At 67.8% G+C, this 92,552-nt stretch carries 78 protein-coding genes and 2 pseudogenes; 45 read left to right on the top strand and 35 right to left on the bottom strand.

The window, feature by feature from the left end:
* Positions 1 to 959: hypothetical protein (locus E1202_RS15985; RefSeq protein ID WP_207918666.1), on the top strand; the 959-nt coding region annotated here is incomplete at its 5' end.
* Positions 960 to 1,097: 138 nt separating this feature from the next.
* Here E1202_RS15985 and E1202_RS15980 read toward each other — a convergent pair.
* Positions 1,098 to 1,460, bottom strand: coding sequence for a hypothetical protein (locus tag E1202_RS15980; RefSeq protein ID WP_235878432.1), 363 nt, complete (start codon positions 1,458 to 1,460; stop codon positions 1,098 to 1,100).
* Between the two features lie 392 nt (positions 1,461 to 1,852).
* Here E1202_RS15980 and E1202_RS15975 point away from each other — a divergent pair, with 392 nt between their 5' ends.
* On the top strand, positions 1,853 to 2,251 hold the full coding sequence (locus E1202_RS15975; protein WP_408006568.1) for a DUF4383 domain-containing protein: 399 nt from the start codon (positions 1,853 to 1,855) through the stop codon (positions 2,249 to 2,251).
* Between the two features lie 1,172 nt (positions 2,252 to 3,423).
* Here E1202_RS15975 and E1202_RS15965 read toward each other — a convergent pair.
* Genes E1202_RS15965 through E1202_RS15955 form a run of 3 tightly spaced genes read right to left on the bottom strand, consistent with a single transcriptional unit; the run spans position 3,424 to position 5,186 of the window.
* Complete coding sequence (locus tag E1202_RS15965) at positions 3,424 to 3,855, bottom strand: DUF6098 family protein (protein ID WP_235878431.1); 432 nt, start codon at positions 3,853 to 3,855, stop codon at positions 3,424 to 3,426.
* Complete coding sequence (locus E1202_RS15960; RefSeq protein WP_132683943.1) at positions 3,836 to 4,660, bottom strand: cytochrome c oxidase assembly protein; 825 nt, start codon at positions 4,658 to 4,660, stop codon at positions 3,836 to 3,838. Before E1202_RS15960 ends, E1202_RS15965 begins: the two co-directional genes overlap by 20 nt.
* Before the next feature lie 43 nt (positions 4,661 to 4,703).
* The gene (locus E1202_RS15955) at positions 4,704 to 5,186 is read right to left on the bottom strand and encodes a DUF2243 domain-containing protein (RefSeq protein WP_235878427.1); all 483 of its coding nucleotides are present in this window, start codon (positions 5,184 to 5,186) and stop codon (positions 4,704 to 4,706) included.
* Positions 5,187 to 5,407: 221 nt separating this feature from the next.
* Here E1202_RS15955 and E1202_RS15950 point away from each other — a divergent pair, with 221 nt between their 5' ends.
* Positions 5,408 to 6,886: an FAD-dependent oxidoreductase gene (locus E1202_RS15950; RefSeq protein ID WP_132683942.1), complete on the top strand. Its 1,479-nt coding sequence runs from the start codon at positions 5,408 to 5,410 to the stop codon at positions 6,884 to 6,886.
* A gap of 88 nt (positions 6,887 to 6,974) precedes the next feature.
* Here the strand turns inward: E1202_RS15950 and E1202_RS15945 are convergent, their stop codons facing one another.
* Both E1202_RS15945 and E1202_RS15940 read right to left on the bottom strand, forming a co-directional pair.
* A complete protein-coding gene (locus tag E1202_RS15945; RefSeq protein ID WP_132683941.1) occupies positions 6,975 to 7,469 on the bottom strand; it encodes an MSMEG_6728 family protein in 495 nt (164 codons plus the stop codon).
* A gap of 171 nt (positions 7,470 to 7,640) precedes the next feature.
* Positions 7,641 to 8,870, bottom strand: a complete 1,230-nt coding sequence (locus E1202_RS15940; protein ID WP_132683940.1) for an MFS transporter — start codon at positions 8,868 to 8,870, stop codon at positions 7,641 to 7,643.
* Positions 8,871 to 9,305: 435 nt separating this feature from the next.
* On the opposite strand from E1202_RS15940, the gene E1202_RS15935 reads away from it, so the two are divergent.
* Entirely contained in the window at positions 9,306 to 10,067 is a 762-nt protein-coding gene (locus tag E1202_RS15935; RefSeq protein ID WP_132683939.1) for a 3-oxoacyl-ACP reductase, read from the top strand.
* Positions 10,068 to 10,229: 162 nt separating this feature from the next.
* Here the strand turns inward: E1202_RS15935 and E1202_RS15930 are convergent, their stop codons facing one another.
* Genes E1202_RS15930 through E1202_RS15920 form a run of 3 tightly spaced genes read right to left on the bottom strand, consistent with a single transcriptional unit; the run spans position 10,230 to position 12,041 of the window.
* Positions 10,230 to 10,598 carry a hypothetical protein gene (locus E1202_RS15930; RefSeq protein ID WP_132683938.1) on the bottom strand — a complete coding sequence of 123 codons (369 nt, stop codon included), beginning with the start codon at positions 10,596 to 10,598 and terminating at the stop codon, positions 10,230 to 10,232.
* Positions 10,595 to 11,371 (bottom strand): alpha/beta fold hydrolase, encoded by a 777-nt coding sequence (locus E1202_RS15925; protein WP_132683937.1) that lies wholly within the window; start codon positions 11,369 to 11,371, stop codon positions 10,595 to 10,597. The genes E1202_RS15930 and E1202_RS15925 overlap by 4 nt, the downstream gene beginning before the upstream one ends.
* A complete protein-coding gene (locus E1202_RS15920) occupies positions 11,364 to 12,041 on the bottom strand; it encodes a DUF998 domain-containing protein (protein WP_165943871.1) in 678 nt (225 codons plus the stop codon). Before E1202_RS15920 ends, E1202_RS15925 begins: the two co-directional genes overlap by 8 nt.
* Before the next feature lie 70 nt (positions 12,042 to 12,111).
* Here E1202_RS15920 and lysX point away from each other — a divergent pair, with 70 nt between their 5' ends.
* Positions 12,112 to 15,477: a bifunctional lysylphosphatidylglycerol synthetase/lysine--tRNA ligase LysX gene (gene lysX / locus E1202_RS15915; protein WP_132683935.1), complete on the top strand. Its 3,366-nt coding sequence runs from the start codon at positions 12,112 to 12,114 to the stop codon at positions 15,475 to 15,477.
* 437 nt (positions 15,478 to 15,914) lie between these two features.
* On the opposite strand, the gene E1202_RS15910 is transcribed toward lysX, so the two are convergent.
* Positions 15,915 to 16,232 carry a hypothetical protein gene (locus E1202_RS15910; RefSeq protein ID WP_132683934.1) on the bottom strand — a complete coding sequence of 106 codons (318 nt, stop codon included), beginning with the start codon at positions 16,230 to 16,232 and terminating at the stop codon, positions 15,915 to 15,917.
* Positions 16,233 to 16,501: 269 nt separating this feature from the next.
* Between E1202_RS15910 and E1202_RS15905 the strand changes: the two genes are divergently transcribed.
* Together E1202_RS15905 and E1202_RS15900 are read left to right on the top strand one after the other, a co-directional pair.
* Entirely contained in the window at positions 16,502 to 18,388 is a 1,887-nt protein-coding gene (locus E1202_RS15905; RefSeq protein WP_235878425.1) for an ABC transporter ATP-binding protein, read from the top strand.
* Between the two features lie 203 nt (positions 18,389 to 18,591).
* Positions 18,592 to 19,422, top strand: coding sequence for an SAM-dependent methyltransferase (locus E1202_RS15900; protein WP_132683932.1), 831 nt, complete (start codon positions 18,592 to 18,594; stop codon positions 19,420 to 19,422).
* A 254-nt stretch (positions 19,423 to 19,676) separates the two neighbouring features.
* On the opposite strand, the gene E1202_RS15895 is transcribed toward E1202_RS15900, so the two are convergent.
* Positions 19,677 to 20,807 (bottom strand): aminotransferase class V-fold PLP-dependent enzyme, encoded by a 1,131-nt coding sequence (locus E1202_RS15895; protein WP_132683931.1) that lies wholly within the window; start codon positions 20,805 to 20,807, stop codon positions 19,677 to 19,679.
* A 547-nt stretch (positions 20,808 to 21,354) separates the two neighbouring features.
* Positions 21,355 to 21,666 (bottom strand): DUF3303 family protein, encoded by a 312-nt coding sequence (locus E1202_RS15890; RefSeq protein ID WP_132683930.1) that lies wholly within the window; start codon positions 21,664 to 21,666, stop codon positions 21,355 to 21,357.
* Positions 21,667 to 21,935: 269 nt separating this feature from the next.
* Here E1202_RS15890 and E1202_RS15885 point away from each other — a divergent pair, with 269 nt between their 5' ends.
* Positions 21,936 to 22,868, top strand: a complete 933-nt coding sequence (locus E1202_RS15885) for a GNAT family N-acetyltransferase (protein WP_235878422.1) — start codon at positions 21,936 to 21,938, stop codon at positions 22,866 to 22,868.
* 347 nt (positions 22,869 to 23,215) lie between these two features.
* On the opposite strand, the gene E1202_RS15880 is transcribed toward E1202_RS15885, so the two are convergent.
* The 5 genes from E1202_RS15880 to E1202_RS15860 all read right to left on the bottom strand — a co-directional run bounded on the left by E1202_RS15880 (position 23,216) and on the right by E1202_RS15860 (position 30,015).
* Complete coding sequence (locus E1202_RS15880; RefSeq protein ID WP_132683929.1) at positions 23,216 to 25,108, bottom strand: helix-turn-helix domain-containing protein; 1,893 nt, start codon at positions 25,106 to 25,108, stop codon at positions 23,216 to 23,218.
* 78 nt (positions 25,109 to 25,186) lie between these two features.
* Positions 25,187 to 26,518 carry an MFS transporter gene (locus E1202_RS15875; RefSeq protein WP_132683928.1) on the bottom strand — a complete coding sequence of 444 codons (1,332 nt, stop codon included), beginning with the start codon at positions 26,516 to 26,518 and terminating at the stop codon, positions 25,187 to 25,189.
* A 46-nt stretch (positions 26,519 to 26,564) separates the two neighbouring features.
* Complete coding sequence (locus E1202_RS15870; protein WP_132683927.1) at positions 26,565 to 27,341, bottom strand: 3-hydroxybutyrate dehydrogenase; 777 nt, start codon at positions 27,339 to 27,341, stop codon at positions 26,565 to 26,567.
* 123 nt (positions 27,342 to 27,464) lie between these two features.
* Positions 27,465 to 28,445, bottom strand: a complete 981-nt coding sequence (locus E1202_RS15865) for a hypothetical protein (protein ID WP_132683926.1) — start codon at positions 28,443 to 28,445, stop codon at positions 27,465 to 27,467.
* Positions 28,446 to 28,665: 220 nt separating this feature from the next.
* Entirely contained in the window at positions 28,666 to 30,015 is a 1,350-nt protein-coding gene (locus E1202_RS15860; RefSeq protein WP_235878420.1) for an MFS transporter, read from the bottom strand.
* Here E1202_RS15860 and E1202_RS31840 point away from each other — a divergent pair.
* A complete protein-coding gene (locus E1202_RS31840) occupies positions 30,005 to 30,163 on the top strand; it encodes a hypothetical protein (protein WP_207918671.1) in 159 nt (52 codons plus the stop codon). The genes E1202_RS15860 and E1202_RS31840 overlap by 11 nt on opposite strands.
* 75 nt (positions 30,164 to 30,238) lie before the next feature.
* On the opposite strand, the gene E1202_RS15855 is transcribed toward E1202_RS31840, so the two are convergent.
* The gene (locus tag E1202_RS15855; protein ID WP_132683924.1) at positions 30,239 to 31,024 is read right to left on the bottom strand and encodes an IclR family transcriptional regulator; all 786 of its coding nucleotides are present in this window, start codon (positions 31,022 to 31,024) and stop codon (positions 30,239 to 30,241) included.
* A gap of 121 nt (positions 31,025 to 31,145) precedes the next feature.
* Here E1202_RS15855 and E1202_RS15850 point away from each other — a divergent pair, with 121 nt between their 5' ends.
* The 14 genes from E1202_RS15850 (at position 31,146) to folP (ending at position 47,289) form a co-directional block, all read left to right on the top strand.
* Positions 31,146 to 31,505, top strand: coding sequence for a bifunctional 3-phenylpropionate/cinnamic acid dioxygenase ferredoxin subunit (locus E1202_RS15850; protein ID WP_132683923.1), 360 nt, complete (start codon positions 31,146 to 31,148; stop codon positions 31,503 to 31,505).
* The gene (locus E1202_RS15845; protein WP_132683922.1) at positions 31,505 to 32,680 is read left to right on the top strand and encodes an NAD(P)/FAD-dependent oxidoreductase; all 1,176 of its coding nucleotides are present in this window, start codon (positions 31,505 to 31,507) and stop codon (positions 32,678 to 32,680) included. Before E1202_RS15850 ends, E1202_RS15845 begins: the two co-directional genes overlap by 1 nt.
* Positions 32,681 to 32,814: 134 nt before the next feature.
* Complete coding sequence (locus E1202_RS15840) at positions 32,815 to 33,960, top strand: aromatic ring-hydroxylating oxygenase subunit alpha (protein WP_132683921.1); 1,146 nt, start codon at positions 32,815 to 32,817, stop codon at positions 33,958 to 33,960.
* A gap of 200 nt (positions 33,961 to 34,160) precedes the next feature.
* Complete coding sequence (locus E1202_RS15835) at positions 34,161 to 35,249, top strand: S-(hydroxymethyl)mycothiol dehydrogenase (protein WP_132683920.1); 1,089 nt, start codon at positions 34,161 to 34,163, stop codon at positions 35,247 to 35,249.
* A complete protein-coding gene (locus E1202_RS15830; protein ID WP_132683919.1) occupies positions 35,246 to 35,872 on the top strand; it encodes an MBL fold metallo-hydrolase in 627 nt (208 codons plus the stop codon). Before E1202_RS15835 ends, E1202_RS15830 begins: the two co-directional genes overlap by 4 nt.
* A gap of 117 nt (positions 35,873 to 35,989) precedes the next feature.
* Positions 35,990 to 37,291 (top strand): serine hydroxymethyltransferase, encoded by a 1,302-nt coding sequence (gene glyA, locus E1202_RS15825; protein WP_207918664.1) that lies wholly within the window; start codon positions 35,990 to 35,992, stop codon positions 37,289 to 37,291.
* Entirely contained in the window at positions 37,288 to 38,526 is a 1,239-nt protein-coding gene (locus E1202_RS15820; RefSeq protein WP_132683918.1) for a sarcosine oxidase subunit beta family protein, read from the top strand. Before glyA ends, E1202_RS15820 begins: the two co-directional genes overlap by 4 nt.
* Before the next feature lie 18 nt (positions 38,527 to 38,544).
* Positions 38,545 to 38,856 carry a sarcosine oxidase subunit delta gene (locus E1202_RS15815; protein ID WP_132683917.1) on the top strand — a complete coding sequence of 104 codons (312 nt, stop codon included), beginning with the start codon at positions 38,545 to 38,547 and terminating at the stop codon, positions 38,854 to 38,856.
* Positions 38,853 to 41,636 carry a 2Fe-2S iron-sulfur cluster-binding protein gene (locus E1202_RS15810; RefSeq protein WP_132683916.1) on the top strand — a complete coding sequence of 928 codons (2,784 nt, stop codon included), beginning with the start codon at positions 38,853 to 38,855 and terminating at the stop codon, positions 41,634 to 41,636. Before E1202_RS15815 ends, E1202_RS15810 begins: the two co-directional genes overlap by 4 nt.
* Entirely contained in the window at positions 41,626 to 42,222 is a 597-nt protein-coding gene (locus E1202_RS15805; protein ID WP_132683915.1) for a sarcosine oxidase subunit gamma, read from the top strand. The genes E1202_RS15810 and E1202_RS15805 overlap by 11 nt, the downstream gene beginning before the upstream one ends.
* A 99-nt stretch (positions 42,223 to 42,321) precedes the next feature.
* Positions 42,322 to 44,796 carry a GcvT family protein gene (locus tag E1202_RS15800; protein WP_132683914.1) on the top strand — a complete coding sequence of 825 codons (2,475 nt, stop codon included), beginning with the start codon at positions 42,322 to 42,324 and terminating at the stop codon, positions 44,794 to 44,796.
* Between the two features lie 134 nt (positions 44,797 to 44,930).
* Complete coding sequence (locus tag E1202_RS15795) at positions 44,931 to 45,551, top strand: cyclodeaminase/cyclohydrolase family protein (RefSeq protein ID WP_132683913.1); 621 nt, start codon at positions 44,931 to 44,933, stop codon at positions 45,549 to 45,551.
* Positions 45,548 to 46,426, top strand: coding sequence for a bifunctional 5,10-methylenetetrahydrofolate dehydrogenase/5,10-methenyltetrahydrofolate cyclohydrolase (locus E1202_RS15790; RefSeq protein WP_132683912.1), 879 nt, complete (start codon positions 45,548 to 45,550; stop codon positions 46,424 to 46,426). The genes E1202_RS15795 and E1202_RS15790 overlap by 4 nt, the downstream gene beginning before the upstream one ends.
* Complete coding sequence (gene folP, locus E1202_RS15785; RefSeq protein ID WP_132683911.1) at positions 46,423 to 47,289, top strand: dihydropteroate synthase; 867 nt, start codon at positions 46,423 to 46,425, stop codon at positions 47,287 to 47,289. The genes E1202_RS15790 and folP overlap by 4 nt, the downstream gene beginning before the upstream one ends.
* An 18-nt stretch (positions 47,290 to 47,307) precedes the next feature.
* On the opposite strand, the gene E1202_RS15780 is transcribed toward folP, so the two are convergent.
* The gene (locus tag E1202_RS15780; RefSeq protein WP_132683910.1) at positions 47,308 to 47,982 is read right to left on the bottom strand and encodes a GntR family transcriptional regulator; all 675 of its coding nucleotides are present in this window, start codon (positions 47,980 to 47,982) and stop codon (positions 47,308 to 47,310) included.
* Positions 47,983 to 48,193: 211 nt separating this feature from the next.
* Here E1202_RS15780 and E1202_RS15775 point away from each other — a divergent pair.
* Both E1202_RS15775 and E1202_RS15770 read left to right on the top strand, forming a co-directional pair.
* Positions 48,194 to 48,491 (top strand): annotated as a pseudogene (locus tag E1202_RS15775) (formyltransferase family protein); the annotation flags it as partial.
* Positions 48,492 to 48,598: 107 nt separating this feature from the next.
* Complete coding sequence (locus E1202_RS15770; RefSeq protein ID WP_132683909.1) at positions 48,599 to 48,817, top strand: hypothetical protein; 219 nt, start codon at positions 48,599 to 48,601, stop codon at positions 48,815 to 48,817.
* A gap of 118 nt (positions 48,818 to 48,935) precedes the next feature.
* Here the strand turns inward: E1202_RS15770 and E1202_RS15765 are convergent, their stop codons facing one another.
* Both E1202_RS15765 and E1202_RS15760 read right to left on the bottom strand, forming a co-directional pair.
* Positions 48,936 to 50,324 carry an MFS transporter gene (locus E1202_RS15765; protein ID WP_132683908.1) on the bottom strand — a complete coding sequence of 463 codons (1,389 nt, stop codon included), beginning with the start codon at positions 50,322 to 50,324 and terminating at the stop codon, positions 48,936 to 48,938.
* Between the two features lie 631 nt (positions 50,325 to 50,955).
* Positions 50,956 to 52,404, bottom strand: a complete 1,449-nt coding sequence (locus tag E1202_RS15760; protein ID WP_132683907.1) for a GGDEF domain-containing protein — start codon at positions 52,402 to 52,404, stop codon at positions 50,956 to 50,958.
* Between the two features lie 905 nt (positions 52,405 to 53,309).
* On the opposite strand from E1202_RS15760, the gene E1202_RS15755 reads away from it, so the two are divergent.
* From E1202_RS15755 to E1202_RS15735, 5 genes are all read left to right on the top strand, one after another.
* A complete protein-coding gene (locus E1202_RS15755; protein ID WP_207918662.1) occupies positions 53,310 to 54,632 on the top strand; it encodes an MFS transporter in 1,323 nt (440 codons plus the stop codon).
* Between the two features lie 208 nt (positions 54,633 to 54,840).
* On the top strand, positions 54,841 to 55,773 hold the full coding sequence (locus E1202_RS15750) for a BKACE family enzyme (protein ID WP_132683906.1): 933 nt from the start codon (positions 54,841 to 54,843) through the stop codon (positions 55,771 to 55,773).
* Positions 55,773 to 56,765, top strand: coding sequence for a 3-hydroxyacyl-CoA dehydrogenase family protein (locus E1202_RS15745; RefSeq protein ID WP_132683905.1), 993 nt, complete (start codon positions 55,773 to 55,775; stop codon positions 56,763 to 56,765). The genes E1202_RS15750 and E1202_RS15745 overlap by 1 nt, the downstream gene beginning before the upstream one ends.
* A gap of 59 nt (positions 56,766 to 56,824) precedes the next feature.
* Positions 56,825 to 57,916, top strand: coding sequence for a LacI family DNA-binding transcriptional regulator (locus tag E1202_RS15740; protein WP_132683904.1), 1,092 nt, complete (start codon positions 56,825 to 56,827; stop codon positions 57,914 to 57,916).
* A gap of 17 nt (positions 57,917 to 57,933) precedes the next feature.
* Positions 57,934 to 58,965, top strand: coding sequence for a ketopantoate reductase family protein (locus E1202_RS15735; RefSeq protein ID WP_132683903.1), 1,032 nt, complete (start codon positions 57,934 to 57,936; stop codon positions 58,963 to 58,965).
* 289 nt (positions 58,966 to 59,254) lie between these two features.
* On the opposite strand, the gene E1202_RS15730 is transcribed toward E1202_RS15735, so the two are convergent.
* The 5 genes from E1202_RS15730 to E1202_RS15710 all read right to left on the bottom strand — a co-directional run bounded on the left by E1202_RS15730 (position 59,255) and on the right by E1202_RS15710 (position 65,683).
* Positions 59,255 to 60,835: an amidohydrolase gene (locus E1202_RS15730; RefSeq protein WP_132683902.1), complete on the bottom strand. Its 1,581-nt coding sequence runs from the start codon at positions 60,833 to 60,835 to the stop codon at positions 59,255 to 59,257.
* 144 nt (positions 60,836 to 60,979) lie between these two features.
* Complete coding sequence (locus E1202_RS15725) at positions 60,980 to 62,167, bottom strand: MBL fold metallo-hydrolase (protein ID WP_132683901.1); 1,188 nt, start codon at positions 62,165 to 62,167, stop codon at positions 60,980 to 60,982.
* 309 nt (positions 62,168 to 62,476) lie between these two features.
* The gene (locus E1202_RS15720) at positions 62,477 to 62,773 is read right to left on the bottom strand and encodes an antibiotic biosynthesis monooxygenase (protein ID WP_132683900.1); all 297 of its coding nucleotides are present in this window, start codon (positions 62,771 to 62,773) and stop codon (positions 62,477 to 62,479) included.
* A gap of 25 nt (positions 62,774 to 62,798) precedes the next feature.
* Positions 62,799 to 64,148 carry a flavin monoamine oxidase family protein gene (locus E1202_RS15715; protein WP_132683899.1) on the bottom strand — a complete coding sequence of 450 codons (1,350 nt, stop codon included), beginning with the start codon at positions 64,146 to 64,148 and terminating at the stop codon, positions 62,799 to 62,801.
* A 26-nt stretch (positions 64,149 to 64,174) separates the two neighbouring features.
* The gene (locus tag E1202_RS15710) at positions 64,175 to 65,683 is read right to left on the bottom strand and encodes an APC family permease (protein ID WP_132683898.1); all 1,509 of its coding nucleotides are present in this window, start codon (positions 65,681 to 65,683) and stop codon (positions 64,175 to 64,177) included.
* Between the two features lie 112 nt (positions 65,684 to 65,795).
* Here E1202_RS15710 and E1202_RS15705 point away from each other — a divergent pair, with 112 nt between their 5' ends.
* Complete coding sequence (locus E1202_RS15705; protein ID WP_268952332.1) at positions 65,796 to 66,554, top strand: TetR/AcrR family transcriptional regulator; 759 nt, start codon at positions 65,796 to 65,798, stop codon at positions 66,552 to 66,554.
* Between the two features lie 412 nt (positions 66,555 to 66,966).
* On the opposite strand, the gene E1202_RS15695 is transcribed toward E1202_RS15705, so the two are convergent.
* A complete protein-coding gene (locus E1202_RS15695) occupies positions 66,967 to 68,928 on the bottom strand; it encodes a primary-amine oxidase (protein WP_132683896.1) in 1,962 nt (653 codons plus the stop codon).
* 117 nt (positions 68,929 to 69,045) lie between these two features.
* Between E1202_RS15695 and E1202_RS15690 the strand changes: the two genes are divergently transcribed.
* A complete protein-coding gene (locus E1202_RS15690) occupies positions 69,046 to 69,639 on the top strand; it encodes a TetR/AcrR family transcriptional regulator (RefSeq protein WP_132683895.1) in 594 nt (197 codons plus the stop codon).
* Here the strand turns inward: E1202_RS15690 and E1202_RS15685 are convergent.
* Positions 69,636 to 70,313: a GntR family transcriptional regulator gene (locus E1202_RS15685; RefSeq protein ID WP_132683894.1), complete on the bottom strand. Its 678-nt coding sequence runs from the start codon at positions 70,311 to 70,313 to the stop codon at positions 69,636 to 69,638. The two genes, E1202_RS15690 and E1202_RS15685, sit on opposite strands and share 4 nt — an antisense overlap.
* A gap of 114 nt (positions 70,314 to 70,427) precedes the next feature.
* Here E1202_RS15685 and E1202_RS15680 point away from each other — a divergent pair, with 114 nt between their 5' ends.
* The 8 genes from E1202_RS15680 to E1202_RS15645 are packed head-to-tail and all read left to right on the top strand — an operon-like array spanning position 70,428 to position 81,999.
* Positions 70,428 to 71,921: a fumarylacetoacetate hydrolase family protein gene (locus tag E1202_RS15680; protein WP_132683893.1), complete on the top strand. Its 1,494-nt coding sequence runs from the start codon at positions 70,428 to 70,430 to the stop codon at positions 71,919 to 71,921.
* Positions 71,918 to 72,871, top strand: a complete 954-nt coding sequence (gene dapA, locus E1202_RS15675) for a 4-hydroxy-tetrahydrodipicolinate synthase (RefSeq protein WP_132683892.1) — start codon at positions 71,918 to 71,920, stop codon at positions 72,869 to 72,871. The genes E1202_RS15680 and dapA overlap by 4 nt, the downstream gene beginning before the upstream one ends.
* 1 nt (position 72,872) lies before the next feature.
* Positions 72,873 to 74,366, top strand: coding sequence for a 5-carboxymethyl-2-hydroxymuconate semialdehyde dehydrogenase (hpaE, locus tag E1202_RS15670; protein WP_132683891.1), 1,494 nt, complete (start codon positions 72,873 to 72,875; stop codon positions 74,364 to 74,366).
* Between the two features lie 26 nt (positions 74,367 to 74,392).
* Positions 74,393 to 75,451, top strand: coding sequence for a 3,4-dihydroxyphenylacetate 2,3-dioxygenase (hpaD, locus tag E1202_RS15665; protein ID WP_132683890.1), 1,059 nt, complete (start codon positions 74,393 to 74,395; stop codon positions 75,449 to 75,451).
* On the top strand, positions 75,448 to 76,914 hold the full coding sequence (locus E1202_RS15660) for an NAD-dependent succinate-semialdehyde dehydrogenase (RefSeq protein WP_132683888.1): 1,467 nt from the start codon (positions 75,448 to 75,450) through the stop codon (positions 76,912 to 76,914). Before hpaD ends, E1202_RS15660 begins: the two co-directional genes overlap by 4 nt.
* Before the next feature lie 55 nt (positions 76,915 to 76,969).
* Entirely contained in the window at positions 76,970 to 78,874 is a 1,905-nt protein-coding gene (locus tag E1202_RS15655; protein ID WP_132683886.1) for an FAD-binding monooxygenase, read from the top strand.
* A 29-nt stretch (positions 78,875 to 78,903) separates the two neighbouring features.
* Positions 78,904 to 80,301 carry an aldehyde dehydrogenase family protein gene (locus E1202_RS15650; protein ID WP_132683885.1) on the top strand — a complete coding sequence of 466 codons (1,398 nt, stop codon included), beginning with the start codon at positions 78,904 to 78,906 and terminating at the stop codon, positions 80,299 to 80,301.
* A 45-nt stretch (positions 80,302 to 80,346) separates the two neighbouring features.
* Positions 80,347 to 81,999 (top strand): amidohydrolase, encoded by a 1,653-nt coding sequence (locus E1202_RS15645; protein WP_132683883.1) that lies wholly within the window; start codon positions 80,347 to 80,349, stop codon positions 81,997 to 81,999.
* A gap of 222 nt (positions 82,000 to 82,221) precedes the next feature.
* On the opposite strand, the gene E1202_RS15640 is transcribed toward E1202_RS15645, so the two are convergent.
* The 3 genes from E1202_RS15640 to E1202_RS15630 all read right to left on the bottom strand — a co-directional run bounded on the left by E1202_RS15640 (position 82,222) and on the right by E1202_RS15630 (position 84,362).
* Entirely contained in the window at positions 82,222 to 82,506 is a 285-nt protein-coding gene (locus E1202_RS15640; RefSeq protein ID WP_132683881.1) for a hypothetical protein, read from the bottom strand.
* A 117-nt stretch (positions 82,507 to 82,623) separates the two neighbouring features.
* Positions 82,624 to 82,917 (bottom strand): DNA-3-methyladenine glycosylase, encoded by a 294-nt coding sequence (locus tag E1202_RS15635; protein ID WP_132683880.1) that lies wholly within the window; start codon positions 82,915 to 82,917, stop codon positions 82,624 to 82,626.
* 137 nt (positions 82,918 to 83,054) lie between these two features.
* Positions 83,055 to 84,362 carry an MFS transporter gene (locus tag E1202_RS15630; RefSeq protein ID WP_235878414.1) on the bottom strand — a complete coding sequence of 436 codons (1,308 nt, stop codon included), beginning with the start codon at positions 84,360 to 84,362 and terminating at the stop codon, positions 83,055 to 83,057.
* 137 nt (positions 84,363 to 84,499) lie between these two features.
* On the opposite strand from E1202_RS15630, the gene E1202_RS15625 reads away from it, so the two are divergent.
* Positions 84,500 to 85,402, top strand: coding sequence for a LysR substrate-binding domain-containing protein (locus tag E1202_RS15625; RefSeq protein WP_132683876.1), 903 nt, complete (start codon positions 84,500 to 84,502; stop codon positions 85,400 to 85,402).
* Between the two features lie 214 nt (positions 85,403 to 85,616).
* On the opposite strand, the gene E1202_RS15620 is transcribed toward E1202_RS15625, so the two are convergent.
* The 3 genes from E1202_RS15620 to arsM all read right to left on the bottom strand — a co-directional run bounded on the left by E1202_RS15620 (position 85,617) and on the right by arsM (position 88,043).
* Complete coding sequence (locus tag E1202_RS15620) at positions 85,617 to 86,060, bottom strand: NAD(P)-binding protein (protein WP_132683875.1); 444 nt, start codon at positions 86,058 to 86,060, stop codon at positions 85,617 to 85,619.
* A gap of 63 nt (positions 86,061 to 86,123) precedes the next feature.
* The gene (locus E1202_RS15615) at positions 86,124 to 86,963 is read right to left on the bottom strand and encodes a helix-turn-helix domain-containing GNAT family N-acetyltransferase (protein WP_132683873.1); all 840 of its coding nucleotides are present in this window, start codon (positions 86,961 to 86,963) and stop codon (positions 86,124 to 86,126) included.
* Between the two features lie 216 nt (positions 86,964 to 87,179).
* A complete protein-coding gene (gene arsM, locus E1202_RS15610) occupies positions 87,180 to 88,043 on the bottom strand; it encodes an arsenite methyltransferase (RefSeq protein ID WP_207918660.1) in 864 nt (287 codons plus the stop codon).
* Positions 88,044 to 88,243: 200 nt separating this feature from the next.
* On the opposite strand from arsM, the gene E1202_RS15605 reads away from it, so the two are divergent.
* Positions 88,244 to 89,572 carry an NAD(P)-binding domain-containing protein gene (locus E1202_RS15605; RefSeq protein ID WP_132683871.1) on the top strand — a complete coding sequence of 443 codons (1,329 nt, stop codon included), beginning with the start codon at positions 88,244 to 88,246 and terminating at the stop codon, positions 89,570 to 89,572.
* A gap of 12 nt (positions 89,573 to 89,584) precedes the next feature.
* A complete protein-coding gene (locus E1202_RS15600; protein ID WP_132683870.1) occupies positions 89,585 to 90,808 on the top strand; it encodes an MFS transporter in 1,224 nt (407 codons plus the stop codon).
* On the opposite strand, the gene E1202_RS15595 is transcribed toward E1202_RS15600, so the two are convergent.
* Positions 90,805 to 91,884, bottom strand: a complete 1,080-nt coding sequence (locus tag E1202_RS15595; RefSeq protein ID WP_132683868.1) for an ArsO family NAD(P)H-dependent flavin-containing monooxygenase — start codon at positions 91,882 to 91,884, stop codon at positions 90,805 to 90,807. The genes E1202_RS15600 and E1202_RS15595 overlap by 4 nt on opposite strands.
* Before the next feature lie 112 nt (positions 91,885 to 91,996).
* On the opposite strand from E1202_RS15595, the gene E1202_RS15590 reads away from it, so the two are divergent.
* Positions 91,997 to 92,374, top strand: a complete 378-nt coding sequence (locus E1202_RS15590) for an ArsR/SmtB family transcription factor (protein ID WP_132683866.1) — start codon at positions 91,997 to 91,999, stop codon at positions 92,372 to 92,374.
* A pseudogene (locus E1202_RS15585) lies at positions 92,371 to 92,552 on the top strand (ACR3 family arsenite efflux transporter); the annotation flags it as partial. The gene E1202_RS15590 and the pseudogene E1202_RS15585, both read left to right, overlap by 4 nt.

Raw genomic sequence — 92,552 nt, 5'->3', positions numbered from 1 at the left:
GGGGAGGGGGCGGTTTGGGCACCGAACGACCCGTCGGGCCGAACGTACCGCGCGCTTGGGAGCGAGCCGGCAGCGGCGGACCCCGTCCTTTCACCTCGTGGATCTCCTACCGGCGTCCACAAGGCACCTGCTACCTGTGGGAGTCCCGGCACTCCCGCAAGGGCGCCGGCCCGGTCACCGCAACGGGGCGGGCCGCACCGCACACGGCCGAGGCCGAGTCCTCGCCGAACCCCTGGCTGCAGCTCTGGGCGCCGCAGCGGTTGGCTTGGTGGATCGCGCTGATCTTCCTGGTCGGCTCGCTGCTGTTCATCGCAGGGGCAGCCGGATCGCTGGCGCCGTCGGCGTTCGGGGGGCAGCACCGGATGGCCATCTACGCTGAGTCGTGCTATTTCCTCGGTGCGCTGCTGTACACGGTCAGCGTTTACGGGCAGGTGTTCGAGAGCCTCAACGCCGATGACCGGGTTGGCCCGGACGGAGCCACGCATGCCCCGCACCGCTACCGCTGGTTCGGCTTCGAGCCCGGCAAGCTGTCGTTCTGGACGCCGTTCGTGCTGCTCATCGGGTCGCTGACGTTCAACTACGAGACGACGTTCGCGGTGGGTGCCAAGTTCGAGCTGCTGCCCAAGGCGGGCTTGTGGTGGACCAGCTTGATCGGCAGCGTGCTGTTCCTGGTTTCCAGCTTGCTTCAGCTGGCCGAGGCAGGGCACGGGTACTTGAAGTTCGATCCGCGGGATGTTTCGTGCTGGGTAGGGCTGTTGTTCGTGCTCGGCTCGATCGGCTTCATCGTGGGCTCGCTGCCCGGGTTCCCGGACACGGGGTTCCCGACTGCGGAGAACCCCGCTGGGGCGTCGATCGTCAAGGTGGGGTTCTTGGCCGGCGGGGTGGCGTTCCTCCTGGGCAGCTACCTCATGCTGCCGGAGCTGTTCATCCAGCTCCGCTCACGGGACAGGCGGAGCTGATGCGGGATCCGGGCCTGGTTTTGCAGAGCGTTCCGCCGTTCGAGTATTGCGAATGCCCGCCAGTGCGCTCGTGAGGGCGAGATGCCAAAGCAAGACGCCGTGGCCCGCGGCTGAGTGGCCGACTGCCGCGCGCCGGTGTCACTCCCGTTCGCGGGAGACGGTGTCTTCGTGGATGTGCTGAGCCTCTTCCCAATACTCACCGGCGTGCCGCATCGCTGAAGCGAGCACCGCGGTCATGCCTTCGAGGTCTCCGATCGCGCGATCCAGAGCTTCCTGGGGGTGGTCGCGCAGCGCTTCCTTGTACAGGCTGTTCCGGTCCACTTGGTCGAGCTTGTTGGTCAATTCGTCGGCCAGGTGGTGCAAGGAACCAAGCACTCCGAGCAACGCCGCGCCGAACGGAGGCCAATCCAGTTGGGCGAGGTCAGTTCTTGCGCATTTTCTCGCGGCCCGGTCGAGCGCGTCCCGGGCGGCGTACATCTCTTCGAGGGGATGTTGAGCCATGGTTCCCGCCTCTGCCAAGTCGATTCGTAACATTGCTATCGTCAGCACGAGCCGAATCGGGGCCGCAGCTGCGTGCCGGCTCGCGCCTCGGTGAGACCTGCGGGCAGCACAACTTCCATGTCAAGGCCCTGGGGTGACGCGCGCACGCTACCGCTTGCACGCTGGTCGTGCATGCGATCCGCCGCTCAGCGGTGGGCGTTGGCGTCGTCCTTGTGGTGCACCACCTGCAGTGCGGTCTCGTGCCACCGGTCGCGACGTGTCGCTGCCACTTGTAGTGGGTAGCCGAGAGCTGCCAATGCACGAGGGGGAGAATCATGAGCGGAACTAGCACACGCAGTTCGATGCACGAGTCACCCGCACGAATTGCTGCAACAGTCGTCGCGGGAGTCTTCTTGCTCGTCGGCATTCTTGGTTTCATTCCTGGGGTCACCACCGAGTACGAGGGTATGACATTCGCCGGCCACCACTCCACCGCGATGTTGCTTGGGGTTTTCCACGTATCGATCTTGCACAACGTCGTGCACCTTCTCTTCGGCGTCCTCGGATTCGCGCTCGCCCGAACCGCCGGCGGCGCGATCTCATTTCTCGTCGGGGGAGGCGCTGTGTACCTGCTGTTGTGGATCTACGGCCTCATCGTCGACATGGACAGTGCGGCCAACTTCGTACCGTTGAACACTGCTGACAATTGGCTGCATCTCTTCCTGGGGCTGGGGATGATCGCACTCGGTGCGCTGATGTGGCAGGCAGGCGGCCGCCACCGCTCGACGAGCGGCCATAAGGGCACCTCCTGAAGGGGTAACAGGCGCTGAGGCCGTGTGGTCGTCGTGAGGACCTGCACGTGATTGGCGTGGTTTTGGCGCTAGTGCTCCCCCGAACGCGGCAGACGTGTCGAAGGCCCGCTCGCACACCGAAAGTCGCAAACGCCACGCGAATCTCGCGTGCCCCACCGAGATTTTGTTTAGGGTTGGTCGTGCCGGGAAATACAAGAGGAGAACAAAAGTTCTTTGATCTCTCATCGGAGGGTACAGTGTTGACCATTCTGCGAAAGAAGGGCGTCACGTCCGACCACATGTTCGCTGCTGGGTTGATCTCAATCGCTCTGAGCGTGGTTAGTTGGGCCGCATCGCTCAACGCGTCGGAATCGACCGCCCGAGCGGATCGATGGGGAATCTTCGTGGGGGAATGGGCGCCTAGCTTCTTCGCGCTGGGTGTGGCGCTTCGCGTAGACGAGAACGAGGGCGCGAAGGGCGGTCGATAGGGCGGGCGGTGTGCGCCCCGAGCTCTCAGCCATGCACTGGCTGCCACAGCCGAGGTCACCAGAGAGGACCGCAGTAAGCGTGTCCCTCGGGCTCCAGGCGGATACGGAAGCGGCTGAACCAACGCGATGGAACAAGGAGGGCGAAATGGTTCAGTGGGCCACAGCTTGGAAGTGCGAGCGCCCGTAGCGCAGTGCTATCAGTGGCTGCGTCCGCTCACCCACGTTCCAGAAGTTTTCCCCGACGTGCAAACGGGTTGAACCGCGAAGCGCTGAAGCCGATACGGCGCATTGGGGGTCTCCGGACCCGCAGGCAAGGACGCCGAGCGGGAGATGCGCGGATCGTCGAGGCGCCAAAACCGTCTCCACAGCGGGGCGGCCCGTTTCGACGGCCACGGAGGTAGTAGAGGTGAGCTTGCGGTACGACGCCGCCCGGGGGCACCGAACCAGAGCATTGAGGCCTTGAGGGGCGGCTCAGGGGCTCCGAGTGTTGGTCGTCCGCTTCCGCGTGGTTTCGGGTCCGCCCGTCGTGGTGATCCTGGTGAGTCGGCCACGTGGAAGCAGTTGGGTTGGGGGTCCGGTTTAGTGGCTCGTGGTCGTCTTGCCGCCGCTCACCGGCTGGAAAATGAGCGTGCAGGTCTTGTCGGGTTCAGATGCGCCCGAGGTCCTGGGCCCGTACACCGCACCGCGCGAAATGGATTGATCGCCTCAGGTGTACCGATCCAACGGCCCCCATCCGCGGTTGTGATCCTTGATCAACCCCCGTGCTTCCTGCATCGCGTATTCGGCCACCCAGGCGAGCGCCCGCTGGCAGCGAACGAGAGGCTCGTTGTCAGGGCCCCGTGCGACCTCCGTGCCTCGCAGCAGCCATGCTCGTACGTCGGGCTCCGGGCGGCGCTCGCGCAGGTGCTCGTAGTCGTAGAGCCTCCGCGCGACCCAGAGCCGCAGTGATCTGTCGCCCCACCACGACTCGACCTGCAAGGGGCTCGCCGAGAGCCCCGGGAGCTCGACGCCGGTGAGCTCGTCACTGCTCGTGGAGCCCGCGTCGATCGCTGGTCCGCGCGACCAGCGCACGTAAAGCCCCACACCCCGCGCTTCGAGGAGGACGGCCTCGACCAGTTCATCGAGATCGCGCAGCACCGGAAGCTCTTCGTGACCGCAGTCCATCCCAGGTGGTTACCCGACTCCAGCGCGGCACAACGCGTCGGATCGGTCGAGCAGGAGTGAGCCACGAACGGCACAGGAGCACGAAGAGCAAGAGCTCCACCGGTGCGGAGCCGTAGTACATGAGCTGGCCGCCGACCTGCGCCTGTTCTGCGGTCACGCCGTCGGGAGGTGCGGCGTAGACGGTTTTCGCCAGGACGTTGTGGGCGGCCACGGCCACGACCAACGTCGTGGCGCGCCAGGCGGCGTGGGAGCGGTGCGGCGCCGGGTCGGGACCACCGAGGACGGCGAAGGTGAACACGAAGCCGGCCGCTAGCACGTGGATGTGGACTGCGGCGTGCAACCACGGTTCGGTGTGCATCGCCGCGTACACGCCGGTTCGGTAGAGCACCCACAAACCGCCGATGTTGAGCATCGCTGCGATTGCGGGCTGTGTCAGCACCCTCATCGGGGTCGAGCGCGTGCAGCGGGCCAAGGTCCGAGCAGCGGCGACCGGTAGCGCCCGCAAGGCGAGGGTGACGGGAGCCGCCAGAACCATCAGCACGGGTGCCAGCATCCCGAGCAGGATGTGTCCGGTCATGTGGAGGACGAAGTCGTGGTGGGCGCGCTGCGCGAACGGCCCCGCCGAGGTCGCCGCGACGCAGGACCACCCAGCAGCCCACAACACCGTTCGGTATGCCGGCCACTGGACGCCGCGGTCCCGCAGTCTCGCGGTCCCGACCACATGTCCTAGTACGGCGGCCGCCGATACGAGCACGACCAGGCACTCTCCAGCGCTCATCGGTGCCGAACCGGTCTGGGACGAGGACGCATGGAAGCTCTTCCTAGGGTGCCGGGTCCTCGGGGTGATGGACCCGCATCAGGACCCACCACGCCATTCCGGCCAGCAACAGGACGGCGGCGACGACGTTCCACGCGAGGTCATAGGGCATCAAGCTCACCCCGTAACGGATCTGGTGCAGGTTGAGGAGCTTGTGCTGGACGAGCCCGTCGTAGAGCTGGAAGAACCCGGCCCCGATCAGCCAGCCGGCCGCGAAGGCGGCGACGCGGAAGGCACGTTCGCGGCGCAGCGAGCCGACCATCAGCAGGGAAGCGACGGTGGCGAACCAGCTGAACGCGTGGAAGAGCCCGTCGGAAACCAAACCGACACCGCTGGTCGAACGGTCGTAGAAGTGGTGCCAGTGCAGCAGTTGGTGGAAGACCACTTCGTCGATGAAGGCCACAGCGCCCAGTCCCAGCATCACTCCCGCGAGCAGGTTGCGTCCGCGGAGCGTTCGCAGAGCGACGTCGGGCGCGCGTGCCTTCACGTCTCCGCCTCCTCGTCAAGCTCGGGCCTGGTGCAGGACTGCCGGCCCACGGGGTTACCCCTGTGGACGTTCGCGTAACCGCGAGTGCTGATCGGTCGGAGAGTTCGTGCCTACCCGGGGCGCGGAGGCGCCGAAGGCGAGAGACCGCGTGGTTTCGACGATGCTGCGGCGGGGAACTCGACCTCTGTCGCACCGGTACCGGAAGAAGGGTGCTGTGACACGTGAATTCTCCTTGGTTGCAAGCGCGGCACGTCGAGCACCCTCCGGTGCGCGACGCCCCCTCGTTCGACGTCGCGGTGATCGGTGGCGGCATCGCCGGCGTGACCACGGCCTTGCTGCTCAAGCGGACCGGGGCGACGGTCGCCGTGCTCGAGGCCGACCACGTCGCCTCCGGTGCGACGGGCCACAACACGGGGAAGGCGACCGCGCTGCAGTCGACAATCTATTCGACGATCCGGCGCAACCGTGGTACCGAGGCAGCGCAGGTCTACGCCGCTGCGAGCGCCGCGGGCGTCGAGGAGATCGCGAGGCTGGGCGTCCCCTCCGAGATCAAGCGCAGACCGGCCTATACCTTCGCGGTGGACGAGAGCGGTGCGCAGGCGGTTGGGGAAGAATGGGAGGCGGCGCGGGAAGCGGGCTTGCCGGTGGTCGCCGACGAACTCCCCGAACTACCGCTTCCCGTCACGGCCGCAGCCAAGTTGGACGACCAGGTCGAGTTCGATCCGGTTCGTCACACCCGCCACCTGGCGAGGCAGGTCGATGGCGGGGGGTGCGCCGTCTTCGAACGCACCAGAGCGCTTCGGCTGACCGAAGGTTCGCCGTGCCAGATCACCACCGATGGCGGCACGCTGACGGCCGACCGCGTCGTGGTGACCACGCACGCTCCGGTCTGGGACCGCGGGTTGTACTTCGCGGCGCTGGAGGCGCACCGGTCGTACTGCATCGCAGCGCGGCTCCGCGAAGAGCCGCCGCGGGGGTTGTCGATCACCGCCGGGGAACCGACCCGCTCGGTGCGCTCGCGTGGCGACCAGGTCGTGGTCTGCGGCGAAGGGCACCAGACCGGCAAGCCCGCAGGCGGCAACGATCCCTACACTCGGCTGGAAGCCTTCGCCCGCGAGCACTGGTCGGTCGCCGACATCACGCACCGCTGGTCGGCGCAGGACTTGGTTCCGACCGACCGGTTCCCGATGGTCGGTCGGTACTTGCCGCACTCCTCGCGGCTCTTCGTGGCCACGGGTTTCATGAAGTGGGGCCTCACCGGCGGGACTGTCGCGGGGAAGATCCTCACCGACCTGCTGAACTCGGACGAGAACCCGTGGGCGGAAGCCTTCTCGCCGGCCCGGCTGTCGCCGGGTTCGTGGCCGCGGCTGGCGTGGCACAACCTCAGCGCCGGCCTCAACTTCGTCGCCGACCGGGTCTCACCCGCGACGGCGACCGATGTGCGGGAGGTGCGGCGCGGTACCGCGGCGGTCATCCGGGAGGGGGTGGATCGCACTGGCGTCTACCGCGACGAGGAGGGTCTGCTGCACTGCGTCTCGATGCGGTGCACGCACCTCGGATGCCTGGTGCGCTTCAACGATGCGGAGTCCACCTGGGACTGCCCTTGCCACGGAAGCCGCTTCTCGGTGGACGGAACCGTTCTGGAAGGCCCGGCGGTCGAACCGCTTCCGGTCAAACCGCCGCCCCGGCCACCCGGCTGAACGATCGCCGATTGGAGAGCTCGCTCCGGTCGTCACCGGTGTCGCCGATCAGCGATCGAAGTCGCGACCAGAGAAGGCAAGCGGTGCACTACGACGGCGACCTGCGGTGGCCGGTCCTTCGAGGGCGGTCGGAGACGGGCCACGCGTAAGGCAGGTCGTTGGCGACTCCCGCGAAGAACCTGCGGTAGTGGTCGGGGTTCTTGCGTAGCAGTGCTGACCGGTGGCTGCGGTGGAAAGCGGGATCACCCAGCCACGGTGGTAGTTCCAGGGCTTTCGCCAGCTCGTCCTGCGACCGCACGACGGACAGCCCGCTCGTTGCTCCCCACTCCTCGCGTATGCCCAGCTCGCACGTGTCGGGACTCCCGGTTCTCGTCCAGACGCCGCATATCGTGATGCCGTAGCAGCTCAACGCCTCCTCGTAACCCGCCCACATCGCCACTGCCGGATGGTGTTGCCAGCCGTAACCGACGACGGTCAGCGCACGGAGCACTTGCAACGCCTCGACGCGTTGCTTGCCGAGTCGGCGGGGGTCGAGAACCTCGGCCGAGTCGATGAAACTCGGGTAGGGCAGGAACGTTTGCACACCTCCGGTGTGCCCGGTGCACTTCGATGACAATCCTGTGCCAACGGCCCTCCCACAGGCGAACACTCCGCCGAGCGCCGATCTGGCGTCTCACGGCCGCCCGTGGTCGTCTGCTCCTTCTGGACGCCGGCTCCTGAGCTGGTTGTCGAGAAACGAGTGGAGGTGCTCGGCTCAGGCCGCGGCCGCGACCGGCTGCGGGGCCGCCGCCGGACGTCCGCCCTCGATGACCTCCAGCGCCGGAACCTCGCGCCGGGAGTTGCGGTCCAGGCAGCTCGTCACCATGGCCAGCGCCAGGCCCACCGCGGACAGCAGCACCCCCACCAGGTTCGGTGAGAGCAGCCCGAGCCCGTGGGCGATCACCAGACCGCCCGCGTAGGCACCGATCGAGTTGGCGACGTTGAAGGCGGACTGCAGCGCCGCGGACACCAGCGACGCCTGTCCGTCGGCCTTGTCCATGACCAGCGCTTGCATGATCGGCGCGACCATGAAGCCGACGGCTCCGATGGCGAAGACGGTCACCGCGGCCGCCACCTTGTTGCCGGAGGTGAGGGTGAACAGGCCGAGCACGACGGCGATCCCGAGCAGCGCGGCGTAGACGCCGGGCATCAGGGCCTTGTCGGCGATCCAGCCGCCCAGGTAGTTGCCGACCGTCATGCCGAGCCCGGCCAGCGCCAGCAGCAGCGTCACCGCGGTCGGCGAGTACCCGGACACGTCGGTGAGGATCGGGGTCAGGTAGCTCAGGCAGGCGAAGGTTCCGCCGAGGCCGAACGTGACGATCGCCAACGCCAACCACACCTGCGGCGACCGGAAAGCGGCGAGCTGGTCGAGGACGGCGGACTGTCCCGGCTCGGGGCGCCCCTGGTCCGGGACCAGGCGCACGATGGCGGCGACGGCCACGACACCGATCGCGGCGACCACGGCGAAGGTGGCCCGCCAGCCGAACTGCTGGCCGAGCAGCGTGCCCAACGGCACGCCGACGACGTTGGCCAGCGTCAGGCCCATGAACATCATCGAAACCGCCTTGGCCCGGCTACCGGTCCCGGCCAGGCTGGCGGCCACCACGGCACCGGCGCCGAAGAACGCGCCGTGCGGCAGTCCGGCCAGGAATCGGAGGGCCACGCCCACCCCGGCGCTCGGCGCCAGCGCGAACAGCGCGTTCCCGGCGGTGAACAGCCCCATCGTCAGGACGAGCATGGTCTTGCGCGGCAACCGAGCGCCGAGGATGGTCAACGCCGGAGCGCCGACGACGACGCCGAGGGCGTACCCGCTGATCAGGTGCCCGGCGGTCGGGATGGACACGCCGAGCTCCGCGGCGGCCTGGGGGAGCACGCCCATCATGACGAACTCGGCGGTGCCAATACCGAAAGCGCCAACGGCGAGCGCGAGCAGCGCGAGGGGCACGGTTCTCCTCTCGGGGAAGCAGGGCTCTGCGAGCAGTGCGGGAGGGATTCGGATCACCGGTCGCGGGGAACCGATGGGCTGTATCGATAAAGAACAAGGTCAAAAGCAAAGACAGTCGAGCAAGCGGAACTCGCGCTCTCATCGGCTGTCCTGATCCCAGTCTCGGCCGCGCAGCACCCGGCTGTCCAACCAGAAAGCCGTGAACCGAAACACTCCGTGCACGAATTCCCGCCTGACGACACCCATACGAGTGAAGAACAGTCGCCGCTCGCGGGCGCCGCAGTAGCACGCCGTCACCGCACAAGGAGGTCGCGCTCGTCGGCGCGATCGAGTCCCTCCCGGCCGGCTGAACGCAAGTGGAAGCCCTCAGTGCTGCTTGCGGACCACGGCACTGCGGATGTCGACGGCTGACTTCCGACCACTACCGTGCCGGGCATGGATTTCGAGGATCAGCTCGTGGTGGTGACCGGAGGTGGACGCGGACTGGGCGCCGCGTTGGTGCGCGCGTTCGCGATGCAGGGAGCGCGCGTCGTGATCGACTATCGCCGCAGCCGTGAGCAGGCCGAAGCGCTGGCGGCCGAGCTCGGCGACCGGGCGATCGCCGTCGCGGCCGACGTCACGGATCGAGCCCAGGTCGACGCACTGTTCGCCACGGCACGCGAGCGTTTCGGAACTCCGGTGACGACGGTGGTCAACAACGCTCTCGCCGACTTCGCGTTCAACGGCGACGCTCGTTCGCACGCCGACGCGATCACGTGGGGTGAGTTCGCCGGGCAGTTCGAGGGAAGCGTCCGCGGGGCGCTGCACACCGCTCAGGCGGCACTGCCGGGCATGCGGGAACTCGGTGGTGGTCGGATCATCAACGTCGGCACCAATCTGTTCCAGAATCCGGTCGTGCCCTATCACGACTACACGGCTGCGAAGGCGGCGCTGCTGTCGCTGACCCGCACCCTCGCCGCCGATCTCGGTCCCGATGGCATCACGGTCAACATGGTCTCCGGTGGGCTGCTGCGCACCACCGACGCGAGCGCCGCCACTCCCGAGGAGGTGTTCGACGCGATCGCGTCGAACACGCCGTTGCGTCGTGTTGTGACACCGGGAGAGTTCGCCGACGCGGCTCTGTTCTTCGCCTCCCCGTGGTCGCGGGCTGTGACGGGACAGAACCTGGTGGTAGACGGCGGCTTGGTCAACGCCTGAGCGGCCACAGTGGACGGCACCCGGGTTCGTGTGGCTTGGCGGCTCGTTCGGAGGCGCTCTCGAACCGCGCGTCCCACGGCCAGGAAGGGAATCGCCTCTTCGGCATTCCCGCCGAGATCTGCATCGCCGCTGTCCGGCGGAAGTGATCGAGCGGACCGGTCGTCACCGGCAGCCGACGCCCAGGCAGTCGGCGTGCAGGAACATCCTGCCGTCGAGCCGGATGACGTAGTCCTCGCGCTGGGCGCGGGTGCCCGCTGCGGTGACCACGCCGTGCACGGTCACCGCAGCGTTGTCCGGTGTCGAAGCCGTGCACTCGACGGTGAAGTCGGAGCCGAGGCCGGCGTTCTCGGCTCCGGTGCTGCGGCAGGCCGGGCGTTCTCGCAGCAGAATTCCGTGCTGCGCCAGCTCCGCCCGAGCGCCCAAGGAGACGGCGTTGCGGTACCCGGCGGCCGAGATCGCCTTGGCCGGGTCTGCGCAGCCGGTGACCACCAGGGCGGCCACTGCCAGTACCAGCGCCGGTCCGGTCCTCATGTCCCACTTTCCGTCGCGGCCTCGATGGTCTCCACCACCACGTCCGGACATTCCCACGCCACCTGGTGCCGGCTGTGGGGCAGCAGGCGGTGACAACCTCCCAAGAGCCCTGCCAGGCGGGTGTGGCACCTCGTCCACCGCACGGCCGCGTTCGCGCGCATCCCGCCGACGGCGGTGAGGATCCACACGGGTACGGGAGGGAACGTCGTGCGCTGCCGGAGCACGGCCAGGTCTCGCAGCATCGGCTCGAAAGCGAGGTATTCCTGCCATGCTGCGGTGATCGCGGCCGGTGACCGGAATCGGGTACGGCCGGCCGCTCGCACCGGCGGCGGCAGCGGTCGGGACGTTTGCGCACGCGCACCGGCCGTCCAGATGGCAGGTCCGAACGGTGCGATGCAGGGGGCCGCACGGCGGCCCAGCGCCTCTGCGGCCAGCAGCGACCACTCCGGCTGCGGTGACGCGCTGCCGCAACTCGGGTCCAGCAGCACGAGCGCGCGCAGCGAGCCCGGATGCCGTCGACCCATCGCCTCGGCGTGCAGCGCCGAGACCGAATGCGCGACCACCACCGCACTGCCGTGCCGGTCCGCGGCCGCGCTCAGCCGGTCGGCCTCGTCATCCAGGCTGGGCAACCCTGGCCGAGGAGCGCACCCGTCGAGGCCGGGGCGTTCCAGCCGATGCACGCGATGCGCCGACAACGCGGTCAGGACCGGTTCCCAGTCGTAGGCGGCACCGGCCATTCCCGAGGTCAGCAGCACCGCGGGGGATTCACGCATCGAAACCACCCGCGGATCGCGCTCGACGGGCATGGCTGACGGCCACTGCGATCAGCCACGTCGCGATCAGGGCGAGCTGCACCCGTTGGGTCACCCCGGCTCCCGTGCCCATCCACAGCGCTCCCAGCGTCGCCACCGTCGCCAGCCCGGTTAGCGAACACCACGCCCAGCCCCAGCGTGCCCGCGGCCCGATACCGGCCCTGGCCAGTCCGCCCATGGCCACGAGCATGCCCAGCGCCGCGACGGAGCTGGTCATCTCGTGCACCGTGTGGGTGGCGGGGAGCGCTCCCACGAGCTCTCGCACCGCGCATCCCGAGTCGACGTAGCTCGCGCACGTCATCGGGGTCAGCGCTCCGTCCAGCCCGGTGGCGACGCCGAAGACCAGCAGACCGCTCCACCCCACGGCCCCGCCGCCGCTGCACCGGATCCCGGCCACGGCGGCTGCGGCGGCCAGCAACCCGGCGAGTCCGTCACCGATGCGGAAGAGCCGGCTCCCCGGTTGGTCACGGGCGGCGAGTTCGCTGACGTAGCCGTTGAGCGCGTCCAGACCCGGATTGATCCACGGCCCCAGCAGCCACAGGCTGTAGAGGACAGCGGCGCACGCGCAGCATCCTGCGACTGCACGTGGCTCCCACCGGGCCGCAACCCGGGCATCGGAGACGGCCGGCATGAACTGTCCTAGGGTCGTGAGGTCAGCATCGATCGTCCACTGCATGCCAGCTTAGGCGGAGGAGGTACGGATGGGTCGGGCAGCATCGGTGGGCCGGTCGACGAGCGAGTGGGGGCCTGCGACCGAGCCGGACTGGACGGCTCGAGTCCCGCGGATCGTGGCCGGAACCTTGGTGTGCATCGCGGCCCTGTGCGCCCTGGCTGCCGTCGGAGCGGCGTTCCGGAGCGGCATGCAGCCGGTGCGCGAGTTCATCGACCTGGTTCTGTTCCCCGCTCCCGCCAACCTCGGGTATGCGGCCTTCCTGCTGGTACTGGCAGGGGCGTTGGGGCGCCGCAAGCGCATCGCCTACCGAATCCTGCTGCTGGTGCTGGCCTTGCAGCTCCTCCTGTCGGGGCTGGTGCTGCTGATCATCCTGGCGATCCCGCAGGAGCCGGGTTTCGTCGAGCAGGTGCTGCCGAGCGGTGTGCGGTGGTCGCTGGGTGCGAACGTGCTGCTCACCACGACCGCGATGGTGGTGCTGGGGTTGGCCTCGCGGCAGTTCTACGGACGGGTGCAGCGTGCCAGCGTGCCCAAGGCGCTGGTGACGTTCGCCGGACTCGCCGCGGTGTTCATCGTGCTGGGCTACGGGCTGGTCACGGTGTTCTCAGGCTCGTTGCACGACTCCGCTGACCAGTTCAGCTGGACGGTCGAACGAGTCCTGGGAGGCGCGGTGACCTTGGACATCACCCGAGCCGGCGAAGCTCCGGGTTGGGTGAACCTCGTGCTCGGCACGTTCGGGATGGCCACGCTGTTCGCCACGCTGGCGGTGCTCTTCCGATCCCAGCGCACCGCCTCGGTCCTGCCTGCTGCCGACGAGCGCCGCGTGAGGAGGTTGCTGGCCGATCACGGCGAGGTCGACTCGTTGGGGTACTTCTCAACGCGGCGCGACAAAGCGGTGCTCTTCTCCAACAGTGGCAAGGGCGCCATCAGCTATCGCGTGGTCGCCGGCGTCTGCTTGGCCAGCGGTGACCCGCTCGGCGACCCCGAAGCGTGGGGACCGGCGATCGAGCGATGGCTGGGAATGTGCCGGGATTACGCCTGGCGGCCGGCCGTGATCGGCGCCGGCGAGCGCGGCGCCCACGCCTACGCGCGGGCCGGCTTGAAGGTCCTTCGGCTGGGCGACGAAGCGGTTCTGGACTTGTCCACGTTCAACCTGGAAGGCCGGGAGATGCGGCCGGTGCGCCAGGCGGTGAACCGGCTGCATCGCGACGGGTACCGGGTGCGGATCCGCAGGCAGGAGGAGATCTCGGCGGAGGAGATGGCCGAGGTCGCCCGCCGCGCTGTTCGGTGGCGGGGAGGCGACACCGAACGCGGCTTCTCGATGGCGCTGGGCCGGTGGGGCGACCCGGCCGATGGCGGATGCGTGCTGGTCGAAGCCGTGAACTCCGACGGTGAAGTGTGCGCGATGCTGTCCTTCGTGCCGTGGGGACGCACCGGCCTGTCCTTGGAAGCCATGCGCCGAGCACCCGAGAGCGACAACGGTCTGGTGGAGTTGATGATCAGCTCCCTGGCGCGTTCGGGAGGACGTGTGCGGGGTGCGACGCCCGCGGGCCTCCAGCGGCTCTCGCTGAACTTCGCGGTCTTCCGAGAGGTCTTCGAGGGAGGCGCCCGGTTGGGCGCGGGCCCGGTGCTGCGGTCCTGGCGCGGGATCCTGCTGTTCTTCTCGCGTTGGTGGCAGTTGGAGTCGTTGTACCGCTCGAACGCCAAGTACCAGCCCGACTGGGTGCCTCGGTTCATCGGATTCGGCGATCGGCGCGATCTGGCCCGAGTCGGGTTCGCCTCGGCGGTGGCCGAGGGGTTCGTACCCCTGCTCGGTTCGAGTGGCGCCGCCACCCCTGCTGCGGCCGCACCAGGTGAGGACCGGATGCCGGTGACCGAGCCGCACGAGCACGAGCCCGGTCGGCGATCGGTCCCCGAACAGATGCGGGTTCGCCTGGACACCGTCGCCAAGATCCGGGAAGCCGGGGGCGATCCGTACCCGGCGCAGGTCCCGCGCACAGACTCCTGCGCGGAGATCGTCGAACGGCATGCCGGAACCGCGCGGGACACCCGCACCGGCGAACGCACCGCGGTCACCGGCCGAGTCGTGTTGATGCGCGACCACGGGCGGTTGTGCTTCGCGACCTTGCGCGATTGGTCCGGGTACCTGCAGACCATGTTCACCACCTCCGACACGGGTACCGCTCGGTGGCGGGCGTGGAAGAACGAGATCGACATCGGCGACCAGGTCTCGGTGCAGGGGGAGGTCATCACCACTCGCCACGGCGAGACCACGGTGTTGGCCGATGATTGGACCTTGGCCTCCAAGTGCCTGCGTCCCCTGCCGGACAAGCACGCCGGTCTCACCGATCCGGAGACCCGATCCCGAGCACGCTCGGTGGACCTCATCGTCGGTACCGAGGCCCGGGACATGTTGCGGGCCCGCTCGGCCGCCCTGCAGGCGTTGCGCTCGACGCTGACCGGCCACCGGTTCCTGGAGGTCGAGACGCCGATTCTCCAACCCGTGCACGGTGGTGCCTCGGCGCAGCCGTTCCGGACTCACATCAACGCCTACGACATGCCGCTGTACTTGCGCATCGCCCCGGAGCTCTACCTGAAGCGGCTGTGCGTGGGCGGGGTGGAACGGGTCTTCGAACTCGGACGCACGTTCCGCAACGAGGGGGTTTCGGCCCGGCACAACCCGGAATTCACGATGCTGGAGGCTTATCAGGCCCACGCCGATTACGCGGTGATGCGGCAGCTGTGCGAAGAGCTGGTGCAGGCCGCGGCCACTGCTGTGCACGGGGCGCCGGTAGCTCGGCGCCAGGGCACCGGCGATCGCGCCGAGGAGATCGACCTGTCCGGAAGCTGGCCGGTGATCACCGTGCACGAGGCGTTGTCCTCGGCGTTGGGGGAGGAGATCACCCCGGAGACCCCGCCGGAACAGCTGCGGTCGTTGTGCGAGCGGACGCAGGTCCCGTTCGATCCGGACTGGCCACGTGGCGCGTTCGTGGTCGAGCTCTACGAGCGCTTGGTCGAGCGCCACACGACGCGCCCGACCTTCTACACCGACTTTCCCGTCGATGTTTCTCCGCTGACCCGCCCACACCGCCACGACCCGAGGCTGGCCGAACGCTGGGACCTGGTCGCCTTCGGCGTGGAGATCGGAACCGCCTACTCCGAACTCGTCGATCCGATCGAGCAGCGCCGCCGTTTGACCGAACAGTCGTTGCAGGCGGCCGGTGGTGATCCGGAGGCGATGGAGTTGGACGAGGACTTCCTGCGCTCGTTGGAATTCGCCATGCCTCCCACCGGCGGACTCGGGCTGGGAGTGGACCGCCTGCTGATGTTGCTCACCGGCCGCCCGATCCGGGACACGTTGCCGTTCCCATTGACCCGTCCCGGGGGCCGCACCTGACCACTCGGGGACGAAGGTGACGCAGAAGCCGCGTTCCGCGCCGATGCGGGTGTGCGGAAGCCGGACGTCGCGCCCGCATCGGCTTCATCTGCACCCCCGCGGAACGGACGCAGGTCAGCGCGCTGATCCGGCACCGGTCGGACCCAGACGGCGCGTGCCCTTGCCGGCTCGCAGGCACGAGCCCTCAGCGGTTGCCATGACGGGTCGGAGAACGCGATCACCGTGACGAGAAGCAATCCTCGCCTCGCGAAGTGCGTCTTGGTGACCATCGTGACCAGCTGATCGTGAGGCGTTGCTGCGTGTCGGTGACACGGCTGGGCTGAACGGGGTGTCTCGATCGGTCGCCCGGAAAGCTCCGGGCGCCGCGCGCGTGGCGTTGCCTCAACCGTTCAGCCGTACCACTCCGCGATTCTGGTGAAAAATGCGAGCCGGGTGTGTCATTGGTGCGGGTCGGCGGGGAACACCGTCAACCGCAGCAAAAACCTGTCGGAAACCGAGGATTGTCGTTCTACCGTACTGAAAAGCATGTGCGAACGCTGCTCAAGCGGCGATGATGGGTTCAAGCCAGGGATGTTCGCCAAGCTGGTAATGGAGATCGCAGCGCCCGACTTCAACGGCGAGCCGGGGCATCGCTGCACTTCCAGCATCACGGAGACGTGCCGGTGGTCCGCCAGCGAGGGAGTGTCCGTTCTCGTCAGAGTTCTGCCGCGGAACGTTCGACTGTCGGTGTTGTCCGGAAAACTGGCCGCAGCCACCGATCACGGCGTGCACGCGCATGAGAATTCGCCTCGTCGATCGCCACGCCCTACTGGGGGAGCGTTCGGCCGCTCGGGGGTGGAGTGAGTGCCGGTCGTGCGTCGATCGGCACTGCGACAGGGCCGAATGGCTGTGTTTCGAGTTCCGATGAACAGTCCGGAGATGGAGTTGCATGCTGGGGAGCAGGAACGGGCACCGACGCACAGCCATGTCAGCGGATGGGGCGCTGATCGGTGTTGAGGATTTGGAACCGCCGAAGTGGGCGGAGGTGGATCAGAAGGTCGCGGGCGCGGGTGTGTGGCAGACGGTCCGTGAGCTGCCGATGGCGGCGAGGCTGGTGGTCGGGCTGTCGTTTCGGGCTTCGCCGGGTCGGACGGTGCTGGCGGGTGTGGTCCAGTTGGCGTCGGGCTGTGCGTCGGCGTTCGGCTTGTTCGCCACGGCCGGGGTGTTGACGCAACTGCTGACGGCCGGGCCCACGCCGGAACGGGTGGTGGCGTCGCTGCCGGCGATCGCGGCTGTGGTGGCGGCTTTCGCCTTGCGCGGGCTGCTGGACAGCGCGGTGTCGGCGGTGCAAGGGGTGCTGATGCCGTTGGTGCGCCGCGCCGCCCAGGACCGGCTCAACTCGGCGGTGGCCGAGGTGGAGTTGTTGGCGTGGGAGGATTCCGACTTCCAGGAACTCGCCCGGCAGGGCGGTTATCAGGGTGTCCAGGCGGTGGAGTCGAGCGTGCGCAGCATCGCTTCGATCTCCTCGGCGCTGGTGTCGCTGGCGGCGGCGCTGATCACGGCGGCGCTGCTCAATCCCTGGTTGTTGCCCGCACTGCTGGTGCCCACGGTGGCCGAGGCGTGGGCGTCGATGCGCGCGGCGAAGCAGGGCTACGTGAACTTCCTGAGCCTGGTGACCCGCCGGTTGCGGCTGCACGTCGTGGAGAACTTGCTCGTCGCACGGGATGTGGGCACCGAACGCACGGCGCTGAACCTGCAGGACTCGCTGCTGGTCGAACATCGCCGCATCGCTGATCAGGTCACCGAGGAGGCCATTCGCGCCGAACACCGGCAGACCTGGACGCGGTTGATCGGACGCACCCTGGCCGGTACGGGCACCGGCCTGGCTTACTGCGTGCTCGGCGCGCTCCTCTGCACCGGGGCGATGCCACTGGCCATCGCCGGAGCCGCCGTCATCGCGATGCGGGCCGCGGCGAGTTCGCTGTCGATCACGATGGTGTCGGTCAACCGCCTCTACGAGCACTCGTTCTATCTCCGGTTCTACACCCAACTGCTCGCCGAATCGACGCGACGCCACAGGCCCGCGACCAGTGTGCGCGTTCCCCGCAACCCGGAGACCATTCGGCTGGAGAACGTGTCTTTCACCTATCCCGATGCCGAGGAACCGGCGCTGGTCGAGATCGACCTGACCTTGCACCGCGGTGAGGTCGTGGCGCTGGTCGGGGAGAACGGATCCGGCAAGACCACGCTGGGAAAACTCATCACCGGGCTGTATCCACCGACCGAGGGCCGGGTGCTGTGGGACGAGGTGGATCTGGTCACCGCGGATGCCCGAAGCGTGTACGAGCAGGTCGCCCTGATCGACCAGGATCCCGCGCGGTGGCCCATGACCGCCGACACCAACATCCGCATCGGCAACCTCGCGGCGCCGGAGCCCTACGGCGCCACCTGGGAAACCGCGTTGCGCGAGTCCGGCGCCGATGAGGTCCTGGCGAAGCTCCCCAACGGGCCGGGAACGGTCCTGTCGCGGCAGTTCCGAGGAGGCCATGAGCTCTCCGGCGGGTCGTGGCAGCGGCTCAGCGTGGGGCGTGGGATCTTCCGCGATCACGCGGCGGTGTTGATCGCCGACGAACCGACCGCCGCGCTCGATGCGAAGGCCGAAGCCCGAGTGTTCGCCGGCTTGCAACGCGCGACCAAAGGATCCCTGGACGATGCACATCGCACCACGGTTCTCGTCACGCACAGGCTGGCCAACATCCGGCGCGCCCACCGCATCGTCGTCATGGATTCCGGACGCGTCGCCGAAACCGGCACCCACGAAGAACTGATGAGAGCCAACGGCCTGTACCGAGAACTGTTCACCATCCAAGCCCGCGCCTACGCAACCGAGGCGAACTGTCACACACGCAGCACGGCAGCGCACCGGGAATAACCGACGGGCAGGGCGTCACCACTGCAGGTGCCAGTGACCACTTCCGCTTCCGCGACCGTGAAAGTGGTTCCCCTCGGCCCCCGAGTTATCCCGATCACCGGTGACGTGAACATCGTGCAGAAGCCCCGCCGCAGGTTGCCACTGCTGCGGCTCGTCACGCTGGGTGGGTGATCAGTCGCTCTTGGTTCGGATACGGTGGTGCCATGAACGACCACGCCAGGGAAGTCGAGTTGGCGGCAGAGGTTTCGCACGCGGATCTCACCAGGCCGAACATCGCGCGCATGTACGACTACATCCTCGGTGGATCCGCCAACTTCGAGGTCGACCGCGCGGCGGCCGATCAAGCGCTCGAACTCGTACCGACAGAACGGGACTACAGCTACATCAACCGCTCCTTCCTCGGCCGCGCGGTGCGCTACCTGGTGACGGAGGCCGGTATCGACCAGTTCCTCGACCTCGGATCCGGGGTTCCCACCGTCGGCAACGTGCACGAGATCGCCCGCGCGCACTGCCCGCAGGCGAAGGTGGCGTACGTCGATTGGGAACCGATCGCCTGCCACCACGCTCGCCACCTCCTCGGCGAGGATCCGCTGGTTTCGGTCACCGAGCTCGACGTCTGCAACGCCGAGGAGGTGCTGCGATCACCGGGCGTGGCTGGGCTGCTGGACCTGGCCAAACCGGTCGCGGTCCTGGCGTTCGGGATTCTCGACCTCGTGCCCGGCGCCGACGGGGCAGCGCTGGTCAAGCGGTACCGCGACGCGTGCGTCGCGGGCAGCGCACTGGCGGTGTCCAACAACGCGCAGATGTCGCGCACCGACGCCGAGGTCGCTGCGCTTCGTTCCCTGCTGGCAGGAACATCGACCCCGCACCTGCACATCCGCACAGCCGCCGAGGTCGCGGAACTGTTTCCGGGGTACGCGCTGGTCGACCCGGGAGTGGTGCCCGCAGCTCACTGGCGTCCGGACGTCCCGGTCAGCGACGAAGAAGCAGCTCGAGGCAACGTGCTCGGCGGCGTCGGCATTCTCCGCAGCTGACCCCCGCGGAGTCGGCACCGAACCACGACCAGAAGACCAGATCGTCCAGTCGCAGACGACCACCCGCCGGTTGACATGAGACCGCGCCACCTGCGGGATCGCCGGGCCTCCGTGCTGACGGCCAAAGACGGGTGGCTTCCCAGGCAGATGCTCACGTTGAGGTCACCGCCGAACACGCGGCGGTGACCTCAACGCCTCCGCACGGATGTGGCAGAAGAGCCTAAGGGTGCGAAGGGCTGATCAGCCGCTGATCGTCAGCGGCTGACCTTGTCCAGCCCCGTCCGGAGCCGGGCAAGGGTGCCCTCGACGTCGCCGAGCTTGTCGAGCCCGAACAAGCCGATGCGGAAGGTGGAGAGTTCGGCAGGCTCGTCGCAGTGCAGCGGCACTCCGGCCGCGACCTGGATACCGGCCTTCTTGAACCCGGCACCGCTGCGCAGCTCCGGGTCGTCGGTGTGGACGACCACCACGCTGGGGGCTGCGAACTCGTCGGTGGCGACCGAGGGGAGCCCGTGTTCAGCGAGGAGCGTGCGCACGCGGCTGCCGAGGTCGACCTGCGCGGCGCGGAGGTCCTCGAATCCGCGGTCGCGGGTCGCGAGCATGAGCTCCAGGTTGTGCGCGAGGGTGTCGGTCGGCATGGTCGCGTGGTACGGGGTCTGGCCCTGCGTGTAAGCGTCCGTGATCGACAGCCACTTCTTCAAGTCGGCGGAGAAGCTCGTCGACGTGCTGGCCTCGACCGCAGCCCGGCCGGCCTCGCTGAGCATGACGTAGCTGGCGCAGGGGGATCCGCTCCAGCCCTTTTGCGGCGCGCTCAGCAGGACGTCGACGCCGAGGTCGGTCATGTCGACCCAGAGCGCTCCGGAGGCGATGCAGTCCAGGACCAGCAGGCCACCGGCCTCGTGGGTCGCCTCGCCGAGGCGGCGGAGGTAGTCGTCCGGCAGCAGCATGCCCGCCGCGGTCTCGACGTGCGGCGCGAAGACCACCTCGGGCCGCTGCTCGCGGATAGCGGATACGACCTCATCGATCGGTGCCGGCTGCCACGGGGCCTGATGCGACGCATCGTTCGGTCGTGCCCGGTATACCGCGTGTTCCTGCGCGATCGATCCCATTTCGAGGATCTGCGACCAGCGGTAGGAGAAGAGCCCGTTGCGCACCACGAGGCAGCGGCGGCCAGTCGCGAGCTGGCGGGCGACGGCCTCCATGCCGTAGGTGCCACCTCCAGGCACCAGCGCAACGCTGTGCGCACGGTAGGCCGTGCGCAGGACGTCGACGATGCCCTGCATCACGCCGACGAAGCGCTGGGACATGTGATTCAGCGAGCGGTCGGTGAACACCACCGAGTACTCGAGCAGGCCACCGGGATCGATATCATCATGAGGCAGTGCCATGCCCGTAGCCTGACACATGCCGAGGAGACGGCTGCGGACAGCATCGTGGACCGGGCCCTGTCGAGTTCGACGGGCGGCGCTGCGCGCGGCTGTTGTCGAGGTGCTCCTCGCCGTCGGATGACGATCAGGCTCGCGAGTTTCGAAATTGCCTCACGGAGGTCGTGGACGTGGTAGCCGAGGCGTAGTTGCCGAACGCCCGTCGGTAGCACGGTGAATCCGCCGCCGGTGCAGCAACCAGGTGATGTCCTGCACGGGACGTTGCACCAGGAAACTCCCGACGCGCGGACCAAAGCAGATCTTGCAGGCCGCGTCGAGGTACCTGCACGCACTCGTGCAGGAATTGCGCGGTTGAGAGCTGTTCGCGCCACGAACACGTCTTCGGGGAGGTGCTGAAAGCCGCGCTTTCGTGCCTCCACGAAATCGCTCCGGCCGTGGCACGAGAACGTCCCTGCCCGGAGGGAAGCGCTTGAGCAGGACGGCGATTGATGACCCGGCCCGCCATGACCACGCTTCGGCAATGCGGACCGGGTCCTTCTTCTTGGTGGCGTCACGAGAAGTTCTTCAGCACTTCGTGGGCTTGTGGGACTCCCGCTTGCATGTCGTTGAAGTCCATGGCCGGCGCGAGTTCGATGTGGGCTCCGACGATCTCGAAAAACGGTTCGGCGATCGCTGGGAGCCGTGAGGCGTCCTGCATGTCGAACACGAAGTAGGCGGTTCGCTTGCCGTTCGACGGGCTGAAAAAGGCCGCTTCAGGCTTCAACTCGTCTCGGGCCCACTGCATGACCTTCTGCAACGTGCCATCGCGGAATGCCTGGTTGCCCTTCTCCGTGTCGATCGAGACTTTCAAGAGCATTCGCATGCTTGCCCCCGTCGCCGCACCGGTCCGGTGCGGCGCACCGATTCGGTACCGGGCAGCGATGCCACCACGGTGTCCAATGACCCGCTTCTTGGCCAGTCGATCAGGGCACCGCCCGCAGCGGCGACCACGACTGTGCTTGCCCGGCGACAACGTTGCTCAGGCTTGTCGCCTGGTCGACGGTGAGCGACCATTGTTTCTGAGAGGGAGCGTCGGCTTCTGGAGGGTGGACGGTGCCTAGCACTGAATTTCCTGCGCATGCTGGAGCCGGTGTGTCGGTCCGTCCGCTCCGGGAGGGTGACCTCGAGGCCGCCGATGTCATCATGCGCACCGCGTTCGGCACATTCCTCGGTGTTCCGGAACCGGTCACGGTGTTCGGTGACGTGAAGTATGTCCAGCCTCGTTTCACCGCCGCTCCGGACTGGGCGTTCGCGGCGGAACGCGACGGGGAGATCGTCGGTTCCAACTTCGTCACCCGCTGGGGAAGCTTCGGGTTCTTCGGTCCTATCACGGTCCGACCGGACTCCTGGGGGCAGGGGATCGCCAGTCTCCTCATGAGGCCTGTCATGGACCTCTTCGAGAAGTGGCAGGTACGCCAAGCTGGCCTGTTCACCTTCCCGCAGAGTCCGCAGCACATCGGCCTCTACCAGAAGTTCGGGTTCTGGCCGCAGTACCTGACGCCGCTGATGGACAAACCGGTTTCGCCCGTCACCGAGGCCCACGGATACACGACGTACTCCGAGACTCCGGAAGTCGAGCGCGATGGGGTCGTGCGCGGATGCTTCGAGGTGACCAACGCCATTTTCAACGGTCTCGACGTGGCGCACGAGATCAGGTCCACACACGCCCAGGGGCTCGGCGATACCGTGCTCCTGCAGGGAGACGCGGAACTTCTAGGGTTCGCGGTGTGCCACTGCGGTGCGGGTGAAGCTGGTAGCGGGGCGTGCTACATCAAGTTCGGGGCAGTGCGGCCGGGAGCGGACGCACCGGAGATCTTCGAGCGGCTGCTTGACGCCTGCGAGGACTTGGCGGGTAAGCGCGGACTCGAACGTATGGTCGCCGGTGCCAACGCGGCTCGTCACGACGCCTGCCGACGATTGCTCGCGCGTGGTTACCGCACGTGGCTCGAGGGCGTGATCATGCAGAAACCGGACGAACCCGGGTACTGCAGGCCCGACACCTATGTCATCGACGACCTTCGTTGACGAGCCCGCGACGGTTTTCAGCGGAATCGGCACCGGACGCGCAATCGAAACGATCTCCGCCCCCGACGTCCCACCAGCCACCTGCACCATCCTCGCAGTTCAGAGGGAATGCACGAGGTTAAAGCCCTGCGTCGCTGGTGTCCCGGTCATGCCTTCACCGGGAAATGACTGTGATCGTGTCCGCTCGAGCCGTGTCTGCCTGAACCGTCTGCAGATCGTCGCCTGCCACCTCGGGGGCCTGCCCGGCTGGGAGGCCGAGCGGTGGTTCGAGGAACGGGTGCCGGAATTGCGAGGAGGCCTTCGAGGTAACCCCGCGCCTGTGCTGGCGCGATCGCGGACGCTCGCCTTCAGCTGCGGTCGGCGGGGGCATCACCGATGATCTTGTTGAGGCGCAGTGCGAGTTGGATCTCCAGCGAGATGTCGTGTGCCTGCCAACCATCGCCGAGGAGTGTCCCGATGCGCTCCAGGCGCTGCGAGACGGTGTTGACGTGGATCTGCAGGCGCTCCTTGGTGCGGTTGAGGTTCATGTGGGAGGCGAAGTAGGCCTCGAGCGTCTCGATCAGCTCGGTGCCGCGCAGCGCGTCGTAGTCGAGCACGGGACCGAGGATCGACCGGATGTAGCCGCGGGCGTCGGCTCTTTCGCCGAGCACCATCCCGATGAACCCGAGGTCGCTCATCGCCGCGCCATCGCCGTCGCGACCGAGCGCGAGCAGTGCGCGCATGCACCTCCTGGCTTCGGTGCAGGTCTGCGCGAGGGCTTGCGGGCCCGAGGCCGGCCCGGCGGCGCCCACGGTCACGCGGGCACCGAGGGAGTTGGTGAGCCCACGGGCGAAGGACCTGGCGGCGTTGCCGGGTTCGGTGTTCGGCAGCAGCGCGACCTGGTCCTCGAGAGCGCCGGCCACGCCACCGGCAGCCCGGGCGTTCCAGGCGACGGCCGTGGCCAGCCGCTCTCTCGGGACGCCCTCGGCATGGGCCACCAGCACCGAATGCGGGCTCGTGAGTTCGACGCCGAGCCGACGTGCGCGCGCGACAAGCCCCGCGGGATCTCGCTGCGGGGCGGTGAGCAGGTCGGCGACCAGCTCACCGCCGACCTTGTTCTCGGCTTCGGCGGTGGAACGCTGGAGCAGGAGCAGCAGAGCGGTGACCACACCGGCTCGTTCGAAGACGCGGCGGTCCACGTCGGAAAGCGCAGGGCATTTGGTGAGCACCAGGCTGCCCAGGAGTTCGGGACCGGCAAGAACGGCGTACACCCAGTTGTTCTCGTGCGCTACGGCCCGTCCGGCCTTGCGCGATGCCGTGACCGCTTCGTGCGGGTGCGGTAGGGGACTGGTTCCGACACGCGCGAGCTCGTTGCCGTCGGCATCGTGAATGGCCAGGCCGCCGGCGAACATGGTGGCAACCGCTGCGGCGACCTCGGAGATGTCCTCCTCGCGAAGCACCAGATCGGTGAGTCGGTCGTGGGCGTGCTCCGAGTGCTGCATCGCCTCGTTGTGCTTGCGGATCGTTTCGTTGGCCTCGTTGAGCTCGTCGACCGCCTTGCGCGTTTCCTCGATCAACCGGGCCGTGTCGATCGCGATTGCCGCGTGGTCGGCCAGCGAGGCCAGCAGTGCCACCTCATCTCGTGAGAAGTCGTGTGCTGTGCGGAAAGCCGCGAAGAGCACGCCGATGACCTCGTCGTTGAGCGACAGCGGCACGCCCAGGATGGCGACCAGGCCTTCTTCGCCGACGGCAGCGTCGATGGGGGTGGTGTGGGCGAAGCGGGAGTCCGCGGCGTAGTCGGGGGTCGCGTACGGGCGGGCTGTTTGGGCGACGAGGCCGCCGAGGCCCTCGCCCATGCCGAGCCGGACCTGCTGGAATTGCGCCGAGACCGATCCGTCGGTCACCCGCATGTAGGTCTCCTCGCGGTTTTCGTCGTTGAGCGACAAGTAGGCGATGTCAGCAGCCAGCAGCATGCGGGCGCGGTGCACGATCGAGCGGAGGACCGCGTTCTGGTCGCGCACCCCGGCCAGGTCGCTGGCGCTGTCGAAGAGCGCCGCCAACTCCGTTTGCCTGCGTTCGTGTTCGGCCACCTTGCGGTGCACCCGGAGTGCGAGCTCGCTGGCCTTCTCGATCTCCTCGAGATCGGCCTCGCACGCTCCGGACGTGCGGGCGGTGACGGCGACCTGCGCGACCTGCTCGCTCGGCGCGTTGTCGGCGAGCAAGGTCAGCAGGCGCCGCAGCGCCGCTGCTGCCTGATCCATGCGCCCAATTCTCCTCGGTGGAATCGGGGGCACCAGCCGGGACGGAGAGCCGGCTGGTGCCCGGCAGGCAGGACGGAGCTAGACCGCCTGGCGGGGTTGCTCGGGAACCGAGCCGAGCCCGGTTGCTCGGGTCTCGCGAGACACCGCGGTGGCGATCACGGTGAGGGCGGCTCCTGCCGCGACGTAGAGGGCGACCGGCGCTGCGGTGCCGTAGCCCTTGAGCAGCGCAGTGGCGATCAGCGGTGCGAGACCACCGGCGACGACCGAAGCGAGCTGGTACCCGATGGAGGCACCGGAGTAGCGCACCTGGGTGCCGAAGAGCTCGGAGAAGAACGCGGCCTGCGGACCGTACATCGCGCCGTGCAGGACCAGACCGACCGTCGTGGCCAGAGTGATCACCAGAGGAGACGCGGTGTCGAGCAGCCCGAAGAACGCGAAGGCCCACGCACCGCTTCCGAGCGCGCCGATGATGATCACCGGACGTCGGCCCCAGCGGTCCGACAGCGCGCCCCACAGCGGGATCGTCGCGAAGTGCACGATCGACCCGATGAGCACGGCGTTGAGTCCGACGGACTTCGGCAGACCCACCGGGCCGGTGAGGTAGACGAGGATGAAGGCGGTGATCACGTAGTAGGTGGTGTTCTCGCCCATGCGCGCACCCATCGAGATCAGAACCTCGCGCCAGTTGTCCCGCAGCACCCGTGCGATCGGGGCGCGCACCACCGCTGAACTGCGCCGGGCCTGCTCCGCGGCCTCCAGGAACACCGGCGACTCCGTCACCGAGAGCCGAATCCACAAGCCGATCATGACCAGCACACCGGACAGCAGGAACGGGATGCGCCACCCCCAGTCCAGGAACGCCTGGTCGGACTGGACTGCGGCCAGGATGGCCAGAACTCCTGTGGCCAGGAGGTTGCCGCCCGGAGCACCGGCTTGCGGCCACGACGCCCAGAACCCTCTGCGTTGCGGTGATCCGTGTTCGGAGACGATGAGAACCGCACCGCCCCATTCGCCGCCGAGCGCGAAACCCTGCACCAGACGCAAGGTCGTCAACAAGATCGGAGCCGCGATGCCCACCGAGGCGTAGGTGGGCAACAAGCCCATCGCGCAGGTCGCGCCGCCCATCAGGAGCAGGCTGAGCACCAGCAGCCGCTTGCGGCCGACCTTGTCGCCGAAGTGCCCGAAGACCAAGCCGCCCAGCGGCCGGGCGCCGAATCCCGCCGCGTAGGTGCCGAAGGCCAACAACGTTCCGGTCAGCGGATCGGAGTTCGGGAAGAAGAGCTTGTTGAACACCAACGCCGCCGCTGAGCCGTACAAGAAGAAGTCGTACCACTCGATCGTGGTGCCAACCAGGCTGGCACCGATGATCCTGGAAATCGATGTGCGTTCGGGTGTGGGTTCCTGTGTCATGATGCACCGCTTCGTCGTTGGAGCAGGATGTCTGGCAGCAGCACGGCTAGTGCGCGGTCCACCCGCCGTCGAGGGACAGCGAGCTTCCCGTCATCGAGGGACACCGGTCGCCGCTCAGCCACAGAACGGATTCGGCGACCTCGCTCGGTTCGATCAGCTTCTTGATGCCGGCTCGGGAGAGGAGGACGCGTTCGGTCACCTCGTCCTCGCTGATCTGATGGGCCTGCGCTTGGTCGGTGATCTGGTTCTCCACCAGCGGGGTGCGCACGTACCCGGGGTTGACGCAGTTGCTCGTCACCCCGAACTCGGCACCTTCGAGAGCGGCGGTCTTGCTCAATCCCTCCAGCGCGTGCTTGGCCGAGACGTACGCGGACTTGTACGGACTCGCGCGCAGGCCGTGGACGCTGGAGATGTGCACCAAGCGTCCCCACCGCTGGGAATACATGTGCGGAAGGCACTGCTGCATGAGCAGGAACGGTGCCAGGACCATGACCTTGTGGATCAGGGAGAACCGTTCGGCTGGGAACTCGTGGATCGGAGCCACGTGCTGCAACCCGGCGTTGTTGACGAGGATGTCGATTTCGCGAGGTAGTTCTGCGATCGCATCGGCGTCCGACAGATCCACGACGTGGGAGTCGCCGCTGATCTCGGTCGCGAGGGACGCAGCGCTGCGCTGGTCGACGAGGTGCACGGCGGCTCCGGCTGCGGCCAGCGCCTCAGCGCAGGCCTTGCCGATTCCACCCGCGGCGCCGGTGACGAGAGCGACCTTTCCCTCCAGCGCTCGCCCGTTCGCCGCGGTGTTGTGCGGGTCACTTGTGGTCATGACGGACAAGGTAGGACGCCTGCCCGAGGGATGGCATGTGGTGCCAACACACAAACATCGCGGGATCCACGTGCGTGTGCCACATGAACGCGCACAGCACGGTGCACGCGCGTCCGGCCTGCTTCAGCGCTGATCAGAAACGGGTGCTCGCCTTCGCAGGCGAAGACCCAGCGCCGAGGCGGCGAGGAACACCACCCCCACCAGCAGCACCACGACCGGCCCGCCGACCGCACCGCCCGTCCAGTCCCAGACCGCTTCGGGCACCGCCACTGTCACGGCGAGCACGCCCAGCGCCAGCAACACCACGGCCCGCTCGACCAAGTAGCCGCCGAAGCAGAGCAACCCGATCAACAGGGTCAACCCGTAACCCACCCACGACGGGCCCTGGCCCACCGCGTACTGCGCCCCGGCCAGAGCGATCAGCACGCCGGCCCCGAGGACCGGGCGGCGGTGACGCACCACGCCAAGAACAGCGAGTGCGGTCCACACGGCGCCCAGTGCCACCAAGCCCGTCGTGTGGGCCGGTGACGAGCTGTCGAACCATTCGGCAACCGCGGCTGCCACTACGCCGACGCTGAACCCGACGGCCACCAGCAGAACGGGAAGTCCGCCCACCACGACGTATCCGAGCAAGGCGACGAGCAAACCGGTGCCCGAGGCCGCCAACGACTCGAGCACGTCAACCCCGCTCGCGACGGCGAGCGCAGCCGTGCAGGAAGCCAAGGCGACCAGGGCGGACACGATCCGGCTGCGCGCAGACGGTTCCGCTTCGCCGAACGCGCGCAGCGCACGCGGCCCGCCGGCCATGACCAGTCCGGCGCCGACCAAGGCGAGGGTCGCGGCGACCAGCAGGGCAACGCGTGCGGGGACTGCCAGGTCTTCCCAGTGCATCCCCACCAGCAGAACGGCCGCACCGAGGACCAGCGCACCGCCGATGTAACCGAGCACCTCCCACACGGCGGTGCGCGAGCCCCAGGCCGCACCCCGCTCGCGGTCCAGCTCGTCGAGGACGGCTGCGACCTGCTCACGGGAGAGCACGCCCCGTTCGCCCAACCGCTCCAGACGTGCGCGTTGCTCCGAGGAAAGCCGCTGCGAGTTGCTCATCGACGGCATTACAGCATCACCGCAGCCACAAGTCCCTAGGTGCTTCTACTCAACACCTTCTTGGGTGTGTGGAAGAGTCCTTCGGTGCGCCACCCGTGACAAGCTCACTGACTCTCTCCGCAGGCAGACAATGTCACGGTGACGAAATGAGGTGGCTCCCCAGGCATCTGCCGATGCCTGGGGAGCGAGGGTTCGCGCGATCGCTCGGGCTGGCGCCTGGTCACTCCGGCCGGTCCTTGGGCGGGTTCTCCATGGGCACGCCGTCGTCGGAGAGCGGGGGAGTGGGCAGGTCCGCGCTCGAGCTGAGTGGTGCGGCTCCGGTCAGGGGTCTTCCAGCCGGTTCTTTGAGGAAGAGGGTGCTCGCCAGCCCGACCGCTCCTGCTCCGATGAGGTAGTAGCCGGGCCAGTCGAGGTTCCCCGTCGTGGTGACCGCGACTCCGATGACCGTGGGTGCCGTTCCGGCGAATGCGGACACGAAGACGTTGAAGATGATGGCGAGGCTGCCGTAGCGGATGAACGTCGGAAAGAGCGTCGGCAGGGTAGATGGGGTCACCGCTGCGAAGCAGAGCAGGGCGAAACCCATGATCATCAAGCCCGCGACCTGACCGGGAAGGCCTGCCCGCAGCAGCCACACCGAAGGAAGGCCGAACAGGATGAGCGACGCGCTGCCGGTGAGCAGGATGGGTTTCCTGCCTATCCGGTCGCTGAGCTTGCCGACGAAGACGATGGCGATCAGCATCGCGAGCATGACGGCGACCTGAAGCGTGGCCGACATGGCCCCGCTGGTTCCGCTCTCGCCGTGTCCGGGCAGGGTGGTCGTCAGGTAGGTCGGCACGTAGTTCGTCAGCACGTAGTTGGTGACGTTCCAGGCGACGATCAGTCCGCCTGCGATCAGAACCGCGGAGCGGTAGTGCTTGGCCAGGATCTGGAACACGCGTCGCAGTGCCATGGTGGTCATCGCCGGCGAGCGCTCCATCTGCTGCCGGAACGCCGGGGTCTCTTCGAGGTCCATCCTGAGGTAGAGCCCGGTGAGGCCCAGCGGGAGGGCGAGCATGAAGGGAAGCCGCCAACCCCACGCCAGCAGCTCGTCTTCCGGCAGTGCGGCCACCAGGATCGAGGTGAGACCAGCGCCGAGCATGTACCCGATGAGCGTGCCGAACTCCAGCAGGCTCCCGAGGGAACCGCGTCGGCGGTCGGGGGCGTACTCGGCTACGAGGGTCAGGGCTCCGATGTACTCGCCACCCACCGAAAAGCCCTGCAGCATGCGGATGAACAGCACGATCAGCGGCGCTGCGATGCCGATCGCGCCGTAGCTGGGAACGAGTCCGAGCAGCGCGGTCGCCAGCGTCATGAGGAAGATCGTTGCGGACAGGACTCTGGTCCGGCCGAAGCGGTCTCCCAGCGGTCCGAGGATGATCCCGCCGAGCGGGCGGACCACGAACGCGGCCGCGAAGGTGCCCAGGGTGAACACCGGTGCCCACTCGCCGGCATCGGGGAAGAAGACCCGATCGAGGGCGAGGGCGATGTAGGAATAGGTGCCGAAGTCGTACCACGTGGCGATGTTGCTCAAGGCCGCAGCCGTTGTCGCGCGCCGAATCGTCTGCGCGTCCTCGATTGCCGGCTTGCCGCCCGCCCCCGGTGGCACGGGCGTGCCGTTCACCCTGCCGGTCCGTTCGGCAGGATGTCCGATCGGGACGTTCGAGGAGGTCGACGCATGATCACCTTCGGGGGCACGGCTGATATATCTATGAACGATAATAGATATGTTTTGGGTGTCAAGGTTCTCAGCGCAGCTACGGGCCCGCGAGCTGCTGCAAGCGTTCGAGGAGCTCCTCGGCGGCCTCACCGAGAACTCGCGCTAAAGCGGGAAAATCGGCCGCGCGGAGGTGCTCGCTGTCGGCGGTGACGCTCAGCGCTCCGGCCACGCGCCCGCCGGGCCTCAGCACCGGGACCGCGACGGAGTGGAGCTCGGCCTCGAACTCCCCGCACGCGGTCGCCCAACCGCGGTCGCGCACCCGGTTGAGGTCGGCGGTCAGGACCCCGCGCGAAACGATGGTGCGCTCGGTGAAGCGGGGCAGCGGTTGCCGCAGGACCTCCTCGAACTGCTCGAAGCCGAAGTTCGCCAACAGCACCTTCCCGCTCGCAGTCGCGTGCAGTGGCAGTCGGAGCCCGATCCAGTTGCGCTCCGTGCTCGGCTCCTGGGCGACGGTGGTGGCACCTCCGGCGTCGAGGACGCTGATGCTCACGATCCCGCGCAGTTCGGAGGCCAGCCGGGCGCAGATCGGTTTGCCCTCCCTCGCGATGTCCAGCTGTGCCGCGGTGGTGCCGGCGAGTCGGACGATGCCGAAGCCGAGTTGGAACTTGCCGCGCGAACCCACCTGTTCGACGAACCGGAACTTCTCCATGGTGGTCATCAGGCGGGACGCGGTCGACTTGTGCACGCCCAGTTCGCGTGCCAGCTCGGTGACGCCCGAGGGGCCGCGTTGCCCCAGGAGGACGAGCAGGGACAGAGCTCGCTCGACGGCCTGGGTGGCGGTCCGGGGCTCGGCGGCCCCTACCGCCTCGCTCTTGTTGTGCATCTTGCAACTCCGAAATCAGCGCGGGTCGATTTGGGTTCGGTTAATTGACGGGAAACGGTCAGTGTCGGATGCTCTGTTGCGAATCACACGTCGTGTTCCGCAATCAGCAACAGGAGCAACGATGATCTCAGTTGGCGCGGCGGTCGACATCCCGGTCGGAGAGTCTGTACGTGTGCAGGGCAGCGTGGCAATCGCGGTCTTCAACGCGGACGGCATCTTCTACGCGATCGACGACACGTGCACCCACCAGGATGCGTCGCTTTCGGACGGTTGGCTCGAGGACTGCGCGGTCGAGTGCCCCTTGCACGCCGCCTGTTTCGACCTCCGCACCGGTAAGCCCAGCGGGCCGCCCGCGCGGAAACCCGTGCGAACGCACGAGGTGGTCGTCGACGACGGGCAGGTGTTCGTGCGCGAAACGATCGAAGTGGGCGCGGAAGCCGGTGCAGAGGTTGCCGGAGTGCTTGGCGAAGGGGCTCGTTGATGAAGACCATTGCCGTTGTCGGGGCTTCCCTCGCCGGGTTGACCGCGACTCGGTCCCTGCGCGATCAGGGGTTCGAGGGGCGCGTCGTCGTGGTCGGCGACGAGGCCCACGCGCCTTACGATCGCCCTCCTCTGTCGAAGGACTTCTTGGCCGGGACGGTGTCGGAGGAGGACCTGGAACTGGCGACGCCCGAGGACGACGAGCTGTGCGCGGAGTGGCGTCTCGGGCACTCGGCGGCAGCGCTCGACACCGGCGACGGGGCGGTTGTGCTCGACACCGGCGAGCGGATCGTGGCCGACGGCGTGGTGCTGGCGACCGGCGCCCGGGCCAAGACCCTCCCGTGGCACCTGCCGAAGGGCGTCCACACGCTTCGCACGCTCGACGACGCACGGGCGCTGCGCGACGAGCTGGTCATGGGAACCCGCCTGGTCGTGATCGGGGCGGGTTTCATCGGCTCCGAAATCGCCTCGACGGCGCTCGGCTTGGGCGTGGAAGTCGATGTCGTCGAAGCCGCGCCCGTGCCGCTGCTGAAGGCGCTCGGGGCGGAGATGGGCGAGGTCTGCGCCGGGTTGCACGTCACGAAGGGAGCTCGGCTGCACACCGGCGCCGCTCTCGCCGAACTGGTCGGTCGTGAGCAGGTGACGGCCGTCCGCTTGTCCGACGGTCGTGAACTGCCCGCCGACGTGGTGGTGGTCGGGATCGGCGCGGAACCGTGCGTGGAGTGGCTGCGCGGGTCCGGCGTCGACCTCGATGACGGTGTTGTGACCGACGCGCAAGGCCTGACGGACGTCCCCGGCGTCGTCGCGGTGGGGGACTGCGCCAACTCCCACCGGAACTTCCTCGGTGCGTCCCGCCGCATGGAGCACTGGACCAACGCTCTGCAGCAGCCCGTCGTCGCGGTGTCCGCCCTCCTCGGCCGGAACTACGTACCGCCGGCGCACCACGAGGTGCCGTACTTCTGGTCGGACCAGTACGGCCACAAGATCCAGTTCGCCGGCCGCCGCACCGAGGGTTCCAAGACCGAAGTGATCGAGGGGAGCCTCGAATCGCTCGACTTCCTCGTGCTCTACCGCGATCAAGACGGGAACCCGGAAGGGGTTCTCGGGATCGATCGCGCCCGCTCGTTCGGGAGGTGGCGCCGCCAGCTGGCGGGATGCCTGCCGGCCGGGAGGTGATCGCATCCGCGCAGTCCCCTCCGGTCCGCGCTGCGGCTCTCGGGCGTGGAGCTCGCCTGCTCCACGAGCCCTGGCCCCGCGGAGATCGAGCCCACTGCTCGTAGCCACGTCGCAGTTGAAGGAAAGGATCATTCGTGAGCTCCGTAGAAGCCCACGGCCAGGAGAAGCCGGAATCCACGTCCAGCCTGATCCCGACGTTGCCGGGATCGCATTACACCGACGCAGCGGTCTTCGAACTCGAGAAGTCGCGGATCTTCCAGAGCAACTGGTTCGCCGCGGCGCGCAGCAGTGACATGCCGTCGCCGGGCAATTTCCGCAACGTCGACGTCGGAGGGGAGAGCGTCCTGATCGTGCGCGGTCGCGACGGTGCGCTGAGAGCCTTCCTCAACGTCTGCCGTCACCGCGGTGCGCGCTTGTGCACCGAGGAAGCGGGGTCGGTGCGCAAGTCCTTGCAGTGCCCGTACCACGCGTGGACTTACGGTCTCGATGGTTCGCTCATCGCCGCACCGAACCTGAATTCCATGAACGACGTCAACCGCGACGAGTACGGCCTGATCGGCGTCACCTTGAGGGAGTGGCTCGGAACTGTCTGGGTCTGCCTCGCCGACGAGCCTCCTCCGTTCGAGGACGCCGTGCAGGGAGCGGTCACGGCCAGGATGGGTGATCCCTCAGCCATCGACGGTTGGGGGATCGACGAACTCGTGGTCGGCAAGCGGATCACCTACGACGTGAAGGCGAACTGGAAGCTCATCGTCGAGAACTTCATGGAGTGCTACCACTGCGCGACGATCCACCCTGAGCTGACCGACGTGCTTCCGGAGTTCGCTGACGGATACGCCGCGCAGTACTTCGTCGGGCACGGGGCGGAGTTCGGCGAGGAGGTCACCGGTTTCACAGTCGACGGCCAGGGTGGGTTCGGCACCCTGGCCGGCGTTGACGAGGACCACGATCGGCGTTACTACGCGATCACGATCAACCCGCAGGTGTTCATCAACCTCGTCCCGGACCACGTGATCTTCCACCGGATGTACCCGGTGGCCGTGGACCGGACGATCGTCGAGTGCGACTGGCTGTACACCCAGGAGGTCATCGACAGCGGTGTCGATCTCTCCGGTTCGGTGGAGCTGTTCCACCGGGTCAACCAGCAGGACTTCGACGCCTGCGAGCGCTGTCAGCCGGCGATGTCCTCACGGGCTTATGCCTCGGGCGGCGTGCTGGTTCCCAGCGAGCACCACATCGGGGAGTTCCGGGACTGGGTGGCCTCCGCAGTCGCAGGCTGAGGATCGCGGGACGCCGGGTGAGCGTCCCGAAAGGCCCACTGCGCTCTGGACTGATATACCAGTCGCATGTCACAGTGGGCGCCCGGAACTGCGTTCCCGCGCTCGATCTGCGGCGTCGCAGCCGGAACGCGGGCCTGCGGTCGACCGTCGGCAGGCGTGTCCGTGGTCGAGGAACAATCGCGAAGAAGGAGAAAGGCGTTATGCCACAAGAGGTCCGTGGAGTGGTTTCGCTCGCGCAGGGCAAACCCGTCGCGGTCGAGACGATCGTGATTCCCGGCCCGGGGCCGGGTGAGGCGGTCGTGCAGGTGCAAGCGTGCGGGGTGTGCCACACGGACCTGCACTACCGGGAAGGCGGGATCAACGACGAGTTCCCCTTCCTGCTCGGGCACGAGGCCGCAGGCATCGTGGAATCGGTCGGTGAGGGCGTCGTCAACGTCGCCCCGGGCGACTACGTGATCCTGAACTGGCGCGCCGTCTGCGGGCAGTGCCGTGCCTGCAGCAAGGGCAAACCGCAGTACTGCTTCGACACCCACAACGCGACGCAGAAGATGACGCTGGCCTCGGGCCAGGAGTTGAGCCCTGCACTCGGGATCGGTGCCTTCGCGGAGAAGACGCTCGTGGCGGCCGGGCAGTGCACCAAGGTCAACCCGCAGGTGAAGCCGCAAGTGGCGGGGCTGCTCGGATGCGGTGTGATGGCCGGAATCGGCGCCGCGATCAACACCGGGGACGTGGCACGCGGTGATTCGGTCGCGGTCATCGGCTGCGGAGGCGTTGGTGATGCGGCGATCGCGGGTGCCGAGCTCGCGGGAGCGAGAACGATCGTGGCGGTGGACCGAGACCCGCGGAAGCTCGACCAAGCCAGGGAGTTCGGGGCCACGCACGTCGTCGACGCCCGCGAGGCCGATGTCGTCGAGGCCATCCGGAGTCACACCGGCGGATTCGGCGCCGACGTGGTGATCGACGCCGTTGGGCGCCCGGAGACCTGGAAGCAGGCGTTCGAGGCTCGCGACCTGGCCGGCACGGTCGTGCTCGTCGGCGTGCCGACGCCGGACATGATGGCACCGGAACTGCCGTTGATCGAGTACTTCGGCCGCGGTGGTGCGCTCAAGTCATCGTGGTACGGCGATTGCCTGCCCTCACGTGATTTCCCCGCGCTGGTCGACCTGCACCTGCAGGGCCGCCTGCCGCTGGAGAAGTTCGTGACCGAGGAGATCTCCCTCGACGCGGTCGAGGACGCCTTCGAGAAGATGCACCGCGGTGACGTGCTGCGTTCGGTGGTGGTCTTGTGAGCCCGATCGAGCACCTGGTCACCTCGGGCACCTTCTCCCTGGACGGGGGCACCTGGGAGGTCGACAACAACGTCTGGCTCATCGGCGACGAGCGCGAGGTCCTCGTCATCGACCCCGCGCACGACGCCGATGCGGTCGCGGAGCGGGTCGGCGGTCGTCGGTTGACGGCGATCGTGTGCACCCACGCCCACGACGACCACGTCAACCAGGCACCAGTCCTGTCGGACAGCTTCGATGCGCCGATCCTGCTCGACCCGGCCGAAGCTCCGCTGTGGAAGCTGGCGCACCCGGACCGGCAACCGGACCGGGAGTTGTCGGACGGTCAGGTCATCACGGTGGCCGGTATCGGTTTGCGCGTCCTGTCGACACCGGGGCACTCACCGGGCTCCGTCTGCCTCCACGTGCCGGAGCTCGAGACGATCTTCACCGGGGACACGCTTTTCCAGGGCGGACCCGGGGCTACCGGGCGGTCCTACTCCAGCTTCGACACGATCATCAGCTCGATCAGCCGCGACCTGCTCGCGCTGCCGGGGGAGACGACTGTCCACACAGGGCACGGGGGCTCCACCACCATCGGGGCCGAAGCTCCGCATCTGGAGGAGTGGAGGGCGCGGGGGTACTGACCCCGGGTCTTCGCGGAAGGCCGTCGTCGGGCTCTTGACCGAGCCCGCGACGGCCCTTACTTTGACATACAACTGATATATCAATAATGAACTACAGATACACCAGGAGGTGGCCGCATGTCCGCAACGGTTGATCGTCAAGGGGCGGAGAGCGCCGAGAACGCGCTCGGTCTTCCCTTGGCGGAGACGGACCCGGAGGTCCATGCGGCCGTCAACCGGGAGTTGGCTCGCCAGCGCGACACGTTGGAGATGATCGCGAGCGAGAACTTCGCGCCGCTGAGCGTGATGCAGGCCCAGGGGTCGGTGCTGACCAACAAGTACGCCGAGGGGTATCCGGGGCGTCGCTACTACGGTGGTTGCGAGAACGTCGACGAGATCGAGCAGCTGGCCATCGACCGGGTCAAGGCGCTCTTCGGCGCCGACTACGCGAACGTGCAGCCGCACTCCGGAGCTCAGGCGAACTCCGCGGTCATGGCCGCGCTGCTGGAGCCGGGCGACACCTTCCTCGGTCTGGACCTCGCGCACGGCGGGCACCTGACGCATGGAATGCGCTTGACCTTCTCGGGGAAGTACTTCGACGCCGCGGCCTACCACGTGCGCGAGAACGACCACCTCGTGGACATGGACGAGGTGGAGCGGCTGGCGAAGGAACGGCAGCCCAAGCTGATCATCGCGGGTTGGTCGGCCTACCCGCGGCACCTGGACTTCGCGGAGTTCCGCCGGATCGCCGACGAGGTCGGTGCCTACCTGATGGTGGACATGGCCCACTTCGCCGGACTGGTCGCAGCCGGCCTGCACCCGTCGCCCGTGCCGCACGCCCACGTGGTCACCTCGACCACGCACAAGACGTTGGGAGGACCGCGAGGCGGTGTCGTGCTCGCTGAGGGGAGCCTGGCCAAGAAGCTGAACTCCAGCGTCTTCCCGGGACTGCAAGGCGGCCCGCTCGAGCACGTGATCGCGGGCAAGGCGGTGGCGTTCAAACTCGCCGGAGAGGCCGCCTTCCGCGAGCGGCAGGAGCGCACCCTGGCCGGGGCGAGGATCCTGGCGGACCGGCTGCTGCTGGAGGGGAACGTCGGCGTGGTGTCGGGTGGAACCGACGTCCACCTGGTGCTGGTCGATCTCCGCAATTCCGAGATGGACGGCAAGCAAGCCGAGGACCGGCTGCACCAGGTCGGCATCACGGTGAACCGGAACGCGGTCCCGTTCGATCCGCGACCGCCGATGGTCTCCTCCGGCGTCCGCATCGGTACTCCCGCGCTGGCTGCGCGCGGCTTCGACGACGAGGACTTCCGCGAGGTCGCGGACGTCATCGCGCTGACGCTGCGCCCCGAGACACCGCAAGCCGGCCTCGACGCCCTGTCCGAGCGCGTCGCGAAACTCGCCCAGAGCCGTCCTCTCTACCCGGAGCTGCAGGCATGAACACGAATTCCCCGCCTCCCGGCGCGGACCTGCCCGAACACCCGGATTTCCTCTGGCGCAACCCGGAGCCGAAGAAGTCCTACGACGTGGTCATCATCGGTGGTGGCGGGCACGGTCTGGCGACCGCGCACTACCTGGCGAAGAACCACGGCATCACCAACGTCGCCGTGCTGGAGAAGGGTTGGCTCGCGGGCGGGAACATGGCCCGCAACACCACGCTGATCCGGTCCAACTACCTGTGGGACGAATCGGCCGCGATCTACGAGCACGCCTTGAAGCTGTGGGAAGGGCTGGAGGACGAACTCGGCTACCCGATCCTGTTCTCCCAGCGCGGTGTGCTCAACCTCGCCCACACCGAGCAGGACATCCGGGATTCGGTCCGGCGGGTCGAGGCCAACAAGCTCAACGGCATCGATGCGGAGTGGCTGAGCCCCGAAGAGGTCGAGCAGGTCTGCCCGATCGTCAACGTCTCCGACGACATCCGCTACCCGGTCCTGGGCGCGACTTATCAACCTCGGGCGGGGATCGCCAAGCACGATTACGTCGCTTGGGGGTTCGCTCGGAGTGCGGACGAGGCCGGAATTGATCTGATCCAGGACTGCGAGGTCACCGGGTTCACCGTGGACGGTGAACGGGTAACCGGCGTGCGCACCAGTCGTGGTGACATCGCCTGCGGGACCGTCGCGCTGTGCTCCTCCGGGCACACCTCCGTCCTGCTGGACGAGCTCGGCGTCCGCGCCCCCTTGCAATCGCACCCGTTGCAGGCACTGGTGTCGGAGCTGCTGGAGCCGGTGCACCCGACCATCGTGATGTCCAACGCCGTGCACGTGTACGTCTCCCAGGCGCACAAGGGCGAGCTGGTCATGGGCGCAGGCGTGGACTCCTACAACGGTTACGGGCAGCGCGGCGCGTTCCACATCATCGAGCGGCAGATGGCCGCTGCCGTCGAGCTGTTCCCTGTCTTCGCTCGTGCGCACCTGCTGCGCAGCTGGGCGGGAATCGTCGACGTCACCCCGGACGCGAGCCCGATCGTCGGGCGCACACCGTTCGAGAACGTCTACGTCAACTCCGGCTGGGGGACCGGAGGGTTCAAGGTCACGCCGGGGCTCGGCTGGTGCTACGCGCACACCATCGCCCACGGCGAACCGCATCCGCACGTCGCGCCGTTCAGCCTCGACCGCTTCACCACCGGAGCGCTCGTCGACGAGCACGGCGCCGCTGCCGTCGCCCACTGAAACCGAGGACTGCTAGCCATGCAATTGATCCACTGCCCTTGGTGCGGCCCCCGCGAGGAGGTCGAGTTCCACTACGGCGGCCAGGCCGACGTCTCCTACCCGGAGAGCCCTGCTGCGCTGTCCGACCAGGAATGGGCTGAGTTCGTGTTCTACCGCGACAACAACAAGGGGCCGTTCCCCGAGCGGTGGTGCCACAGCACTGGCTGCCGGCGCTGGTTCAACGCCGTCCGGGACACCCGCACCTACGAGTTCCTGGCCATCTACCGAGTTGGTGAACCGGTGCCCGGCGTTCCAGGTGTGGAATCGACGCAGCCGGAGGTGCGGGCATGAGCCGGGTCGACGGGTATGGCCGCATCGACCGCGGTCGCACGCTCACCTTCACCTTCGACGGACGCACCTACACCGGTCACCCGGGCGACACCTTGGCTTCCGCCCTGCTGGCCAACGACGTGCACCACATCGGCAGCAGCGTGAAGCTGGGGCGGCCGCGTGGGATCGGCGCAGCGTGGACCGAGGACGCCACGGGCCTGGTGCAGATCGAGGAGCCGTTTCCCGAACCGATGCTGCAGGCCGCCGCGGTCGAGCTGACCGACGGTCTCGTGGCGCGAGGTGTCAACGGGCAGGGGCGTCTCGCCGAGCATCCCGATCCCGCCCGCTACGACCGCAAGCACACGCACGTCGACACCCTCGTGATCGGCGCAGGCCCGGCTGGGCTGCTTGCCGCGCGCAGCGCCGCCCGCGCCGGGGAGAGCGTCGTCCTCCTCGACGACCGCGCCACCGCAGGTGGCAGCCTGACCGGTACTGAGCGGATCGGTGGACAGCCGGCGCTGGAGTTCGTGGCGGAGGTCGTCGCCGAGCTGGCGGCGAACCCGGAGGTCCTGCACCTGCAGCGCACCACGGCGTTCGGCCAGTACGACGACGGGTTCGTGCTCGCCCTGGAGCGCCGCAGCGGAAGCCCCGGCGCCGCAGCTTCGTCGAGCCGGAGCCGTCAACGCGTGCATCGCATCCGCGCGCTGAAGGTCGTCGTCGCTGCCGGTGCGCACGAGCGTCCGATCGTGTTCGAGAACAACGACCTCCCCGGAATCATGCTCGCGTCGGCAGCGCGTGACTACCTGCACCGCTACGGCGTGCTCGCAGGGCAGCAGGTCGTCGTGTTCACCAGCGATGACGCCGCCTATTCCGCGGCGATCGAACTCTCCCTCGCCGGTGCGGACGTGACGGTCCTCGACGCCAGGGACGAACTGCCGACGGACTGGGCGGAGCGTGCTGGGGCACGAGGTGTCGAGGTTTCCGCGTCCGCAGTGGTCATCGGTGCTGAAGGCGAGGAACACGTCGGCGCGGTGCTCGCGCGCAAGCCTGGTGGGGAGGTACGAATCCCCGCTGACCTGCTGCTCGTCTCGGGTGGTTGGAACCCGGCGGTGCACCTGTTCAGCCACGTCAAGGGCGCGCTGGTCTACGACGCCTCGCTCGGTTCGTTCCGGCCGGCCGGGAGCTTGCCCGGCATCGCGGTCATCGGCGCGGCCAACGGCACGCTCGAGCTGGACGGCGTCGTGCGGGACGGGGCCGGCGCGGAGGCGCCGGAAGTCGATGCGGAGCCGTCGCGCACACCGACGAAGGTGATCTGGCGGACCGGCGGAGACGCGGCCAAGCAGTTCGTCGACATCCAGCGCGACGCCACGGTGAGCGACATCGCCCGCGCCGTCGGCGCCGGTTTGCACTCGGTGGAGCACGTCAAGCGCTACACCACGATCGGCACCGCTCACGACCAGGGCAAGACCTCGGGCGTGATCGCCTCCGGCATCACCGCCGAACTGCTGGGCCGTCCGATCGAGGACCTGGGCACCACGACCTTCCGGCCGCCGTACACACCGGTCGCCTTCGCAGCTTTGGCCGGGCGTGAACGCGGCAACCTGTTCGACCCCGAGCGGATCACCGCGGTGCATCCCTGGCACCTCGACGCCGGCGCGGTGTTCGAAGACGTGGGTCAGTGGAAGCGAGCCCGCTACTACCCGGAGCCGGGCGAGGACATGGACACCGCCGTGCTGCGGGAGTGCGCGGCAACACGGTCGGGCGTCGGCATCCTCGACGGCTCCACGCTGGGCAAGATCGACGTCCAAGGACCGGATTCCGGTGCTTTCCTAGACCGGGTCTACACGAACATGATGAGCACCCTCAAGGTCGGCCGGGTGCGTTACGGCGTCATGTGCGGCAACGACGGCATGGTCATCGACGACGGCACGGTCCTGCGCATCGAGGAGAACCGCTTCCTGGTCACCACGACGACCGGCGGCGCGGCGATGGTGCTGGACTGGATGGAGGAGTGGCTCCAGACGGAATGGCCTGAGCTGCAGGTGCACCTCGCGTCGGTCACCGAGCAGTGGGCGGTCTTCCCGGTCGTCGGGCCGCGTTCGCGCGAGGTGATCGGCGAGGTGTTCCGCGATCTGGACGTGTCGAACGAGGCGTTCCCGTTCATGTCGTGGAAGGACGCGCATCTCGACGGCGTTCCCGTCCGAGTCGCCCGGATCTCGTTCTCCGGCGAGCTGGCCTATGAGGTCAACGTCAATTCCTGGTACGGACTCTCGCTGTGGAAGCGGTTGCTGGGGGCAGGCAAGCGCTACGGCATCACGCCTTACGGCACCGAGACGATGCACGTGCTGCGCGCCGAGAAGGGCTACCCGATCATCGGGCAGGACACCGACGGCACGGTCGCCCCGCACGACCTGGGCATGAACTGGGTGGTGTCGAAGAAGAAGGACGACTTCATCGGCAAGCGCTCGTTCTCCCGGGCCGAGAACACCAATCCGCTGCGAAAGCAACTCGTCTCCCTGCTCCCGACGGATCGGCGCACCAAGTTGCGCGAAGGCTCGCAGATCGTGGAATTCCGAGCAGACGGAACTCTTCCCGAGCCACCGGTCCCGATGCTCGGACACGTCACGTCCAGCTACCACAGCGCCGAGCTCGGCCGGCCGTTCGCGCTGGCGCTGGTCAAGAACGGCCGTGGCCGCGTCGGCGATCTGGTGCACGTCCCGGTGGACGGCGCGCTGGTCGAGGCGGAAATCGGCGAAACCGTGCTTGTGGACCCGGAAGGAGCACGCCGAGATGGCTCATAGGCTTCGCGCTACGCACCCCCTGGAAGACTGGAAGCACGCCCTGGCCGCGCTGACCTGGTCGATCGACGGTCTGGTGGTCAAACCCGAGGAACTCGTGTCCGCGGTGGACCTGCGCATCGATCCCGCTGGTCCAGGTTCCGCGGTGGTGGAGCACGCGTTGGGCTCGGCGCTCCCTGCCAAACCCAACACCTGGAACTCCACCCGTGAGGGCCAGATCGTCTGGCTGGGGCCGGACGAATGGCTCGTGACGAGCAAGGTCTTCCAACCGCACGAACTGGAGGGCTCGCTCGCCAGGCTCGCGGCCGCGCACGGTGGCGCGGCCGTGGACGTGTCCGCGCAGCGCACCGCGATCCGGGTGAGCGGCGGACAGGCGCGCGAACTGCTCTCGTTCGGGTGCTCGCTCGACCTGCGACCCGCGGCGTTCCCGAAGGGGTCGAGCGCGCAGACCAGCATCGGGCAGGCCGGGGTGCTGATCCTCGCCCTGGGCGTCGGTGACGACTTCCGGCTCTTCGTCCGGCCGTCGTTCGCGGGTTACCTCGCGGACTGGCTCCTCGACGCGGCCGAGGAATTGCGCACCACCAAGTAGCACGAGGCCGGCCGTGACCGTGGGCGCGGCCGACCTCCCAGCCCGAAGCATCCTCCGCGCGGTCGCCCAAGACCGTCCAGTAAGGAGAGAAGCCCCGCCATGAGCACCACCCCTCGTGTCGTCATCATCGGCGCCGGGATCGTCGGCGCCAATCTGGCTGATGAGCTCAGCGAGCGCGGCTGGAACGAGGTCACCGTCCTCGACCAGGGACCGCTGCCCCTCACCGGTGGCTCGACATCGCACGCACCCGGCGTCGTCTTCCAGACCAGCCCCTCCAAGACCATGACCGAGTTCGCGACTTACACGATCGAGAAGTTCAGCAGCATCGACGTGGACGGCGACCGGTGCTTCAACCAGGTCGGCGGACTCGAAATCGCGACCACCCCCGAACGGCTCGCCGACCTGCACCGGAAGCACGGTTGGGCGACTTCCTGGGGCGTCCCCAGCGAGGTCGTCGGGCCGGAGCGGTGCGCGCAGTTGCACCCGCTGCTCGATCGCGAGCGCGTGCTCGGCGGTCTCCACACACCCACGGACGGACTGGCCAGGTCGCCCCGAGCCGTCGCTGCCCTCATCCGCCGCGCGAAGGCACGCGGAGCGGTCTTCCGCGGTTCGACCCGCGTGACCGAGGTCTTGCAGCGCAGCGGCCGCGTCGCCGGAGTGCGCACGGACGCCGGCGAGGAGATCGCCGCGGACGTCGTGGTTTCCTGCGCCGGTTTCTGGGGCAAGGCCGTCGGCGAGCTGGTCGGCATGAAGGTGCCGCTGCTCCCGCTGGCTCACCAGTTCGCGCGCACCGGGCGGATCGCAGAGCTGGTCGGGCGCAACGACGAGCAGACCGAGGCGAGTCTGCCGGCGCTGCGCCACCAGGACCGCGATCTCTACTTCCGGGAGTACGGCGACTGCCTCGGCATCGGCAGCTACGCCCACCGGCCGATGCCAGCGCAGCTGTCGGAGCTGCCCGAGGTCGACGGCGACGACCTCAGCGAAGCGGCCATGCCCTCGATGCTGCCGTTCACCGAGGAGGACTTCGCCGCCGCGTGGGAGCACAGCAAGGAGCTGCTCCCGTCGTTGCGGAGCGCGAAGATCGACTCCGGGTTCAACGGCGTCTTCTCCTTCACTCCCGACGGTGGACCGCTGGTCGGCGAGTCGCCGGACGTCGCCGGGTTCTGGGTCGCCGAAGCCGTGTGGGTGACCCACTCCGCCGGTGTCGCCCGCGCCGTCGCCCAGCTGCTGGTGCACGGCCGCAGCGAGACCGAGCTCCACGGGTGCGACGTCAACCGGTTCGACGAGATCCAAACGACCGATGCCTACGTCGACGAGACCTCGCAGCAGAACTTCGTGGAGATCTACGACGTCCGGCACCCGCTGCAGCCGCGGTTCTCACCACGGGAGCTGCGGGTGAGTCCGTTCCACGCGCGGCAGAAGGAACTGGGAGCGTTCTTCCTGGAGTCGCACGCCTGGGAACGGCCGCACTGGTACGAGGCCAACGCGCGCTTGGTGAAGGAGCTGCCGACCGAGTGGCAGCCGCCTTCGCGCGATGCGTGGTCGGCGATGTTCCACTCGCCGATCGCGGCGGCCGAGGCGTGGAAGACCCGCACGGCGGTCGCCATGTACGACATGACCTCGCTCAAGCGCATCGAGGTCAGCGGGCCCGGGTCGGTGGCGTTCCTGCAGCGGCTGACCACCGGCAAGATGGACAAGTCGGTCGGCTCGGTGACCTATGCCTTGATGCTCGACGAGGCCGGCGGTGTTCGCTCCGACGTCACCGTGGCCAGGCTCGACGAGCAGTTGTTCCAGGTCGGGGCCAACAGCAACCTCGACATGGACTACTTCCTGCGCGAGGCGCCGGACGACGGCAGCGTCCAGATCCGCGACATCACCGGTGGTACCTGCTGCATCGGCGTGTGGGGGCCGCTCGCTCGGGACCTGGTGCAGCCCTTGAGCGGTGACGACTTCGCCCACGAGGCGCTGAAGTACTTCCGTCTCAAGCACGCGCACATCGCCGGAATTCCGGTCACGGCGATGCGGCTGTCCTACGTGGGTGAGCTCGGTTGGGAGATCTACAGCAGCGCCGAGTACGGGCAGCGGCTCTGGGACGCGCTGTGGGAAGCCGGACAGCCGCTGGGCGTCATCGCCGCAGGGCGTGCCGCCTTCAACAGCCTCCGCCTGGAGAAGGGCTACCGGTCGTGGGGCGCTGACATGACGACCGAGCACGATCCGTACGAAGCCGGGCTCGGGTTCGCCTTGAACAAGAAGAAGACCGACTACGTGGGTTACGACGCGGTCGCCGACCGCGGCGTTGACACCGTGCACCGCCGCCTCTGCTGCCTGACGATCGACGATCGCCGCAGCGTGGTGCTGGGCAGCGAACCGGTCTTCGTCGACGGCGAGCCTGCCGGGTACGTGACGTCGGCGGCCTTCGGCCACACGATCGGCAAGCCGATCGCGTACGCGTGGCTGCCCGCATCGGCGACTCCCGGTACTTCGGTGGAGATCCAGTACTTCGACCGGAAGGTGCGCGCCACCGTCGCCGTCGAACCGCTGGTGGACCCGGAGATGACCCGAATTCGCCGTTGATCCCCAGAACCGGGGTGCGCGGTCTGAAAAGGGTCGGTGGCCGCGCACCCCACCCCATCCCGTCGGTCCCGGGAACCGGACCGCCGTACGAGTCCTCATCAGATTCCAGCCCGCAGAGAAGAAGGACCGATTCCATGCGCATGGAAACCCTCGAACGTTTTCTGGGCTCGCTCTCAGCCCGGGTAGCAGCCCCGGGAGGTGGGGCGAGCGCCGGGTTGCACGCTGCTCAGGCCGCTGCACTGGTCGGGATGGTCGCCCGCTACAGCGACGGCGAGAAGTACTCCGAACACGCCGCGACGATCACAGCGGTGCTCAACGACACCGATCAGCTCCGCGAGCTCGCACTGACGTTGGCCGAAGACGATGCTTCCGCCTTCGGTGCGGTCGGGGCGGCCTACGCGCTCCCGCGCTCCACCGACGAGCAGAAGGAGGACCGGTCGCGCGCGATCGCGGCTGCCCTGGTCGAGGCCGGCCGGGTGTCCGCACGGGTGGTCGCCGTTGCCGAGCAGGTCGTCGGCTTGGCCGAACAGCTGCTTCCGATCGGAAATCGCAACGTCATCAGCGACATCGCCGCTGCTGCGGAAGCCGCCCGCGCCGCAGTGAACACCGCGCGCGTGAACGTGGAGGTCAACCTCAACGTGATCAGCGGCGCCGAGGAGCGGACCGAGCTGATCACCTCCATCGCCGAAGTCGACGACATCACCGCGCGCGCCGACAAGGTCACCGCCGCAGTGCGGGAGGTGATCGGACGATGACAGGACAACTCGTCTCCGATGAGCCGACCACGGCAGTGCTCAGCGGGGCGGCCCTCGCCAAGGAGATCCGCGCCGATGTGAGGGCGGCAGCGGAAGCACTCGCCGATGCCGGCACACCACCGCGCTTGGCGGTCGTCGTGGCCACGGACGACGAATCCACCGCCTGGTACGTCCGCTCGATCGCGAAAGCCGCGTCCAAGACGGGAATCCGGTGCGACGTAGTCGATCTCGGACCGAACGCGACGCCCGACGAGATCCGCTCCCGGCTCACCGAGCTGAGCTCGGACACGTCGGTGCACGGAATCATGCTGCAGACCCCGCTGCCCGCCGGAACGTCCGTCGAAGACCTGGCGGCTTCGATCGCCCCGGAGAAGGACGTGGACGGCGCCAATCCCGTGTCGCTGGGGCGACTCAGCGCCGGTCTGCCCGCGTTCGTGCCGGCCACCGCCGCAGCGGTGCTGGAATTGCTGGATCACTACGACGTTCCGCTGGCCGGACGTCGGGCCGTCGTCGTCGGACGCTCCAACGTGGTCGGCAAGCCGGCAGCCCAGCTGCTGCTGCAGCGCGACGCGACCGTGACCGTGACCCATCGCCACACCCGTGATCTCGCCGCGCACACCCGCCCGGCGGAGATCCTCGTGGTGGCCGTCGGCCGGCCCGGATTGATCCGTGCTGAGCACGTCAACCCCGGGAGCGTCGTGATCGATGTGGGAACCAACCCGACAGCTGACGGGGGTTTGGTCGGCGACGTCGATGAGGCGGAAGTGGCCGGTTCCGCGGCCGGGTTGACCCCGGTCCCCGGCGGAGTCGGGCCGGTGACGACAGCGCTGCTGCTTCGGCACGCGGTCGAGTCGGCTTCCCGGAGCCAGGTATGACGGGCCCGCTGCCCACTGCGGCGCCGAGGGCGCCCGCACCTGCTGTCGGCACGCTGCTGCGACTGCTCCGGGGTCCGCGCAAGCTGGTGTGCGGAATCCTCAACGTCACACCGGATTCGTTCTCCGACGGCGGCACCTACTGGCACAGCGGCGCTGCCGTGTGGCGTGGACTCCGCTTGATCGAAGAGGGTGCTGACATCCTCGACATCGGCGGTGAATCCACTCGGCCGGGTGCCTGCCCGCCCAGTGTCGCTGAGGAGCTCGACCGCGTGGTGGGGGTCGTCGAGCAGCTGGCACGGCAGACGGACGTTCCGCTGTCGATCGACACCTCACGACCGGAGGTGATGCGGGAAGCCGTGGCCGCGGGCGCGACGTTGATCAACGACGTGCGTGCGCTCCGCCATCCCGGTGCGCTCGAGATGGCGTCGGATCTGGACGTGCCCGTGTGCCTGTCGCACATGCTCGGGCCACCGAGCCTCATGCAGCACCACCCGAGCTACGACGACGTGCTCGTCGAAGTGGCCGCGTTCCTCCGGGAACGGATCGAAGTGTGCGTGAGCGCGGGGATCCCGCGCGAGCACATCGTGATCGACCCGGGGTTCGGGTTCGGCAAGACCCTTGAGCACAACATGACATTGCTGCGGTCGCTGAGCTGGTTCACCGAGCTCGACGCACCCGTGATGGCAGGTTTGTCCCGCAAGGCGATGCTCGGCCAGATCACCGGGCGGCCGGTCGGGGACCGGGAGGCGGCTTCGGTCGCCGCCGCCGTGCTGGCAGCGCAGCGTGGGGCGAAGGTGCTCAGGGTGCACGACGTGGCGGCCACGGTCGACGTGCTCAAGGTGCTCGACGCCGTCGAGGGATGAGTTGGCGGCGCCGGGCGGTCACATGATCGCCCGGATCGCCTTCTCGAATCCGGCGACGTGGTCTTCGGCGATCTTCTCGGCTTGCCGGCTATCGCCGTCTGCGACTGCTCGCAACAGGCCGACGTGCTCGTCGACGTGCCGGTCGAAATGGGTGATCCGATCCAAGAACACGCAGAAGATCCGCGTGGCGAGGTTGTTGTAGCGCACCAGGGTGTCTTCCAGGTGGGGATTGCCGGCGGCGCGGTAGATCGAGCGGTGCACTCGCAGATCCCACTGCATCAGCTCGTGGCGCGATGTGAGCATGACGTCGTCGTCGTCAATGGCGTCGGCCAGCTCGGTCAGCTTGGCGCGCATGGCCTCGGGCGCGTTCTCTGATGCGCGGCGGGAGGCCAACGGCTCGAGGTGCACGCGGAGGTCGGAGATGTAGGCGAGGTCGGTGATGTCGACGCCGGAGGCGAAGGTGCCGCGGCGCGGGTAGGAGACCACCAGCCGGTCCACCTCGAGACGCTTGAGCGCCTCGCGGACGGGTGTGCGGCCGATGCCGAGTGCGTCGCTCAGGGCCAGGTCGTCGATGGGGGACATCGGCGGGATGTCGAGCATGATCAGCTGGTCCTGGATGGCGGCGTACGCGCGTTCGGCCATCGAGGCGGGGGCTGGTTCGAGCTCGTGCGGGGCAGTGGTCACGAAAGTCATCGTAGGGTCGGGAAACTGATGGTCCATACATCATCCCCTTGATGTATCTTTAGTGGGAAACTGATATATTAACCCCTCGGCTGTGTTACCGCGAACGAGGAGCCGCCGAGGGGCGCCTCCGTGTTCGACCTGGTCGCGGCCGCCAAGGCCGGAGATTCTCTGGCGCGCACTTGCCGGACAGGCGCTGCGCGAGACGGGCGCGGACACGAGCAAGGCGCTGCACGGCCGAGCCATCAACATCCACCACTCCTTCCTGCCGGGGTTCAAGGGCGCCAAGCCCTACCACCAGGCCTACGACCGCGGTGTGAAGCTGGTCGGTGCCACGCGCACTACGTCACCTCAGACCTGGACGAGGGGCCGAGGTCATCCGCATCGACCACACCCACGTCCCCCGTGCGCTGCAAACCGCGGGACGTGACGCGGAGGCGCTCGCGCTGTCCCGCGCGGTGCGCTGGCACTGCGAGCGCCACGTGTTGCTCAACGGCCACAGCACTGTCGTCTTCCCATGACCGCCGTGCCGTTCCGGGAAACCGCGGCGCATGACTGCCGGAGCGGCTGGGACGGCGCACGGAGGCGCTGCTCGTCTCGACGATCTCCGCGCCGGAACCGCACTCCGGTGCCGCCGGAGCATCGGGACCTGGTGGACCGGGTTCGTGGGAGGATCGCGGCGGCGGAGACGTACCAGACGAACCTCACCGCGCGGATGCGCGGGATTTTCGCCGGTGGGCTGCACCGGGACCTGGCGACTGCCCGATGCGGAGCGCACAACGCCTACCTCGACCTCGGGCGGTTCGCGATCGCCAGTGCGATCCCGGAGTTGTTCTTCGAGGCATGAGCGCCAGCCCGGCACCGCCGCACCCCGGGCATCGACGTGTGCTGCAGCGCAGCAACCGACGAGGTGCCTTGTGCGGAACAAGGCACCTCGTCTCGGGCGGCGAAGGGGACGGGATCCGCTAGTACCTCCCAGACTTCTCAGCCGGCTCTTCGACCGCGGCGGGTGATCCGGGAAGTGGTTGGTTGGCGGACTCCTTGGTGAACCACATCGAGATCGCGCCGATGACACCGGCCCCCATCAGGTACCAGGCGGGCCACATGACGTCGCCGGTGGTGGCGATCAGCGCGGTCATGACCGAGGCGACGGTGCCGCCGAACAGGGACACGGACGTGTTGAAGGAGATGGACAGCGCTCCCTGGCGGACATCGGTCGGGAACAGGGCCGGCAGGATCGAAGGCATGGTCGCGCTGAACACCACGAGCATGAGACCCATGATCAGCAGGCCGGTGAAGACGGTGCCGGTGGTGTTCTGCTGGATGAGCAGCACGGACGGTACCGAGAGCACCGCCAGGGCGATGCATCCGCTGAGGACCACGGGCTTGCGGCCGATGCGGTCCGAGAATCGCCCGATGAACGTGATGACGATCAGCATGATGCCCATGACGGCGATCTGCAGCAGGTAGGACTCGGTCTCGCCGATGCTCGGTGGCAAGACGTCGGAGAGGTAGGTGGGCATGTAGGAGGTCAGCATGTAGTTGGTGACGTTGAAGACCAGCACCAGCCCACCGCACTGCAGCATGGCCGGCCAGTGCTGCGCGAAGATCGTCCGGATCGCCTTCTTGGCGTGCTGCTCCTTCTGGTCGGCTTCTTCGACGAGTTTCGCGAATGCGGGGGTCTCCTCCAACTTCATGCGCAGGTACAGGCCCACGATTCCCAGCGGTCCGGAGATCAGGAACGGGATTCGCCAGCCCCACGACAGCAGATCTGCTTCGGAGAGCGCCGCGCTGAGGGTCATGACGACGACCGCGCCCAGGATGTAGCCGACCAGAGTTCCGAACTCGAGCCAACTGCCCAGGAAACCACGGCGTCTGTCGGGCGCGTATTCGGCGATGAACGTCATGGCTCCGCCGTACTCACCACCGGTGGAGAAGCCCTGCACCAGCCGGGCGATCAGCAACAGCATCGGCGCGGCGATGCCGATCGTGCTGTAGCTGGGGATGATCCCGATGCAGAAGGTGCCGACCGCCATCAGGATCATCGTCGTGGAGAGCACGCGGGTTCGACCGATCCGATCGCCCAGCAGTCCGAAGAACACCCCGCCCAGCGGCCGTACGAGGAAGGCCGCCGCGAAGGTGCCGAATGTCGCCAGCAGCTGCGCGGTCGGGCTGGAGTCGGGGTAGAAGACCTTGCCGATGGTGACCGCCATGTAGGCGAAGACTCCGAAGTCGAACCACTCGGTGACGTTACCGACCGCTGCCGCGGTGACCGCGCGCTTGACCAGTGATGGAGCGACAATTGTGGACGAGGAATGCGTTGTGCGATTTTCCGTGGGAACTTCCGCTGACATGGTGTTCGGCACCTGGCGCGGTGCCGCCTCCTTTCAACGACGGGTTCCTGAAAGGCCATTGGGGCCGGTCAGGCGAAACCGGCGTTGGAAACGCTGAGAAAGGCCGCTCGAAGGGCTGATCTCGCGTTGTGCGCCCTCAGCTCGTATCCGGCCGGGACGCATCCGCCTCGTCAGCACTGGCTGTGCTGCCGCGGCTCACGCCGAACTTTCGTTGTTGCGCAATGGGGAACATGGCTCGCTGAATGCAACAGCCTTGCCTCGCTCGATGGCCTTGTCAAGGGCGGTAGCGGCCCGACGCGCAGTTTGATCACCGGGCGGCAATGCGCTGACCTGCGCAAAGAGAGATCAATTGGGACCTTAGATTGATATATCAATCGTCGATCAGCCCTGCCTCAGGCTTGACGTCGGCTCTGCGAATCCGGACGATGCGTGGCGACGAAGGCGGCTCGCGGGATTCGGCAAAGGGGTGAGCGCGGTGCTCCTGAAAGGTGGTCGCCCGAAGCTTCCTTCCGCTCGGCAGCAGGCGCTCGCCCGTTGTGCGCTCGAGGGGCGCCGGCGATTGCGTCGGTGCCGCCGCACTCGCGCCGACCTCGGTCGCATCGCTAGGTGCGGGAAGGCGGTCTCACCGTGTTCAAGGATTGATTCTCATTCCATTGCGCCCAGCGGCCTTCGCCCGGTACATGGCCTCATCGGCGCGAGCGAGAGCTTCGTCCGGATTGCCGTCGTTGTTCAATCCCACGTACCCCAGGCTCGCACTGACCGCGCAGGAGGAGTCGTTCAGGCGGACAGGTGCGTCGAATGCTTCCTGAATTCGCTCGCTGAAATGCTGAGGGTTTTCAGGGGCGGGGTCGAGAAGGATCACGAATTCATCGCCGCCCATGCGTGCAAGCGTGTCCGTCCGCCGAATGCGGGCGCGAACGCGAGCTGCGACCGTGCGCAACACGGTATCCCCCGCCTCGTGCCCCAGGGCATCGTTGACTTCTTTGAAGTGATCCAAGTCGGCGTACAGAAGGCCCAAGCGCCGAGGCTGCTGATCTTCGGACATAGCCTTGTCGAGGCGGAGCAGTAGAACATTCCGCGTTGACGCCCCGGTGAGAGGATCGTGGTTGGCCTGGTAGGTGAGTTGCCGCCGGGCGGCGTAGAGCTGATGAAGTGTGATGAGCTGTCGCACGACGACCAGCGCTACAACGCCGATGAGCGCGTACACCTCGCCGACATGGGGATCGCCGGTGGAGATTGTCGTGAAAAGCGTCCATCCGCACACGACGGCGAACGGTACGTACGGAACGAACAGCAAGGTTGTCCGCGGAACTGGGCGCGAACGTTGCCGATTGCGGGACGGCGCAGCCAGCAGGAGCAGTACCGGGCCCACCATATAGCCGACATCCGCTACGAGTGGAGGTGTCGAATAATTGGCGATGGTGTAGAGGTACACCGAATCCGACACGTCAACAGCGCCAAGGCCCGCCACCAGCCACACCAGGGGATAGCGCAAGGTTCCGTACAACGCGATCCCGAACAGGACTACGATGGTGATCAGGACCAAGTCGGCCAGGGTGTAGGAAGCCACCACGAGAAGCCTGCCCGCACGCACGGCATCGGCGTGCTGAAACACGCTGAAAGCGATTTTCCAGCTCAGTGCCATCACGCTTCCCGCAATGATCAGTCCGTCGAGCACGACGACTACGTGGGACGGGATTACTTCGTGTTCTTCAACCGCCCCCCGGTCGTTCTTCGTCAGGGCGAACAGAGCGAAAAAAGAAAACAGGGGAAGTCCGAGATAAAGTGCGTTCGCAGCGTTCGGGAAGGTCATCGGATCGATGCTGCGGTACCAAGTCCACAGCGCATGCGCTGCGGCAAAGCAGGCGAGTGCCAAGACCATCAACCATCGCCAGCGTCGTTCGTGACCTGTCCGGCGCCACCCGGTCCATGCGAACGTCGTGGCTGCGGCAACGGCGGCCGACACGCCGGTCAAGTCCGCAACGAGTTGGCTGACCGCAGTCCCCAGCACGCCCGAGAGCACCAGTGCAACGGCAGCAGCGATGACGACTGCGACCGCGGCAAGGTTGACGACGGTCATGCTGACCGCCGTCCGATGCCTGGGGTGTCGCTCGTGCATGCTCGCACCCGACCTGGTGTTCCGGAGGTGACGTCAACGTGCCGGAACAGGCGATTGGGCAAGCCAATCGGCCCCCACTCTTAGAATAGCGCCGTACCTCTGATCGGTCGCGTGTGTCGACCACTTCGACATCGGGCGTCAAGTCCGGAACGTGCCTCTAGGCACCGGCGGCGTGAGCTGGGATCGGTGCCCAAGGACCACAGCTTCCCAAGGTGATGGACGACGCTGGCCACCCTCCGGCACCTCACCGCCCACCTCGCGAAACCTGCCCCAGTCTCACCTGGACAACTGTGGAATTGCTGTTCGAAGATCGGATTACCGATGCCGGGTCTACTGCGCACACCGTTGCGTGCGTTTCGCAATTCCCCTCAGGCCGTTGTTCCCGACGTAAGCTCAAGCGTTGAATCATGAGACTCCAGGGGCGTGACCCGATCGGTGGATGCGCGATGCTGACCGGCCTCGTGCACTGCCGTCCTAACCGACGCTCAGCGGGCTCGTCCGGCTCCGCTCCAGCCATCACCAGGGACCCCGAGACCTCGTGGAGTGCGGTGGTCAACGGGCAGTCAGTGCTGGTCGACCTCAGCAACGACCAGGCCGTGGACGAAGTCCGGCAGCGCGGCGGCCGGCCTGAGGATCGAGGGCCGCCGGGCGCGCGAGATTAACGTTGCTTAAGGCGAGAGGCCGTACTTAGCGTGCGTCACACATCGCCGCTCGAAGTGCCGGGCGGCCGACTCCGATCCGGTTGACGTTCGTCCGATGCCGAAGCTCGCCGGGACTCGAAGCGGGCACTGCGGCACACGACCTACACGCCCACGCAACGAGGGAAAGGGACAACGATGTCCTCCACTCCTGAGAGCTCGTCCGCAGTGTCCACTGCCGAGGATCCGCGCCTGACGCGGTTGATCACCCGCAAGCTGATGCCGCTGCTGATGATCGCCTACGTCATCTCGTTCATCGACCGCACGAACATCGGACTCGCGAAGACGCACCTCGAGGCCGATCTGGGCATCTCGGCCGCGGCCTTCGGACTGGGAGCGGGCCTGTTCTTCCTCGCGTACTCCTTGTGCGAGGTTCCCAGCAACCTCATGATGCACCGCTTCGGGGCGCGTTTCTGGATCACCCGGATCATGGTGACCTGGGGGCTGCTGTCGGCAGGCATGGCTTTCGTGCAGGGGGAGACCTCGTTCTACGTGATGCGGGTGCTGCTGGGCATCGCCGAGGCCGGCTTCTTCCCGGGGGTCATGCTCTACCTGACCTACTGGTTCACCCGCCGACAGCGCGCTGCGGCGATGGGCATGTTCCTCGCCGCGGTTCCGGCCTCCAACATCATCGGCGCACCGCTGGGCGGAGCGATCCTCGGGCTCGACGGTGCCGCCGGTCTGCACGGCTGGCAGTGGATGTTCATCGTCGAAGGTCTGCCCGCGGTGTTCCTCGCGGTGGTCGTGTGGAAGCTGCTGCCCGACGGTCCGCGAGACGCGAAGTGGCTCAGCGAGGAGCAGGCCGATCGGCTCGAGGCGCAGCTCAAGGCCGAGCAGGAGGCCGGGGCGGCGGAATCCGGCACGCACTCCTTCGCCGGTGTGCTCCGTGACAAGTTCATCGTGCTGGCCATCGCGATCTACTTCTGCCACCAGATCGCGGTCTACAGCCTCACCTACTTCCTGCCCACGATCATCGAATCGTGGGGTGAGATGAGCAGCCTCACCGTCGGCTTGATCACCGCTCTGCCGTGGATGGCCTCGGCGGCCGGTGCTCTCCTGCTGCCGCGCTACGCGACCAACGCCGCGCGCTCCCGCAGCATCCTGGTGGGCGGCCTCGCGGCGATGACGGTCGGCTTGCTGATCGCCGCAGTCGCTCCGGCCATCGTCGCGCTGCTGGGCTTCTGCCTCACCGCCGCGTGCTTCTTCGTCGTGCAGCCGATCATGTTCGCGGTGCCCTCCACCCGCTTGTCCGGTGCGACGCTGGCCGGTGGGATCGCACTGATGAACACCCTCGGCATCCTCGGCGGGTTCGTCGGCCCCTACGTGATGGGCCTGCTGGAGGAAGCGACCGGCAGCGCGGTGTCGGGGCTGTGGTTCGTCGCCGCACTCGTGGCGATCGGTGCCGTGCTCGGGCTCGGATTCCCCAAGCGCGACCCGCTCGTTCAGGACCGCGCGGCCAAGGCGGATCAGCACACCGCGTACCGGGAATGAACCATGCCCAACGTCATACCCGCAAGGCCTCGGTTTCCTGCCGCGGTACTGAAAGCGCTTGTCTCCGACCGGCGTTCCGGCACACAGGACCGATGAGCGAGCGCGACCGTTCCAGGTCGCTCAACGCTGCTGTACCCGTTTCGCGGTTCCAGCCCTGACCGCACTGTTCGCCTTACCGCGCCAGCTCAACCCGACTTGAGAGGTCACCATGCCTGCGCCGAGGAAAGTCATCATCACCAGCGCCGTCACCGGCGCGATCCACACGCCGTCGATGTCGAAGTACCTGCCGGTGTCGGCGGAGGAGATCGCCGAAGCCGCGATCGGCGCCGCCGAGGCCGGTGCTGCGGTCGTGCACATGCACGCCAGGGATCCGCAGGACGGCCGCCCGTCGCAGGACCCCGAGCACTTCGCTCCGATCCTGGACTCGCTCAAGCGCAACACCGACGCGGTCATCAACCTCACCACCGGCGGTTCCCCGCACATGGCGGTTGCCGAGCGTATGCGGCCCGCGGTGGAGTTCAAGCCCGAACTGGCGTCGCTGAACATGGGCTCGATGAACTTCGGGCTGTACCCGATGCTCGACCGGTTCAAGGAGTTCGAGCACGACTGGGAGCGGGAGAACCTGGAGAACAGCCGCGATCTGGTCTTCAAGAACACCTTCGCCGACATCGAGACCATCCTCGAGCTCGGCCGCGCGAACGGCACGCGCTTCGAGTTCGAGTGCTACGACATCTCGCACCTGAACAACCTCGCGCACTTCCGGAACCGCGGCCTCACCGACGGCCCGCTGTTCGTCCAGTCGGTCTTCGGCCTGCTTGGCGGAATCGGTGCGCACCCTGAGGACCTCATGCACATGCGCCGCACGGCCGACCGGCTCCTCGGCGCGGATTACCAGTGGTCGGTGCTGGGGGCCGGGCGCAACCAGATGCCGCTGGCCGGCATCGGCGCGGCGATGGGCTCGCACGTGCGCGTCGGCCTGGAGGACTCGCTGTGGATCGGGCCCGGGAAGCTCGCCGAGAGCAACGCCCAGCAGGTCACGCGGATCCGCACCGTCCTGGAGGCGCTCAACCTCGAGGTCGCCACGCCCGACGAGGCCCGCGAGATGCTGCAGCTCAAGGGCCGCTCGGCCGTGGGCTTCTGATGGGTGGGCAGAGGACGGACCACGACGTGCGCGTCGCGGTGGTGGGCGCCGGGTACATGGGCGGCGGTATCGCCCAGTCCTTCGCGGCTCGCGGCATCGACTGCGTCGTCGTCGACGAGACGGCGCAGTGGTCGCGGGAACGGGTGCGGCAGCTGCACGAGGAGGCGGACCAGTTCGCCGCCGACGGGCTGATCCCGGCGGCGATGGCCGACGCCGTCCGGGCCCACCTGCGCGCCGCCGAATCGCTCGAAACTGCGCTGGTCGGCGCCGGCTACGTCGCCGAGGTCGTCCCGGAGCGAATCGAGGTGAAAAGGCCGGTCCTGGAGCGGATTTCGTCGACCGTGGGGTCGGAGGTCGTGATCGGGACGAACACCTCGGCCATCCCGATCGGGGAGCTGGCCACGAGCGTCACCGCGCCCGAGCGGTTCCTCGGGGTGCACTGGATGAACCCCGCGCCCTTCGTGCCCAGCGTCGAGGTCATCCCGGGGACCCGAACGAGCCAGTCGGTTGTCGGGGACGTCGTGGGATTCCTGCGCGCCATCGGGAAGGTGCCGACCGTGGTCGGCGACTCCCCGGGGTTCGTCGCGAATCGGCTCCAGTACGCGCTGTTCCGGGAGGCCGCGCGCCTGGTGGAGGACGGCGTGGCCACCCCCGCGCAGGTCGATGAGGTGGTCCGCAACTCCTTCGGCTTCCGGCTGCCGTTCTTCGGCCCGTTCGCCATCGCCGACATCGCCGGCCTCGACGTGTACCGCGACGGGTTCACGACGCTGGAATCCGCCTACGGCGACCGCATCGGCACCCCGCGCATGCTCGCCGACCAGGTCGAGCGGGGACGGCACGGGCTCAAGACAGGGCAGGGCTTCTACGAGTTCGCCGACGATGTCGGTGCCGAAGTGGCCCGCTACCGCGATCGCGCCTACGCCGGGCTCGACCGGCTGCGGGCGGAACTCGGGCAGGTCGATCTCGTGGAGCGGCGCGACCAGCTGAGCTGACGGCGGTGAGAGCTCGGCCTGCGCTTTCCCCTGAGAAGAACCGAGAGGAGGCTACTGGCATGAAGTCGAGCAACCACGGGCGCAAGACGGGTGTCCGAGCGCTCCGGGTCTCCGCCGCGGACGTCGCCAGGGAAGCCGGGGTCACGCCGGCCACCGTCTCCTACGTCTTCAACGGCCGTGGCGGTGTGTCCGCCGAGATGCGTCAACGAGTGCTGCAGATCGCGCGCGAGATGGGCTACCCGCTTGAACGCCACCGGTCCAAGCTCGACGCGGACCGCACCCGGGTGCTCGGCTTGGTCCTGGCCCACATCGACAACCCCTTCTACGCCGATGTCGCGGCAGGCACCATCGACGCGGCACGTGGCCAGGGCTACGAGGTCTTCCTCGCCCACACCCAGGAGAGCCCTGAGACGCTGGCGAGCGTCGTCGAGGCGATGATCGCCCGGCGCGTGGACGGCATCGTGCTCACGGTGCTGCACCCCGACGACGGCGGGATCGTCCGGCGGCTGCGCCGGGCCAGGATGCCGTTCGTGCAGTTGATCCGGCGGATCCCCGACCTGCACGCGGACTTCATCGGCATCAACGACGTCATGGCGGCCGAGGAGATCGTCCGGCACGTCGTCGAGCACGGCTACACCGACCTCGCGGTGGTGACCGGTCCGCACAACTCGTCGTCCTCGGGCAGCAGGGCCGAGGCGTTCGTCGCCACGGCGCAGCGGCTCGGCACCCCGGTGCCGCCGCACCGCCGGTTCACCACGAGCCTCACCGCCGAAGGCGGCAACCACGCGGCCCAGCACCTGATCGAAACCGGCGATGTGCCTCGCGCGATCGTCTGCGGATCGGACGCGATCGCATCCGGTGTGATCGGAAGCCTGCGCGGAAGCGGAATCCGGATCCCCGAGGACGTCGCCGTCACCGGCATCGACGGGGTCTTCCCGGCCGCCTCGATGCTGGCCGAGCTGACCACCATCTGCGTTCCCCGTCGACACATGGCGGAGCTGGCCGTCGACCAGCTCATCCGTCGGATCGACGGCGCGGGAGGCCCCACCCGCGAATCCATCCGGCCCTACGAACTCCACATCGGCACCACCTGCGGTTGTCCGCCGCGTGCGATCAGCCCGGTGACCGGCGAGCACGTCCGCATCACCTGAACCTCGAAGGAGCGAACATGCCAGAACGCATCATCGTCGTCGGAGGCGGTGCGATCGGCGGGGTCGCGGCCGCGCAGATGACCAACGCGGGCCACGACGTCACGGTGCTCGACGCAGACCACCGGCACGTCGCCTCGCTTCGCGACCCGGGACTGCGGTTCGAGGAGGTCGATGGCCAGGTCTCGCGCCGCCGGCTGCGGGCCGTCGCGGACCCCGCGGACTTGACCGGCCACTTCGACTTCGCGCTGCTGACCGTGAAGTCCCTCGCGCTGCGCCCCGCCGTCACACCGCTGGTCGAGGCGGGGCTGGTGGACACCTACGTCGCGTTGGGCAATGGCCTGGTCCAGGATCTCGTGCGGTCCCTGGTCGGCAGGGACCGGTTGATCGTCGGCCTGATCGAGTGGGGCGCGACCAACCTCGGCCCGGGGCACCTGCAGCAGACCACCGACGCCCCCACGGTCGTCGGGGAGCTCGACGGCAGCAGCACGGAACGCCTCGCCAGGCTGCAACGCATCCTCGCGAGCATCGCCGAAGCGAAGACCACCGCGACCATCGCCAGCCAGGTGTGGACCAAGCTCCTGCTCAACAGCACCTTCTCGGGGCTCGGCGCAGCGGGCGGATGCCTGTACCGGGACGTGGCGGCCGACCCGGTCGGGCGCGAGGTGGCACTGCAGCTCTGGCGAGAGGGCTACGACACGGCCCGCGCCCTGGGCATGACGCTGGGGGAGGTGTTCGCGACCCCGGCCGATCAGCTGGTCATCCGCGACGCCACCGACCACGTGGCCGCTGAGGAGGCCCTCGACCGGCTCATGGTCCGGGCAGGGCCCACCAAGGCGTCGATGCTCCAAGACCTGCAGCGGTCCCGACCGACCGAGGTCGACGTCATCAACGGCGGCGTCGTCGAAGCCGCCCGGAACATCGGCCGGGAGGCGCCGCTCAACGCGGAAATAACCCGGATCATCCACGAGATCGAGTCAGGCGCGTTTCAAGCGGGCCCCGAAGCGTTCTGCCGCCTAGCCAGGGTCAGCGCCAACGTCGGAGCCCGGTGAAGAACCGAAACCGCCGCAGACCCAGATCGCGATTCGCCGTCAACCAGCGGTGGATTGGACGAGGCTGGGCTCATCCGACGGCCCGAACCTGGTTCGTGCGACAGCGTGGAGAGAGAAGGGACTGCGTATCCGAGAGGTAGGAGTTCGCCGGTGGGGAGTCCCAGCATTAGGTGCCGGTTGCTCGTCGAACCTCGATCATGTGCGGCTGCTCGTCGAAGGCGCTTGAGCCGCGCAGACCCTGCGATCGCGGCCTCTCACGCCAGTCGCGCGGTCACAGATCTCACAGCGCCTATGACCCGTCATCCTCTGCGAGGAAGACGGTGCGCCCCTCGAAGACCGTGCGGAGGACACGGGTGGTACCGATCTGGTCGGTCGGGATCTCGAAGATGTTGCGGTCCAGCACGATCAGATCGGCTGACTTGCCGGGACTGATAGATCCTCGCAGCTGCGCCCGGCCGACGACCTGCGCACCACCGAGGGTGAGCAGCTGCACGGCAGTGGTGAGGTCGATGGACTCCGGCCCGCGCTGCAGCATGCCTTGCAGGGCGGGGAAGAGGTTTGGATTGGGAGTGATGATCCAGTCCGAGCCGATGGTCATTGTTGCGCCGGAGTCGAGAACCGTGCGGAATTTGAAACCGTCGTCGAGCCCGTATTCGGGGATGTGCCAGATCGCCGGTGACATCTCGGCCACTACGTTGAGATGTTTGAACCGTTCGTAGTCCTGGTCCGGGATGAAGGTGCAGTGGGCGATCTCGTGAGTGGTCGTGCGGTTGCCGTTGATGCGGCGGACGGAGTCGAACGCGTCCAAGGCGGCGCGAACGGAGCCCTTGCCAGCGCAGTGAATCTTGACCGACAGCCCCGCCTCGTCGAACCGGCACAACGCCTGCGCGAGCTGGTCCGGCGCCACCAGGATGTTGCGGGGATCGATGTTGCCATGCTCGTCGAGGTCAGCGTGAGTCATGTGCGGTGGTAGCGGTGCACCGTCGAGCCAGATCTTGATGCGCTTGGTGTCCACGTGCGTGCTCGCATGGGATGCATGCTCGGCGATGGTCCGCTCGAGTTCTGCGGTGGTGGCCATGCCGAAACCTTCTTCGCGCCAGACCAGATGCGCGGCGACGTGCAAGTTCAGGTCGTCAGCGTCGTCGAGGTCTCGGAACGCTGCCAGGGCCTGCGGTGACGCGGACGCTTCCTGAACAGAGGTGATGCCGTAGCGGTGACAGGTCGAAGCGGCCCAGCCCACGGCGTCCCGGTAGATCTCGGAGCGGTAGTCGGGGATGGCCCGCATGACGGGCCACCGTGCTTGCTCCACGAGCTCACCGGTGAGTTGGTTCGTGCCCGGCCGGCGCATCAACCGGCCGCCAGGAGGGTCAGGGGTGTCATCGGAGAGTCCCGCGATTTCGAGTGCCTTCGTATTGGCCAGGCCGTGGTGGATGGTGTAGTCGTAGAGGAACACGGGCTGATCCGGGACAGCTCTGTCGAGGAATGATCGGTCCAGTTCTCCTTCCTCGAATGCGGATGGGACGAATTCTCCGCCGACGATCCACGCTAGCTCGCCTTCGTCGACGAGCTCACCGCATTGGCACTCCTGGAGGTCGCGCACGATCTCGCCAGGTGTGCCGCTCGGGGTAAGGCGGGCCTCGTGGCGAAACTTCAATCCGCTGAAAAGCAGATGGGTATGGGCATCGTGCAGCCCGGGCATTGCCAGGTGGCCGTGGAGGTCGATGAACTCGGTGTCATCCGGTGCAGCAGAACGGACTTCGTCATCGGAGCCTACGATCGTGAAGGCGCCGTCTTCGATCAGTGCGGCCTGCACCCATGGGACGACGGGGTCGACGGTGTGGATGCGGCCGTTGAGCAATGCGGTGGCCATCGTTCCTCCTATTGACGGATGTGCGACACGTCGGTCACCGCTCCTGGCCGGCTGGCGAGGAAGACCCCTCTTTGACCGTCATGGAGGCGAACGTGGACGGACTCGGCCAGGTGTTGGTTCATGGTTCCAACCTTTGGCGCGCGCCTACCCCCGTAGATTGATCGCGGCAAGGTCGGTGCCGATATGAAAGGTGCCGCTGAAATTCTCCCGGGATTTCAGCCAGCGTTCGACTGGGGGTTCGGCGGGAACGAGGTGGTGAAGCGCGAGCTGGCGGGCCCCGAGCTCGTCGGCGAAGCGACCGAGTTCGGTCGAAGGCATATGTGCTGTCATGAGGTGGTGCCGAAGCGCTTCGTTGTCGGCGTACTGTTCGTCGATCCAGCTCGTGTCGATTACCTCATGCAAGAGCAGGTCGGTGTCTGCGGCCATCCTGGCAAGGTTTGCTGATTTGCCGGTGTCCCCAGAGATCACGACCGATCCGTCATCGGTGTCGAAGCGGTATGCGAACGCAGGAAAGACGGGAAAATGGTTGACGAGCGTGGCGGTGACCCGGACTCGATCATCTTCGTACACCGGAAACGGGTCCATGGCTGGCATGATCTCGAGCGTTTCGATTGCTGGGTCGAAGCCGGGAATGGTGATGTCGTCGACGTCTATCAGGCTCCGCAAGTCGGTGAACCTGTTGTCTCGGACGCGGTCGTTGATGTCGGTGGCGTATGCGGCAAGCAGCGAGTTCGTCATGTCGGTGATGCCGGGCATCGGATTGGCAGGGTTTGCTGGTGGGGGCGGTTGGCTGCCCGGGTACGCAGTGGTTAGCGAAGCCCTGCGGCCGGGGCCGATCACTTTTACCGGTTGGGTGATGTGTTGTAGGCCAGTCCACCATCCGTAATTGATCATCTTGAAGTAGTCGATGGTGTGGTCGGAGTGCAGGTGTGTGATGAAGATGCCGCGGAGAGTGGAGAATTGTTCGTCCGGGGCCTCTCCCGTGGGATTGGCCTTGAAGAATTGTTCGGGGGCACGATCACCGGTATCGACGACGTAGACCGCGTCTCCGATGACGACTGCGGTCGCTATCCCGGTTGCATTCTGCCTAGGATACCACGCGGGGCCGCCTGCGGTGCCGAGCAAGATGACGTGAGGCCGGCCCTTGTCGACATCACCTGGAACCGGGGCCGCGGTGGACGAGCCTGGGAAACTTTGCTCGTCGGCGGATGAGCAGGCCGCGAGGGTGGTGCCTCCTATGATCCCCAGTGCGCCGGCGAGGGCAGAACGACGGGACAGTCCGAAGGTGCTGGGGCCTGAGAGACACATACGATTCCTTTCGTCTGGATCCACTGGGCAGGCGAGGAGTGTGTGCAGGTCGGTACCGCACGGTGCTTGAAACCACGACCGCTGTGCATGGGATGGCGAGAAATCCGCGCAGGTGCGTCAGGGTTCGTTCGGCCGCAGTTGTTGATGGGCCGCGTGCCACCGGAAATTCTGCGCGACCGTGACCGCGCAGCAGGTCTTGCATGCTTCCCGGTAGGTGCGGCATCCGCGGCGGGGCTTGCTGCGGAGAGTTCGCCCCCGCCGAGTTGCACAGCCCACATCGCGTCGTTGGAAGACGACTGAACGCCTTGAGAGGAACTGCGGCTCTCGTGGTTCTCAGCCGACTGGCATCCAGGTCATGTCGACGGAGACGACGTCGCTGACGGCGGCCATCCTGGTGAATCCGGGCAGGTCGGTGGCTTTGGCGTTGGCTGCTTCGGCCTGTTCGAGGCTGTCGTAGATCCAGACGTCGGTCCAGAGCCCGTCGTCGCCTTTGGCGATGACGGGGGCGCTGATGAAGCCTGGGACGGCTGCGGCGACGTCGGCCACGGCTCCTGGTCGGCTGGCGAGGAACTCCTCCTCTTGACCGTCATGGACGCGGATGTGGACGAACTCGACCAGGTGTTGCTTCATGTTGTCCTCCTAATAGTGTGTCCGATTAGGACTGTGCAGGGGATCGATCCTCAAACGAGGTGACGGGTTCGATGGCCGTCAGCCAGCCGTGCACCTCACGGCTGGTGCGCATGCCACTCTCGATGGCGCCATCGATGAAGCCGGCCCAGCCGTTGGCGTAGTCAGAACCGGCGAGGAAGATGCGGCCTTCAGGGCGTTGCAGTTCGGCGAGGGATTCGGTGAGCTGGCCCGAGCGCTGCATGGGCCAGGTCTCGCCGGAGAGATCGTCGTGGACCCAGTCGTGGCTGGCGACATCGAGTACCTCGACGTCCGGCAGCCATTGCCGCAACGCGTCCTGGACTGCGGTCGGATCGCTGCCGTCGAGCTCGCGGCTGTCCGAGCCGAAGGCGACCACGATCGTCTCGCCGTTGTCGACGTATTCGACTTGGCACAGGGTGAGTGGTCCGGAGCTGGGCGAGAGCGCGACGAAGGGTTCGTACTCGCCACGCAGCCGTGCCCAGACCTTCACGCCCCGAGAGGTCTGCCCCTGCTGGGCGGCGCGGCGCTTGCCCTCGGCCAAGGGCGGTTCGAAGGTGACCGAGTCCAGTACGTTGAGCGGCAGGGTGACCACCACAGCGCCCGCGGTCAGGTGTGAGCCGTCGTCGAGTGCGAGACGTGCCTCGGTGTCGTCCTGCTCAATGGAGATCACACGCGCGCCGGTGCGGATCTCAGCTCCGGAATCGGCAGCCATCGCCTCAGCGAGGCCACGGGTGCCGCCAACGATCTTGTAAGTGGCGCACGCCTCGAAGTTGAGCTGCCAGCTTCCCCCGGTGAGCGCCACCCAGCGCAGGGCTTGGGCGTAGCCGCCGTTCTCGGTAGGGCCGTTGAAGTTCGTCGCCCACATGCCCTCGACGGCGTCGAACTCCTCGGGGGTGAGGTCGAGCTGTTCGAGCTTGGTCCGGATGCTGAGCTTGTCGATCTCGGCGAGCCGGTCGCCCCCCTGAAGCGGCTGGTACGGGTGCGGGAAGTGCTCGAGGGCCTGCGTGGTGCTGCCGGTCATGCCGCGGTCGATGATGGCGAGCAGGTCCTCGGCGGTGCCGCTGCGACGCTCGCCGCCGCTGATCCAGTAGCCGTGGACCGGTGTGGGGGAGGGCGTGGTGTCGAAGCCGTACCGGGTCATCTCAGCCCACACGTGCGGCTGGACCCAGTGCACCCAGGTTCCGCCCATCTCCAGGTCCCGGCCGAACCGGAAGTCGGTCCAAGTTCGGCCGCCGATGCGGTCGCGGGCCTCCAGGACCAGCACCCGATGGCCCTGCCGCCGCAGCTCGCGCGCGGTGGTGAGGCCGGCGAAGCCGGCACCTACGACGATGACGTCGGCGTCGTGCGTGGGGGACAAGGTTCTCCTCGGTGACGTGGATGAGGTCAGGCGTTCGGCAGTCGTGGGCCCGTTTCGGCTGCAGGGTCGGCGGAGGCTGCGGCAGGTGGTTGGTCCTCACGGCGGTTTCTGCCGATCGTCACTCCGATGAGCAGCACGGTGGGGACGGTGAGGATGAGCGATATCGCGGTGGCCGGTGCGCCGCCGGTGAGCAGGTCGAAGTTGGCCAGCACGAGAGTGGCGAGTCCAGTCGTGAGGACTGCGGCGAGCACCGGGGCGATGAGGGTGTGCCACAGGCGAGTGTCCAGCTGGGTTCGGCGGAAGAAGACCACGACCGAGACAGAGGTCAGGAAGTAGAGAACGAGCAGTCCGAGGATCGCCACACCGCTGCCCCAGGAGAACAGGGTGAGCACTGGGTCGAGTCCGAGGACGGCGAACGGCAGAACCAGAAGCAGGGCGAGCGCGGTCTGCAGCCCGCTGGCCACGAACGGCGCGCCCTGACGGTTAGTCCGTGAGACGACCGAGGGCAGTGCTCCTGTTCGCCCGAGCGAGTGCACGTAGCGGTTGGAAGCGTTGTGGAAGGCGAGGAGTCCGGCCAACAGCGAGGTCGCCATCAGCACACCGGAGGCGGTTCCCGCCCAGCCGCCGAGCGCTTGCGTCACCGCGGAGAAGACCAGTGTTGTGCTGTCTTCGCTCGCGAGCGCTTGACCGGCTTGCTCGACGATGCGGCTGGGGCCGTAGGAGCTGACCACCATCCAGGAAACGAAGGCGAAGAACAGGGCGATGATGCCAACGGAGAGGTAGGTGGCCCTGGGGATGGTGCGGGCCGGGTCCTTGGCTTCGGCGGAGTAGATCGCGGTGGATTCGAAGCCGAACATCGACGCGATCGCGAAGGTCAGGGCGACGCCGGGCGCACCGGTCAGCAGAGCCGTGGGCGAGAAGCTGGCGGTGGGGGCCAGTCCTTCGGGGCCGCCGCCGGCAACCAGGGTGACCAGGGCGAAGGCGAGCAGGATCGCCATCTCCGCGCCGACCAGCACGGCGAGGAACCGGGCGCCGAGGTCGATGTTGAGCGATCCGAGCAGCTGCACCAGCAGCATCGTGACCACCGCGCACGCCCACCACGGTGGGGCGATGTGCAGGTAGACCTCGGCCAAGCCGGACACGGCTGCGCCGTAGAGCCCGTACATGCAGGCTTGCACGGTGTTGTAGGCCCACAGGGCCAGCAGTGCCGAGCCGGTGCCGAGCCTCGGGCCGAGGGCACGACCGATGTAGGCGTAGAAGGCGCCACCGGCGGTGATGTGGCGGCTCATGGCGATGAAACCGACTGCGAAGAGCGTGGTGATCAGACCGACCACCAGGTAGGCGGCCGGGGCGCCGGCACCGTTTCCCAGGCCGACGGCCAGCGGTAGCGCGCCGCCGATGCCGGTCAGCGGGGCCTGGGCGGAGAGGACGAAGAACAGGATGCCGGCGACGCCGATCGCGCCACGGCGCAATTCGCGGTTTCGCTCATCGCTCGCGGTGGGCGCGGCCTCGTTGCCGCGCACGGGCTGGGACATGGTGGCTCTCCGAAGAGGTATGTCCGTATCCGGACGGATTGTTGAGAGTCGGTCGAGGAGCCCCGCTCTGCACTGAGGTTGCTGGGACGACGAGGAGTCCCAAATTGTCCAATTGGACAGATGTGGCGGATGGCACACAGCATGCACCCGAGATGCAAACTGGTCAAGTGGACAGTTCGACTTGTGCTCGGAGAGGATGACCGCGTGGCGATCAGCGGGCAGGGTGATGGGCCGTGTGAGGGTGTATCCAGGGCCGGCCGGTGATCGCGTGGTCCGGGTGTTGTGGAGAGCAGGGACGATGACGAATGACGGGACGGCGCGTTCCGGACGGGGTTACGGCAAGGGGCGGCACGCGCTCCTGGAGGCAGCGGTGCAGGTGGTGGCCCGTCGGGGACTGCGGAACCTGACCTATCGCGCTGTGGCCGAACAGGCCGGCGTCGCGCACGGGCTCGTCGTCCACCACTTCGGCACTCGCGATGCGCTCTTGGCGGCGGCACTGGAGTTCTCGCTGGCCAACAGCGTCGGTGCGATGAGCGCCAAGCCCGGAAGTGGAGACATGGACGCTCTGTTCGCCGGGCTGGTCGACTTCGTCGGGACCAATCCCGATGACCAGGCCTTCCAGTACGAGCTGATCCTCGAAGCGCGTCGACGGCCGGAGTTCAAGCAGCGGGTCGAGCGGCTCTACGACGCCTACCGGGAGGAGCTCTCCACGGAGCTCGATGCGGCCGGGATCGTCCCGGACGACGCGCTCGTCCACCTCGTTTTCGCGGCCCTCGACGGGGTGGTCTTCCAATTGCTGTGCCTCGGCGACCGCAAGGCCGCGCTGGCCGGAATCGAAAGGCTGCGCGAGCTGCTGCGCTCCCTCGGTTAGCTCTCGTTGCAGAGCCTCCGTCTTGGAACACCTGGCTGAACGAGCTAACCGCTTCGTGTCCAGATCACAAGCCCTGTCACCGATACTGGGCAGGGCAGGTTGGGTGAACAAGGCGTCCCCTCGGGCGAGACCGATCGTCGGCCGGAGTCCTTTGGTGACGTAGGCGTAGAACGCCCCGGCGTCGACGACGTGATGGCTCATGGCCGCGTGGCCGACGCTGAACACGACCAGCACGAGGGCCACGATCGCGTACGCGAGCGGCACACCCGGGCCGTTGCTGATCGACAGCATGACCGGTAACGCGCCTCCGATGGAGGTCAACGGTGCGGCGGCGGCCACCACCATGAACACGATGCCGGCAACCCCGATGGATCCGCGCAACTCACGGCTTCTCGCGGCCTCCGCGGTTCTCTCAGTCATGGCAGCACGCTCCGGTGTTTTCGGGGGAGCGGGACTGGCAGTGCGCACTGGCGCTCGGGGGGACGTCCAGGGCGGGGTTGCGGTCGAAGAAGCCGACGGGCTTGAGCTTGAAGCCGGTGTAGTCCACCGGCATGATCGGCCAGTCCTCCGGGCGGGGGAAGTGGGTGAGCCCGAAGGTGTGCCAGACGACCACGTCCTGGCCGTCGATGTCGCGGTCCTCGGCCACGTAGGCCGGCAGGCCCGCGCCACCTGGGTGCTGGTTGACGAAATCGCCTGCGGCGTAGCGCTCCGCGGGGTCGTAGCGGGTGACCCACAGGTGCTTGGTGGCGAAGGTGGCGCGGCGCTGGATCGGTGAGTCGTCGTCGGCGAGCAGTTCGGGGTTGCCCTCGGGGAGCAGCGCGTAGGCGACCGGGTCGCCGAGGCGGTTGCGGGAACCCGGGTTGGTGATGTGCCAGACGCGCCCGGCGCGGTTGTCGGCCAGGCGCTGGGCCTGCGACTCGGTGCGCAACGGCGTCCGGGTGTGGGTGAAGGCGTTGCCGCGCGGGTTGTCCGGACCGGTGGGCACCCGCTGCACGTTGATCTCCTCCACGGAGTTGTGGTGCCCGTCGACCATCATGTCCAGTCTCGCGGAGAAGAGGTGCTGGTGGTACGGAGCGCCGAGCCCGGGAGCGAGCTGCGAGGCGTACGGATTCGTCGTGTCGTTGCCGGGGCCGGGGTAGGCCGAGGTGAACACGACGCCGGTGGCCTTGGCCTCGCACTCGATGGTGCCGTCGAGGTAGAGGTACCAGTAGAAGCCGTAGTCGTAGTTGCCGATGGTGGTGAAGAAGGAGATCACCATGCGGCGCTGCCTGCGGGTCTCCGAGGAGCCGGCCCACAGGTCGGTGTGCTTGAACAGCACCCCGAAGTCCTCCTCGTGCATGCAGATCGCGTTGCGCAGCACGCGCGGGTGGCCGAACTCGTCGGCGATGACGGCGTCGAGGTAGGTGATGTCGCCCAGGCAGTCGCAGCCGAGCTCTAGGGCGTTGGCGTAGCGGCCGATCATGTATTCGCCGGTGTCGAAGTAGTTCTGCCAGGATCGCACCGGCGACGGGTCGGCGTAGGGGACGACCATCTCGGAGATCGATGCGCGGTGCACGATCGGGCGCTCGCGGTTGCCGTCGTGGAATGAGATCTGGTGCAGCACGAGGCCTTCGCGTGCGTCGAAGCCGATGCGCACGGACCATTTCTCCCATTCCAGCCTGTCGCCGTCCAGGGTGAAGCTGGGGCCTTCGGGCTGGATGATCTCAATCGGTTTCTGCGATGCCCGAAGTGGCCCTGTCTCAGCGGGATCGTCGAAGTTGCCGGACTCCTTGGGGACAGGAACTGGGCCGAGGTCGAGGACCTGCGTGACCGTGCGGTTGTCGACGTCGACGTAGCCGACGAGCCCGTCGATCGGATGCGCCCAGGCGTGGTCGGCCGGATGCTCTTGGAGGAAGGCCAGACCGCGCAGGATTCGGCGTCCGGTCTCCTCGGGGTAGCCGAAAACTCCCGCGGACAGGGGAGCGACACGGACTTTGGCGACGTCCAGATCGCGCGCGGCCAGCGCCTGAAGCCAGCGTTCGTCTTCTGCGAGGATCTGCTCGACCAGCTCAAACTCCTGGTCGAGCACTGGAAGTTGACCGTCGGTGGCCGGATCCAGCAGGGTTTCGCGCTGGATCGACTCCGACGTCAGTGAGATGACGACATCCCGGCCGCCGGAAGCCGCCACGTCGTGCAGCAGCACCCGCACGAGACGATCGGGCTGTTCCTGACCGTAGAGGGCCTCTTTCGAGGGCTCTTCCAATCCCAGGTAGACCACGCGGGCGGTATCTGGCAGGAACCCGGTGTTGTCGAGGATCTTCCTCGCGCACGTGATTTCCTCGGCGGAGAGCCGCTCAAGCGGGTGAGGAGATGCGGTCGCAGAGTGGGGTGACATCATTGACTCCCTTTTTCTACATGCGTAGACAGAAGGGTGAGGCATTGATACCGCGTGCACAAGGGGTAGCGGTCAGCCGATCGATAAAGTGGGACGGGTTCTTACAGAGGAGCTACGGTGCCGAAACTTGTTGACCACGAAGGGCGTCGTGCTCGCATCGTGGGTGCGACCTGGCGACTCATCGCCGAAAGAGGCATCGAGGGAGCCACGATGCGCGCGATCGCCGAGTCCATCGGGATGGCCAACGGTGCGCTCAAGCACTACTTCCCGGACAAGAACTCGATCATCCGCACGGCTTTCACCCACGTTTTTGACGCGACCAACGAGCGCGTGCGGGAACGTCTCCACGGTCGGACGGGGATGGCCGGCCTGCGGATCTTCTGCGAGGAGGTCATGCCGGTAGCTGACCTGACCGACCTCGAAGCTCGGGTGGTCTTGCCGTTCTGGCAGCGCGCGCTGGCCGACGCGGACCTGCGGCAGATCTACACCGACTCGATGGCGTTGTGGCGCGGCCAGATCATCGAATTTCTGCGTCAGGGCCGAGACAAGGGGTTTGTCAGTACGTCCACCCCGGACGACGTCGTGGCCGAACAGCTGCTAGCCATGCTCAACGGGCTTCAGTCGCTGGCATTGCTCGACGCGGCATCGGGCACGGCGGACGTGCAGCGACGCACGATCGAAGCATTCCTGAGTTCGTTGGAGCAGCGCTAGCCCTGGGCGTGCTGGAACTTCAGCAGGGCCTCGATGGTGGCGGTTCGGTGGCGGCGGGCGGCGAGTTCAACCTCGATCGGGTCGGCTTCGCTCTCGATCAGCGCGATGAGTTCGGCGTGTTCGGCGACCGACTCGACCGCGCGGCCGGGGACGAAGCTGAACGTCGAGTTGCGCAGCATCCGCAGCCGGCTCCACCCCCGGTGCACCAGGTCGATCAGGTGTTCGTTGGGGCAGTGCAGGAACAGGGCTGAGTGGAACTCCTCGTTGAGCTCGGTGAATCGGCGCGGGTCGAAGTGCTCCAGGGTGTCGCGCATGCGGTCGTTGATGGCGTGCGCCTTGGCGAGGTCCTCGGCGGTGAGCAGGGGAGCGGAGAACCCGGTGGCGGCGCCTTCGACGACGGCGAGGGTCTGCATGGTGGTCACGTACTCGCCCTCGTCGACCAGGGCGACCTGCGCGCCGATGTTCTTCTCGTAGGTGACCAGCCCTTCGGCCTCCAGGCGGCGGATGGCCTCGCGAACCGGGACGGTGCTCACGCCGAGCTCAGTGGCGAGTTGGCTGAGAACCAAGCGGTAGCCGGGGGTGAAGCGGTGCGAGACGATCCGGTCGCGGAGCCACTCGTAAGCCAGCTGCGACTTGCTCGTGGTAACGCTTTCGGCCGGTGCATCGCTAGTCATGGGTCCTCGTTTCGGTGAAGTGGCGCTTCATTTTGCCTGACCTGTGTTCGTTTCCGGAGGGGCGCGCCGATTCAGCGTTGTGATCGCATATGTCATCGTATACGATCCTGCGGCATGACGTCCGATGCAGTTCCTCCGCCGGCTGACGGCCTCGCGCACCACCCGCTCGTCGGGCGGCCGGGCAAGGTCATCGCGCTGCACCTGAACTACCCGTCGCGGATCGCCCAGCGCGGCCGCGCGCCGTCGAGACCCTCGTACTTCCTCAAGACCGTGACGTCGCTGGCGACCAGCGGCCAGACCGTCGAGCGACCGCCCGGAACCGAGCTGCTGGCCTTCGAAGGCGAGATCGCGCTGATCATCGGCACGACCGCCCGCCAGGTCTCGCGCGAGGACGGCTGGTCGCACGTCGCCGCCGTGACCGCCGCCAACGACCTCGGCGTCTACGACCTCCGCTCCGCCGACAAGGGCTCCAACCTGCGTTCCAAGGGCGGCGACGGCTACACCCCGCTGGGCCCGGCGAGCATCCCGGCCGAGCAGGTCGATCCGGCGTCGCTGCGCGTGCGCACCTGGGTCAACGGCGAACTCGCCCAGGACGACTCCTCGGCGACCGTGGTCTTCCCGTTCGGCGAGCTGGTCGCCGACCTCTCGCAGCTGATCACCCTCGAACCCGGCGACGTCGTGCTCACCGGCACCCCGGCCGGGTCGTCGGTGGTCGGGCCCGGCGACGTCGTCGAGGTCGAGGTCGACGTTCCCGGCACCGAGCACAGCACCGGACGGCTGCGCACCAGCGTCGTCGAAGGCTCCGGGCCGCTGCCGGAGTTCAGCGCGCAACCGTCGGTCGACGACGTCCAGCGGGCCGAGGCGTGGGGCAGCCGCGACGCCGCCGGGCTGGAGCCGCCGTTCGAGCTCACCGAGGACCGCATCGCCAAGCTGCGCCAGGTGGCCGTGGCGACGCTGTCGGCGCAGCTCCGAAAGCACGGTTACAACCAGCTGTCCATCGACGGCGTGCGCACCGACAAGCCCGGCAGCAAGATCATCGGTCGAGCTCGCACGCTGCGCTTCGTGCCCGCGCGCGAAGACCTCTTCCGCAGCCACGGCGGCGGGTACAACGCGCAGAAGCGGACCTTCGACTCGCTGAAACCCGGAGACGTGCTGGTGGTCGAGGCGCGCGGCGAGCGCGGCAGTGGCACCGTCGGCGACATCCTCGCCTTGCGCGCGCAGGTGCTGGGCGCGGCCGGGATCGTCACCGACGGGGGAGTGCGCGACCACAGCGCGGTCAAGGACCTCGACATCCCCACCTTCTCCGGCGGCCCGCACCCGGCCGTGCTCGGGCGCAGGCACGTGCCGTGGGACAGCGACATCACCGTGGCCTGCGGCGGGGCGACCGTGCAGCCCGGTGACGTCATCGTCGGCGACGACGACGGCGTGCTCGTCGTCCCGCCCGCGCTGCTCGATCAGGTGCTCGACGCCGCGATCGAGCAGGAGGCCGAGGAGGAGTGGATCGCCGCCCGCGTCGCCGAAGGCGCGGCCGTGGACGGGCTGTACCCGCTGACCGGAGAGTGGCGCCGCCGCTACGACGCCGAGCGCGACCAGGAAGGAACCCGATGACGAACTGGCGTACCCGACCCGAGCAGTTGACGGGATCGATCGCTCCGGTGATCACCCCGTTCACCGCCGACGGCGAGGTGGACCACGCCTCGCTGGCGAACCTCGTCCAGTGGCAGCTCAAGCAGGGGTCCGACGGGATCTCCATCGGTGGTTCCACCGGTGAGCCCAGCGCGCAGACCATCGACGAGCGCGCCGAGGCGATCCGCACCGTGCTCAAGGCCGTCGACGGCCGGGCACCGGTCGTTCCGGGCACGGGTTCGGCGAAGCTGGACGAGACGATCGAGCTCACCGGCGCTGCCTACGACGCGGGTGTGGACGCGGCGCTGATCATCACGCCGTACTACGCGAAGCCGACGCAGGAGGCGCTCTACGTCTGGTACTCCACGGTGGCCGAGGAGTACCCGGACCTGCCGATCATCGCCTACAACGTGCCGACCCGGACCGCGGTGGAGATCGCGCCGGAGACCGTCGCCCGGCTGCACCGCGATGTGCCGAACTTCGTGGGCATCAAGGAGACCACGAAGGACTTCGAGCACTTCTCGCGGGTGATCAAGGCCGCGGGCCGGGATCTGCTGGTGTGGTCCGGGATCGAGCTGCTGTGCCTGCCGCTGCTGGCGCTGGGCGGCACGGGTTTCGTCAGCGCGACGGCCAACATCGCGCCCGGGGCGACGAAGCGGATGTACGAGGCCTTCCACGCCGGTCGGATGGACGAGGCGCTGGACATCCACTACGGGCTGCACCCGCTGGTGGACCTGATCTTCGTGGAGACCAACCCGGCGCCGGTCAAGTGGGTGCTGGCCCAGCGCGGCCTGATCCGCTCCGAGCACGTCCGGCCGCCGCTGATCACGCCGACCGACGCGGGCAAGGACAAGATCCGCGCGCTGCTCGACGAGGGCGCCGATTACCTGTCGCCGGTCGAGGACACCGACACCATCGCCGGAGGGAACTGACATGACGATCCAGCACGTGCCGGCCGACCTGCCCAAGCGCATCCAGCACTTCATCGACGGCGAGTTCGTCGACAGCCTCGACGGTGACACCTTCGAGGTCCTCGACCCGGTATCCAACACGTCGTACCTGGAGGCCTCGTCGGGCAAGCAGGCCGACATCGACCGCGCGGTCTCGGCTGCCCGCAGGGCTTTCGACGAGGGCCCGTGGCCGGGGATGCTGCCGCGCGAGCGCGCCCGGATCCTGAACAAGATCGCCGACATCGTCGAGACCCGCAACGAGCGCCTGGCGGAGTTGGAGACCTTCGACACCGGGCTGCCGATCACGCAGGCGCTGGGTCAGGCGAAGCGGGCGGCGGAGAACTTCCGGTTCTTCGCGGACCTGATCGTCGCCCAGGCCGATGACACCTACAAGGTGCCGGGCAAGCAGGTCAACTACGTCAACCGCAAGCCCAAGGGCGTGGCCGGGTTGATCACGCCGTGGAACACGCCGTTCATGCTGGAGAGCTGGAAGCTGGCGCCCGCCTTGGCCTCCGGCTGCACGGTGGTGCTCAAGCCCGCCGAGTTCACGCCGCTGTCGGCCGGGTTGTGGCCGGAGATCTTCCGCGAGGCCGGAGTTCCCGACGGCGTGTTCAACATCGTCAACGGGCTCGGCGAACAGGCCGGGGACGCGCTGGTCAAGCACGAGGATGTTCAGCTGATCTCGTTCACCGGGGAATCGGCGACCGGCAAGCTGATCTTCGCCAACGCCGCCCCGACGCTCAAGGCGCTGTCGATGGAGCTGGGCGGCAAGAGCCCGGCGGTCGTGTTCGCCGACGCCGACCTGGACGCGGCGATCGACTCGACGGTGTTCGGCGTGTTCTCGCTCAACGGTGAGCGCTGCACGGCCGGGAGCCGGATCCTGGTGGAGCGCGGCATCTACGACGAGTTCGTGCGCCGGTACGTCGAGCGCGCGAACAACGTCAAGGTGGGCGATCCGCACGACCCGGCCACCGAGGTCGGCGCGCTGGTGCACCCCGAGCACTACGAGAAGGTCACCAGCTACATCGAGATCGGCAAGACCGAGGCGAAGCTCGCCGCGGGCGGCGGACGCCCGGAGGGCCTGGAAGCGGGCAACTACGTGCAGCCGACGGTGTTCGTAGATGTGCCTCCGACGGCGCGGATCTTCCAGGAGGAGATCTTCGGGCCGGTCGTGGCGATCACCCCGTTCGACAGCGACGAGGAAGCATTGCAGCTAGCCAACGGTGTGAAGTACGGGCTGGCCGCGTACGTGTGGACCTCGGACCTGGAGCGCGCGCACACCTTCGGGCAGCGCGTCGACGCCGGGATGGTCTGGCTGAACTCGCACAACGTCCGCGACCTGCGCACCCCGTTCGGCGGTGTGAAGGCCTCCGGGCTCGGGCACGAGGGCGGCTACCGGTCGCTGGACTTCTACTCCGACCAGCAGGCCATGCACATCTCGCTGGCACCCGTCCACACCCCGAAGTTCGGCGCCTGACGACTGAAGTGAAGGAGCGTTCAACGATGAGTGCCGACCTCACCCCACCGGACATCCTGCGTTGCGCGTACCTCGACCTGGTGGTCACCGACCTGGCCAGGGCGCGGGAGTTCTACGTCGACGTGCTCGGCCTGGTGGTCACCGAGGAGGACGACGAGGCGATCTACCTCCGCACGCTGGAGGAGTTCATCCACCACAACCTCGTGCTGCGCAAGGGGCCGGTGGCCGCCGCGGCGGCGTTCGCCTACCGGGTGCGGACCCCGGAGGACGTGGACCGGGCCGAGGAGTGGTTCGCCGCGCGCGGCTGCCGCACCGAACGCCGCGCCGACGGATTCGCCAAGGGCATCGGTGATTCCGTCCGGGTGACCGATCCGCTCGGGTTCCCGTACGAGTTCTTCCACGAGGTGGCCCACGTCGAGCGGCTGGCCTGGCGCTACGACCTGTACACCCCGGGCGCGCTGGTGCGCCTGGACCACTTCAACCAGGTCACCCCCGACGTGCCCAAGGGCCGGGAGTACTTGGAGGACTTGGGTTTCCGCGTCACCGAGGACATCCAGGACGCCGACGGAACGACCTACGCGGCCTGGCTGCGGCGCAAGGACACCGTCCACGACACCGCCCTGACCGGCGGCGACGGGCCGCGGCTGCACCACATCGCCTTCGCCACCCACGAGAAGCACAACATCCTGTCGATCTGCGACAAGCTCGGCGCGCTGCGCATGTCCGACGTCATCGAGCGCGGACCAGGCCGCCACGGCGTGTCCAACGCCTTCTACCTCTACATCCGGGACCCCGATGGGCACCGGGTGGAGATCTACACCCAGGACTACTACACCGGCGACCCCGACAACCCCGTCGTGACCTGGGACGTCCACGACAACCAGCGCCGCGACTGGTGGGGCAACCCCGTGGTCCCGTCCTGGTACACCGAGGCCTCCCCGGTGCTGGACCTCGACGGCAACCCGCAGCCGCTCAAGGTGCGCACGGACTCCAGTGAAATGGCCGTCACCGTCGGCGCCGATGGCTTCTCCTACACCCGCAAGGGCGACGAGGAAAAGGGCTTCAAGTTGGGAACCTCGCTATGAGCGCGGCAGAGCGTGACCTCCTCGGGCGCACTCCCACCGAACTGTTCGTGACCGGCAAGTGGATTGCCGGCAGCGGCGGAACCTTCCCGGTGCACGATCCCGCGACCGGTGATGTGATCGCCGAGGTCGCCGACGCCACCGCCTCGGACGGCGCTGCCGCGCTGGACGCCGCTGTCGCCGCACAGCAGGACTGGGCCCGCACCGCGCCTCGCCGCCGAGCTGAGATCCTGCGCCGCACCTTCGATCTGGTGCAGGAGCACGCTGACGACCTCGCGCTGCTGATGACCCTGGAGATGGGCAAGCCGCTGCGGGAGGCGCGCGGCGAGGTCGGCTACGGCGGGGAGTTCCTGCGGTGGTTCAGCGAGGAAGCCGTCCGCATCGACGGCCGCTACGGCCCCAGCCCCGAGGGCACCGGCCAGATGGTGGTGACCCACCGGCCGGTCGGCCCGTCGTTGCTGATCACGCCGTGGAACTTCCCGCTGGCGATGGCGACCCGCAAGATCGCACCGGCCCTGGCGGCGGGCTGCACCGTCGTGATCAAACCGCCCGCCTTGACTCCGCTGACCACCCTGATGCTGACTCGCCTGCTGGAGCGGGCGGGAGTGCCGGAGGGCGTGGTCAACGTGGTGACGACGTCGAAGTCCGGGGCCCTGTGCGGGCCGCTGATCAGCGATCCGCGGTTGCGGAAGCTGTCGTTCACCGGTTCCACCGAGGTCGGCGTCCGGCTGCTGGAGCAGGCGGCCGGGGGAGTGCTGCGCACCAGCATGGAACTCGGCGGCAACGCGCCGTTCCTGGTCTTCGACGACGCCGACCTGGACGCGGCGGTCGACGGCGCGTTGGCCGCCAAGTTCCGCAACATCGGGCAGGCCTGCACCGCCGCCAACCGGTTCTACGTCCACGAGACCGTTGCGGAGGAGTTCGGCCGGCGCGTCACCGAGCGCGTCGCGGGAATGCGGACCGGACGCGGCACTGACGACGGCGTCGACATCGGGCCGCTGATCGAGCGCAAGGCGGTCGACAGCGTCGCAGCCCTCGTCGACGACGCGGTCGACCGGGGCGCGCGCGTCCGCACCGGCGGGTCCAGGGGAGAGGGTCCAGGCACCTTCTACCTGCCGACCGTGCTCACCGACGTGCCACCGGATGCGGAGGTGATGCGGCAGGAGATCTTCGGACCGGTGCTGCCGGTCGCCACCTTCTCCTCGGAGGAGGAGGCGATCGAGCTGGCCAACTCGACTCCCTACGGCCTCGTCGGCTACGCCTACACCCGTGACACCCGCCGCGGTCAACGCCTGATCGAGGAGATCGAGACCGGGATGATGGGACTCAACGTCGGGGTCGTCTCCAACGCAGCCGCGCCCTTCGGCGGAGTCAAGCAGTCCGGTCTCGGCCGCGAGGGCTCCCGGGAAGGGATCCAGGAATACCTGGAAACCAAGTACACCCTGATGCCCAACCCCTACGCGTGAGGCCTGTTCCCACTGCGGAAGAACCGACTTTCTCGCAATGTCGTGAGGAGAGATCGTGCAGTTCCACCACCACGGCTACGTTTCGGGTGATCCCCGCGTTCAGCCGGCTGCCGGGACCGGTGTGGATCGTCCAGCTGAGCTTCCCGACGAGGTCGACGTCCTCATCGTGGGCAGCGGTCCTGCGGGGATGATCGCCGCCGCGCAGCTCGCCCAGTTCCCGCACATCGTGACGCGCGTGGTCGAACGTCGCCCGGGACGGCTGGAGATCGGGCAGGCCGACGGCATTCAGGCGCGCAGCGTCGAGACGTTCCAGGCGTTCGGGTTCGCGGGCCGGATCACCGAAGAGGCCTACCGGATCACCGAGATGTGCTTCTGGGCGCCGGATCCGGACAACCCCGAGAACATCGTCCGGACCTCGCGGGCTCCCGACGACGCGACGGGCGTCAGCGAGTTCCCGCACCTGATCGTCAACCAAGCCCGGGTGCTGGACTACTTCGCCGAAGCGGCTCGCAACGCCCCGGCCAGGATCGAACCCGACTACGGTTACGAGTTCCTCGGCCTCGACGTCGCCGACGGGGGAGACCACCCAGTGACCGTCACGCTGCGGCGCAGCGCGGGCGAGAACGAAGGTGAGCAGCGGATCGTGCGCGCCAAGTACGTGATCGGGTGCGACGGTGCTCGCAGCGGGGTGCGGGAGTCGATCGGCCGTCAGCTGATCGGTGACCAGGCCAATCACGCTTGGGGCGTGATGGACGTGCTGGCCGAGACCGACTTCCCCGACATCCGCACCAAGTGCGCCATCCAGTCCCACGACGGCGGCAGCATCCTGCACATCCCCCGCGAGGGCAACCACCTGTTCCGGATGTACGTCGACCTGGGCGAGGTCTCCGCCGACGACCACGGCAAGGTCCGCGAGACCACGCAGGAGGAGGTGGAGGCGCGCGCCAACCGCATCCTGCACCCCTACGCGCTGACGGTGAAGCACGTCGGCTGGCGCAGCGTCTACGAGGTGGGGCACCGGTTGGCCGACAAGTTCGACGACGTGCCGGCCGAGCTCGTGGGCACCCGCACCCCGCGGGTGTTCATCACCGGCGACGCGTGCCACACGCACAGCGCCAAGGCCGGTCAGGGCATGAACGTCTCCATCCAGGACGGGTGGAACATCTCTTGGAAGGTCGCGCACGTTCTCGACGGGCGTGCCCCTGAATCGCTGTTGGACACCTATTCGGCGGAACGCCAGGTGATCGCGCAGAACCTGATCGACTTCGACCGGGAGTGGTCGAGCATGATGGCCGCCAAGCCCGAGGAGCTCGGCGAGCCCAACACGCTGGCGGACTTCTACGTCAAGACCGCCGAGTTCCCCGCGGGACTGATGACGCAGTACCAGCCCTCGCTGATCACCGCCGAGGCCACGCACCAGGAGCGGGCGGCCGGCTTCCCGATCGGCAAGCGCTTCAAGTCCCACGCCGTGACGCGGGTGTGCGACGCCAACTCGGTGCACCTCGGTCACCACCACCGCGCCGACGGGCGCTGGCGGATCTACGTCTTCGCCGACCGCCCGCGGGAGGGACAGCACTCGAAGGCGCGGGATTTCGCCGAGTGGATCACCGGATCACCGCAGTCCCCAGTGGTGGCTCACACGCCTGCGGAGGCCGACGTCGACGCCTTCTTCGACGTCAAGGTGATCTACCAGCAGGACTACACGGCCGTCGATCTCGGTTCGGTGCCCCGGGCGTACCTGCCGAAGGTCGGTCCCTACGAGGTCGTCGACTACGAGAAGGTCTACGCCGCGGACCCCGCGAACGACATCTTCGACGCGCGCGGCATCGACCGCGACGGCGCGCTCGTCGTCGTTCGCCCGGACCACTACGTCGCCCACGTGCTGCCGCTGGAGGCCACCGGGGAACTCGCGACGTTCTTCGCCGGCGCACTCGATACCAAGCGAAGCGTCGGCGTCTGAGGGCCGGTCAGTAAAGAATGGAGTAGCCAATGTTCGCGAAGGCCGACGACCTTGTGATGGTCATTCAGCCCGAGACCGGCGGCACCGAGATCAAGGACCCGGCCACCGGTGAAACCGTCGGCCGAGCCCCGGAACACGCCAGGGCGCACCTGGATTCGGCTGTTGACGCCGCCCGCGCGGCTCAGCCCGGGTGGGACGCCCTGGGCCACGCCGAGCGCAGCTCCTACCTCAACCGTGCGGCACAGGCTGTCGAGGACAACGCGGAAGCCCTCGCGGAGCTGTTGTCCAGGGAGCAGGGCAAGCCGCTCAACGGGCCCAACGCGCGTTTCGAAGTTGGCGCGTGCGCGGCGTGGCTGCGCACCACCGCCTCGTTCGAACTCGAACCGGAGGTGGTGGCCGATGGCGCGGAACTGCACTACCGCCCGTTCGGTGTCGTGGGTGCGATCGGGCCGTGGAACTGGCCCATGATGATCAGCGTCTGGCAGCTGGCCCCGTCGCTGCGGATGGGCAACACGGTGGTGCTCAAGCCGTCGGAGTACACGCCGCTTTCGGTGCTCGCCCTCGCGCACGTGCTCAACACCGCGCTCCCCGATGATGTGCTGCACGTGGTCTCGGGTGGGCGTGAGATCGGCGAGGCGCTGGTCGCGCATCCGCACATCGACAAGCTCATGTTCACCGGCTCCACCGAGACGGGCAAGGCCATCATCCGGTCCTCCGCGGACACCGTGAAGCGGCTGACCCTAGAACTCGGCGGCAACGACGCAGGCATCGTGCTGCCCGACATCGATCCGGCGAGCATCGCTGAGGATCTTTTCTGGGGCGCGTTCATCAACACCGGTCAGACCTGCGCGGCTCTCAAGCGCCTGTACGTCCACGAGACCGTCTACGACGACGTCGTCGAGGCCCTGGCCGGGCTCGCGGCCGCCATGCCGATGGGCGTCGGCCTCGACGAGAGCAACGTACTCGGACCGGTGCAGAACAAGGCCCAGTACGACATCGTCACTGAGCTGGTCCAGGCGGCGAAGGACGACGGCGCCCGCATCGTCGTCGGCGGTAATCCGGTCGAGGATCAGCCCGGGTACTTCTACCCGACGACGCTCGTTGCTGACATCGACGACAAGAACCCGCTCGTCGCGCGAGAGCAGTTCGGTCCGGTCCTGCCGATCATCAAGTACTCGTCGGTTGACGAAGCTGTGGCGATGGCCAACGGACTCGACGTCGGGCTGGGAGCATCTGTCTGGTCCTCCGACCAGGAGAAGGCGCACTCGGTCGCCGTGCGCCTGCAGGCCGGCACAGTGTGGATCAACAAGCACGGCGCTGTGGACCCACGCATCCCCTTCGGCGGTGCCAAGCAGTCGGGGTACGGCTTGGAGTTCGGAGTGGAAGGACTCAAACACCTCGGCCAGCCCCAGGTCATCAGCCACTGACCCGGCGGAACATCGGCCTGACACGCCCCTTGAGAGGAGCCGAGCATGAGTTCTCCCGCGGATCTCGTCGTGACCGGTGGCCGGATCTGGACCCAGGACCCTGGCCGGCCGTGGGCCGAGGCGCTGGCCGTGCGCGATGGGAGGATCGTCGCGGTCGGATCCGGTGCCGAGGCCGAAGCGTTCACCGGTCCGGAAACGCAGGTGCACGACGCCGGCGGTGCGATGATCATGCCGGGCCTGATCGACGGGCACGTGCACCTCAACCTCGGTGGCAGTCAGGCAGCGTTCGAGCTGCCGTTGGCGCCCACCGAGGGTCTGGACACGATCCTCGGCAAGGTCGGTGAGTGGGCGGCAGGCCTGGGGCCCGATGCCTGGGTGGTCGGCGGGATCGTCGGCAGCACTGTTTTGGACGGCCTCGCTGACGCCGCCGTTCTCGCGAGGCTGGACGAGGTGAGTGGTGGGCGGCCGGTGCTGCTGCGAGACGACAGCATGCACAACCGCTGGGTCAGTTCCCGCACCCTCCAATTGATGGGCGTCGGACCCGGTTCGGCGGATCCTGACGGCGGCCGGTATGTGCGCGACGGGAACGGCTGCTTGACTGGGGTGCTGCACGAGTCGGCGTCGGCGGAGGCCGAAGCCGCGTTCACCAGGTCGATCACCGATGTTCAGACCCGGACGGACAAGGCCGTCGCCACTGCCATCAAGACGCTCAACTCCTACGGGGTGACCTCGGCGCAAGAGGCCGCCACCATGCTCGGCTCGGCGCGAGCCCTCGCCGCTCTCGAATCGTCCGGCGGGCTCAATGCCCGGGTCGTGTTATCGATGCCGGTCCGGCCGTTCCTGGAGGAAGGCATCGTCGGCGAGGAGCTCATCGCCGAGGTCGCGGAGCTGCGTGGCGAGCTGGTCCGGCCGGACTTCGTGAAGATCGTCCTGGACGGTGTTCCGATGACGCGGACTACGGCCCTGCTCAGCCCCTACCGGTGCGGTCACGGCTCGGAACCAACGCAGGGGGAGATGTACTGGACGCTTGAAGACCTGGTGGCACAGTTGAAACGCTGCGCCGAGCTCGGGCTCGGTGCCAAGCTCCACGCCACCGGTGATGCCTCCGCGCGTCGCGTGCTCGACGCCGCCGAGCGGTTGCGGAACGAGACAGCCTCCGGCATTCGCCTGCAGATCGCCCACGCCGAGTTCGTCCACCCCGACGACGTGCCGCGCTTCGCGGAGGTGAACGTCGTCGCCGACCTCTCGCCCTACATCTGGTATCCGAGCGTGATCCAGGACAGCATCGCCGAACAGGTGGAGCCGAGGGTCGTCGAGTCCTCCTGGCCGATGCGCGACCTCGTCGACAGCGGCGCGGTCGTCGCTGCAGGTTCGGACTGGCCGTGCGCCGCACCGTCCCCCGACCCCTGGACCGGGCTGGAAACACTGGTGACACGGCGCAACCCGGACGAACGCTTCCCCGGCACGCTCAATCCCGGACAGAAGCTGACGCTGGAGGAAGCGATCGCAGCGTTCACCTCGAACCCCGCGGACGCCCTCGGCATCGGCGACATTGCGGGGAGGTTGGCGCCCGGTTGCTCAGCCGACTTCATCGTGCTGGACAGGAACCTCTTCGAGATCGACTCCGGTGACATCCACGCAACGCGGGTGCAGCGCACCTACTTCGCGGGCCGGCTCGTGCACAAGACGGACGGCTGAAGGGAAACCCCGCAGCACCGAGCATGCTGATCACCGCAACAGCGCCAGCTGCTGAACCGCGCTCCACGGTTACCTTCGAAGAGGTCGTCGAGCGAGAAGTTCCGGCAGTCGCACTGCTGCATCGTTCAGCCCGATGCCTCGTGCTCAACAGCCGTGGCGAGGATCGGAGCGAGACTGCTGACGAATGGAGCCGTTCTGGCAGCCCAGAAATCTGGCGCTGTTTCAGATCTTTGCGGTGAACAAGTCGGAGTGCAGCGAGGCGATCGGGCAATCAGTGACGCCGAGAAGCAGGTGGTCCAGTGCGGTCGGCACCACGCTCTTCCTGAGCACCGGCCCCAGCAGAAGGGTGTCGCGCGTACCGACGTCCCGGAGTAAGGGAGAGGGTGAGCGCAGGACCTTGACGACGGCGGTGTGGCGTTCGCCGCGACGCAGGACCAGCCAGTGGCCGGGTAGTAGGTCGTCGGCGCTCGGCGCCCACTCCTCGTGTGCGACCTCGCGGTTGTTCACGTACGCGCTGCAGGGCGTTGAGGTCGGCGGAGTGCGCGATCAGCCCGCGCCAGGTCAGCTCGTCAAGGGTGTGGTCACTCACGCGCCTAGTGTTTCGCGCACGTCCGCAAGCGGCCTTTAGACCCGTGCCCGGATACGGCCGTGCCCACCACGCCGGTAGGCGCTGAGGCTTCCGAACCGTCGACCAAGGACCGCCACGGCAGGTCCATCGCGGTCGAAACACCCGCCGACCGCTGCGGATGCCTTTTCGGCGACCTGCTCGCCCGCGTAGAGCCGGATCAGCGAGACCGAGTCGGTGAGGTCGATGCCGTTGTGCTCGCGGGCGATGCCCAGCACGCCAGTCAACCCCGCGGGGCCGCTCGCCGGCTGCGCGGGGTTGCGGGCCCCGAGCCGCCGGGCACTGGCAAGCACGACACCTTCGAGACCTCGCCGACGCACAACAGCGCCGCACCGCGGACGCCGTCGTCCAGGCAGATCACGTTGATGCAGAAGTGTGGAGAAGACCGGTGGGCTCGGGCATCACGGCGAGAAGCCCGGTGGTTTCCGATTCAGAGTGTCAACTTCTGCTGGTCACGCGCGATGAGCGCGAGGCAACCCAGGCTGAGCAATGAGACCGCGACGAGGTAAGCGGTGACCGGGGTGGAGGAGCCGGTGGTCGCGTAGAGCGCGGTCGCCAGCGTCGGGGCGATGCCACCGCCGAGGATCGAGCCGATCTGGTAGCCGAGAGAGGCGCCACTGTAGCGGACCCGGGTCGCGAACAGATCGGAGATCAGCGCGGCCAGCGGGCCGTAGGTCACACCCAGGAAGAAGGCCGCCCCCAGCACAGCGACAATGATCAGGGTCGCGTTTGCGGTGTCGACCAGCGGGAACAGGGCGAACATCCATGCAGACAATCCACACGAACCCAGCAAGAGCACCTTCTCACGGCCATGCCGGTCGGCCAGGCGGGAGGCCCACGGAATGACGACCAGCCACGCGGCCGCCCCGATCAGCGTGGTGGTCAGCATGGTGGTGCGCGAAAGCCCCAGCGTCTTTGTGCCGTAGGAGAGCAGGTAGGCCATGAAGAGGTAGCCGATGGTGTTGTTGCCGAGAAACCCGCCGGCGGCGAGCAATACCTGACGGGGGTGTTCCCGCAGCACCGTGATCAGCGGTAGCCGCTCGTCGTTGCCCTCGTCTTTGACCTTGGTGAACTCGGGACTCTCGTCGACGCTGAAGCGGATGGCCAGACCAACGACCACCAGCAGGGCGCTGAGCAGGAACGGGATTCGCCAGCCCCAAGCGGTGAAGGCGTCGCCGGGGAACACCCCGGTTGCGGTGAGGAAGACGACGTTGGCCAGCAGCAGACCGCCGGGCACGCCCATTTGCGGGAAACTGCCGTAGAAGCAGCGCTTCTCTGGTGGCGCGTGCTCGACGGCCATGAGCACGGCTCCACCCCACTCGCCACCGACACCGATGCCCTGCACGAACCGGAGCGCGACCAGCAGGATCGGCGCCCACACCCCGATGGTCTCGTAGGTCGGCAGCAGCCCGACCCCAGCCGTGGCCAGGCCCATGAGCAGCAGCGAGGTGACCAGCATCGATTTGCGGCCGATCTTGTCGCCGAAGTGCCCCATCACCACGCCGCCCAACGGCCGGGCGAGGAATCCGACGGAGAAGGTGGCGAACGCGGCGAGTGTTCCGGCGGTGGGAGAGAAGGCGGGGAAGAAGAGCGGACCGAAGACAATCCCGGCGGCCATCCCGTAGATGAAGTAGTCGTACCACTCGATCGCCGTGCCGACGAAGCTCGCCGACGCCACCTTCAACGGGCTGATCGGTCGTTCTTGCGCGCTGAGGCGCGTGCGCGTCGTTGCTGCCACGCGGTGCTCCTGAGGTGAGATGAGTGCACATACGGGGTGAACAGGCGCTACCGCCATGTTTGCTGGGGAGCTAGCGTGCCAGCCGTCACAAGCACGGGAAAAGAACGAAAACGCTGGGATATATATAAGCTGAGGTGATGAGTCGCTTGCGGTTCTCGCTTCGCCAACTGGAGTACTTCGTCGCAGTGGCCGAGTCCGGCACGCTGAGCGGAGCCTCGGAGAAACTGCTGGTCTCCCAACCCGGGCTTTCGCAAGCCTTGGGTGACCTGGAACGGGCGCTAGGCGTGCAGCTGGCGGTGCGCCGCAAGGCTCACGGTGTCACGCTCACCCCGACTGGAACGCAGGTCTTGCAGTACGCGCGCGATCTTCTGCGGCGTGCGGAGGATCTGGAGAACGTGGCGGCGGGCGGGGATACGCTCGCTGGCACGCTGTCGGTCGGCTGCTACGTGACGCTCGCGCCGACCGCACTGCCGCCGCTGATGCAGGAGTTCTGCGACCTGCACCCAGGGGTGACCATCGACTTCGTCGAAGACACTCAGGACGTGCTGCAGCGGCGACTGCGCCAGGGCGAACTGGACCTCGCTGTCCTCTACGACATGGCCATCGACCCGGAGATGGCGCGCACCGTGATCAGCACGGTGCATCCGCACGTCCTGCTGCCGGCGGATCACCGGCTTGCCCACGCCACCGAAGTCTCTCTCGTTGACCTGGCCGACGAGCCGTGCGTGCAGTTCGACGCCCCGCCGAGCTCGACCAACACCCACCGCATCTTCGAGCAGGCGGGCGTCGTTCCGAACGTGCGCTACCGGCCGACGACCTTCGAAACGACCCGTGCCCTCGTCGGCCGCGGCATGGGCTATGCCGTGCTGGTCCAGCGCCCGGAGAACAACCACACCTACGAAGGGCGTCCACTGGTGGTCAAGGAGATCGCCGAAGATGTCAGGGAGGAACGCATTGTGATCGCCTGGCCGAGGTCGATGACGTTGCACCGCCGCGCGCAGGCGTTCGTCGACTTCTGCCTCGAACGCCGGGCCGATTAGGGTGACCAGCGCCGAGCTCATCGCCCCGGTCCACGACGGACAGACAGGCCGTTTCTGCTTCGCCCATCTCCCAGGGAGCCAGGCCCACGAGTACGTCCAACGCCGGTGAGCCTGGTCAACCGAAGCCTGGACATGTCGTCGAGGGCGCGCATGGTGTGGGCCAGAAGAGGACCGGCATCCGGCGCGGTAGCCAGCAGCACCCGGTCGCCGGGGTTCAGTCCGCACCAGCGACGCACCGCCACGAGGGGTTGGAGGTAGGTGACGTCGGGGCGGTAGCGGGTGGCGACGATGACGGCGTCGATGTGTTCGTGGGTGCCGTCGGTCCAGGTGGCCTCGGTGGTGTTGAGGTGAGCGAAGAGGGTGCGGTGGTGGGGCTTTCCGGCTTCGATGGCAGCTTTGCAGGGGCGTTTGTCGGAGACCGGTGTGGTGGGGGTGTGCGTAGCCAGGGTCCGAGGGGCAGGATGTCGAGTCTGGTGGTGGCGGTCCACCAGTGCAGGTCGCTGCCGAGCAGCGTGGGGTTGGCGTAGCGCGGCCAGGAGCCGACGGGTTCGGCTCCTGCTTCCAGCACGACGGGCCGGAGGCCCTGGGAGCGCAGCGCGTGAGCGGCGGCGAGTCCGGACTGGCCGCCGCCGATGACGATGGCGTCGCGGAGGTTCACAGGGCACCTCTCATCGACCGTCGCCCTCACGGTGGGCGCCGGTGTGGGTGAGAGGGGATCAGGTCAGTCGTTGTCGCAGCTGCGGCGGCGTTCGAGGAAGACGGTGTCGCGCCAGACGCCGTGGTGCTGGGCGATGCGTTCGCGCAGTCCGACGGTGCGGAAACCGGCGGAGTAGTGCAGGGCGATGCTGGCGCGGTTCTCCGGGAAGACCGAGGTTTGCAGCGTCCACAGGCCGTCGGCGTCGGCGGCGGTGACCTGCTTGTGCAACAAGGATTTTTTGACGCCGCGGCCGCGGAAGTCCTCGCCGACGTAGGCCGATGTTTCCGCCACGCCCGAGTAGCAGTGCCGGTTGGACACGTGACTCGCGGCGGCCCATCCGGCGACCTGCCCGTCGACCTCGGCGACCCACCGGTGGTCGGGCAGCCACTTGGCCTCCAGCGACTTGCGCGGCGGGACGTCGGTTTCGAAGGTGGCGTGGCCGGTGGCGATGCCTTCGGCGTAGATGCGGCGCACCTCGGTCCAGTCGCCGGGTTGCAGCTGCCGGATGGTGACGTCCTCGGGGAGGTCGTCCGGGCAGCAGGGGCGGGCGACGACGCCCATGACCGCGTCGGCGGCGTGCGGCAGGCCGGTGCAGCATGCGGTGTTGACCGAGACGAAGGTGGTGGTGCGTTCCTTGTGCAGCAGGACGAACCCGACGTCGGCGAGCTTGCGCACGTGGTGCGAGCAGGTGGACTGGCTGATGCCCAGCTGTTCGGTCAAGGTGCCCACGCTGATCGTGCCGGCCGCCGCCACCGCGTGCAGCAGGCGGACGCGGGTGGGTTCGGCCAGGCACGCGAACCACTCGGCGTAGGTGGTCGCATCCTCTGCGGGCAGCAGTCCGGTCTCAGAAGCCGTCGTCGTCATGCCCTAAGTATCGACACACATCGATGGTTTCGTCAATCGATTCACGTCGATGAACCCGGCGTGGCGCTTCTGTTCGTCCTGTCGTGCGCAGAGGCAAGCATGGACAGGTGCGCATCGGCCGAGCAAGCCACTTCGCGGCACAGCGCTCTGACTTCCGCCGACGCCAGCTCACGCGCTCGATGAAGCCGGTTGAGCTCGATCGTTTGCGACTCTGGATCAATGGGTGTCCCGGCAGGCGCAGCCTGCGGCATCTTTGGCTTCGGTGATCGTGGTTCCCCGACCGGTGGCCTGTTCGGTGGGCGTGCAGCAAGCGGTCACCCCGCAGCAGGCGCCCTCTGTTTCCGAAATGGCAGGTTTGGTGGCGCGAATGATCGCCGAGTGCATGTGGTCGGCGACCTGGTGGGTTGAGGTGATCTCGACTTCGGTGAATCCCGCTGCCCGTAGCTCGTCGTGGTATTCGGCGAAGGTGAGCGCTCCGGCGATGCAGCCGACATAGGTGCCACGGTCGGCTCGTGCTTGAGGGCTGAGGTGGTCTTCGGCGACCACGTCGGTGATGCCGATGCGTCCGCCCGGGGTCAGGACGCGGAAGGTTTCGGCGAACACGGCGGGCTTGTCGACGGAGAGGTTGATGACGCAGTTGGAGATCACGACGTCGATCGTGTTCGCCGGGAGCGGGATGTTCTCGATGGTGCCCTTGAGGAATTCGACGTTGGTGGCGCCCGCCTTCTCGGTGTTGGCCAGGGCGAGGGCGAGCATTTCCTCGGTCATGTCCAAGCCGTAGGCCTTGCCCGTGGGGCCGACCCGGCGGGCGGACAGCAGCACGTCGATGCCGCCACCAGAGCCGAGATCGAGAACGCGCGCCCCGTCGCCCAGCTCGGCGACTGCGGTGGGGTTACCGCAGCCGAGCGACGCCGCGATGGCTGCGGTGGGCAGCTGTTGGCGTTCGGATGCTGCGTAGAGGCTGGATCCGAAGCCGTCGCCGACCTCGACCTGCGCCGGTCCGCAGCAGCTATCGGTGATGTCGTCTTGGCTGGCGGCCGTGGCCGCGGCGGCGTAGCGCTGTCGGACGGTGTCGCGCAACTCTGCAGGTTGTTAGCTCATCGTCGATCCTCTCTTCGCCGCGGCGACGCCGGAAGCGCTTCAACGGCCTCATCGATGTCCGCGCAATGGTCCCTGCTGTCCAAGTATCGACCCGGATCGATGCTTGTGTCAATCGATCCACGTCGATACATTCGAAGTAGTTTCATCGAAGGTGATCGATCGATGCAAAGGGGTGTGTCATGGACGAGAATTCGGTTGTGGTGGTGGGTGCAGGCCCGGTGGGTCTCGCGGCGGCTGCGGAGGTTCTGGAGCGCGGTTTGCAGCCGTTGGTGCTCGAGGTGGGGCCGGAAGCCGGCTCTGCGGTGCGGGAGTGGTCGCATGTGCGGTTGTTTTCGCAGTGGTCGGAGTTGATCGACCCGGCCGCGGCGCGGTTGCTGGAGCGTCAGGGCTGGCAGGCGCCGGAACCGGCGGGCTACCCATCAGGTGCGGAGTGGGTCGAGCAGTACCTGCAGCCGTTGGCGGCGGCGCTGGGGGAGCGCGTCCGCTTCGGTGCCCGGGTGGTGGGCGTGGCTCGCCGCGGCCGGGACCGGGTCGTGGATGCCGGACGGGCCTCTGAGCCGCTGACGGTGCACGTCAAGACCGGGACCGGCGAGGAGCGGATCACCGCCTCGGCGGTCATCGATGCTTCCGGGACGTGGCGCAGTCCGAACCCGCTGGGCGGCGACGGGTTGCCGGCGGTGGGGGAGCGCGCCGCACGGGAGCGGATCAGCTACCAGGTGCCCGACGTTTCCGATGCGCAGGTCCGGGCCCGGTTCGCGGGCAAGCGCATCGCCGTGGCCGGCAGCGGGCATTCGGCCCTGACCGCGTTGGTGGCCTTCGCCGGACTGGCCGAGGAGGCGCCGGGTACGGAGATCGTGTGGGTGCTGCGCCGGGGCCGCTCGGGGGATGTGTTCGGTGGCGGTGAGGCCGACCAGTTGCCCGAGCGCGGGGCGTTGGGGCTGCGTGCCGAGCAGGCGGTCGATGCCGGACACGTGCGCACGGTGACGGGTTTTCGCACGGCTGCGGTCGAGGCCGATGGGGATGGTCGTTTGGTGCTGACCTCGTTCGAGGGGCACAAGAGCGAGCCCGTCGATGAGGTCGTGGTGCTGACCGGGTTCCGGCCGGACCTGTCCTGGCTCTCGGAGATCCGGTTGGGCCTGGACTCGGTGCTGCAGGCGCCGACGGCGCTGGCGCCGTTGATCGATCCGAACGTGCACTCCTGCGGCACCGTCTACCCGCACGGAGCCAAGGAACTGGCGCATCCGGAACCGGGGGCGTTCGTGGTCGGGATGAAGAGCTACGGCCGGGCGCCGACGTTCCTGGCGATGACGGGCTACGAGCAGGTCCGCAGCGTGGCCGCCGCGATCGCCGGCGACGCCGAGTCCGCCGAGCGGGTTGAGCTCGTCCTGCCGGAGACCGGAGTGTGCGGTGGGGCCGGGCTGTTCGAGGAGCCCGAGGCCGCGCAGGGCGGCGGCTGCTGCGGCGCGCCGCAGCAGAGTGTCGAGTTGGCGGCGCCCCGGAGCCGCTGAGCGCTGAGGCGCATGCACTCCGAACCGCGGACGACCGCCGTCGCATCGCCCGTCGAGGCCGTGCGGCGGCGTCGCGCGCTCATCGCCCTGTGCATCACCGAGATCACCAGCTGGGGCGTGCTCTATTACGCCTTTCCGGTGCTGGCGCCGGCGATCACGCGCGACACCGGTTGGTCGCTGCCCGCCGTGACGTGGGCGTTCTCGGCCAGCCAGATCGTGTCCGCCGTGACCGGGATCGCGGTCGGGCGGTGGCTGGATCGCCGTGGCCCGCGTGCGGTGATGACCGCGGGCTCGGTGCTGGCCGTGCCCGCCGTGCTCGGGATCGCGCACGCCCCGAGCTACGGGTGGTTCCTGCTGGCGTGGTTGGTCGCGGGGGTGGCGATGGCGGCGACGTTCTACCCGCCTGCCTTCGCCGCGGTGACCCGCTGGTACGGGCCGGACCGCGTGCGCGCGCTGACCGCGTTGACGCTGGTGGCGGGCCTGGCCAGCACGGTGTTCGCGCCGCTGACCGCGGCGTTGAACGACCACCTCGACTGGCGCGGCACGTGCGTGGTGCTGGCCGTCGTGGTCGGCGTCATCACGATCCCGCTGCACGCCGGGCTGCGGCTGCCGTGGCCCCACCTCGCCCACGACGAACATTCGTCGGCCAACGGGCACGCGGCCGAGATTGCGCGCAGCCGAGCGTTCTTGGCGTTGCTGGCGACGATGGCCCTCGGCGGGTTCGGGGTGTACGCGGTGGTGATCAACCAGGTTCCGCTGCTGACCGAACGCGGCTTCGACTCCCACCTGGCGGCCTGGGCGCTCGGGCTCGGCGGTGTGGGGCAAGTGCTGGGACGCCTGGGCTACGCGCCGCTGCAGCGACGCACCGGGGTCCGTGGCCGCACCGTCGTCATCCTGCTGGCCTGCGCGGTGACCACGCTGGTGCCGGCGGTGGTTCCGGGACCGGCCGGGCTGTTGATCGTCGCGGTGATGCTCGTGGGCATGGCCCGCGGCGTGTTCACCCTGCTGCAGGCCACCGCGGTCAGCGACCGGTGGGGCACCGCCGCCTACGGGAGGTTGAGCGGCCTGCTGTCGGCGCCGCTGATGATCGCCATCGCGCTCGCACCTTGGGGCGGTTCGGCGATCGCGGCGGCCTTCGGCGGGTTCCCGGCCTTGTTCCTCGTGCTGGGCGCCATGACCGCAGTGAGCGCACTGCTCGCGTTGGCCACCCGCCCCACCGCCGGGATGAGCGGCTAATCGGCGGATCGCGAAAGGTGTTGGGCGATGTCGGCGACCGCGGGTTTCGCGGTCCGTGCGGCGCCCACCAGCGTGGCCGAGGCCCAGCCGGTCCAGTCGCCGTAGCCCAGCAGGTGCAGCCGTGGTTCTTCGACGCTGCGGCTGCCGTCTGTGGGGATGGTGCCGTTGTCGGTGCGCAGGCCCAGCGGCGCGAGGTGTCGCAGGGCGGGGCGGAAGCCGGTGCACCAGATGATCGCGTCGCAGTCGAGTTCGCGGCCGTCGTCCCAGGCGATGCCGCGCTCGGTGAGCCGGTCGAACATCGGCTCGGCGTGCAGCACTCCACGCTGACGAGCCTGCAGCACGCTGGGCACCATCACGATGTCACCCAGCTGCCGGGTCCCGCCGTCGTCGGGCAGTCCCGCGCGGCGTGCGGCTTCGCGCTGGGTGGCCACGTCGAACAGGACCCGGCCGTCGACGTCGTCGGGCATGAATCGCGGCGGCTGTGCGGTGACCCAGGTCGTCTCGGCCACAGTGGACACATCGGCGAGGATCTGGGCCCCGGAGTTGCCGCCGCCGACGATGACGACGTGCTGGTCGGCGAACTCCTTGGGGCACCGGTAGGACTCGGTGTGCAGCTGCCGTCCGGCGAAGACCTCGCTTCCCGGATGCGAGGGCCGGTGCGGTTGGCTCCAGGTTCCGGTGGCGCTGACGACGATGTGCGCCCGCCACGTCCCGCGGTCGGTGTCCACGGCCAGCCACGCACCGGCGTCGTGGACACCGTCGACGCGCACTGGCCGCTGCACCGGCAGCTGGTAGCGCCGCTCGTAGGCGGCGAGATACTCCACGACGTGGTCGGCGGTGGGGAACTCCTCGCCGGGCTGGCGAGGCATCCACCACCCGGGAAGCGGGCTGTACTCGGCCGGCGAGAACAGCCGCAGCGAGTCCCAGTAGTGCCGCCACGCCCCGCCGGGCTCGGGCCGGTCATCGAGGATGACGAAATCCAGCTGCGCGCGGCGGAGGAAGTACCCGGCCGCCAGACCTGCCTGTCCACCGCCGATCACCACCACGTCCCGGGCCTCGGGCACCACAACCTCCATCCACCTGAGTCGAACAGTCCTGCACCCTGCGCGGCGAGGCGCCGATCACAGCGCGACGGGAAACCTGTCGTCGAGCTTGCGTTCCTATCTCGATGGATGTCAAGTTAGACGCATGCCGAAACAAGACGTCCTGATCGTCTCACGGGGCGAGGCCGAACCGTGCGCCTCCGCCGTGATGCGGGAGCCGCTGACCGTCGACCAGGCCGCTGACCTGGCCAAGGTGTTCAAGGCGATCGGGGAGCCGGTGCGGTTGCGCCTGCTGTCTCTGATCGCTTCGCACGCCGGCGGCGAGGCCTGCGTGTGCGATCTGACCGGTGCTTTCGAGCTGTCCGGGCCGACGATCTCGCACCACCTCAAGGTGCTGCGCGAGGCCGGGGTGATCGAGGGCGACCGGCGCGGCACGTGGATCTACTACCGCGTGAAGTCCGACACGTTGCGGCTGCTGTCGGAATCGCTGGCTCCGGCTCAGGATGTGGCGGTGACGGCATGACCCAGACGCAGGACAACGCCGTCGTGGCGAAGCTGTCCACACTGGACCGTTTGTTGCCGGTGTGGATCGGCGCGGCGATGGTCGTCGGTCTGCTGGCCGGTCGCTGGGTCCCCGGTTTGGGGTCTGCGCTGGACGCGGTGCAGATCGATGGTGTCTCGCTGCCGATCGCGCTGGGTCT

Origin of the sequence: Saccharopolyspora karakumensis (assembly GCF_004349225.1) — a bacterium.
Lineage (GTDB): Bacteria > Actinomycetota > Actinomycetes > Mycobacteriales > Pseudonocardiaceae > Saccharopolyspora > Saccharopolyspora endophytica.
The sequence above is the reverse complement of the archived record's forward strand: the minus strand, read 5'-3'. Positions and strand labels throughout refer to the sequence as shown.

Bases quoted from the DNA above. Each gene is read 5' to 3' on its own strand.
- E1202_RS15930 (WP_132683938.1), bottom strand. From the start codon at position 10,598: ATGAGGACCGGACCGGCGCTGGTACTGGCAGTGGCCGCCCTGGTGGTC.
- E1202_RS15750 (WP_132683906.1), top strand. From the start codon at position 54,841: ATGCCTGCGCCGAGGAAAGTCATCATCACCAGCGCCGTCACCGGCGCG.
- E1202_RS15650 (WP_132683885.1), top strand. From the start codon at position 78,904: ATGTTCGCGAAGGCCGACGACCTTGTGATGGTCATTCAGCCCGAGACC.
- glyA (WP_207918664.1), top strand. From the start codon at position 35,990: ATGTCCGCAACGGTTGATCGTCAAGGGGCGGAGAGCGCCGAGAACGCG.
- E1202_RS15790 (WP_132683912.1), top strand. From the start codon at position 45,548: ATGACAGGACAACTCGTCTCCGATGAGCCGACCACGGCAGTGCTCAGC.
- E1202_RS31840 (WP_207918671.1), top strand. From the start codon at position 30,005: ATGTTGCTCAAGGCCGCAGCCGTTGTCGCGCGCCGAATCGTCTGCGCG.
- E1202_RS15710 (WP_132683898.1), bottom strand. From the start codon at position 65,683: ATGTCCCAGCCCGTGCGCGGCAACGAGGCCGCGCCCACCGCGAGCGAT.
- E1202_RS15760 (WP_132683907.1), bottom strand. From the start codon at position 52,404: ATGACCGTCGTCAACCTTGCCGCGGTCGCAGTCGTCATCGCTGCTGCC.
- E1202_RS15980 (WP_235878432.1), bottom strand. From the start codon at position 1,460: ATGGCTCAACATCCCCTCGAAGAGATGTACGCCGCCCGGGACGCGCTC.
- E1202_RS15615 (WP_132683873.1), bottom strand. From the start codon at position 86,963: ATGACGACGACGGCTTCTGAGACCGGACTGCTGCCCGCAGAGGATGCG.
- E1202_RS15875 (WP_132683928.1), bottom strand. From the start codon at position 26,518: ATGACACAGGAACCCACACCCGAACGCACATCGATTTCCAGGATCATC.
- E1202_RS15730 (WP_132683902.1), bottom strand. From the start codon at position 60,835: ATGGCCACCGCATTGCTCAACGGCCGCATCCACACCGTCGACCCCGTC.
- E1202_RS15720 (WP_132683900.1), bottom strand. From the start codon at position 62,773: ATGAAGCAACACCTGGTCGAGTTCGTCCACATCCGCGTCCATGACGGT.
- E1202_RS15870 (WP_132683927.1), bottom strand. From the start codon at position 27,341: ATGACCACAAGTGACCCGCACAACACCGCGGCGAACGGGCGAGCGCTG.
- E1202_RS15680 (WP_132683893.1), top strand. From the start codon at position 70,428: ATGACGTCCGATGCAGTTCCTCCGCCGGCTGACGGCCTCGCGCACCAC.
- folP (WP_132683911.1), top strand. From the start codon at position 46,423: ATGACGGGCCCGCTGCCCACTGCGGCGCCGAGGGCGCCCGCACCTGCT.
- E1202_RS15920 (WP_165943871.1), bottom strand. From the start codon at position 12,041: ATGCCGGCCGTCTCCGATGCCCGGGTTGCGGCCCGGTGGGAGCCACGT.
- E1202_RS15800 (WP_132683914.1), top strand. From the start codon at position 42,322: ATGAGCACCACCCCTCGTGTCGTCATCATCGGCGCCGGGATCGTCGGC.
- E1202_RS15805 (WP_132683915.1), top strand. From the start codon at position 41,626: ATGGCTCATAGGCTTCGCGCTACGCACCCCCTGGAAGACTGGAAGCAC.
- E1202_RS15745 (WP_132683905.1), top strand. From the start codon at position 55,773: ATGGGTGGGCAGAGGACGGACCACGACGTGCGCGTCGCGGTGGTGGGC.
- E1202_RS15780 (WP_132683910.1), bottom strand. From the start codon at position 47,982: ATGACTTTCGTGACCACTGCCCCGCACGAGCTCGAACCAGCCCCCGCC.
- E1202_RS15765 (WP_132683908.1), bottom strand. From the start codon at position 50,324: ATGTCAGCGGAAGTTCCCACGGAAAATCGCACAACGCATTCCTCGTCC.
- E1202_RS15845 (WP_132683922.1), top strand. From the start codon at position 31,505: ATGAAGACCATTGCCGTTGTCGGGGCTTCCCTCGCCGGGTTGACCGCG.
- E1202_RS15685 (WP_132683894.1), bottom strand. From the start codon at position 70,313: ATGACTAGCGATGCACCGGCCGAAAGCGTTACCACGAGCAAGTCGCAG.
- E1202_RS15960 (WP_132683943.1), bottom strand. From the start codon at position 4,660: ATGAGCGCTGGAGAGTGCCTGGTCGTGCTCGTATCGGCGGCCGCCGTA.
- hpaE (WP_132683891.1), top strand. From the start codon at position 72,873: ATGACGATCCAGCACGTGCCGGCCGACCTGCCCAAGCGCATCCAGCAC.
- lysX (WP_132683935.1), top strand. From the start codon at position 12,112: ATGGGTCGGGCAGCATCGGTGGGCCGGTCGACGAGCGAGTGGGGGCCT.
- E1202_RS15815 (WP_132683917.1), top strand. From the start codon at position 38,545: ATGCAATTGATCCACTGCCCTTGGTGCGGCCCCCGCGAGGAGGTCGAG.
- E1202_RS15935 (WP_132683939.1), top strand. From the start codon at position 9,306: ATGGATTTCGAGGATCAGCTCGTGGTGGTGACCGGAGGTGGACGCGGA.
- E1202_RS15820 (WP_132683918.1), top strand. From the start codon at position 37,288: ATGAACACGAATTCCCCGCCTCCCGGCGCGGACCTGCCCGAACACCCG.
- E1202_RS15740 (WP_132683904.1), top strand. From the start codon at position 56,825: ATGAAGTCGAGCAACCACGGGCGCAAGACGGGTGTCCGAGCGCTCCGG.
- E1202_RS15850 (WP_132683923.1), top strand. From the start codon at position 31,146: ATGATCTCAGTTGGCGCGGCGGTCGACATCCCGGTCGGAGAGTCTGTA.
- hpaD (WP_132683890.1), top strand. From the start codon at position 74,393: ATGAGTGCCGACCTCACCCCACCGGACATCCTGCGTTGCGCGTACCTC.
- E1202_RS15605 (WP_132683871.1), top strand. From the start codon at position 88,244: ATGGACGAGAATTCGGTTGTGGTGGTGGGTGCAGGCCCGGTGGGTCTC.
- E1202_RS15890 (WP_132683930.1), bottom strand. From the start codon at position 21,666: ATGCGAATGCTCTTGAAAGTCTCGATCGACACGGAGAAGGGCAACCAG.
- E1202_RS15925 (WP_132683937.1), bottom strand. From the start codon at position 11,371: ATGCGTGAATCCCCCGCGGTGCTGCTGACCTCGGGAATGGCCGGTGCC.
- E1202_RS15660 (WP_132683888.1), top strand. From the start codon at position 75,448: ATGAGCGCGGCAGAGCGTGACCTCCTCGGGCGCACTCCCACCGAACTG.
- E1202_RS15625 (WP_132683876.1), top strand. From the start codon at position 84,500: ATGAGTCGCTTGCGGTTCTCGCTTCGCCAACTGGAGTACTTCGTCGCA.
- E1202_RS15795 (WP_132683913.1), top strand. From the start codon at position 44,931: ATGCGCATGGAAACCCTCGAACGTTTTCTGGGCTCGCTCTCAGCCCGG.
- E1202_RS15810 (WP_132683916.1), top strand. From the start codon at position 38,853: ATGAGCCGGGTCGACGGGTATGGCCGCATCGACCGCGGTCGCACGCTC.
- E1202_RS15855 (WP_132683924.1), bottom strand. From the start codon at position 31,024: ATGCACAACAAGAGCGAGGCGGTAGGGGCCGCCGAGCCCCGGACCGCC.
- E1202_RS15735 (WP_132683903.1), top strand. From the start codon at position 57,934: ATGCCAGAACGCATCATCGTCGTCGGAGGCGGTGCGATCGGCGGGGTC.
- E1202_RS15600 (WP_132683870.1), top strand. From the start codon at position 89,585: ATGCACTCCGAACCGCGGACGACCGCCGTCGCATCGCCCGTCGAGGCC.
- E1202_RS15880 (WP_132683929.1), bottom strand. From the start codon at position 25,108: ATGGATCAGGCAGCAGCGGCGCTGCGGCGCCTGCTGACCTTGCTCGCC.
- dapA (WP_132683892.1), top strand. From the start codon at position 71,918: ATGACGAACTGGCGTACCCGACCCGAGCAGTTGACGGGATCGATCGCT.
- E1202_RS15645 (WP_132683883.1), top strand. From the start codon at position 80,347: ATGAGTTCTCCCGCGGATCTCGTCGTGACCGGTGGCCGGATCTGGACC.
- E1202_RS15895 (WP_132683931.1), bottom strand. From the start codon at position 20,807: ATGGCACTGCCTCATGATGATATCGATCCCGGTGGCCTGCTCGAGTAC.
- E1202_RS15595 (WP_132683868.1), bottom strand. From the start codon at position 91,884: ATGGAGGTTGTGGTGCCCGAGGCCCGGGACGTGGTGGTGATCGGCGGT.
- E1202_RS15695 (WP_132683896.1), bottom strand. From the start codon at position 68,928: ATGTCACCCCACTCTGCGACCGCATCTCCTCACCCGCTTGAGCGGCTC.
- E1202_RS15835 (WP_132683920.1), top strand. From the start codon at position 34,161: ATGCCACAAGAGGTCCGTGGAGTGGTTTCGCTCGCGCAGGGCAAACCC.
- E1202_RS15590 (WP_132683866.1), top strand. From the start codon at position 91,997: ATGCCGAAACAAGACGTCCTGATCGTCTCACGGGGCGAGGCCGAACCG.
- E1202_RS15900 (WP_132683932.1), top strand. From the start codon at position 18,592: ATGAACGACCACGCCAGGGAAGTCGAGTTGGCGGCAGAGGTTTCGCAC.
- E1202_RS15865 (WP_132683926.1), bottom strand. From the start codon at position 28,445: ATGAGCAACTCGCAGCGGCTTTCCTCGGAGCAACGCGCACGTCTGGAG.